At 38.7% G+C, this 115,343-nt stretch carries 74 protein-coding genes (1 of these 74 running past the window's edge); 46 read left to right on the top strand and 28 right to left on the bottom strand.

The features are described from left to right. The 4 genes from AAC073_RS14075 to AAC073_RS14060 all read right to left on the bottom strand — a co-directional run. On the bottom strand, positions 1–1,453 hold the 5' portion of the coding sequence (locus AAC073_RS14075) for a RagB/SusD family nutrient uptake outer membrane protein (RefSeq protein ID WP_339924419.1). It extends 269 nt beyond the left edge of the window; 1,453 of the gene's 1,722 nt are visible here — the first part of the coding sequence; the start codon lies at positions 1,451–1,453; the stop codon falls past the left edge of the window. Between the two features lie 92 nt (positions 1,454–1,545). Then, positions 1,546–4,941 (bottom strand): TonB-dependent receptor, encoded by a 3,396-nt coding sequence (locus AAC073_RS14070; RefSeq protein ID WP_339924418.1) that lies wholly within the window; start codon positions 4,939–4,941, stop codon positions 1,546–1,548. Positions 4,942–5,095: 154 nt separating this feature from the next. Continuing rightward, on the bottom strand, positions 5,096–6,151 hold the full coding sequence (locus AAC073_RS14065) for a FecR domain-containing protein (protein ID WP_339924417.1): 1,056 nt from the start codon (positions 6,149–6,151) through the stop codon (positions 5,096–5,098). Between the two features lie 61 nt (positions 6,152–6,212). Further along, a complete protein-coding gene (locus AAC073_RS14060) occupies positions 6,213–6,824 on the bottom strand; it encodes a sigma-70 family RNA polymerase sigma factor (protein ID WP_339924416.1) in 612 nt (203 codons plus the stop codon). Positions 6,825–7,294: 470 nt separating this feature from the next. Between AAC073_RS14060 and AAC073_RS14055 the strand changes: the two genes are divergently transcribed. The 5 genes from AAC073_RS14055 to AAC073_RS14035 all read left to right on the top strand — a co-directional run bounded on the left by AAC073_RS14055 (position 7,295) and on the right by AAC073_RS14035 (position 16,180). Next, complete coding sequence (locus AAC073_RS14055; RefSeq protein WP_339924415.1) at positions 7,295–8,389, top strand: FecR domain-containing protein; 1,095 nt, start codon at positions 7,295–7,297, stop codon at positions 8,387–8,389. A gap of 153 nt (positions 8,390–8,542) precedes the next feature. Beyond that, on the top strand, positions 8,543–11,845 hold the full coding sequence (locus AAC073_RS14050; protein WP_339924414.1) for a TonB-dependent receptor: 3,303 nt from the start codon (positions 8,543–8,545) through the stop codon (positions 11,843–11,845). Positions 11,846–11,888: 43 nt separating this feature from the next. Further along, positions 11,889–13,337 carry a RagB/SusD family nutrient uptake outer membrane protein gene (locus AAC073_RS14045; RefSeq protein ID WP_339924413.1) on the top strand — a complete coding sequence of 483 codons (1,449 nt, stop codon included), beginning with the start codon at positions 11,889–11,891 and terminating at the stop codon, positions 13,335–13,337. A 332-nt stretch (positions 13,338–13,669) separates the two neighbouring features. After that, positions 13,670–15,034, top strand: coding sequence for an FAD-dependent oxidoreductase (locus AAC073_RS14040; RefSeq protein WP_339924412.1), 1,365 nt, complete (start codon positions 13,670–13,672; stop codon positions 15,032–15,034). Between the two features lie 21 nt (positions 15,035–15,055). Further along, positions 15,056–16,180: a hypothetical protein gene (locus tag AAC073_RS14035; RefSeq protein ID WP_339924411.1), complete on the top strand. Its 1,125-nt coding sequence runs from the start codon at positions 15,056–15,058 to the stop codon at positions 16,178–16,180. A 143-nt stretch (positions 16,181–16,323) separates the two neighbouring features. Here the strand turns inward: AAC073_RS14035 and AAC073_RS14030 are convergent, their stop codons facing one another. Both AAC073_RS14030 and AAC073_RS14025 read right to left on the bottom strand, forming a co-directional pair. Beyond that, the gene (locus tag AAC073_RS14030) at positions 16,324–17,991 is read right to left on the bottom strand and encodes a heparinase II/III family protein (RefSeq protein ID WP_339924410.1); all 1,668 of its coding nucleotides are present in this window, start codon (positions 17,989–17,991) and stop codon (positions 16,324–16,326) included. Between the two features lie 347 nt (positions 17,992–18,338). After that, positions 18,339–18,947, bottom strand: a complete 609-nt coding sequence (locus tag AAC073_RS14025; protein WP_339924409.1) for a Uma2 family endonuclease — start codon at positions 18,945–18,947, stop codon at positions 18,339–18,341. Between the two features lie 242 nt (positions 18,948–19,189). Between AAC073_RS14025 and AAC073_RS14020 the strand changes: the two genes are divergently transcribed. Beyond that, on the top strand, positions 19,190–20,791 hold the full coding sequence (locus AAC073_RS14020; protein ID WP_339924408.1) for an aminotransferase class V-fold PLP-dependent enzyme: 1,602 nt from the start codon (positions 19,190–19,192) through the stop codon (positions 20,789–20,791). A 122-nt stretch (positions 20,792–20,913) separates the two neighbouring features. Further along, positions 20,914–24,147: a VCBS repeat-containing protein gene (locus AAC073_RS14015; RefSeq protein ID WP_339924407.1), complete on the top strand. Its 3,234-nt coding sequence runs from the start codon at positions 20,914–20,916 to the stop codon at positions 24,145–24,147. Between the two features lie 15 nt (positions 24,148–24,162). Here AAC073_RS14015 and AAC073_RS14010 read toward each other — a convergent pair whose 3' ends face one another. The 5 genes from AAC073_RS14010 to AAC073_RS13990 form a co-directional block, all read right to left on the bottom strand. Continuing rightward, entirely contained in the window at positions 24,163–25,158 is a 996-nt protein-coding gene (locus AAC073_RS14010) for an IS110 family transposase (RefSeq protein ID WP_339924406.1), read from the bottom strand. A gap of 576 nt (positions 25,159–25,734) precedes the next feature. Then, a complete protein-coding gene (locus AAC073_RS14005) occupies positions 25,735–26,253 on the bottom strand; it encodes a RagB/SusD family nutrient uptake outer membrane protein (protein WP_339924405.1) in 519 nt (172 codons plus the stop codon). 77 nt (positions 26,254–26,330) lie between these two features. Then, the gene (locus tag AAC073_RS14000) at positions 26,331–27,404 is read right to left on the bottom strand and encodes a hypothetical protein (RefSeq protein WP_339924404.1); all 1,074 of its coding nucleotides are present in this window, start codon (positions 27,402–27,404) and stop codon (positions 26,331–26,333) included. A gap of 19 nt (positions 27,405–27,423) precedes the next feature. After that, positions 27,424–29,151 (bottom strand): TonB-dependent receptor, encoded by a 1,728-nt coding sequence (locus tag AAC073_RS13995; RefSeq protein WP_339924502.1) that lies wholly within the window; start codon positions 29,149–29,151, stop codon positions 27,424–27,426. Positions 29,152–29,175: 24 nt separating this feature from the next. Then, entirely contained in the window at positions 29,176–30,489 is a 1,314-nt protein-coding gene (locus AAC073_RS13990; RefSeq protein WP_339924403.1) for a carboxypeptidase-like regulatory domain-containing protein, read from the bottom strand. 688 nt (positions 30,490–31,177) lie between these two features. On the opposite strand from AAC073_RS13990, the gene AAC073_RS13985 reads away from it, so the two are divergent. The 4 genes from AAC073_RS13985 (at position 31,178) to AAC073_RS13970 (ending at position 35,484) form a co-directional block, all read left to right on the top strand. Then, complete coding sequence (locus AAC073_RS13985) at positions 31,178–32,425, top strand: hypothetical protein (RefSeq protein WP_339924402.1); 1,248 nt, start codon at positions 31,178–31,180, stop codon at positions 32,423–32,425. Between the two features lie 92 nt (positions 32,426–32,517). Next, positions 32,518–33,951: a sulfatase gene (locus AAC073_RS13980; protein ID WP_339924401.1), complete on the top strand. Its 1,434-nt coding sequence runs from the start codon at positions 32,518–32,520 to the stop codon at positions 33,949–33,951. A 76-nt stretch (positions 33,952–34,027) separates the two neighbouring features. Then, on the top strand, positions 34,028–34,276 hold the full coding sequence (locus tag AAC073_RS13975; RefSeq protein WP_339924400.1) for a hypothetical protein: 249 nt from the start codon (positions 34,028–34,030) through the stop codon (positions 34,274–34,276). A gap of 488 nt (positions 34,277–34,764) precedes the next feature. Continuing rightward, positions 34,765–35,484: an NYN domain-containing protein gene (locus AAC073_RS13970; protein ID WP_339924399.1), complete on the top strand. Its 720-nt coding sequence runs from the start codon at positions 34,765–34,767 to the stop codon at positions 35,482–35,484. Between the two features lie 3 nt (positions 35,485–35,487). Here the strand turns inward: AAC073_RS13970 and AAC073_RS13965 are convergent, their stop codons facing one another. Then, on the bottom strand, positions 35,488–36,891 hold the full coding sequence (locus AAC073_RS13965) for an ATP-binding protein (RefSeq protein WP_339924398.1): 1,404 nt from the start codon (positions 36,889–36,891) through the stop codon (positions 35,488–35,490). 213 nt (positions 36,892–37,104) lie between these two features. Here AAC073_RS13965 and AAC073_RS13960 point away from each other — a divergent pair, with 213 nt between their 5' ends. The 11 genes from AAC073_RS13960 to argJ all read left to right on the top strand — a co-directional run bounded on the left by AAC073_RS13960 (position 37,105) and on the right by argJ (position 51,436). After that, complete coding sequence (locus AAC073_RS13960; RefSeq protein WP_339924397.1) at positions 37,105–38,382, top strand: DUF445 domain-containing protein; 1,278 nt, start codon at positions 37,105–37,107, stop codon at positions 38,380–38,382. 247 nt (positions 38,383–38,629) lie between these two features. Continuing rightward, positions 38,630–39,607, top strand: coding sequence for an endonuclease/exonuclease/phosphatase family protein (locus AAC073_RS13955; RefSeq protein ID WP_339924396.1), 978 nt, complete (start codon positions 38,630–38,632; stop codon positions 39,605–39,607). Positions 39,608–39,651: 44 nt separating this feature from the next. Continuing rightward, complete coding sequence (locus tag AAC073_RS13950) at positions 39,652–41,082, top strand: Ca2+-dependent phosphoinositide-specific phospholipase C (RefSeq protein ID WP_339924395.1); 1,431 nt, start codon at positions 39,652–39,654, stop codon at positions 41,080–41,082. Between the two features lie 45 nt (positions 41,083–41,127). Continuing rightward, positions 41,128–43,128: an alpha-amylase family glycosyl hydrolase gene (locus AAC073_RS13945; RefSeq protein WP_339924394.1), complete on the top strand. Its 2,001-nt coding sequence runs from the start codon at positions 41,128–41,130 to the stop codon at positions 43,126–43,128. A 113-nt stretch (positions 43,129–43,241) separates the two neighbouring features. Further along, the gene (trkA, locus tag AAC073_RS13940; RefSeq protein WP_339924393.1) at positions 43,242–44,588 is read left to right on the top strand and encodes a Trk system potassium transporter TrkA; all 1,347 of its coding nucleotides are present in this window, start codon (positions 43,242–43,244) and stop codon (positions 44,586–44,588) included. Between the two features lie 2 nt (positions 44,589–44,590). Further along, entirely contained in the window at positions 44,591–46,042 is a 1,452-nt protein-coding gene (locus AAC073_RS13935; protein WP_339924392.1) for a TrkH family potassium uptake protein, read from the top strand. 17 nt (positions 46,043–46,059) lie between these two features. Then, positions 46,060–46,824, top strand: coding sequence for a PhzF family phenazine biosynthesis protein (locus AAC073_RS13930; RefSeq protein WP_339924391.1), 765 nt, complete (start codon positions 46,060–46,062; stop codon positions 46,822–46,824). 324 nt (positions 46,825–47,148) lie between these two features. Further along, entirely contained in the window at positions 47,149–47,973 is an 825-nt protein-coding gene (argB, locus tag AAC073_RS13925; RefSeq protein WP_339924390.1) for an acetylglutamate kinase, read from the top strand. A gap of 2 nt (positions 47,974–47,975) precedes the next feature. Continuing rightward, complete coding sequence (locus AAC073_RS13920; protein ID WP_339924389.1) at positions 47,976–49,181, top strand: aspartate aminotransferase family protein; 1,206 nt, start codon at positions 47,976–47,978, stop codon at positions 49,179–49,181. Further along, entirely contained in the window at positions 49,168–50,211 is a 1,044-nt protein-coding gene (gene argC / locus AAC073_RS13915; RefSeq protein ID WP_339924388.1) for an N-acetyl-gamma-glutamyl-phosphate reductase, read from the top strand. The genes AAC073_RS13920 and argC overlap by 14 nt, the downstream gene beginning before the upstream one ends. Positions 50,212–50,224: 13 nt before the next feature. Next, positions 50,225–51,436, top strand: a complete 1,212-nt coding sequence (gene argJ, locus AAC073_RS13910; RefSeq protein WP_339924387.1) for a bifunctional glutamate N-acetyltransferase/amino-acid acetyltransferase ArgJ — start codon at positions 50,225–50,227, stop codon at positions 51,434–51,436. Between the two features lie 175 nt (positions 51,437–51,611). On the opposite strand, the gene AAC073_RS13905 is transcribed toward argJ, so the two are convergent. After that, the gene (locus AAC073_RS13905; RefSeq protein ID WP_339924386.1) at positions 51,612–52,154 is read right to left on the bottom strand and encodes a hypothetical protein; all 543 of its coding nucleotides are present in this window, start codon (positions 52,152–52,154) and stop codon (positions 51,612–51,614) included. A 276-nt stretch (positions 52,155–52,430) separates the two neighbouring features. Between AAC073_RS13905 and AAC073_RS13900 the strand changes: the two genes are divergently transcribed. Further along, on the top strand, positions 52,431–54,146 hold the full coding sequence (locus AAC073_RS13900; protein WP_339924385.1) for a c-type cytochrome: 1,716 nt from the start codon (positions 52,431–52,433) through the stop codon (positions 54,144–54,146). A gap of 663 nt (positions 54,147–54,809) precedes the next feature. Here AAC073_RS13900 and AAC073_RS13895 read toward each other — a convergent pair. The 3 genes from AAC073_RS13895 to AAC073_RS13885 form a co-directional block, all read right to left on the bottom strand. Further along, on the bottom strand, positions 54,810–56,198 hold the full coding sequence (locus AAC073_RS13895; RefSeq protein WP_339924384.1) for an arginine decarboxylase: 1,389 nt from the start codon (positions 56,196–56,198) through the stop codon (positions 54,810–54,812). A 314-nt stretch (positions 56,199–56,512) separates the two neighbouring features. Next, positions 56,513–58,588: a tetratricopeptide repeat-containing sensor histidine kinase gene (locus AAC073_RS13890; RefSeq protein ID WP_339924383.1), complete on the bottom strand. Its 2,076-nt coding sequence runs from the start codon at positions 58,586–58,588 to the stop codon at positions 56,513–56,515. Between the two features lie 440 nt (positions 58,589–59,028). Continuing rightward, the gene (locus tag AAC073_RS13885) at positions 59,029–59,613 is read right to left on the bottom strand and encodes a TetR family transcriptional regulator (RefSeq protein WP_339924382.1); all 585 of its coding nucleotides are present in this window, start codon (positions 59,611–59,613) and stop codon (positions 59,029–59,031) included. A gap of 205 nt (positions 59,614–59,818) precedes the next feature. Here AAC073_RS13885 and AAC073_RS13880 point away from each other — a divergent pair, with 205 nt between their 5' ends. The 4 genes from AAC073_RS13880 (at position 59,819) to AAC073_RS13865 (ending at position 68,492) form a co-directional block, all read left to right on the top strand. Continuing rightward, positions 59,819–63,040 carry a TonB-dependent receptor gene (locus AAC073_RS13880; RefSeq protein ID WP_339924381.1) on the top strand — a complete coding sequence of 1,074 codons (3,222 nt, stop codon included), beginning with the start codon at positions 59,819–59,821 and terminating at the stop codon, positions 63,038–63,040. A gap of 13 nt (positions 63,041–63,053) precedes the next feature. Further along, entirely contained in the window at positions 63,054–64,850 is a 1,797-nt protein-coding gene (locus AAC073_RS13875; RefSeq protein WP_339924380.1) for a RagB/SusD family nutrient uptake outer membrane protein, read from the top strand. A 96-nt stretch (positions 64,851–64,946) separates the two neighbouring features. Then, the gene (locus tag AAC073_RS13870) at positions 64,947–66,179 is read left to right on the top strand and encodes an alkaline phosphatase family protein (protein ID WP_339924379.1); all 1,233 of its coding nucleotides are present in this window, start codon (positions 64,947–64,949) and stop codon (positions 66,177–66,179) included. A 102-nt stretch (positions 66,180–66,281) separates the two neighbouring features. Then, positions 66,282–68,492 (top strand): DUF5916 domain-containing protein, encoded by a 2,211-nt coding sequence (locus tag AAC073_RS13865; protein ID WP_339924378.1) that lies wholly within the window; start codon positions 66,282–66,284, stop codon positions 68,490–68,492. Between the two features lie 116 nt (positions 68,493–68,608). Here the strand turns inward: AAC073_RS13865 and AAC073_RS13860 are convergent, their stop codons facing one another. Both AAC073_RS13860 and AAC073_RS13855 read right to left on the bottom strand, forming a co-directional pair. Further along, positions 68,609–70,918 (bottom strand): hypothetical protein, encoded by a 2,310-nt coding sequence (locus AAC073_RS13860; RefSeq protein WP_339924377.1) that lies wholly within the window; start codon positions 70,916–70,918, stop codon positions 68,609–68,611. 326 nt (positions 70,919–71,244) lie between these two features. After that, entirely contained in the window at positions 71,245–72,180 is a 936-nt protein-coding gene (locus AAC073_RS13855; RefSeq protein ID WP_339924376.1) for an AraC family transcriptional regulator, read from the bottom strand. A gap of 184 nt (positions 72,181–72,364) precedes the next feature. On the opposite strand from AAC073_RS13855, the gene AAC073_RS13850 reads away from it, so the two are divergent. Next, on the top strand, positions 72,365–73,891 hold the full coding sequence (locus AAC073_RS13850; protein ID WP_339924375.1) for an aldehyde dehydrogenase family protein: 1,527 nt from the start codon (positions 72,365–72,367) through the stop codon (positions 73,889–73,891). Positions 73,892–73,956: 65 nt separating this feature from the next. Further along, positions 73,957–74,355: a DUF779 domain-containing protein gene (locus tag AAC073_RS13845; RefSeq protein ID WP_339924374.1), complete on the top strand. Its 399-nt coding sequence runs from the start codon at positions 73,957–73,959 to the stop codon at positions 74,353–74,355. A gap of 13 nt (positions 74,356–74,368) precedes the next feature. Here the strand turns inward: AAC073_RS13845 and AAC073_RS13840 are convergent, their stop codons facing one another. Continuing rightward, positions 74,369–76,141 carry an amidohydrolase family protein gene (locus AAC073_RS13840; RefSeq protein ID WP_339924373.1) on the bottom strand — a complete coding sequence of 591 codons (1,773 nt, stop codon included), beginning with the start codon at positions 76,139–76,141 and terminating at the stop codon, positions 74,369–74,371. A 77-nt stretch (positions 76,142–76,218) separates the two neighbouring features. Continuing rightward, entirely contained in the window at positions 76,219–76,563 is a 345-nt protein-coding gene (locus tag AAC073_RS13835; RefSeq protein ID WP_339924372.1) for an antibiotic biosynthesis monooxygenase, read from the bottom strand. A 253-nt stretch (positions 76,564–76,816) separates the two neighbouring features. On the opposite strand from AAC073_RS13835, the gene AAC073_RS13830 reads away from it, so the two are divergent. From AAC073_RS13830 to AAC073_RS13805, 6 genes are all read left to right on the top strand, one after another. Then, positions 76,817–78,199: a cytochrome ubiquinol oxidase subunit I gene (locus tag AAC073_RS13830; protein ID WP_339924371.1), complete on the top strand. Its 1,383-nt coding sequence runs from the start codon at positions 76,817–76,819 to the stop codon at positions 78,197–78,199. A 6-nt stretch (positions 78,200–78,205) separates the two neighbouring features. Continuing rightward, the gene (cydB, locus tag AAC073_RS13825) at positions 78,206–79,243 is read left to right on the top strand and encodes a cytochrome d ubiquinol oxidase subunit II (protein ID WP_339924370.1); all 1,038 of its coding nucleotides are present in this window, start codon (positions 78,206–78,208) and stop codon (positions 79,241–79,243) included. A 108-nt stretch (positions 79,244–79,351) separates the two neighbouring features. Further along, positions 79,352–80,263, top strand: coding sequence for an SMP-30/gluconolactonase/LRE family protein (locus AAC073_RS13820; protein WP_339924369.1), 912 nt, complete (start codon positions 79,352–79,354; stop codon positions 80,261–80,263). Between the two features lie 15 nt (positions 80,264–80,278). Beyond that, a complete protein-coding gene (locus AAC073_RS13815; protein WP_339924368.1) occupies positions 80,279–81,544 on the top strand; it encodes a mandelate racemase/muconate lactonizing enzyme family protein in 1,266 nt (421 codons plus the stop codon). 127 nt (positions 81,545–81,671) lie between these two features. Beyond that, positions 81,672–83,132, top strand: coding sequence for an arylsulfatase (locus AAC073_RS13810; protein WP_339924367.1), 1,461 nt, complete (start codon positions 81,672–81,674; stop codon positions 83,130–83,132). A 27-nt stretch (positions 83,133–83,159) separates the two neighbouring features. Then, entirely contained in the window at positions 83,160–84,749 is a 1,590-nt protein-coding gene (locus AAC073_RS13805; RefSeq protein ID WP_339924366.1) for a sulfatase, read from the top strand. Between the two features lie 294 nt (positions 84,750–85,043). Here the strand turns inward: AAC073_RS13805 and AAC073_RS13800 are convergent, their stop codons facing one another. The 3 genes from AAC073_RS13800 to AAC073_RS13790 all read right to left on the bottom strand — a co-directional run bounded on the left by AAC073_RS13800 (position 85,044) and on the right by AAC073_RS13790 (position 90,774). Further along, positions 85,044–86,813, bottom strand: a complete 1,770-nt coding sequence (locus tag AAC073_RS13800; RefSeq protein ID WP_339924365.1) for an SLC13 family permease — start codon at positions 86,811–86,813, stop codon at positions 85,044–85,046. An 8-nt stretch (positions 86,814–86,821) separates the two neighbouring features. After that, positions 86,822–89,119 (bottom strand): acyl-CoA dehydrogenase, encoded by a 2,298-nt coding sequence (locus AAC073_RS13795; protein ID WP_339924364.1) that lies wholly within the window; start codon positions 89,117–89,119, stop codon positions 86,822–86,824. Between the two features lie 224 nt (positions 89,120–89,343). After that, the gene (locus AAC073_RS13790) at positions 89,344–90,774 is read right to left on the bottom strand and encodes an alanine/glycine:cation symporter family protein (RefSeq protein WP_339924363.1); all 1,431 of its coding nucleotides are present in this window, start codon (positions 90,772–90,774) and stop codon (positions 89,344–89,346) included. 341 nt (positions 90,775–91,115) lie between these two features. On the opposite strand from AAC073_RS13790, the gene AAC073_RS13785 reads away from it, so the two are divergent. Both AAC073_RS13785 and AAC073_RS13780 read left to right on the top strand, forming a co-directional pair. After that, entirely contained in the window at positions 91,116–91,943 is an 828-nt protein-coding gene (locus tag AAC073_RS13785; protein ID WP_339924362.1) for a S1-like domain-containing RNA-binding protein, read from the top strand. Positions 91,944–92,122: 179 nt separating this feature from the next. Beyond that, a complete protein-coding gene (locus AAC073_RS13780) occupies positions 92,123–93,046 on the top strand; it encodes an ROK family protein (RefSeq protein WP_339924361.1) in 924 nt (307 codons plus the stop codon). On the opposite strand, the gene AAC073_RS13775 is transcribed toward AAC073_RS13780, so the two are convergent. Continuing rightward, positions 93,036–93,425, bottom strand: coding sequence for a hypothetical protein (locus AAC073_RS13775; RefSeq protein WP_339924360.1), 390 nt, complete (start codon positions 93,423–93,425; stop codon positions 93,036–93,038). The two genes, AAC073_RS13780 and AAC073_RS13775, sit on opposite strands and share 11 nt — an antisense overlap. 96 nt (positions 93,426–93,521) lie before the next feature. Beyond that, positions 93,522–95,768: a hypothetical protein gene (locus AAC073_RS13770; RefSeq protein ID WP_339924359.1), complete on the bottom strand. Its 2,247-nt coding sequence runs from the start codon at positions 95,766–95,768 to the stop codon at positions 93,522–93,524. Between the two features lie 652 nt (positions 95,769–96,420). Here AAC073_RS13770 and AAC073_RS13765 point away from each other — a divergent pair. The 4 genes from AAC073_RS13765 to AAC073_RS13750 are packed head-to-tail and all read left to right on the top strand — an operon-like array spanning position 96,421 to position 102,715. Next, positions 96,421–97,014 (top strand): TetR/AcrR family transcriptional regulator, encoded by a 594-nt coding sequence (locus AAC073_RS13765; RefSeq protein ID WP_339924358.1) that lies wholly within the window; start codon positions 96,421–96,423, stop codon positions 97,012–97,014. Positions 97,015–97,058: 44 nt separating this feature from the next. Then, entirely contained in the window at positions 97,059–98,171 is a 1,113-nt protein-coding gene (locus AAC073_RS13760) for an efflux RND transporter periplasmic adaptor subunit (protein WP_339924357.1), read from the top strand. Positions 98,172–98,177: 6 nt separating this feature from the next. Beyond that, positions 98,178–101,318 carry an efflux RND transporter permease subunit gene (locus tag AAC073_RS13755; protein WP_339924356.1) on the top strand — a complete coding sequence of 1,047 codons (3,141 nt, stop codon included), beginning with the start codon at positions 98,178–98,180 and terminating at the stop codon, positions 101,316–101,318. 5 nt (positions 101,319–101,323) lie between these two features. Next, on the top strand, positions 101,324–102,715 hold the full coding sequence (locus AAC073_RS13750) for an efflux transporter outer membrane subunit (protein ID WP_339924355.1): 1,392 nt from the start codon (positions 101,324–101,326) through the stop codon (positions 102,713–102,715). 480 nt (positions 102,716–103,195) lie between these two features. On the opposite strand, the gene AAC073_RS13745 is transcribed toward AAC073_RS13750, so the two are convergent. Further along, complete coding sequence (locus AAC073_RS13745) at positions 103,196–105,568, bottom strand: TonB-dependent receptor (protein WP_339924354.1); 2,373 nt, start codon at positions 105,566–105,568, stop codon at positions 103,196–103,198. A gap of 197 nt (positions 105,569–105,765) precedes the next feature. On the opposite strand from AAC073_RS13745, the gene AAC073_RS13740 reads away from it, so the two are divergent. Both AAC073_RS13740 and AAC073_RS13735 read left to right on the top strand, forming a co-directional pair. After that, complete coding sequence (locus tag AAC073_RS13740) at positions 105,766–106,800, top strand: histidine kinase (protein WP_339924353.1); 1,035 nt, start codon at positions 105,766–105,768, stop codon at positions 106,798–106,800. Position 106,801: 1 nt separating this feature from the next. Continuing rightward, positions 106,802–107,509 carry a LytTR family DNA-binding domain-containing protein gene (locus AAC073_RS13735; protein ID WP_339924352.1) on the top strand — a complete coding sequence of 236 codons (708 nt, stop codon included), beginning with the start codon at positions 106,802–106,804 and terminating at the stop codon, positions 107,507–107,509. A 5-nt stretch (positions 107,510–107,514) separates the two neighbouring features. Here AAC073_RS13735 and AAC073_RS13730 read toward each other — a convergent pair whose 3' ends face one another. Beyond that, positions 107,515–108,348: a DUF1080 domain-containing protein gene (locus tag AAC073_RS13730; RefSeq protein ID WP_339924351.1), complete on the bottom strand. Its 834-nt coding sequence runs from the start codon at positions 108,346–108,348 to the stop codon at positions 107,515–107,517. Between the two features lie 35 nt (positions 108,349–108,383). Then, positions 108,384–110,627: a SulP family inorganic anion transporter gene (locus AAC073_RS13725; RefSeq protein ID WP_339924350.1), complete on the bottom strand. Its 2,244-nt coding sequence runs from the start codon at positions 110,625–110,627 to the stop codon at positions 108,384–108,386. A gap of 244 nt (positions 110,628–110,871) precedes the next feature. Between AAC073_RS13725 and AAC073_RS13720 the strand changes: the two genes are divergently transcribed. The 3 genes from AAC073_RS13720 to AAC073_RS13710 all read left to right on the top strand — a co-directional run bounded on the left by AAC073_RS13720 (position 110,872) and on the right by AAC073_RS13710 (position 115,207). Beyond that, positions 110,872–112,176 (top strand): dienelactone hydrolase, encoded by a 1,305-nt coding sequence (locus tag AAC073_RS13720; RefSeq protein WP_339924349.1) that lies wholly within the window; start codon positions 110,872–110,874, stop codon positions 112,174–112,176. A 73-nt stretch (positions 112,177–112,249) separates the two neighbouring features. Next, entirely contained in the window at positions 112,250–112,768 is a 519-nt protein-coding gene (locus AAC073_RS13715; protein ID WP_339924348.1) for a DUF4943 family protein, read from the top strand. Positions 112,769–113,359: 591 nt separating this feature from the next. Continuing rightward, positions 113,360–115,207 (top strand): chloride channel protein, encoded by a 1,848-nt coding sequence (locus tag AAC073_RS13710; protein ID WP_339924347.1) that lies wholly within the window; start codon positions 113,360–113,362, stop codon positions 115,205–115,207. Positions 115,208–115,343: the final 136 nt, after the last annotated feature.

Genomic DNA, 115,343 nt, shown 5'->3' with positions numbered 1-115,343 from the left:
TTGCATAATCAACAGGGGAAGGAGTATCAGGATCATAACCATAAGCTCTCCTATGAACTTTATTAACATATTCCAAAGCAAGGGTAGGGTTTGAATCCTTTATCACCTCAGCATACATCAAATAAATATCCGGTAATCGGATAAAATAGAAGTTCGCTCCTGCAACCGCCCTGGTTTCCCAAATTGTACCTCCAAGAAATTGATTTTTCTTCAGTGGCCACCCGTAGAAAGTGTTTGGATCAATCCCCGTAGTAGGGGACATTTGCCACCATTTTCCGAATTCTGCTTGAGCTACGGGATATTCCACACCTGCGACAGTAACCGAATCAAAGAATGGTTGCAAAGTGGAAACGTAAAGGCGTGGGTCAGGTCCATCGGTCTCATTACCTGCATTGGCTCTTCGCTCCATCTGTTGGGAGACGTAACTGTCTAAAAGTTTCCACTCTCCATTAACTTCTTCAATTTGCGTCAATGGAGCTGGATCGTTATAACCAAATCGCTTTATATTCATGTCATGAGTATACTGATTACTATATCCCATAGCACTCCTTTCATTATTATTATCTATATAAAATGGAGTATAGAGAATGGTCGCAGATGAGCCGGTATTTTGTTGTCTTGAACCATTATTATTTGTCTTTTCCGGTTCAGCGCGGTTACCAACTTCATAAAATGATTCAGAATTGTATTCATACTGAGTATCACCGTTGAACATATTCTTGTAATGATCGAAAGAGACAAGGGATTTTCCGCTATTGTTGATACAGTCTTCAAGGACAACCTTTGCATTATCATACATTTCTGCAAATAAATAAACCTTGGCCAAGGCAGCTTTGGCAGACCATTCTGTAGCTCGATGATTATCTAGTTGACCTTCTAAAAGCAAGGAGGCATTCTTGAAATCCTCAATCATGGCTTGATAGGTTTCCATAGTTGAAGACCTTCCAACAGACATTGATTCTAAAGAACCAGGCACTTCTGTTATCACAGGTACGCCCATTCCATCCAAATTAGGTTGTCCATAAAATACTTGAAGGTGCCACAAATAGAATCCCCTCATGAACAAGGCTTCTCCTTCATACTGGTCTAACCGCTTGAGTTCTGATTCTGGAGCAATGCTGCGATAGCTATTTATCCCTTCCAAAGCACTATTAGAATAATAAATCCCGCGATATAAGTCCCTCCATTCGTTGACCATTTTGGAATCACCTAACTCTGCCATTCCAATACTCATTCCGATCCAGCTCTCGGTCCCTTTCCATTGAAAATCTACCGTATGATCGAAACAATAAATGCCATATCCATGCCAATAGTGGCCTAAGAAACCCCAATCATGCTGAACACCATAAGTTGATGCTACTAATAGATCAACATGCTCGAGTGTAGTTGGAAAAGAACCTGCGGAAATTGACGTGTTGTCTTCTAATTCCAGGTAATCCTGACATCCGAACATTGAGCAAGAAATTACTAATACCAGCAAGCAATATCTTTTATTAAAATATTTCATTTCTTATTGATTTAATATTTTTAAAATCTATTTTTTACTTAAATACCTAATTCTAATCCAAATGATATCAACTGGGTTTGAGGATAAGTAGATATATTATACTGTCCATGATTTTTCACATCATTTGAAAATTCAGGATCAAGTCCCGAAAATTTAGTGAAAGTAAACAGGTTTTGACCGGACATATATATTCTTAGGTTATCCAGGCCGATCCTATCCAGTATTGGTTTTGAGAAAAAATAACCGATCGATATATTTTTAATTTTCAGGTAAGAGCCATCCTCTACCAAATAAGTCGAGTAATACCGATAATTTTTACTAGGATCTTCAATGAAGGCGCCTGATCCTGAAGGGTCAAAAAGTCCTAACCTTGGTTGATCAGTTAATTCATTTCCTAAGAAATAGGATGCATTAAAAATATCATAAGTTGATTGAAAGTCCTGCTGAAAATTTTGCTCAAAAGCTTTGACATCGTTCATTATATCTCTTCCAGCAATACCTATTATGGTAGCATTCAAATCAAAACTTTTCCATTCCATGTATAGGTTAAATCCATATTGGAATTTAGGCCAGGGATTTCCTATTACTGTTCTGTCCTCTGCGGTAATCCTACCATCTCCATCAAGATCACGAAATCTTAGATCTCCGGGTCCAGTATACTGGTGGTTATAGAATGCTGTTTGACCTGCAAAATCGGATGCAATCTGATTCAATCCGTCAATCTCCTCTTGGCTTTGGATGATCCCATCTGCAATAAAGCCATATAATTGTCCCACCGGTTGACCATTTTCGGTAATGAAAGGCCTGGAATTTGAACTAAGGGGCCAAGCGCCACCGCTGTATATGTAGGCAGTTGGTAAGCCAAGATCAAGTACCTTATTTTCATTATGTGAAAGATTTCCTCCAACAGAAAACTTCAAATCACCAAGGCTATTTCGATATTGGGTACTTATTTCCCATCCTTTGTTCAATATACTTCCAATATTAACTGGCATCAAACTAGGATTGCTATTAACTCCACCGATTCCTGAAGACAATGGAATGGATAAATTATAGATCATATCCTTAGTATTCCTCCAGTAGTAATCAGCATTGAATGTAACTTTACCATCCAAGATGGCAATGTCAATACCGATATCAGTCGAATGAATCTCTTCCCATTTTATATTTTCATTTACAACTCTTATGGAATTAAAACCTCCAATACTGCTTACTTCATCAAAACTATGCATGGTTACTTGCTGATAAGATGGTTGATACAAGAAGTTTCCTAGCGCACTGTCATTGCCGAGTATACCCCAGCTAATTCGTGGCTTTAATAGGTCAAAGAAACCTGTATTAAAGAAGCTCTCCTCATTTATTTTCCATCCTGCTGACACCGATGGAAACACACCCCACCTGTTTTGTGGTCCAAACTTTGGGGACCCATCTCTCCTGACATTTGCAGTTAAAATATACTTACTGTCATAGATATAATTTAACCTTCCAAATTGAGATAAAAAACTGCCATAGGATAGTCCCCCACTTGCTGTCTTGTTGTTATTGGTTGATAGCGAAAAAGACTCTGCTACCCTTACCGGAAATCCTGTTGCTTGTGAACTTAGACTGGCACCATGAGCGTTTCTGACTTCGTATCCACCCATTATTTTAAAGTCGTGTTTTTCACCAAATACACGCTCATAAGTCAATGTGGAATTCAATATATAGGACTCAGAATAATTCAAAGACTTACTGTAGTTTTCATTTGTTTGGGCTCTTCTCAGAAGGTTTGCTTCACTAAAATTGTCGTCATATCCAGAACCAAACGAACCCGAACCTGTCGTTCTAAAATTTAAGCCAGGAGTAATTTCCCAATTCAAATAAAAAATACTATTAACGGACAAATCCCGGCTTTTATAATGTCGATATCCTAGTTCAGCAATAGGATTTCCTCCTGAGAATTCAACTACAGGAGGTACAGCGGCGAAGGTGCCATCATCATTGTATACATCCATATAAGGTAAAGTTCTCCATGGTAATTCCATGGTATAAGGATCTTGTTGCATTTTAGCCAAATACAGTTGATGTCCAAGAGTGATGTTTTTGGAAACTGCATAATCCGCATTTAACCTAATTGAATATCGCTCCCAATAGTTGCCTTTTTGTATGCCTTCTTCTTTTTCATAACCACTTGACAGGTAGTATTTTATTTTTTCACTGCCCCCACTAAATGAAAGTAGGTAGGATTGTTCAATTCCGGTTTCAAATAATTCATCAAACCAATTGGTGTTTGGAAGGTCTGTATCATCCCATAAATCGTAGTCATCTCCAATTCCATTCCGTGCCCGCACGTAGTCATCAGTTTCTAACATCTTATAAGAATTGCTTATTCGTCTTACACCAGTATTTGATGTGAAATTGATGGTATTCTTCTGACCAAATGACCCTCTTTTTGTGGTTACCAATACCACCCCACCAGCAGCCTGTGCACCATAAATTGCTGCTGCGCTAGCATCCTTAATGATTTCAATGGATTCAACGTCACGAGGATTAAAGGTTGGTGAGTTTCCTGAAATAACGCCATCCACAACAAAAAGAGGGCTCAAACCATTTATAGAACCAACACCTCTTATTATAATCTCAGATCCAGAACCTGGCCTCCCGCTGCTTTTATTAACCATTACGCCTGCAACCCTTCCCTGAATGGATTCAGCAATTGATCTTACAGGCAAACCTTTGATGTCTTCGGATTTTATTGAAGCAATTGATCCTGTCAAATCACTTTTTTTGACTGAACCATACCCCACTACAATTACCTCATCCAAAGAAGCCATATCTTCGCTTAAGATGACATCAATTATATTTTGAGTTCCAACAACAACGCGCTGGGTCTCGAAACCAATAAATGAAAAAACTAAGGTTGAGCCTTCCGGAACCGAAAATGAATATCTTCCTTCAAGGTCTGTGGCAGTGCCTATTGAGGTGCCTGGAACGGAGACTGTCACCCCTGGTATAGGGGCTCCATTTTCATCAGTCACTTTGCCGCTGATGGTAATGGCCTCGGGAGCGGAAATGATGGCTTTCTCTATGCCTTCTCTCTTCAATACATCTATTCCATGGTTGACCTGTCGGAACGAAAGATCCGTCTGAAGAGATACTTCCCTTAAAAAGTCAATTACTGTCCCTTCCTTTTGAGTAAAGCTGATCTCCGATCTCCTTTCCATATCCCTGTTTTCAAAGGAAAACTTGAAAGGGGTCTGCCGCTGCACCTCCTTGAAAAACCGGTCAAGAGTCAATTGATCTGCCGTTAAATTAACCCTAACCTCTTCTATAGTTTTGTATTGCCCCTTTGCATTCAGGGCCAGGACAAAATTTAGCAGAAGGGTCTGCAATACGAAACCATAAAGAAAGCATTTGGACAACATAATGATTGTCTTTAGTAATTTATTTTTCATAATTTTACCTTGGTTTATTGAATAATCGATTTTGATAAGCCTAGCCTGACACGGTGCATTCCCCAATGATTGCCGTGGACAGGTTGTTTTTGTTGCCATAGAGGAGCTTGCTCTTCTATGGCTTTTTTATGAAGTATCTGGATGTTTCATATGATCAGAATTTTATGATTGCTTCTTTGCCATTAATTCGGTAATCAAAGCCCTTGATATAGGACATGCTTTCCAGTACCTCCTCAAGTGTTTGCTGAGGGTAAGTCCCAGAAAACTCCCAGGTCACTCCATTGGCATTTTGTAACTTGATTTTGACCCCGAACCATTCTTCCAGCGCTGCCTTTACTTGAGGTAATGTGGATTTTTGGAATCGTAAAACTCCCTCTTTCCATGCCAATACTTTGGCAACATCAAATGCTCCAATAGTATGGGTTTCTTTCAAACCATCGTAATCCAGCATTTCACCTGGTAACAATGGTGTGTTAGTTTCGGAAGAGGAAACCTCAACCTTCCCACTCACAAGTGAAACCTTGATTTTTCCAAGGACTTTAGTGTTAATGTTGAAACTAGTGCCTAAAACGGTAGTCATCAGCCCATCAGTATTCACTTTAAAAGGCCGTAAACTATCCCTTTTTACCTCAAAATAAGCTTCTCCAATCAGATGAAGGGAGCGTTCATTATTTGAGAATTTTTTCGGAAATTCTAGCTGGCTGGAGGAGTTTAACCATACCTTGGTACCATCCCCTAAGGTCAATTGCAATTTTTCACCTGCACCTGTACGCTTAAGCACCGTGGCAGCCTCTTCAATTTCCTCTTCCACTAAGGAGTTCATTTTGTTAATGGGACTAAATAACCCTCCCATACCCAAGGAAAATAATAGAATCGCTGCCACTCTGTTCATTTGCCCCAATCCGTTCCAAAAATTTCGATATCCGAATTTTTTTTTCTCTTTTTTATCGGCTACTGGTTGTTTGGCTTTTTTTTCCCGTTGCCTAAGTACTTCCTGAAGCACCTGCTGCTTAAATCCCACAGGTGAAAGGGGAGTATTAAATGAGGTTCTCAGCAACATTTCCCTTGCCAATCGCATGGTTGGGAACAGCTCTGGATTCGCCTTGATCCACTGCTCCCAATAGGAATCCAGCTCCTTGTCAGGCTGCTTTACCCACCGGACAAACTCCGGGTGGCATAAAAAGTCTTCAATATTGTTCAGTGTTTTCACAGATAATAAATAATAAGTGCCTAGTCTTTCTTTTAGATAATTTCAGACGTATAAAAATTAGCTAAATACATTTTCTAAGGTATTGCATGGCTTTATACATCAGGTTTCTGGTGGCTTGCTGACTTTCGAGCCCCATCATATCCTGAATTTGTCTGTAAGTAAATCCCTCATAGAAACTGTAATAGATAATTTCCCTTTGCCTGGGACTCAGTCCTGAAACCGCAATATTTAACTTTGCAATTTTCTCCTCACTCAATTGACGGTCTATCAGTTGCGCTTCATAAGATAGGGTGAACTGGAAACTTAATGGCAAGTCTTCAAGGGATTCCCTTTTGCCTGGCCATTTTGCCAATTCCCTGATGAGCCGTCTTTTCAGACATTTGAAGAGGTAGAATTTTATGGCATCCGTTTGGCCAAGGTTCCCCCTTCTCTCTCTAAGCTCCACAAATAGGTCCTGCAAGGCATCTTTTACCAAATATGGATCTGCAACAATGCTGAATCCATAGGCATACATCACTTCAAAATACTTTTCGTAAATAAATATGAAAGCGGATTCATTTCCCTGCCTGAACGCATCCCAAGCCGCAATTTCAGAAGAAAATGATGAACAGGTGAGGGAAGAATTTGGCTCTTCCTTGGTTAAGTAAACCGGAGAAATTCTCTTTGCAGGCATTTTTGGGTTATGCTTTTAGTTGATCATCATTGTAAGATATTGAACCTTATTCGGATGAAAAAACACATAGAATTACTTGATATCAATATCCTATATGGGTTTTGAAGTATAAAGTAAAATAAAACATATACGTAACCGTTATATTTTAAAATTTTTTCATTAATTTTTATAAATTTCTGATAATCAGCCAGTTTATTTTTTATTTTCTAAATAAATAAATTTAACTGCTTTTTAAAATGGAGCGTTTTCTTTGCTGACTATTCTTGAGGATTGCATTGTCAAATAAATCAGACAATCAAGGACCCAAAGGCATACAAGGAATTGTACAAGTAATGACGGTTAAAATTATTTATTTGCCTTTGGGGCCTTTCCAGAGCATTGTATTTGTTAATGATAAATATTAAATATTTTTTTTGGAATGAAGGATAACTTTTAAGGGTTTCTGTCTCCTTTTATTGAAACCCTTTGGTATGTGTAAGAGAGATTATAAGATAGCCGACTTTGTACTGGATCCAGAATTCCAAAAATGGGTGTTGTCACCTGACGCCCAAACGAAAAGCTATTGGGAAAAATACCTGAATGAAAATCCTAAAAAAGAAGAGGACATTGCTTTAGCCATGAAGTTGGTATTAAACATGTCCAGAAAGTCATTTAATATTACACCCGATAGAATTGACAATACTTGGAACAATATTGAGAAAGCAATTGATAATGCGGCGGTAAATGAAATACAAAGAAGCCCAGTCCCGCTAAATGCGCTTAGTACAATCCTTCATTTTAGAGCTAAGAAAGCAGAAGGAAAAAGGATCATTCCCCAATTTTACCGTTTAGTAGGGATTTTAGCCATAGTGTTTTCCCTGGCTATAGTAGCCAATATTTACTTTCCTAAGGAAGTAGCTCCGGTAGTCGAGCAGCAAGTGAATATGATTGAACATTACGCACCTCCAGGAGTGAAAGCGAATCTTACACTACAAGATGGTTCCAAGGTAATCCTTAACTCTGGGAGTACTTTAAAATACATTAATAACTTCGAAAGCCATCAGCGCATATTAGAGCTTAATGGAGAAGCCTATTTTGAGGTGGCAGAAGATAAAACCAGACCCTTCAGTGTGAAAACTGGTTCGGTAACAACCACAGCACTCGGTACCGTTTTTCTTATCAGTTCTTATAAAAACGAGCCTATAGACATTTCTTTATTGACAGGTAAAGTCGCTGTAGATATAGATTTAGTAGAAGAACAAAGTATTAACCTCACAAATGGAGAGGGGCTTCAGATAGACTTGAGAAAGGAGAGCATTAAAAATGTATCTTTTGATCCTGACAAATTGTTGGCATGGACAAGAAAGACCATCGTTTTTGACCAGGTTTCCATGTTTGAGATCAAAAGAGTACTTGAAAATTGGTATGGAGTTAAAGTCGCTTTTACAAACCGACCCTCAGCCGATTTGGAAATATCAGGAAAGTTTGATGACCAGAGTTTAAGAAATGTTCTCGAGGGATTGAGTCACTCTGCAAGGTTTAACTATCAATTGGAAAAGGATAAAGTCACATTAAAATTCAACTAATAGAGAATGCCTATGTAAAGTCTAAAAATGTAAAAAAAAGGCCATAGATGCGCTAACATTTATGACCTCTTAATGAAATCGGAAAAAAGACTGCAATCCTTTTTCCGTGAAATGTTTATTTAACCGAATAGCCTAAACAAACAATGTAAAGATATGAAAAAATGCGTACTTAAGCATGTTGTCTACATGACCAAATTATTTACAATAGCCTTCACTATTCAGTGTTTGAGCATGAGTTTCCTTATGGCCTTCAATGGCAATGCCCAGGTGAAAAGCATTGAAGAAGTCCCAATTTACCTTTCTCTTAAAAAAGTGAAGGTAAAAGATGCCTTTAAACGACTCGAAATGGTAACGGATTACAATTTCGTTTTCGCAGCCAGGGAGATCGAAAATGCCGAATTAATCAGTGTTGAAAGCAATGGGGAAAGCCTTTACCGCTTACTCTCAGCCATTGCTTCCCAAACTGACTTAAGTTTCAAACAAGTGAATGACAACATTCATGTTAAAAAATCGGACGTTAAAAGGGTAACTTCTACTACTAAAGTGGACCAAGTGGCCATTACAGGAACCGTTTTAGACGAAAATGGCAATCCAATGCCTGGAGCAACGGTTACCATAGCAAATACAACGAAAGGAACAGTAACGGATTTGGATGGGAATTTCTTTATTCAAGCCGAAGAAGGTGCCACATTGGTGGTTTCATTTATTGGATATAAATCCAAAAGTTTGAAAATTGGCAATCAGACCCAATTTAGGATTAACATGGAACTTGACGATACAGCACTCGAAGAGGTCGTTGTAATAGGTTACGGAACGGTTAAGAAAAGTGATTTGACAGGTTCAGTCTCCAGTGTAAAATCAGATGAAATCAATGCCTTCCCAACATCCAACGTGATGCAAGCCATATCTGGTAGAGCTGCAGGGGTACAGATCATTCAGAACAGTGGTGCTCCGGGAGCAGGGATAAGTGTTAGGATTCGTGGTACGAATTCCATCCAAGGAGGCAATGAACCTCTCTATGTGGTGGATGGATTCCCTTTTTCAGGAAATCCTACCAACTTGAATAACTTTGATATAGAAAGTATTGAAGTGTTAAAAGATGCTTCTGCTACCGCTATTTATGGTTCCAGAGGAGCCAATGGAGTCGTATTGATTACCACCAAACAAGGAAAAGAAGGTACTTCCAAAGTGGATTTTGAAACAAGTTATAGCATGCAATCCATTCGAAAAACCTTGGATTTAATGAATGGGAGCGAATATGCTGAGATCCAGAACATTCAGGCGGCCAATGACAATATTCCTTTGTACTTTACAGATCAGGAAGTAGCTGGATTTGGCCAGGGATTTGATTGGCAAAATTTGATTTTTACTGATGCGCCAATATTGTCTACTTCTTTGAATGTCAGCGGGGGAACCGCCAAAACCAAATATTCCATTTCTGGAAGCTTTTTTGGTCAGGATGGAATTATAAAAGGAAGTGATTACGACAGGTACTCTCTTAGAGCAAATATCAATCATACAATAAGCGATAAGATCACCTTACTTTTCAATACTAACCTAACACATTTAAAAACCGAAAGGAGGGACAGCGGTGGAGGTTCACGTGGAAATTCAATGATCGGAGCAGCCTTGTCTGCAGCACCTATCTCTCAACCTTACAATGAAGATGGCAGTTACAATGTTTTGGGCAATGAGTACCCTTTTATTGCTCCTGACATAGTGAATCCGTTGAATTTTATCAACGAACAAATGAGTATTGTTAAGGCCAATGTTGTCTTGACTAATATGGCATTCGTTTACAAACCTATTCCAGACCTGACTTTGAAAATTTCAGGAGGTATAGAAAACAGAGATGACAGAACAGATGCCTACACAACTAGAAATTTCTTTAATTCTGCTGGTAGAGCAAGTGTGAGTACAGGACAGTTTAGAAGTCTACTGAGTGAAAACACCCTTACCTATGATAAAACTATCGCGAGTAAGCATCAATTAAACGCTCTTCTAGGGTTTACCTATCAAGATTTTACGGATACTTATCTTAGTGGAAGTGGCGTAGGATTCTTAAGTGATGCGTTTGAAACGTATAGCATTCAAGCTGCAGGGACGCCTGGTATACCAAGCAGCGGATATTCAAATTCTGTATTGATTTCTTATTTGAGTAGGGTTAATTATACCTTTGACGATCGATTTTTATTTACTGCTAGTTTTAGGACTGATGGCTCTTCCAAGTATAGTCCAGGCAACAAATGGGGTTTCTTCCCCTCAGGAGCCTTTGCCTATAGGGTATTCAAAGAATCATTTGTTGAAAACAGTAGCTGGCTTTCAGATTTGAAAGTTAGAACAAGTTGGGGACTTACGGGCAGTCAGGCAATTTCTCCTTATGCTACCTTAAGCCAACTAAGTCCTGGAAATACAGTCTTTCAAAATACTCTGTACAACACTTTTGCACCAAGTACAGTACTTCCTGGCAATTTGAAATGGGAAACTACAGAACAAATTGATTTTGGGTTGGACTTTGGTTTTCTGGAGGATAGAATTTTATTCAATGCAGATTATTACCTTAAAAACACCCGAGACTTGCTTAATACGGTGAGACTTCCAAGTTCCCTTGGCTTTACGACAACTATACAAAACGTTGGAAAGGTTCAAAACAAAGGAGTGGAGTTTAGCTTGGATGCCAAAGTTTTGACTGGTGACTTTAAATGGGATGTTTTTGGCAATGTGGCCTTTAACAAGAACAAGGTTTTAAGCTTACACAACGGTGAGGATATTTTAGGGGCATACGTAGGTGTATTGGTAGTTGGCGATAATGTGACCATTTTAAGAGAAGGAAGGCCTATCGGTCAATTTTATGGCTATCAAGAAGATGGTTATGATGAAAATGGAAACATCAATTTCGTCGATCAAGATGACAATGGCATCATCAATGACAATGATAAAACCTATATAGGAGATCCTAACCCAGATTTTATCTACGGATTAAATTCAAGTATGAATTACAAGAACTTTGAGTTTAGTTTTTTCCTACAAGGATCCTTTGGCAATGATATTTTCAATGTAAGTTCTATTACCAGTACAATGGATTTTGGGCAAGGTATGAACATGCCTAAAGATGTTTTGTACGATCACTGGACACCTCAAAATACTGATGCTAAATATCCACTGATCAGCAGAAATACGGCCGTTAGAGTTTCTGATAGGTTTATCGAGGATGGATCTTACCTAAGGTTCAAAAATATTCAGTTGGCATACAATGTACCTGCCTCCCTACTGTTTAAAAAATCACTTAATAGTGCTCAGGTATATGTGAGTGCTCAAAATTTTATCACTTTGACTGGTTATTCCTGGTGGGACCCTGAAGTAAATTCAAGAGGTGCTGGTACCCAATTGGGGATTGACCACTACAGTTATCCTATTCCCAAATCACTCACTATGGGTATAAGATTGGGTTTTTAAAACGGATAATGAAAATCAAGTATTCAACTTAAAGTGAAATAAAATGAAAAGGATAAAAACCATTCAATTGTATATAATTCCAGTATTCCTCCTTATGTTCACAAGTTGTGAGGATTTATTGTTGGAACAACCTAAAACTGTTGCGGTAGAAAATTTTTACAATACTTCTGAAGAAGTCAAAACTGCAGTGAATGCAATTTATTCGCCTTTGCGTTCCACAAGGGCCGAGCAAATTGCTATACTAGATGCACATACAGACTGGGGATATGGTAGAGGAAGCCGAGCGCAATACAATGATTTTGCTGGACTAAATGCTACCAATATCAATACAGCAGGTTCACGATGGAATTCTTTCTATCAAGCCATAAGGAATGCAAACCTGGTCATTGCTAATGCACCAAATGGCAATAGTATTAGCCAAGAAGATATAAATTATTATATCGGAGAAGCCAAGTTTTTAAGGGCTTTGAGTTATTTTGACCTGGTCAGAAACTGGTCTGGTGTCCCTCTTAGAACAGAGGAAAACATGTTGGAAATAGATTTGCCTAGGAGTAGTGAATCTGAAGTTTATGAATTGATCTTGTCAGATCTTGAATATGCGGAAACGCATCTAAATGCTACTGCCGAACTAATAGGAAGACCCACGGTAAATGCAGCTAAAACCTTACTTGCTGATGTGCATATGTTTATGGGCAGTTACGATCTGGCCATGGCCAAAAGCAAGGAAGTTATTGATTCAAACGTTTATTCATTGGTTCCAATAGAAGAGGTCAATGACATTCGTACCGATATTTTCGGAGCTGATCTAGTTACGACTTCAGAAGAGGTGTTTTACTTTAAATACTCCAGAGAGATTGGTCAGGGGAATTTTATGTTATTTATACTGAATCACCCAAGCACAGATTACTTTAATTTTGGAGGGGCCTACGCGCATTATAGTGACGCTTCCAATCCATTTTATATCAATTGGGAAGAGGCTGATCTAAGAAAAGCCTTATGGGATAAAATAGATTTTGGGTTGGGGCCAAATACTTTGGTAAGCAGTAAGTACATGGAACGAGATGCTATTGGAAGGAGTGATGGTGGAAATGATTTACCTATTTACAGGTATGCAGAAGTGCTTTTAATCTATGCAGAAACTGCCGTTAGAAACACCAATTCCGTTACCCCTGAAGCATTAGAAGCTTTAAATAAAGTAAAAAGAAGGGCTTATGGATTAGCAATTGATGCACCTTCAGAAATTGACTACTCTTTCTCTTCAGGCGAAACCACAGAATTCCTTGATGCCTTATTACAGGAGAGGGCTTACGAGTTTCAATTCGAAGGAAAGCGCTGGTTGGATTTAAAAAGAACAGGTAGAGCGCAGGAAATGGTGAGCAAAAATAAGGGCATAACCATAGCTGAAGCCCATTATTTATGGCCAATTCCTCTGTCAGAATTGAATTTTAACGGAGCTATAAATCCTGATACTGATCAAAACCCAGGGTACTGATCAATTTAGTAAGTAAATTATTTAACCCGATTGGTGCAGCTGCTAGCTGGTTAGCAAGTGAAGGAGTTCCTCAAGAGATGAGTACACTTATTAAAAGTATAGCAGTTGCCTGGTTCGGGTTTTACTCGGATTATCCAAAAGGGTTTGAGGTGCCTGTCCTGAAGTTTCTCAGGGAGTGGTGTAATTACAAGAAAATCAGGCTATTTGGAGACTGAGTCTTAGCAGGGCTATGGTGAAGTTGAAAATAGCAACGAAGTGACTGCTTTTGAAGTGATTTCATCATGTATTAGAAGGCCCATTGCCTATTTCGGGTTTAAGCAAAAAAAAGATTTATGAAAAGAAGAGATATGATCGCCGCAATGGGAACACTTTCCCTGGGTGTTGCAGCCTCTCCCTTTGCTAAAGGAGAGGTATTAAAGGAACCATACAAGGTTATAAATAAAAATATAACAACGGACATTGTTGTAGTAGGAGGGGGGACGGCAGGTGCAGTGGCAGCTATTCAAGCTGGCAGAGCAGGTCAAAAGGTGACTCTTATCGAGTGCGTTAGCCAATTAGGTGGCACCACTACTACGGCAGGAGTGGCATTTCCGGGAATATTCTTTGCCTGGGGAAAACAGATAATTAGTGGTATAGGATGGGAAAATGTACAAGAAGCGGTGGAACTAAATGGCGATACCCTTCCTAATTTTTCAATTCCCCATGGTCGCTGGCATTGGAAACATCAGGTGAGACTAAATGGTCCCTTATTTTCTGTACTACTGGAGCAAAAATGTGTTGAAGCGGGCGTTGATTTGCGTTATTACGAAACGCCTACCAAAATAGAATTCAAGAATGGTTTCTGGGAAATGGAGACCGTAGGTAAAGGGATTACCACCAAAATAAAATGCAAACAAATCATCGATTGCTCAGGAAATGCGATTGCCGCAAATATTGCTGGATTTGACTTGTTGAGAGAAGCTGAAACACAACCTGGAACGCTTATATTTAGATTGGGTGGCTATAACATGGAAGCCCTGGATTTGGAAATGATAAAACGAGAATATGAGGCAGCCATTAATCGAGGAGAATTGGTAAGAGAGGAGTTTAGGGGTAATATTGTTGGCCTTTTAAGTACAAAAGGTGACAATATCCAGCACATCAGAGGAGCAGACTCCACAACCTCTGAGTCCCATACTGCCGCCAATATTCATGCAAGAAGTTCACTTCTAAAACACCTAAAGTTTCTAAGGCGGTTACGGGGCTGTGAAAACATTGTACTTGAGGACATGCGAACAGAAATCGGTATCAGGGAAACCTATAGGATAGATGGTTTGTATCAAATCACGCATGAGGATTATACTTCTGGGAAGGTTTTTGATGATTCACTCTCCTATTCCTATTATCCAATAGATTTGCATATCATTGAACATGGGGTAACGCCAAAACAACTAAGTGATGGGGTGGTTGCAACTGTGCCTTTAAGGGCATTGATTCCTAAAAATAGCAAAAACTTTATGGTTGCAGGCAGGTGTTTGTCTAGTGATAGACTGGCTAATTCTGCGTTAAGGGTACAAGGGTCTAGTATGGCCATGGGGCAGGCAGCTGCAGCTACAGCAGTGATTGCTTGTCAGCGAAATGTATCTCCTGCTGATGTTCCATTGGATGAGGTCAGAGAACTTTTAAGAAACCATGGTGCTATTGTTCCAACAGTCTAATCTTAAAAGTTAAACAAGTAAATGTTCAAAATTACAAAGCAATATTTTCTACTAATTATTGCTGTAGTATTAATTGGCATGGTTCCCGTTTCCAATACGGGAACCATACAATATATTAATGATAAAACCTTGACAATAGAAGCGGTTGAAGTAGAAAAACGCTTGATTGATTTTGAAGAGGAAATTTCAATTGATACACTCTATGGGCATTTGTCCATTCAAGGCGAACCAGTATATTTTTCACGAAATGTCGTCACAAGTGTTTGCTTCGATGGTAAATGCAGGTTGCTGGATGTTATTGTCTATTGGAATCCTACCGGAAGGTATTTAGGTTTTGAATTGCCGGAAAAAGAGTACCTCAGTAAACACGATCACGAGCCATTTACAGAGGAAGAGTACCTTAGACTAAATGCATTGTTAGCTGATCCATTCCTACCCCTAGCAGGTTATTCCTACAATGAGATTGTGATGGAAGGATCCAAAGCGGAAACTTCAGAAAACCAATATGATGCTGAGGAAATAGATGGCGTATCCAGTGCTACGTCAAAATTTATATTAGATTATGTGGTAGAGGGCGCTGCTTACACTACCTATAAATTATGGCACCTGATATATGGCCCAACCAGTGCAGTAATTAAGAACTGGACCACCGAAAATTTTGATGCTGATTATATAAATCTTTTACTTGAAAGTGAAAATCTTTCAGATGTTTTGTGGACCTTGGAGCAATTGGAAGGCAAGCTTGATCAATTCCCAGAAGTTAGTCCAATGATTTTCGATTTTATACAAAGCAGTGAATATAGTCTCTCCGAAAAAGCCATTCAAACAATTAGCCCTCAAATTCTAGCTTCCGAATCCTTCCAAGCAAATCTAATCGGGCTATTTCCTCAAATGGATAGCGGTAGGAAGAAATGGATTTTAGAATTGTTCAGGGACGCTCCAAATGTACATCCTAAGACGGCTACTTTTTTTAATGCCATTATTTTTGACCTTGAGGTTCCACTTATTGTACTTCTTTTAGAGGTTTACCAAAAACAGGCAATGTTCGACGCAACAAGTCTGGAACAAGTTACGCACCTAAGTAAATCCGACAACAAATACCTGGCCCAAAAAGCAAAGCTATTTCTGGAAAGTGCTCCGAAATAATTAAAGAATTTTAAGCGCTGTTTGTATGTGGTTTATTTCAAGGAAAAGTCAAAAAATGTTTAATTAGATTGATTTCCCTCCTTAAAGTCATCGGTTTGAGACTCGGATTTCAAATGTGAAAAAAAAAGAATACGATGATTATCTCATTCGCCTGATAAACGCACTTTAATTACGCCTTTATTTTCCTTTAAAGTCCAAGCAGGAACCCTTAACTCTATTCGCTTTAGGTTTTCAATTTGCTTATCCAACTCAAGTGGAGCCGGATCAAGTGAGACAATAGACAAGTTAAACGCAGGATGTGACAGGTTTTCCAACTTGAGGGTTTTGCCATCCTGAGTCAAAACAGCCCCACCGTCTACAAGCTCTATATCGGCCTGAGTCATAAGCTGCCAGGTGATCACTTTTGTAGCATCGGTGGTTTCTATTTGGTCCTCGATTACGATAGATTTTGGGCTATCTTTCGTGAATTTTCTTGTTGCACTTTTTAATTGGCCTGTAAATGTTGGTGAAAGGTCAAAAGTGGCTTCAGGCTTTTCTCCTCCTTTAAAATCAACAATCGTAGCCAAACCATCGACTACATGCAATTCGTTATTAACTGAAATTGTGCTGTGCCCAAAGTTATTCTTGGTAAGTAATTTCCATCGATCGCAGTCCTGACACCTGCTCCATAAATCGAAACCGGCTCTTGACAACACCCCATAGCTCTGATTGCCGGGATCAATCACCCACCTAACGCCGCCCAATTCAAAAATGAAAGATCCGGCATCCATATTTCCATGACTTATTGATCCACGACCTCCTTTGCCTCCACAATAAAAGCCTTCTTCATTGTCTCCTTGACCATTAAAAATTACAAGTGGATTTGCTCCTTCACCCTTCCATGCGCTGGGAATATGTCCCGATCCCTTTTCTTCAAACTGTGACGTCCAAACCAAGCCTGCGCCTGCCAGCCTAGAGATTTTTCCTATCTCTTCAGGAGTTTGCATAAACCTTTCATGGTTCAAATAGTTCTTGTCTCCTGTTTTGGAGGCAAACCAACTCAAGGTAAAATCAGTATATAACTCGGGTATTGCAGGACTATCTGCATAATTGTATAAAAGTTTGGATGGTGCTGCGGTTAATAGCCCGAAATTGGCGCTCTCCATAAAACCCGGAAAGGCACCAATTCCAAAATTTGTTCCAAAAGCACTTTCAAGCATCGCAGCCGTCACTACTGAAAACATGGTTCCATAACCCCAATAAGTAGCGCCTTCAGGATATGCACCATCCGGGGCATATTCTGCAAGTGCATGGTTCAAACCCTCGATTGATCTTTTTATCGTTTTTGCGGCCAATGCAGGATCCACTTCCGCAATGGCAATGGATGCTGCAATCATACCTGCATTGCAAACCTGATTCCAATTATTGGTTCCATTGACCCATCGTGGCGTCTCCCCATTTTCGGGCCAGCTGGGCATAATGCCCTTCTCTATTAAAGACTTTTTCGCCAAGGAGATGGTGGATTTGGGTAATTTTCCAGCGGTCCAATCTAAGGCCAAGGCAATGGCCAATGACATTTCACCTACATCGAGAAAATGCTTTGGATTCCAGGTAGGGAAATTACAAGCAACTACCACTTCATCATTTATCCTTTGCAAAATCGCCGGATCCTTTTCTACTAAATAGACCATTCCGAGCATATTCATTCGGTATAGGAAATTTCTGGAAATACCGAGCTGATTTTGTTGCGATCGAGGGTTATCAGGGATGTCGACCGTAATTAAATCCAATGGCAATATCGTTTCAGCATTCTGCTTGATTGCTTGATACATGTGCTGAATTAGAGGATCGGTTTGAAGCTTTTCTCTTAAATTTTTTCAATTGCCTGATTTAATACCAATCTAGGTTGAGCTTTTCGAAGATTCTTTTTCAGGTACTTTACCGATATAGGGTTATCGAGTTGGTACGATTGAGAACCTTGATTTTCAGACACCTGAGCATAAGCCAGTTCGCTCATAAATATTAAAGTGAGCAGACTGGTTAGAAATAACAATAGATTTATATTTTTCAAGACAGTTAAACTTTTATAGTGATATATAATTCAAAAAAATCTTTCACAGGACGGAATCACATTAACAGGATTGAACGGATAGCCTCACCTCAATAATGGTTTTAAATCCTATTCGATATCCCCAAAAAACTCTTCTAAATCCAGTTTAAACCCTTGGATCACTTTTGACTCTGCCACGTCACCTGAGGTAAGTAAAAGGGAAGGGACATAATTTCCATTGGTAAGACTATAGATTAACAAATCCTGGGTTTCAGCATGAATGATCCAATATTCCCGAACTCCATTGGACTCATAAAGCGCGAACTTATGCTTCAATTCGGTTTTACTGTTGCTGGGAGAAAGAATTTCCACAATCAAATCTGGCGCTCCAATGCAACCCCGGTCATCCAATTTTTCTCGATCACAAATCACGCAAATATCCGGCTGAACCACATCATGGATCAGATGATCTGCTTTGGATGCTTTTGGAAAACGCACATCGAAGGGTGCAGAATAAACCTGGCATTTTTTACCTTTTAGAAAATTGCCAATTCTGAGAAAAAACTCTCCCGACACCTTTTGATGGATTCTTTTTGGTGCTGCCGCAGCTTTTTTAAAAACCCTACCTTTGATCAGTTCGACCACCTCCTCCATCTGCCATTTCAGGTAATCGGCATAGGAATAGTTTTCATATTCCAAATCCGGTTCATTGACCTTATCCGGTTTTTTGACTTCCATATTTTAAATATACTGATTTTGGGACTATTTAAGATTAAAAGAGATTTGAAAAGCTGAAATACTCATGCTATTTTGTGGTATTATGGATGTAAGTAGAGTTGACTTTGCTTTTGAGTACCATCGGTTAAATGATCTAGACGTTAGGATTTTAGTGATTTAACGGTGTGTTCGTTGGGTTAAATCTCCTTTAATTCTAAATCCTAACTATATAGCATTACCTTTTATTTTGAAAAAGATTGATCATGATTAGCAGAAGAAAAGTAATTAGTATTTTATCAAGCCTGCCATTTGGAGGTCTGCTTTTAGGAGCGCTAACAGGTGCAAATAGTGCTAATTCAATGCCCGTTACCACTGTTTCTCCAAGTAGAAAGGTTCTTGGCAAAAGTATATATGATTCTATAGGAGTACGCCCACTGATTAATGCCCGGGGCACAGTTACAATCGTTGGTGCAACCCGGGTCTTGCCAGAAGTACAGGTAGCGATGGATGAGGCAGTGAAGAATTTTGTTCAACTTGATGAACTGATGAATGGGGTAGCCCTTCGCTTAGCAGAAATTACTGGAGCGGAATGGGGCGTAGTGACTTCAGGTGCGTCGGCTGCTATAACCATCGCGACAGCTGGCTGCGTGACAGGAGGGGACCCTGATAAGATTTGGCAAATCCCCAATCTGGAAGGAATGAAGGATGAAGTGATTGTTCCATCTTATTCTCGATCAGCATACGATGCTGCGGCAAAGGCGGTGGGGGTGAGAATGATAGAGGTAAATACCCCTGAGGAACTGAAAGCTGCTTTGGGGCCGCGAACAGCCATGATTTTGGTTTTGGCCAGTGGTGCCTCAGAGGACGGGCCTCTCTCGCTGAAAATAATCGCTGCGCTTGCCAAGCCATTTAAAGTGCCAATCTTAGTGGATGCAGCGGCTGAGGGATTAGAAGTCCCGAATCCACATATAGCCCAAGGGGCGGATATGGTTGCCTATAGTGGGGGTAAATATTTGCGAGGGCCACAATGTGCTGGCCTGCTGATTGGCCGCAAAGACTTTGTCCAAGCTTCTTGGATCACTAGTGCGCCCCACCACGGCTTTGGACGTGGGTTCAAGGTGGGTCGTGAGGAGATAATGGGAATGCTGACCGCAGTAGAAATGTGGGAAAAACGGGATCATGCCGAAGAGTGGAGGATGTGGATTTCTTGGGCCAATTACATCTCCGATCGTCTGGAACAAGTTCCTGGAGTGAAGACAGCGCTTCTTCTCCCAAAAGGAAGATCCAATCGATCACCTTCTCTTCATGTAGAATGGGATATTTCTTTAATTCCACTCACAGGCCAAGATGTTGAAGAGCTTTTGTGGGAAAATAATCCCCGAATTGCTGTCAGCGGTGCCGGGAGTTTCCTTCCTTTCCCTCCAAATATGGAGCCTAACATACGGATCAACCCTTCCCAACTTACAGCAGGCGAGGAGCGGGTAATCGCCAAACGCGTATATGAGTTGCTTTCCAATCCACCTCAGATGCAAAAGCCTAGTGGTCCTGCTGCTTTGGACTTAAGTGGCCTCTGGGACCTTGAGATACAATTCGTCGCAAGCATGGTGAACCAAACCTTCATGATTGAACAAAAAGGAAATGAAATTTTTGGTACCCACCATGCTAGTTTCGGACCTCGTGAGCTAACGGGTACACTTCATGGGAATGATATTTTACTTCGAAGTTCCTATACTAAACAGGGAGTACGCCTTAATTTCCAATTTACAGGGGTAGTTGGTAACGATATTATGGAGGGTAAATTGAGTTTGGGTGAATACGGCATGGCAGAATGGAAGGCAAAACGTCGACACTATCAAAACCCATAATAATCATGGTGTTAGGGATTTAAAATTTATAATCAGATAAAATGAAATACGGTGTAATTGTACTTATATTTTTTATTTTTTTCGGGTGCTCAGAAAAGAAGCCTAAAAAAGAGGAAAATTACATGTTTGCATCTGTAGCATCATCGGTTTCAAAGCTAGATTTCACCAATGAGTTAAAAGAAACCAACAACCTAAGTATTCTGTATTACCTCTATTTCTACAATGGTGGGGGAGTAGCAATAGGTGATATCAACAATGATGGACTCCAAGATATTTATTTCACCGGAAATCAAGTTCCCAATAAATTATTTTTAAATAAAGGGAACATGGTGTTTGAGGACATCACTGAAAAAGCCGGAGTTGCCGGATCCTCCGATTGGAATACGGGTGTAACAATGGCTGATGTAAATGGGGATGGTTATCTTGATATTTATGTGTGTGCTGTAGTAGGAATCCATGGTCTGACTGGTAAAAATGAGCTGTTTATTAACAATGGTAACCTCACCTTTACCGAAGAAGGAGCAGAATACGGTCTGGATTTTCAGAATTATGCTACCACTGCTTCCTTTTTTGATTATGACAACGATGGAGACCTGGACATGTACTTGTTGAACCATTCTGTTCATACAGATAACTCTTATGGTCCGGCGGCGATAAGGAAGGAGCGTGCTGAGGAAAGTGGTGATAAGTTGCTTAGGAATGATGGCGGGATATTTATAGATGTTAGTGAAGAAGCAGGTATTTTTGGCGGGGCCAATGGCTATGGGCTTGGGTTGGCAACGGCAGATTTTAACAATGATGGATTTACGGATCTCTATATAAGCAACGATTTTCACGAAGACGATTATTACTATATCAACAATGGAGACGGAACTTTTACCGAGCAACTGAAGGAGAAATTCAGTCAGGTAAGCAGGTTTTCTATGGGGAATGATGTTGCAGACATCAATCAAGATGGCTTTATTGACCTACTTACCTTGGATATGCTATCTGAAGATGAAAAGGTGCTTAAATCATCAATGAATGATGACCCCATTTATACGCATGATTTGAAAATAGAACGCCTCAATTACCATCCCCAATACGCACGTAATATGTTGCAAATCAACCGTGGAGGAGAATACTTTCAGGAGGTCGCCTTGTACAGTGGTGTATCCGCTACTGATTGGAGCTGGAGCCCTCTTTTTGCAGATTTTGATCTTGACGGAAAGCAGGATTTATTCATATCTACAGGGATTTCCCGAAGACCCAATGACCATGATTACATCAATTATATATCTAGCGAAGAAGTAGAACGGCAATTTAACGCTTCAAATCGTTTAGATCAGGAAGCCTTGAATAAAATGCCTTCGGGAAAAGTAAAGAACTATATTTTTCAAGGGGAAGAAAACCTCATGTTTTCTGATCAATCTGGTAATTGGATTTCTGATTACCCAAATTTATCAACGGGAGCCGCCTGGGCAGATCTGGACAATGATGGAGATTTGGATCTTGTAACCAATAATCTCAATGAACCAGCAACATTGTACCAGAACAATTATCCAGGAAATGCAGCTTATTTAAAAATTAAGGTTGATTTCTTTGCTCCAAATACTTTCGATATTGGCACGAAGGTGATCTCCTGGCATCAGGGAAGGATGCAATTAAAACAGTTGTTTACTTCCAGAGGTTTTCAATCCGCTTCAGAACCTTTGATCCATTTTGGTTATGGCAATATTCAACAAGTAGATTCTTTGCTAGTGATATGGCCAGACAATACAATTGAAAAAAAATACGACATAACAGTGAATCAAACACTGGAACTGAGCCCATCAGAAAATCGCAAAAAAGTAAATTATTTAGAGGTCTTTTCTAAACCCGAAACATGGTTTCAAAAAGTAGAGACCCCAACAGGGTTGGATTATAGACATCAAGAAAATAGGTATATCGATTTAAACCATCAAAGACTTATTCCCTATAAAATTTCTGACCGTGGACCTGCAGTTGTCGTCAAAGACATTGATGGCGATGGGAGCGATGATGTTTTCTTTGGAGGAGCAAAATCTCAGCCTGCAAGGATTTTCCTTCAAATGGGTAATGGATTTATAGAGAGTCAATTTGAAGCATTTGCCAATGATTATCTTCGTGAAGATGTATCTGCTATTATTGAAGACCTCAATAATGATGGTAAAAAGGACCTATTTATTGTCTCCTCAGGAGGGGAGTTTTCCGGAGAAAATGAGGCTTTGATGGATAGGCTTTTTATCAATGAAGGCAATGGTTTTAAAAAGCAGGACCTTCCTGCTTATTTTGAAAATGGGGCTGTAGTAAAAGCATTTGATTATGATAAGGACGGTGATACAGATCTTTTTGTTGGCAGTGGAGCTGTTGCAAATGATTTTGGAAAGCTTCCAAAATCTTATCTCCTGAACAATAATAACGGCACTTTTGAGATTGTTATTAACAAAACACTGGAGAATGTAGGGATGGTAACTGATGCTGTCTGGACAGATTTTGATGGTGATAAGTGGATGGACCTTATCGTAGTGGGGGAGTGGATGACTCCTAAGTTCTTTATAAATCAAAAAGGTATTTTAAAAGACATTACCGAAGGAATTGTTGATCAAAAGTTAACTGGGCTTTGGCAATCCATTATTCCGTTTGATATCAATGGGGATGGTGAATTGGATTATTTGTTGGGCAACTGGGGGCTGAACAGTAAGTTTACTTCGAAAGAAGATTATCCGTTAAAGATGTATTATGCAGATTTTGATTATAATGGAAGTACAGAAACAATAGTGGCCTATGAAAAAGAGGGCGAATACTTTACAGTTGCAGGGCTGGATGAACTGAGCAGCCAAATGCGTTTTCTTAAAAGAAAATTCACCTCTTATAAGGATTTTGCTGGCAAACCTTTGGAAGAGCTATTTGATGAAGAGCAGTTGCATAATGCCAGCCTCTATACTGCGCACCAATTGGCTTCGGGATACTTACTTAATTCTGGCGGTATGTTTACTTTTGAAGCTTTTGAGGGCACTTTACAAGTAGCCCCTATGACGACCTTTTTAAAATATGACTTTGATAGAGACGGTAAGGATGAAGTTTTGGCAGGAGGGAATTATTTTGGTGTGTCCCCTTATCACGGACGCCTTGGAAGTCTATCAGGTAATATTATCAATTCTGATGGAACAATATTAGAGGGGAATCAGCTTGGCTTAAATTTTAGCCAAAAAGCAGTAAGAGGTTTAGATATAATTAATATCAAGGGCACTCAATACGTCCTAGTTACCTATAACAATGAAAAACCAGATTTCTATAAGCTACAACACCCAAATGGAGGCCTGCCCTGTATTCTAAGATTAAAGCAAGTGGAATAGTACAATTTTTAATTTTTAAGCAGCATATTTCATTGTTTCGACATATGGGCTACCTCTTTCTATTACCGCAAAGACCCTTGATACGAGTTTATTTCTTATAATATTCATTGTACTCATTTTATTCTTGCCTTTATTAACCCGTTGTTCGTAATAAAGTCTCATCTCTGGATTGTATTGTACAGCCCTCCCCGCACACATGGTTAGAAGTGCTTTTATACGTTTGTTTGCCAGTTTACTGGTTCTCGTCTTACCCATATAAGTTCCCGACTGATTTGGAAAAGGGGCAATACCTGCATAACTGGCAAACTTTCTCCATTCTGGAAAAGCGGTAAATGCTTTAGTTAACACAATCATCATGATGGCAGTCTGGGGACCTATACCCTTTACAGATTTGACCAACCGGTATTGTCTTAACATTTCTTGGTCGTCCTTTATCAGCCGTTCCATTTCGGCTTCCATTCCTTTAATTTGTTTGTCTAGACAGGCTATGATCTGTTTATGTGATTCTGTATATATCTCATAAGACTCCTTCCCATAGACCTTTTGGTATTCGCCTAGTCTTGTTTTATAGGCGGTTCTTTCTTTTACCAAACGTTCCCTGTAAGAGGCAAGCTTTCTTATCGATTCCAAGTTCTGGGAGGGCATATTGAACAAATTGACCTTCTCCCTTTTCTCATAAATATAATCGGCAATATCTTTGGCGTCAGCTTTGTCTGATTTACCTCTTCGGATCCCCATAGACTTTTTCACCTCTAAGCCAGGCAGTACCGTAAAGGGGAAATTGTGGTCGTTGAGAAAAGAGATCAGAAGCTCGCTATAAAGCCCAGTGTGTTCCAAACCAAACATCATCTCATCAGGGCACACCTGCCCCAAAATGTCCATAAGCCATTCGACCATGGCTTCAAATCCTTCCAGATCATTAACAAACACAGCGTGCCTTCCAGCGTTTCTCAAATGGATGTCAATGGTGGATTTACTCACGTCAATACCGATAAATGCTCTAAATTTCATAACTTTACTATTAAATGTTAATAAATATGGTTGCTGAAACTAAAACCTTTAGAAGGTCTGTTAACCTAAAATTCTAATTGGTTCTCAAGGCAACCGGAACATGGAACGGGGACTGATACAGGGCATAGGCCTTAGTGTCCTAGAAGCGACGTAAGTTCACCCCGTTCCTATTCCTAATTTAATGTTATCCACCGTTATTAACAATTTATGAGTCTCTACCAGGACTCTCAATGTTTATAACAGTAATCTTAGAATATTAACATTTATCAAATCTAAAGGAAGCGAAGCAACTCATTTATAAAAATAGCCTAGAAGTAATAGGTCAACTGCTTTGCCTCTGCCTTCGACAGGCTCAGGCACCGGTAGTTCGGTTGCCCAACAGTCTCAGGCAACGGTAGTAGAATATTGAAGTTTATACTTTAAAAACAATTAACAATTAACAATTAACAATTAACAATTAACAATTGTTGCTTCTTCAAAAAAAATCCGGCACCATAGACCAATGTCTAGCTGCCGGATTGTAATTATCAATTATAGATCCCTTTACTAGAAATCCATTATTTAATCATTTCGGTATTAGTAACCAGGGTTTTGCTCAAGCACATTACTGGCTGAAAGAGCGGCAGTAGGTACTGGGAATCGATTAAGATGACTTGAATTAGAAGGAGAATGATCCCACCATTTTTCTGTGGTGAAAAACCCTAGTCTAATTAAGTCAGTTCTTCTTCTACCTTCTCCCAGAAATTCAACACCCCATTCATCGGCTATTCGGTACAAATCCAAATTTTCGGAAGTAGCAGGATTGGAATCATTGCCTCCCTCAAAAGCCCTCATCCTAACAGTATTTATCAGCTCGGCTGCGGCAGACGGGTCACCTAATCTTAAATGACATTCAGCAAGCATCAAATAAACTTCTGCCAACCTGAAAACTGGATGATCTGCAGCCCATCTTAAAGTCAGGTCCTGGCTTGAGGGAACAGGGATTTTTACCATGCGAACACCAGTGTTTTCTTCACCTGCACCAATATTTGATGGTACCTCCTCAACAGACGAATAAGTTGTTCCTATTTCTGAAAATCTCCCCACCTTGTCCACAAACTCTAGGGGTTCACCGTTGTATTCCTCATTGCCTATAACTTGATCACCAGTAATAGGAGAAACTTGAGGACCTACTAAAACATACCTTCGTAACTGCCAGAGCCGAAATATTTAAATGGTTTTTTCCTAAGATCAGTGTCCTCGAATTTTTCGTAAGGTGAACCTAATTTAAATTCCTCTGAATACAAAGTTCCATCAGGTTTTCTTGAAGGTTGTAAATGGGTACCGTTATTTGAACCCAAATCCACGTCAAAATATACACGGGAATTATAATGATACATGTGACCATAATGTGTATACTCTAGCCTGTTAAATTCTGAAGGGATCGACCAAATTATCTCTGGTGATTGATCGTTTTCAAAATCATGAGGGCCCTTCCAATCGTTATCCAAACTATAGGTGCCATATTCATTATTAAGGAGTGCTTGGGAGATCTCTGCTGCTTCTTCGTACATAGGGATCCCTATGTAGGCTTCAGCATTGAAGTACAGTCTTGCCAACATTACTGCTGCTGCTCCTTTGGTGATAGCCCCTTCCTGAGGTGCACCCACTTCTTTCACAGACAAGTCGATAAGGGCTTGCTTTAACAAAGTTTCGATGTGATCAAAAGTTTCTTTGTCGGTACTTCTAGGAACATCCTCCTGATCCAAACTGGTAAACACTGGAAGACCACCATAGAAATCCAGACCTCTTAAATAGAAGAAGGCTATCAAGGCATCTAACTGACCTAAGTGGGCTGCTTTATCTTCTTCCGTAAGTGCAAGTTCTTGATAATCTAATTTACCCAAGTCTTGCTTAACATCTAATGCCAAAGCTACACCTTGTAATGTTCCTCTCCAGGTTCCAAATAATTGGGATTCATCTGGAGTCCATTCATGATGTTGATATCGAGCATAACGCCCTCCATCGTACCAATGCCTTCCTTTGGTAGTACGAGCAAAATGATCTCCAGAAAATTCCTGAGCTACCCATCGATCTCCTGTTAAATACCACCTGGCATGAGTAAATGGACGGTAAAGGGCAGCCAATACATCTCCTTCAGTTTTAAAGAAGGTTTCTGGTACTACTTTGTCATACCAAACCTCATCCAGGGAACAGCTTGTTATAATGACAGTAAAAAGGATTAATATATATTTTGTCAATTTCATGATCTTTATTTTTTTTGGTTTAAAAATTAGCTTGTACACCAAACATAAAAGTTCTCGTTTGTGGATAGGTTGCCCTCTCTTCAAACCCTGGGTCCAAACCATTAATATTAACCTCAGGATTTAAACCTGAATAATTTGTAAGGACAAATAAATTTTGCCCTGTGGCATATAGACGAAGCCCTTTGACGTATTTATTTCCTTTCATATCAAAAGTATAGCCTAATGACAATACATCAAGCTTCAAGAAATCACCATCTTCAATCCAGTAATCACTCAGTTCTTTTTCTCCTGTGATATGTTTTTGTGCATCATAATTTTCTACCAAAACGTTTCTAGATTCTAAAGGTATTCCGTAATAAAAATTAGGCATGTTGAATATATCATGGCCTGTCCAAGCTCTGAAATAAGCATTAACATCAAATTTTCCAATCTGGAATTGGTTATTCCAAGCTAAGATTACTTTTGGGATTGCATTCCCGATGAATTTTTTATCTTGGTTTGTTTTTGTTCTTTCGGTAACATCAAATATTTCTCCATCGTCTCCTCTAAGCATCCAGTCTCCAGATTCAGTAAACCCTGCATGTTCCCATACAAAGAACCGGCCTATAGGCTCACCTGGGAAAAGTCTTACCGCATTGCCAGGGCTACCTGGTGCTGGAAAACCTTTTCTATCCCAGAAAGTCTGATTTCCCCAAAGACTAACAAGTTCACTTTTATAAGAAGAGCCAATTAAAGTAGTTGTATAATTGAAATTAGTTTTGTCTATGGCATTCCAAGTAACTTCAGCTTCCCATCCTGTATTTCTTAAAATACCCACATTCATCGTAGTTTTATCGTGAATAGCAGGCGGTTGTGGAACAGATATGTCATAAATCAAGTCGTTTACATCTCTTTTAAAGAGGTCAAATCTACCCGAAATAATTCCTTCAAGAATGGCAAAATCTACCCCGATATTGTATTCTTTTTTTGTTTCCCATTTTAGGTCTGTATTTTGGTTATGGGACACCCCGTAAGTTCTTCTCCATTCACCATTCATTAACCACCAAGTATCTGGGCCATACATTCTGGTAGCTACACCTGGCTGAAATCCTTCATTTCCAGTTTCGCCAAAGCCAGCCCTAAGTTTTAGATTAGTAAACAGATTTTGGGTTTGCATGAAGGGTTCATTGTGTAGGTTCCAACCTACTGAAAGGGCTGTAAAGTTTCCCCATCTATTGCCTTTGGCAAATTTTGAAGAGCCTTCTCTTCTCAAACTTGCAGTGATCAAATACCTATTGTTCCAACTGTAGTTAACCCTACCAAAAAAGGCCATCAACCTTACCCTGGGATTTTTAAAAGAGCCTAGGCCGGCTCTACCTTCAGACAAAAACCTACCAGTACCCAAGTCATGCTCTTCTATTCCGTCTACAGCAAAATCAGAATTGCTCGCAGAAAATCCCTGTCCATTAAACTCCTGAAAACTATAGCCTCCTACTGCATTAATGGTGTGAAGGTCAAAGCTTTCATCGTATGTGGCAAAAGCTTCCAGGGTATTGTCATTAAATTCTCCATATTGATGACTGGCATTTCCAGCTACCCCCTCATCTAATGAGGTTTTATGTTGGGCTGATCTCCAGTAGGTTCCATAATAATTATGATTGTTCATGGAATACCTCGCAGTCAAGGCAATATTATCTGTAATATTAAATAGCAAGGAGGTAGTGTTTAATAAATAAGTATAATCCGATTTATCCGTCCTTAACTTGATATCCGCTACAGGATTATACCAGTCCTAGCCTCCTGTCCATACATTTAGCCCATGGGGCATACTAGCATCATAAGGGGTTTCGGTAGGATTTAACTGCAAGGCCATCCTGAAAATATCGTTGTTAGAGAAATTTGACTTTCTTTTATTATAGGACAGGTTATTGGTAATTTTTAAAAAACCATCAAACATTATAAAATCGGTATTTATTCTTGCTTGGGTATCATTTCTGTCTGTACCAATAGCCAATCCTGTAGCGTTTCGGTTACTTATTGTGGCTCGGATCCTTGCATTTTCTACTCCACCGCTAAAGCTAAGAACATTTCTATAACTTACTGGAACATCATTGGTGACCTCGTCAAACCAATCGGTATTGTGACCAAGATCATTGCCTAGGCCTTCTTCAAGGAAACGATCCCTTCCTAGTGGCTTATTATAACGACGTACGCCTTCCGCAAAAAATTCCCCAGTATAACTGACAGTTAATTCTCCTGACTTAGCAGATTTGGTAGTAATAAGAATAACTCCACCAGAAGCCCTGGTTCCATAAATGGCAGCACCAGAGGCATCACGTAAAACTTCTATGGAAGCAATATCTTCTTTTACCACAGAGTTGATATTTCCTCCAGGTACCCCATCAATTACAATAAGTGGTCCCTGAGAGGCATTGACAGAGTTTACACCACGCAATTGAATGGAGATTTCGGAATTTGGATCAGCACCATTTGTGGACTGAATACTTAATCCGGGAACCTTTCCTTGGATGGCCATTAAAGGGGAAACTGTGCCCGCTACAAAATCCTTTTCATTCAATGAACTTACCGCACTGGTAAGGTTTTCTCTATTGACTGACCCATACCCTACGACCACTACTTCTTCCAACGAAGATACATCCTCAAGCAAGGTTACATCGATTTTATTTTGATTATTGACCACAATTCGCTGGGATTCAAACCCTATAAAAGAGAAAATGAGGGTTGAACCTTCCGGAACTGTAATTGAATACTTTCCGCTAAGGTCTGTAGCGGTTCCAAGTCCTGTTTCTGGAATTGAAATGGTAACACCAGGTATTGGCTCTCCACTTTCATCGGTAACTGTTCCAGCTACAGTCACATCTGCCAGGTTGGTATAAAAAGCCATTATATTGCTGGTGACTTTAGGTGTAGAAAGGATCTTTCTATTCGTTGATTTTAAGACCGTATTGTTAGCCTCTTCCAAGCTTTTTTCTCTCCCCGTTTTGTTTTCTGCTTGTACATAACCCAAGCCAATGACTTGGACGATAATAGCAATTGAAAACAATCGAATTAAGGGTTTCACATAATTTAATAAAGGTTGCTTCATTACTTTGGATTTAGGTTTGTTAAAATGGTACTAATTGGGTAATAATTTGAAATTTGGTATTCGTAATATGAATCCTAATGATAGCAAAATCTACAACTAAAAAACAGTATTCAGTAGTTTAATTTTAGTTTTATTGTGCGTATAATTTATTTTAATTAAAATTGAGTTATTATTATCGTTAATTTGCTGTATTTAATTATAAAAAATATACATATATGTCTTTTTTAAATAATAGCATTGTCGCTTTTGAAGACTGTTTTGGTTAAAATTTATATGCGGAATCTAATTTAAAAATAGAATTTAAGATAGAAATATGTGTCAAGATAATTAATGATATTTTAAGAATTTAAAGGTTTTTTTATACTTAGTAATGATTATTTCCCTGATTCTCAGGGTTAGTACTATAATTGGCATTCAGAATCATATTTATTTAGGCTAAATTTTTTAAAAAAATGTTCAAAATTTATCCTTTCGAAAACATAGGTATATGCTGTGTGTTTTACCAGTAAATATGAGGCTTGAGAATGGAATGATCGCTCATTAGAATTTTGTTAAAAAATTAAAATTCCGGTGCATTTACCCTTATTTCGTAGTGCCGCTTGAAAAGTCCATTTTCTCATGCTATTTTGGGTTATCAACTGTTTTTTTGCAATAGTTGACGATAAACCAAATTAACAAATACAACCAAATGAAATCCTTAACTTTTATTTTATTGGCATGCACTATTGCCCTTTCATGTTCTAAACCTACCTCCTTAGAAAAGAAAAGCGCTCCTAATCCCGTTCATTTTCCTGAGGTTTCAGACCCCATTCAATTGGTGGACAATGGCAAAGAACATTTATATGCCAGTTACTATGGCATAAATTCATTTAGCGCCAACCAAAAATATGCGACTATTTTAGAAACAGATATTAAGGATCGGCTTCCGACAGAGGAAGACGAAGCTACTTTGGGACTTGTAGATCTTGAAACCATGGAATTCAAGCCACTGACTACGACTCGTGCTTGGAATTTTCAACAAGGATGTATGGCGCATTGGCTGGCAACTTCTCCGGATTCACTCATCATTTACAACGACCTAAGGGATGGGAAATTTATTTCCATAATTATGAATGTTCATACTCAGGAAGAAATCAAAACCATTCCCCATCCCGTAAGTGCGGTCTCACCTGATGGTAAAAAGGCAGTTAGTATTAATTTTTCTCGGCTAAGAATCACCAGAAGTGATTACGGTTATGGTGGAGAAGGACAGGATAAAAAAGAAAGTGTTCAGTTTCCTGAAGACGATGGTATATTTTTGATAGACCTGGAAACGGGAAAAGCGGATCTTATAGTTTCTTTGGCTGATGTAAAGGAGCTGGTTCCGGAAATCCCTGCTGATGGGATTGAGTATTTTAACCATACTTTATTTAGTCGTGGAGGTACTAAATTGTTTTGGTTGGCAAGGGCTATTCCAAACAGGAATACCACTTCATTGATATTGAATATAGATGGTAGCGGTCTGGAAAGGTGTTTCCCTGACGACTGGGGAGGATCTCACTTTGATTGGTTGAATGATGAGGAATTAATGGTGACTGGTGCTTACGAAGGCAAACAATATTCACACATATTATACACCACAGGCAAGCAGGATTATAAAAGGCTTGGCAATGGACTTTTAGACTTTGACGGGCATGGTGCTTTCTCTCCTGATGAGAAATGGATGGTAACAGACACTTACGCTAGGGAAAATGCTTTCAAAGAACAAAAAATTTACTTGATGGACATGAAATCCAATGCGGTTCTTTCCTTAGGTCAGTTTGTTACTCCTGAAACATTCAAAGGACATTGGCGCTGTGATATTCACTGTAGGTGGAGTCCCAATGGCGATATGATAGGTTTTAATTCCGTTCACTCCGGATCAAGACAAGCTTACCTTTTGAAACTGAAGTTTTAAAAGGGCATATTATCAATTAATAATTAATCATTAACAATTAACAATTAATCATTAACAATTAACAATTAATCATTAACAATTAATAATTACCCATGTCCCAAAAGTACCTTTTATTGTTTTTCTTAAGTCTGTGCCTAACTGGTGTAAGCGGAAAAGCACAGCAAGATCGACCCAATATTTTAATGATTGCGGTAGATGATTTGAATAATTTTGTCGGCGGAATGGGGCATCCAGATGCCATCACTCCCAATTTGGACAAGCTTATCAAAAGTGGTTTACTCTTCACAAATGCACAAAGCCAATCTCCTATGTGTAGCCCTTCCAGAACGGCTATAATGACAGGATTGAGGCCTTCTACTACTGGGATTTACGGGTTTATTGCTGACAACAACATCAAAGCAACCAACCAAGCTACTCGAAATGCGAAAATGATGCACCAGTATTTTAAGGATCAAGGCTATCATACCATGGGAGTAGGTAAAATTTACCACAACTATGCACCAGATAATTTATTCGATGAAAATGGAGGACGTGCCAAGGGATTTGGGCCATACGCCAAACAAAGCTTTCATTGGGACAAAGAGAAAACATCTACTGACTGGGGTGCTTTTCCTGAGATGGACAGCCAAATGCCAGATTATACCACTGCAAAATGGGCTTCCGAAAGGCTCAATAGAGAGTATGAACAACCCTTTTTTCTCTCAGTAGGTTTTCTACGGCCTCATGTGCCTTGGTATGTTCCCCAAAAGTGGTTTGACTTGTACGATACTGCTACCCTTCATCTTCCTCCATATTTGGAAAACGATCGAGATGATTTACCGGAAATAGCACTTGCCATAGATGATTTGCCAATGATGCCGACTACCCAATGGGCCTTGGCTAACAACCAATGGAAAAACATACTTCAAGGTTATTTGGCTAGTGTTTCATTTGTAGACCATTATATAGGAGAGGTATTGAATACTTTAGAAAAAAGTAAGCATGCAGACAACACTATTGTGGTGCTATGGTCTGACCATGGCTACAGGTTGGGGGAGAAAAACACCTTTGCCAAAGTAGCACTGTGGAACAGTGCGACTGCCGCACCACTTATTTTTGCAGGGCCTGGTATCCCAAAGAATAAAAAGGTAGATGTACCTGTGGAATTGTTTTCAATTTATCCCACACTAACAGATTTGGCCAATCTACCTTCCGCCAAGCATATAGAAGCCGAAAGCATTTATCCCTTAATACAAAACCCTAAACTGAAATGGGAGAAACCGGCTATTGTTACCTGGGCAAGAAATAACCACGCCATTGTCACCAAGGATTATCGATACATCCATTATGAAGATGGATCGGAGGAATTGTATGCGTTAAAAAAAGACCCAAATGAATGGTACAATGTGGCGGATAAAAAGAAATACATTGAAGTAAAGGAAAGCATGTCTCAATTTCTACCTAAAATTAATGTCAAGTGGGCCGAAGCGTCCAAATATGACAACAACGACTATTTTATCAAGCAGAAAATAGAACAAAGCGAGTAAAGATTGGTAGGATAATAGAAGGATTGGCTCGCTCTTATCTGTTTTGGGTTTAATAATCAAAGGTAAACACCTACTTATGACAGTGAAATCTAGTAAATCGAAAAAAACGGAGATTATTGATGGCCTAACTATAAAATACCACGCCAACGGTGAAACGATATGGTCAAAAGGGAAAATCATCAATGGGCTAGGGGAAGGTTATTGGGAATGGTACCGTTTGGACGGGACGATCAAACGTTCTGGTTATTTTAATAACGGTGAGCCTGTAGGAGTGTGGACCACTTATGATGCCAGCGGTGAAGTTTACAAGGTCACCCACAAGTGAGGGAAAATGATTTTAAATTTGACATGGCTTGTAGATTTGCTACGGCTTCGGTTAGGCTATTTCACTGGGCTTGGATACCCGCAATATTTTTTATAAGAGGGGGACTAAGCGCCTTAAAAGGTAGCCATTAATGCAGGTTATTATTTTTAATAGCCAACTCTTCAGACTTTATTACCTCTTAAAATTTCGTAAGGAACACGCCAAAGTCAAGCAATTTGAAAAGGGTAATGATAGAAAATTGTAAAAAGAAAAGGTGTGATATGTTATTATTAAAAAACTTGAATGGTAAAATATTTCGTATGGTAAGGAAGGAGATTGATAGTTTAAAATAGCTTTTGGAAATTTTATTTTAAGTAGCTTGAAATGATTCCAATGAGCGCTGTATTACCGCTAAAAGATTAACATGAAAGCAAACATGATAAATGCCTGAAAGCTGTAAATTTCTTTGCATGGTTTTATTTCCTATTTTTACTGAATAATTTAAGCCCATGGATAAAGACATTAAGATTGCGGTATTAATTGATGCCGATAACGTACCATCTACTCAGGTTAAGGAAATGATGGAAGAAATAGCCAAATATGGTAATCCTACTATAAAAAGAATATACGGTGACTGGACAAAACCTCAGCTGGGAAAATGGAAAAATGTACTTTTAGAAAATGCCATAAATCCTATTCAGCAATACGGTTATACCACCGGTAAAAATGCTACTGATTCGGCAATGATTATTGATGCCATGGACATTTTGTACTCTGACAAAGTAAATGGTTTTTGTTTGGTGTCGAGTGACAGTGATTTCACCAAATTGGCCACAAGATTACGCGAATCTAGAATGTTGGTTCTTGGCATGGGGGAGAAAAAAACACCCAATCCATTTATTGTGGCTTGTGATAAATTTATCTACCTAGAAATTTTACATAACGAAAGTGAAGAAAAGGAAAATGGTAAAACAAAAGTCAAAACTCCTGTTCAGGTTGATAAAATTAATCCCAAATTAATTAGGTTGATATCCAGCACCATTTCTGATTTGGCTGATGATGATGGTTGGGCATTTATGGGAGACGTTGGGAATTTACTTCAAAAGAAACAACCAAATTTTGATTCTAGGAATTTTGGATTCCAGAAACTTACTCCGCTCGTCAGTTCTATCTCTAATTTTGAGGTGGAGCGGAGGATTAAATTAATTTATGTTCGAAACAAAGAATAACATTTAGAATTTGAGGGAATGTTTGGGTAGTGTAAAAGTGAATTTGGTGCCTTTTCCAACTTCTGAAGCTACCCAAATTTTACCACCCAATATTTCAGTAACTTTTTTAACTATTGCTAAGCCCATGCCCGTTCCATGACCCGTTTCTTTGTTCTGAAGCCGCTGAAAAAGTATGAATATCTTATCAAAATAATTAGAATCAATGCCTATTCCATTGTCATTAATTTGAAATAAGTAATCGTTATCTCTTTCTTCCATAGTGAAATGAATTTTAGGGGGACGACTTGGGTCTGAATATTTCAGGGAATTACCAATTAGGTTCTGAATAAGTAGCGAAAAAAAACTTGGGTACCCAAGAAATTTAACCAAGGGACCTGTGGTAATTTGAGCATTTTTTTTTGATATTTCTGATTGAAAGGTGAGCTTAATATCCATTAGTGTTTTCTCAGGATCAAGAAGAATAGGAGCCTCTGTTATTTTGTTTATCCTGGAATATTCCGATAAATCAAGAATTAAGTGCCTCATACGATTGGCGCCATCTACAGCATAGGTAATAAAAGTGTTGGCTTTATCATCTAACTGACTTCCGTATTTCTTTTTTAACAATCCCATAAATCCTGAAATCATTCTTAGAGGTTCCTGAAGATCATGTGAAACCACAAAAGTGAAATGCTCCAACTCCTTGTTTTTTGATTCAACCTCGTGTAGGGATTTTTTAAGTTTTACCGTTCCCCTTTTTAGTTTTTCCTGAAGTGAATATTGCTCTCTTAAACTGTTCTCTAACCTTGAAAATAATTTGGGTATAAGGAAGGAAAATACACCACTCAGAAATATTAAATTTGCTGACACGGTAATCCAGTGCATTAAATCCAGGCTAGGGAGGTTAGGAAGTTGAACTATTGCTTCAAAATGGATCAGTAAACTAAACAGTATACATGTGACCAAGTTTAAATAGAAACTAATAAATGCTTGTTTATTAGGTAAAAATAGAATCATTAAAACTGATACTGCCAGAAGGTACATTAAACCAGGGCCAAAATTTCCCACAAAAAAAATGAGTGAAGCACCAGTTAAATAGAAAATTAACAATACAGCCCATTTCCGTATGATAAGCGGTATGCCCGGCATAAAGGCCGCCATTGCAGAGACCAAAAAGGCAGATGAATCAAAAATAAAGATTGCAGCATGATTGTTTAAATAGGCCATGATTAGGCCAGGAATAAGTGCTATCAAACAAAAAGGTAGCAAATAAACTAAACCTGAAATAAATAGCCTATCTCTCCAATGGTTGAGAGGGTTAGCTTTTTCTTCGGTAGCTAAACAAGTTTTTTTGATAAACCTTACATACTTATTCCACATGAATATTAATTGCTGTTGGGTAAAAAAATCACCTAAGGTGCTTACCATCCATTTTATCCAAGTTTTATTAATGGTAATTGGATGAATGCTGAAAATGGAATTAAAACTAATGAATATATTTTTTCTTTAGCAGATTATCTAAAAATTTATCATAAAAATCTAATACTGGATCAAATTTTGCACATAAATTTAAAATTTAATCCATTAATGATTGGATAACAATCAGTTGTTATCTTTTCTAAATCAGATAAATATAAGATTTTGAAGAGTAAAATCGGAAGAAATTCCTTATTGATTGCTATTTCCGGATTTATCTTCCTGGAAATGATTATTTATTTCGAGATTTCAAATACCGCTATTTGGCGCATTTTGGCCACGGCATTCGAGGCGGCAACAATAGGCGGATTGGCAGATTGGTTTGCGGTAAGCGCCTTGTTTTATGAAATTCCTATTCCATACGTCAGGAAGCATACAAATATAATCGTAAAAAACAGGGAAAAATTAACTGAAGCTATTGTTGATTTAGTTACCACCAAGTGGTTGTCTCCAGAAGTCTTGGAGGAAAGACTTACGCATATTAAAATTTCAGAGGGACTGCTACAATCTTTGGAGTCTGGAGAAAATGTAGATAAATTAATAGGGTTTATAGCTGGTGTATTTAGGCGTATTTCTGGGGAAATAGACCATCCCCATCTCGTGGTATTAGTTCAAAAAATGCTAAAAGACAAGCTGGAAAGTTCAGATGTTGCCAGGCCATTTGGAGTATGGCTGCATGGCATAATTTCTGAAGGAAAACACCATGAGTTCGTAGCTATCGCCATGGATCAATTTTCAACTTCCATCAAGGAACCCGAAACAAGGGCAATTGTCTTAGGTAAATTAAAAAATGCCCTCGAATTATATGCAAATAGGGATTGGGTAAAGAAATCTGCGGTGTGGTTAGGTAAAAAGACTGGCGGAATAGATCCAGACTTATTGATCGATAGAATATTAGACCTCGTATTGACTTTGTTGGAAGAAATAAAGGAAAATCCGGAACATCCTATTCGTAAAAATCTCGAAAATTATGTCTTGGAATTTGCGAGCAATCTTGAATCCGGTGATGAAAGAACCCTGGCTTATATAGAAAACCTCAAAAGAAACTGGATTTTAAATGATCAAACCAAAGGCTTGATTCAAAAGGTGTTGCTTCAATTAAAAGACAAGTTGCAGTTGCAGTTTTCTACAACTGAAACACCAGTTATGCAATTGATTAAAAGACAGTTGTACCGTTTTCTAAACGAACTACGGGAGGATGATAAGAGTAGACAGCAGATTGATGTATGGATGAGAACTACGATAACCCATCTTGTGACAAAATACCACCATGAATTAGGGGATATGGTGAGAAGTAGCTTGGGGAAATTGGATGACAAAGGAATCATGCTGCAAATCAAAGAAAAGGTGGGGTATGATTTACAATACATTCGGCTCAATGGAGCAGTAGTAGGTGGTATAGTCGGGCTTTTAATAGCAACAATTAGGTGGGCTATTCATTAAGTATTGAATTGAACATAGGAAATTGTAGTCTAACTAATTTAGGTTATTGGTTTTTAGGAAGATAGAATTTTTTATTAAGAACAGTTATTAATCGAATTGCTAACTAGAATTTGCTTAAAATGACCTATGGCTCTTTAGGGCTTTTTTATTATTTTATGCAATTGTAGGAATGAATGTTATTTATTGTTTTGATAGCGCTTAAAAAACCTTATTTTTATTTAAAATAGATCTCCATTATCAATTTGATATGAATCAAGAATCTTCAAAAATTCTAGGCTTACCTCCAAAGCATATTTCAGAAGAGATGGGTACTCTAAATACAGTATTGGATCAGGGGCTCCCTTTTAAAAAATTGGATCATAATATTTTGATAGCTACCTGGAATATTCGTGCGTTTGGGGGGCTTACCGAAAAATGGGAGGCAGATGGTTCGGATTCGCCCAAGAGGGACCTCCATTCTATTTTAGCCATTGCTCAGATTATTTCCCGGTTTGATATTATTGCTGTTCAGGAGCTCAAGGGAGATTTAAAAGCTTTCAGACACATGCTTAAATTATTGGGCAACCATTGGAGCTTTATTTTAACCGATGTTTCAGGAGGAGATGAAGGAAATGACGAACGAATCGGCTTTTTATTCGACACACGTAAAGTAAAATTATCTGGATTGGCATGCGAACTTGTAGTGCCAAACAAAAAGATGGATGAGATAAAAGAAGGTGCTTTTGAAAGGCAATTTGCAAGAACACCTTATGCAGTAGGTTTTAGGGTAGAAAATAAAACTTTTATTTTAGTAAGCGCACATGTTTTATATGGCAAAAAGGCAGCAGATAGAGAAGGAGAGCTGACTGCCATTGCCCAATGGCTTCAGCAATGGGCGGCAAATATGAAATCTTTTGATCAAAGTCTAATTCTGTTAGGGGATTTTAACATTGACAGGATGGGAGATCCCAGGTATGAGGCATTTGTATCAACTGGACTTTCTGTGCCTGAAAATTTGTGGAATGTTCGGAGAACATTGATTGACAATCAGACAAAGTTTTATTCTCAGATTGCCTGGTTTGAAAACCAGTATAAAATTCCTCAACTTTCTATTCGTTACCTTAATGGTGGTGTTTTTGACTTTGGACCCCATATCATGAAGAATGCTGGCTTGAGTCCTTTTCAAATGTCTTGGCGAATTTCTGACCATCTTCCATTGTGGGCAGAGTTTTCTACCCGAGACTAATTTCTAATAAAGATTTGATATATTTAATTAAAAAAAATAGGCATATGTTTTTGAGGTGTTTTATTATTTGGCTTTCGGTATTATTTGTCGGCTGCGATAATACAAAACAACAGGAGGATAAGGTTAAGCCACTTAAAATCAATCAAATTCAACTTATTGGCACCCATAACAGTTATAAGCGTGCAATACCTGCAGTGCTTTTGAATCAAATTAAAAAAGAAAGTCCAGAAATGGCCCAAAGCCTGGACTACAGTCATCCTGAACTCTGGGATCAATTGGGCGCAGGCTTGCGATTGTTGGAGTTGGATGTTTATCATGATCCTGAAGGTGGAAGATTTAGTAATCCTTTAGGGAAAGAGGCAATAGCTGCCCAGGATTGGGATTTAGGCTTTGATAAACCAGGTTTTAAAGTGTTTCATGTACAAGACATTGACTTTTTAAGTCATCATGCCTTATTAAGCACGTATTTAAGTGATTTGAAAAACTGGTCAAATATGCATCCCAACCACCTCCCAATATTTATTAGTCTAAACGCCAAAGATACCAATTATCCCGGTCGTGGCTTTGCTGAAGCGCTGCCATTTGATCGCACTGTTTTTACTATGCTGGATGAGGAAATTGAAGAATTTTTAGGAATTGAAAAACTAATAACCCCCAAAGAATTAAAGGGCGCGTCTAAGGACTTGCGAACCGCCGTTACTCAATATGGCTGGCCTGAGTTATCCCAGGCAAAAGGTAAATTCATATTTATTTTGGATGAAGGAGAACCTAAGGTGAGTGAATATCTTTCCACATCAAATGAAGATAAGGATAGGCTTATGTTTGTAACTGTACCCGAAGAGCATCCCCTATCAGCGATACATATTATTAATGACCCCATTAATAATCATGATCAGATTAAAAGTTTGGTGGAAAAAGGGTATATAGTTAGAACACGAGCAGATGCTGAAACGAAGGAGGCCAGATCCAATAGTATAAAGCGAAGAGACATGGCATTTTCAAGTGGAGCCCAATTGATTAGCACAGATTATTTTGTTGCCGATCAAAGGTTTGAAGGGGATTATAAGGTGCAATTTGAGGGAGGCACCTATGCTCGCATACATCCTTTTATAGCAGAAAGTAGTGCTTCAAATGAAGCTTTGTCTGAAGATACAGACCGTGTAGTGATACTCAACCCACAGGTTTTTTCAACAGCAGCAAATAAAATGGAAGCAGTGGTTTTAGATGTTCGGACCAAACAAGAAGTTGATCAAGGAATGATATCAGGCGCTGTAAACATTGATTTTCTTGAGGAAGGATTCGCTGAAAAAATTTCAGGTTTGGACAGAAGCCAGACAATACTCGTGTATTGTAAAGTGGGAGGTAGAAGCGGTAAGGCCGCTGAATTATTAGTGTCGAAGGGATTTAAGCATGTGTACAATTTAGAAGGAGGTTATGATCTATGGAAAGAAAATGGCTTACCCGTAACAGAATAAAAACAGTTTTTAAATATTAATACAATCACTTTTGCAGACAGCTATATGAAATTGAAAATTGTTCAGGAGGACCCATGGTTAGAGGATTACAAAGAAGAAATTTACCAGAGATGGGTTAGGTTTCAATTGGCATTTGAAGCCCTTACAAAGGAAGGTGAAGGGCTTAGCAGTTTTGCCTCAGGGCATGATTATTTTGGGATTAATTTTGATAAGAAAAAACAAGTTTGGGTTTATAGAGAATGGGCTCCTGAGGCCAACGCTCTTTTTCTAATTGGAGACTTTAACCACTGGGATCGAGGCAGTCACCCATTACAAGTAGATGAATGGGGTGTATGGGAAATTGTTTTACCTTATGCAGCATATAAGGACAGACTTGTACACAAAAGTCTGGTAAAAGTACATGTAGTAGGAAAAAATAGTAAACAAGATAGAATACCTGCCTACATAAGAAGAGTGGTTCAGGATGAAGAAAGTAAAGACTTTGCAGGTCAAATATGGTCTCCAGAAAAACCTTTCAATTGGGAAGATCAAAGTTTTACGGCAGACTATTCAAAAGATGGATTATTAATATACGAATGCCATGTAGGTATGGGGCTTGAGGTGGAAGCTGTAGGTACTTATCGTGCTTTTGCAGATGAAATTTTGCCTAAAATTAAGAATTTAGGTTATAATGCCATACAATTAATGGCAGTAATGGAGCATCCTTATTATGGCTCTTTCGGGTACCATGTTTCCAGTTTTTTCTGTCCCTCAAGTCGGTTTGGTACACCAGAGGATTTGAAATATTTGGTGAGTAAGGCACATGGCCTTGGGCTTGCAGTGATTATGGATGTGGTTCACTCTCATGCGGTCCAAAATGTTGCTGAAGGTCTAAATGGTTTTGATGGATCTGAACACCAGTATTTTCATGAAGGGCCTAGAGGATATCATGAGGTATGGGACTCAAAGTTATTTGATTATGGGAAATGGGAGGTGAAGCGATTTTTACTTTCGAATTTAAAATACTGGTTGGAGGAATTCCATTTTGATGGATTTAGGTTTGATGGGGTTACCTCTATGCTTTATTTCCACCATGGATTGACTACTTTTGACCATTTCGAAAAATATTTTGAAAAAGATGTGGACTGGGATGCCATTACCTATTTGCAATTGGCCAATGCACTTATCAAAGAAGTAAAGCCATCTGCCATTTCTATTGCAGAAGATGTTAGTGGAATGCCAGGGTTGTGTAGATTGCCAGCTGAAGGAGGGGTAGGGTTTGATTATAGACTGGCCATGGGGGTTCCAGATTTTTATATTAAAATGCTCAAGGAGAAAAAGGATGAGGAATGGGATATTCTAGAATTCTGGAAAGAATTAAGCGACCGAAGGTACAAAGAGAAAACGATAGCCTATGCAGAATCACACGATCAGGCATTGGTAGGAGATAAATCCATTGCATTTTGGCTAATGGACAAGGAAATGTACTTTCACATGCAGGTGGGGGATGAAAACATCATTATCGACCGAGGTTTGGCGATTCATAAGCTACTTAGACTTTTTACCATAGGTTTGGGAGGCGAGGGCTATCTTAATTTTATGGGAAATGAATTTGGCCATCCAGAGTGGGTAGATTTTCCTAGGGAAGGTAATAATTGGAGTTTTCAATATGCCCGAAGACAGTGGAGTCTTGCCGAAGATAAAAAGCTAAAGTACCAGTACCTGATCAGTTGGGATAAGTCTATGCTTGCTGTAATAAAGAAACACCATATATTGAATGCCCCTTTTGCAGATCAAGTTCATGCTGATCCAGAAAACAAGGTCATCATTTTTACAAGAGGTGCCTTGATGTTTGCTTTTTCCTTCAATCCTCAGACGGCCATTGCTGATTATAAATTTAAAGCACCTTCAATGGGGCAATATCGCCTAGTGCTTAATTCAGATGACAAGCAATTTGGAGGATTTGGCAGAATAGACAATAGTATGGCCTATTTTACAGATCAAAAGCAGCAACTGAGTATCTATATGACCAATAGAACGGCTTTGGTATTTGAGAAATACGATTGATGCTTTCCAATTTTTATTTGGTAGAAGTTGAAAATAATTGGAAATTAGTTAATAAGTATTGGTCTTGGCCCTTTTTTGATTAATATTACCCTTTAATAATTTAAAACGAGTCTATGGCAGTTAATATCGTGATCGCTGGTGCAGGTGATATGGGTTATCACTTGGCTGAACAGCTTTATTACGAAAGTAAGAATATTATCTTAATTGATTTAGACAAGGATGTTCTGGACAATATTGGATCCAGGCTGGATGTATTGACCATAGAGGGAGATTCAGCATCAATTGAGATATTAAAAAAGGCCAACATTCACAATGCTGAGCTCATGTTGGCGGTAACTACTTCCGAGAAAACCAATATCTGCACAGCCGTACTAGCCAAACAACTAGGGGCGAAAAAAGTGATTGCCAGGGTAAGAAACCATGATTATTTATACGAAGAGAACAAGATTTATTTTGAAAATCTCGGTATAGATTCTATCATTTCTCCTTCCATGCTATGCAGCAAGGAAATTTCCAGGCTAATGAAACGCTCTAGCTTCTCTGATGTTATAGAATTTGAAGGTGGCAGATTGAGTGTAGTAGGCATAACGCTGGACCGTTATTCTCCACTTATCAACAGAAAGCTTTCCGATACACGTACAGATCCTATTTTTAAGGAAATTAGGATCATTGCAATTGTCCGGGACCAGAGAACAATCATTCCAAGGGGCGATACATTTATACGAAACAATGACCATGTATTTTTTATTTCCAATAATAAATCAGTCAATACAGTAAAAGACCTTGTCCATCACAAAGAGAAGGAAATTCACAATGTGATGATAATTGGTGGGGATGATTTAGCGTATTCCACTGCCAGAGAATTAGAAAATGATTATGGGGTTACCTTGATCCATAATGAAAAGGAGCGGTGTAAATGGCTTGCAGAAAGGTTGGATTCCGCCCTAATAATTCACGGTGATTACAAAAACATTAACCTTCTCATAGAAGAGGGACTTGAAACAACTGATGGATTTTTAGCACTAACTGATAGCTCTGAAACCAATATCATTACTAGCCTTAGTGCTAAAAATCACGGCGTGTATAAAACCATTGCTCATGTAGATACCAGGGAATACATACATATTTCTCATAGCATCGGAGTAGATTCCTTGATAAACAAGAAGCTAGTGGCAGCAAATCATGTCAGCAGGTACTTGAAAAAGGGACAGGTGGAGGCCGTTTCTGGTATTCAGGGTGTAGAGGCAGAATTTGTCCAATATGGTGTTTCAAAAAACAATAAATTAACCAAAAAGAATTTAAAAGCACTGCATTTTCCAGATACTGCCATTGTAGCAGGGGTCATTAGGGGAGAAGAGGTTTTTATTCCCGATGGTGAATTTCAATTGCAACTGCATGACAAAGCTATTGTCCTTGCCCTCCCTGAAGCGAAACCTGTATTGGAAAAACTATTTAATTAATCATGATCCATTATAAGGCAATTTTAAAAGTCATGGGAGGATTGATGATGCTCCTTGGCATTTTAATGTTTCCAAGCATCGCATTTTCCTATTACTATCAAAGCGGAGATCAGATCACCTTGATTGGTTCGGCGTTGGTTTGCTTGACTATTGGAGGTACCTTTTTCTTCTCATTTGCAAATCAGGATCAAAATATACGCAAAAGGGAAGGCTACATGATTGTTGCATTAAGTTGGATAATTATGTCTGTTTTTGGCATGATGCCTTACCTTTTGAGTGGTACCATTCCACATTACTCCGACGCAATTTTTGAGACTGTTTCAGGATTTACAACTACTGGGGCTTCTATTCTGACAGATATAGAAGTACTCCCCGAAGGGATATTACTATGGAGAAGTATGACCCAATGGATAGGAGGTTTGGGTATTATCGTATTGACAGTTGCAATATTTCCTTTACTAGGGATTGGTGGGATTGAATTATTCGTTGCTGAATCACCTGGGCCTACTTCTGACAAGGTACATCCCAGAATCAGAGAAACAGCCAAGAGACTTTGGTTTATTTATTTTGGCCTTACACTGCTTTTAGTTGGTATCTATTATTTGGAGGGCATGTCCTTCTTTGATGCAATGAACCATGCCCTTACCACCATGTCTACTGGTGGGTTTTCTACTAAAAACAATAGTATGGCTTATTTTGATAGCCCAACGATTCAGTACACTGCGGTATTCTTCATGTTTCTAGCGGGAACAAACTTCACTTTAATATATTTCGCATTTAAAGGGCATTTCAAAAGAGTTTGGGCAAGTGATGAATTCAGGGCTTATTTTATTAGTGTTGGTCTTTTGGTAATTGGGATTTTTTCCGCCGTTTACTTTTTGATGGATGATAGCTTCGAAAAATCTTTTCGGGATGTGCTTTTTCAAGTCGTTTCATTGGTTACTACTACTGGCTATGTAAGTGCTGATTATACCGTTTATAGCAATGGTTTAACCATTATTTTCTTTATGATTTTATTTATGGGGGCCTGCGCAGGATCTACCAGTGGAGGGATTAAATTTATCCGGCACCTTACTTTTGTGAAAAACTCAACCTTGGAATTTAAACGTATTGTGCACCCAAGGGCAGTGATTCCTTTGAAAATTAATGGTGAACGCGTTACAGGAAAGGTTATCACCCATATTATGAACTTCTTGTTGATTTACCTTATGATTTTCGTTTTAGGTTCAATTGTAATGTCCATTGCAGGGTATGACCTAATTACCTCTTTCGGAGCAGTAGCTACTTCTATGGGTAATGTTGGACCTGGCATTGGCAGGGTAGGACCTGTTGATAATTTTGCCTTCTTTTCGCCTTTTGCTAAACTATTTCTAAGTTTTTTAATGTTGTTAGGTAGATTAGAACTCTTTACCATATTGATTTTATTTACGCCTTACTTTTGGAGAGCCAATTAATAGCCATCATTCAGCCCATGAAACCAGTTATTATTTCAGTATTTACAGCCAGAGAATTGGGGTTCACCGGGAATCCCGCAGCAGTGGTGCTGACAAGAAAGAGGTTGGAAGATCAGGAGATGCAGCAGCAAGCAGCAGCACTAGATTTGCCGGCAACCTCTTTTGTTTTCATAGACAATAATGAAAATTGCAACGTCAGCTGGTTTGCCCCTGATGAAAAAATTGAACTGTGTGGACATGGCGCTGCAGCAGCAGGGATTTTCCTCTCCAAATATCTGGATAAACCTGAAATAACCCTCCATTACCAAGGAGGAGAAATTAATGTTGCGGTTTCAGAGGATACTTTTTCTATGCGTCTTGAAGCTATTCCCTTATTAAAACTTATTACTTATTGTCCATTGCCATTGAAAGAAGGACTAGGAATTCCTGTTTTGGCCATTTACGAAACGGCTAACAAACACTTAATATTAACAGATTCTGAGTCTTCAGTAAAGAACATGAAGCCTGATTTTAAACGTTTGAGGGACTCGGAAATATTTGGATACGCCATTACAGCACCCGGGGAAGAAGTTGATTTTGTTAGTAGAACACTGGTGCCACATGTTGGTCAATTGGAAGATTTTGCTACAGGCTCTTCCCATGCCATTCTAGTTCCTTTCTGGTCTGAAAAACTCAAGAAAAGAAGAATGATATCAAACCAGTTAAGCAATAGAGGCGGAAGATTTATTTCTAGCATTTCAGGCAATAAGGTCCTGCTCTCTGGGGAATTTATGACCCAATAATAGGCGGTGTTTTTCTCCAATTATTTTTATTTAAGTGTAGCTTTTTGATTTTAATCAATACTTCGAAATTAAAATTTAATTATATTTTTAAATTGACCAAACTTCGATAATCTTATAAGATTCATTGAGCACTGAATTTGACGTTTCCATGACAGATTGTCAAAAAGGGAAAGGTTGCTTTCATTATTTCAATATTACATAGTAATATTTGAACGAATTCAGATTTAAAGGTTTTTACGATATAAATTTCTTTGCTTGGTATAATTATTGCTTTTTTATTTTGCAATGTTTTACTAAATCTAATATTGACAAAATATATATACAATGGAATATCGTAAAATTCTCATCAAATATGGTGGGAATGCAATGATCAGTGAGGCGCTTAAAGTGGGTATTGCTCAGAAGTTGAAAATGTTGCAAGAACATGGTATACAGGTAGTAATGGTGCATGGTGGAGGGCCTTTTATCAACAAGTCTTTGGCAGATGCAGGTATAGAATCGGAATTTTTTGATGGACATAGACACACCAGTATAGAGGCCATGTCCTGCATTGAAAAGACCTTAAAGGGAGAAGTAAACAGCTCTTTGGTTAATTTATTAAATAAACAAGGGCTTAAAGCAGTTGGGCTTTCAGGTAAAGATGGTAAATTAGCTATTGCTCAGAAAAGATGGCATACTGGCCTAAATGAAAACGGAGAACAGGTAAGGGTTGACTTGGGCCAGGTAGGAGATGTAGTCTCTGTTGATCCACTTTTAATAGATTCATTGCTAGAAAATAAGTTTTCTCCAGTAATTACTTGTATCGCTTCAGATAAAGAGGGAAACGACTACAACATCAATGGGGATGTTTTTGCGGGCAAGATAGCTGCCGCAATCAAAGCTGACGCTTATATCGTTCTTACCGATGTAGACGGACTTTATAAGGAATATCCCAACCCAGCATCTATAATAAGGGAGATAGATACAGCTACTATTCCTAAGTATTATGGAGATGTTATTTCAGGAGGAATGATTCCTAAAATTGAATCCTGCGTTGCAGCAGTTCAGTCAGGTGTTAAAAAAGCCGTAATCCTTAATGGAACTCGTCCAGAACAAATCACTGATTATATCATCCACAAAATTTCAATAGGTACAACAATTAAACTTTAAGCATGCATATTTCGAACGAGTATTTGTACGAAGAAGACAAAAAAAATTATTTACCTACCTTCAAGCGCTTTCCCCTAGCATTTATAAAAGGCAAAGGAAGCCGGCTATGGGATGCTGATGGAAAGGAATACATTGATATGCTAGCAGGAATTGCGGTTAACAACTTAGGGCATTGCCATCCTAAGGTGGTGAGTGCGATTCAAGAGCAAGCTGCCGAGTTAATCCATATTTCTAATTTTTTTGTCAGTCCTCCTCAAGTAGCACTTAGCAAATTGTTGGTTGATCTTTCAAAATTGGATCATGTTTTTTTAACGAATAGTGGTGCTGAATCGGTAGAAGGAGCAATTAAAATAGCCAGAAAATATGCCAGTAAAAACAACCGCGGTGGAGGAATTATTTCCATGGAAAATTCTTTTCACGGACGTACCCTTGCAACGATAGCTACCGGTCAGAAAAAGTACCAAAAGGGTTTTGCCCCAATACCTTCAGGTTTCTCCCAAGTTGCTTTCAATGATATCAATGCGCTTAAAGCAGCAATTAACGATGATGTAGCCGCAGTAATCCTTGAACCTGTTCAAGGAGAGGGTGGAGTGATTCCAGCGGACAAGAAATATTTGCAGGAGGTAAGGGCATTATGTGATGAAAATAATGTGCTGCTTATTTTCGACGAAATTCAATGTGGTATTGGGCGAACAGGACAACTTTTTGCCAAAGAGCACTACGATATACAACCAGACATAATGACCTTGGCAAAAGGACTAGGTGGAGGTATGCCTATAGGTGCTTTTTTATGCAATGAAAAAGTAGGAAATGCCATTGACTTTGGAGATCATGGGACCACTTTTGGTGGTAATCCTTTAGCTTCTGCTGCTGCGTTGGCTACGCTTACAACAATCTTGGAGGAAGGTTTGGAAGAAAGAGCGCTTACTATGGGAAATTACATCATGAATACTGTTAGCTCATGGTCTAAAGACCACCCGATGATCAAAGAAGTTCGAGGTTTGGGAATGATGATTGGCATACAGTTAGATAGACCTGCACCGCCAATTGTAAAGGCATTATTAGATGACGGAGTAATCGCAAATGGAACTGCAGAATCAGTAATCCGTCTCGTGCCACCCCTCAATATTCCGGAGGAAGATGTAGCATTAGCCTTAAACAAGTTGAAGTCAATAATAGAATCAATTGAGCAGAATGAGAAATCATAAATATAAAGTCAGTATCGTAGGGGCATCAGGTTATACAGGTTCTGAACTAGCAAGAATTCTGATTAACCATCCAGAAGTAGATATAGTTAGTATAACTTCAGAAAGCCATAAAGGCAAGCGGTTTTCAGAATTGCATGGTCAATTTTCAGGAATAATTGATTTTGAATTGATTGGAGCTGACGATGTGAACGTAGAGAATGTAGATGTGGTATTTTTGGCCCTTCCTCATGGTGTGTCCATGGAATTTGTAAAGCGTTGGGCAGATGCTGGCGTCAAGATTATAGATCTATCAGGGGATTTTAGGTTATCTAGTCCGGAAGTTTATGAGGACTGGTATAAGAAAGAGCATACTTTTCCTGATGGCTTTGAAAAAGCGGTATATGGTATGCCTGAGCTGTTCTTCGATGAGATAAGTACTGCTACCCTAGTGGCGAATCCCGGTTGTTATCCTACAGCTTCTATACTAAGTCTGGCCCCATTATTTGCCGCAGGAATAGCTACTGCAGGAGGGGCCATTATAGATGCAAAATCTGGTACCACTGGTGCAGGTGTAAAAGCTAGCAATACCACTCATTTTTCTAATGTAAATGATAATTTTAAAGCTTACGGTCTTGGTAACCACAGACATACCGTGGAAATTCAGGAACAGCTTTCGTTTTTAATGAAAAATTCGGTTATTTTACAGTTTACTCCCCATCTTTTACCTGTGGATAGAGGCATCTTGGCAACCTCTTACTTGACCTTAGATAAAGAAATGGATCAGGATAGGCTAACTTCGCTTTACAAGGATTTTTATAAAAATAAACCCTTTGTGAGAGTGAGGAATCAAGCCCCTTCTATTAAAGAGGTTAGAGGTAGTAACTATGCGGACGTTTATCCATTTTGGGATGAAAGGACCAAAAGAGTTATTGTGATTACTGCCATTGATAATTTGGTGAAAGGTGCAGCAGGTCAAGCTGTTCATAATATGAATATTATGTTGGGATTGAACGAATCCATTGGCCTTCGACAGGTTCCAATGCAACCATAAATTAATAAATGTAATGATTAAGAATATTACTAGTGTAAAAGGAATTAAATGTTGGGGTGCTCATTCAGGTGTTAAATCCATGAAAAGGGACCTGGCCATCATTTTCTCGGAAGTTCCAGCAGCAGCAGCTGCCACGCTTACACAGAATAAAGTTCAGGCCGAACCCATCAAGGTGACCAAAAGAAACCTTTCCAATAATAGAGCCCAAGTCATAGTATGCAATGCAGGGAATGCTAATGCATGTACTGGTGAGCAGGGTAGAAGAGGTGCTGAAGCAATGGCAGATACGGTTGCGGCAGCCCTAAAAATCTCTCCTGAAGATGTAATTGTTGCATCAACGGGTTTGATAGGTGAAGTTTTTCCTACAGAAGATGTGGTAGCGGGTATTAAAGAAACAGTACCTAAGTTATCCAATGATGCCAAGGCCGGTTCATTCCTGGCCAATGCCATTTTGACTACAGACACCTTCGCAAAGGAAGGATTTGTGGATTTTGAGTGGGAAGGAAAAACCATATCCATAGGTGGCGTTGCAAAGGGATCAGGTATGATTCATCCCAATATGGCAACCATGCTTTCCTTTTTAGCCACAGACATTGACATTGACGAAAAATTACTACAAAAGACTTTAAAATATTGTGTAGAAAGGTCTTTCAATATGATTACGGTTGATGGTGATACTTCCACCAATGACATGGTCGCAATTCTGGCCAATGGGATGGCGGGGAATAAAAAAATCACCCAAGAAGACGATCCACTTTATGTAATATTCAAGGAAAAACTTGCTGAATTACTAATACACCTGGCCAAACTTATTGTATCTGATGGCGAAGGTGCATCTAAATTCATTGAATATAGAGTGTCGAAAGCCATTTCTGAGAATGTAGCCATGAAGTTGATTAGAGCAATTTCGGATTCTACTTTGGTGAAAACGGCTATGTTTGGACGAGATCCCAATTGGGGTAGAATAATTGCTGCCTGCGGCAACGCTGGGATTAGTTTTAATTATAAAAAAGCCAACCTATATTTAGGTGATGCGGACAATCAAGTACAGGTGCTCTTAAAAGGGTCTCCTACAAAATTTGATAAAAATTACATGAAAAAACTGCTTAGGGAATCTCATATTAAAGTGCACCTTGAGCTAAATACTGGCAAACAAGAAGCCACTGGATGGGGCTCTGACCTCACAACAGATTATGTGATGTTTAATTCGGTTTACACTACCTAAGCGAACACTTACTTTCAAAAAAAAGCCTCTAGTACAGCATATTAGAGGCTTTTTTTATGAAATAGAGGTAAATTCTGTGGCTAATATTGCGTCCTTATTTACTCAGTTATATTTTTCAGGGCCATAAGTTTACAATTTTGCTTCCGGGTCTTATTGAATGGTATTATTTTTTTGCCTAGTGTTTATCCCCAACAATTGCATAGGCCACTCTGGCGCCAAGAAATGCGATTTGGTAGGGCGAGCCTCCTGCTTGTTGGTATCGAAGGCTAAATTCCAATTGATTGTATACATAACCTATTTCTGCTGCAAAAGCGAATTGGGTATTTTTGGTAGACTGAGTGCCTGTTATATTTTTATTATTATTAATCAATAAGGCACCACCCAGTTGAGGTTCAAAAAAAAATGACTGTCTATAAACCCTGTAACCAATGAAAACAGGTATTTGATGGAGACTAATGTTTTCACCATCAGGTAGAATGTAATTGGAATTTAATGGGAAGTAAAGGTAACTGCCTGAAAAAGTAAGCTGAGCATCCAAAGGCATGGCAATCAATCCTTTTAAAGAAATGCCAAAACCTGCGGGAAATTGGGTTTTATAATATTCATTTAATACCCCACCAGCATCGAAACCTACGTTAAATTGATTTGTCCCATTTTGAGCCAATGAAGGACTAATTAATCCAATCAATAAAATAATGAACAGTAACTGCTTTTTCATAATGCATTTAAGTCTTAATCTGGCAAATTATTAAGAACCTAAGATAAATATTTTAGGTAACAAAATGAGATTATCCATATCCCAGATAAATATAATTTGCACAATTAATTATTAGCGGTATTCGATCAATTATAAATTTACGACATTTCTATACATTCGAAGAAAAATATACTGGCTATAGTATTATCTAATCACAATTTTTTTAAATTAAGAGGAAGATTTAATTATAGGTGTAAGAACATGAACAACAAATGTCTTTTAAGTTTACTTTGTTTAATGATATTTACCATTTCCTGTAAAAAAGGAGATAAAAACAATACTATCTCTGATAACGATTGGCATGTTCCTGATAGTATTAAAACGCTACAAAACCCTGTAAATGATGATGAAATGTTTTCCAAAGGGAAAGCACTTTTTCAGGTTTATTGTTCTACTTGTCATGGTGTAAGAGGGAGGGGCGATGGAGCGGCAGGCCAGGCCATGGGTAGTCAACCAGCAGATTTGCTTTCTGAAGAAGTTCAGAAACAGACGGATGGAGAATTGTTTTATAAAATAACTCAAGGGAAGGTAGTAATGCCTTCTTTTCAAGAGTTACTATCCGAGGACGAACGTTGGTATTTAGTCACATTTATTAAAAATCTAAGTGAAATTTCAAATGTTGACTTAGAACAAAAAGCACCGGAATCTTTGGTTCCTGATCTTAAAATTGAACTTTTTACCAAAGTGGTTCCCAGGGTAGTCAGAATCTGGGAAGGTCCTGAAAATTACCTTTGGTACGCGACTATAGAAGGGGAAGTCTATAGATTGCCTCTAGATAACCCCCACCAAATTGAGAGAATGCTAGAAGTTTCGGACCATGGAATCACTAGATTGCAAGGAGCTACCATGCATGGAGGTAAGTTGTTTCTTTGTGGTAACGTTAGGGTGAATAATAATAAGGGCACTAAAGGTAGAATGGTTAGACTGAGTTGGGAGAATTCGGGGAAAGCAAAATCGGAAGTAGTCTTTACAACGGAAGAATACGGTACTACAAATACCCCTTTTGATCATGGCTGGTCAGCCTTGCAGGTGAGTAATGATGAACAAAGTATATACGTTGTAAGTGGGAGTCGTACAGATCACGGGGAAATTCAAGATAACCTGGGAGCATACCCCAACTCCAGGGACGTGGCCTTGACGTCCAAGGTTTTCCGGATACCAATTGATGCTGTTGATTTATTCTTACCAGACAATCTTGAGCTTCTAAAAGAAAGGGGTTACCTGTTTGCAGAAGGGCTTAGAAATGCCTACGATGTTGCATTAGATAAGGACGGAAGGCTATTAGCTGTAGTCAATTCCGGAGATTATGATCAGAACGAAGACATGTTTTGGGTAAGAGAGGGCTATCACTATGGCTATCCCTGGGTGATGGGAGGTTTGGCATCCCCACAACAATTTTCAGATTGGACCCCTGATCCAGACAAAGATGCTTTTTTAAATGCCGCCGCTGCAGCCTGGCCTGATGACTTTTACAATGACCCTACCTTTCCAAAAAAACCTCAAGGTGTCAACTTTGGAAAAAGCATCCTAAATTATGGCCCTGATTCAGATAAATTTAGGGATGAAATCACTGGCGAAGTAAAAGATGCATCTGAATTGGGAGTTGGAATGCGAACATTTACACCACATTCTTCACCGCTTGGACTTGTAATAGACGATGAACAATCTTTGCCCGGTAGATTCAAAGGCAAGGCGCTTGTTGCAAGGTATACCAATGGACAAAAATCCGCTTTGTTGCAGGCTTTAACCGAGAATGGTGAAGATTTGCTCCTTCTTGATTTAAAGTACCTACCGAAGGAAGAGAATTTTCAATTGAATACCTACCGAGTGGCTAAAGGCTTTAATCAACCTGTGGACGCTATATTGGTAGGGGGTTTTCTTTACTTGGTTGAATATGGGGGAAAACAGCAAGGTGGGAATATTTGGAAAATTTCCTTTAATTCCGATGAGTAGTGATGGTATAAATCGCTTTCACCTCTGATAAATTGGATTGATAAACCATTACAAATTCAAGCCTTATACACTCCTATAGACCTATTTTGAGAATTTTCTCATTTGAGGTATTTTAAGGATTTTTGTTTCAAATTTTTAATTTTTGAGGGTATGAATTTTGATGGAAATATGCTTTAGTTTAAAAACTCACTTCTTACTTTTTTAAAACCTTTATAGTAGTAAGAATTTTAAGTGTTAGGTCTCCAACTTAATAATTAATTTTTTTTGATTATCCCGATAGTTAAAATAAAATATAAATAATTCAGATATACTTTTGTAAAATAATTATTATCCTTATATTTGTGTTATCAAATCGAAAGAAATGATATTGTATTACCCAAGTTTGGGAATTGGTGATGTTTTTATCGCAGGTTCAAATCCTGCTAATACAACTGGTTATTTTGGGTTTATTGTTAATTGACTTAAGCTATGAGAAATTTTTCATAGCTTATTTTTATGTTATAAATGACTAAAAAATTAGTTATTTTAAATTTTGGTTAAGCTAATTAAATAGGGCTGCCCCGTGGTGTTTTTCGCTGGATTAATTTTACGGATAAGCAAAAAAAAACCAAGAACACTTAATACAGTATCCTTGGTTTAATAGTTGTGTTAAAATTGAGCCTTTTAGTAGCCCAGGATATCCATCATGTCTTTGCTTTCTTGTTCTGGAGCAAACAGTCGATGTTGAATTGTGCCATCCTTTTTTCTATCTATGATCACATGTTTTGGCGCGGGTATTAGGCAATGTTGAATTCCGCCATATCCTCCCAATGATTCCTGGTAGGCACCTGTATGGAAAAAGCCAATGTATTGTTGATTGTCTTTTTCTCTTTTAGGGAGATAGATGTTGAATTGATGCGATTCCGAATTGTAGTAATCCATGCTGTCACATGTCAAGCCACCCAGTGAAATATTATGATATTCCTTGTCCCAATTGTTGATTGCCAGCATGATGTATTTCTGATTTAATCCCCAGCTATCTGGAAGTTGGGTAATAAAAGAGCCATCAATCATGTACCATAACTCTTTATCGTTTTGTAATTTCTCATCTAGAATTGAATACAATACTGCACCGCTTTCTCCTACGGTATAACTTCCAAATTCTGTAAATATATTCGGCTCAATGGTACTGTTCTTGGCACACATCCACTTAATATTTTTTATGATTTGGTCTGCCATGTATTGGTAGTCATAATCAAAAAATACGTTAGTCTTAATAGGCCATCCGCCTCCGATATCCATCGTGTCCAAGTCAGGCGCCAATTTCTTAAGCTCTACATATTTTTGAATAAAACGCGTCAATTCTGACCAATAATAGGCAGTATCACGAATGCCTGAATTGATGAAAAAATGTAGCATCTTAAGGCTAACATTGGGGTTGCTTTTAATTTTCTCCTCGTAAAGTTTAATGATGTCATTGTACCTTACGCCCAACCTGGAAGTGTAAAATCCAAATTTAGGTTCTTCATCTGCAGCAATTCTGATACCCACTTTAAAAGGCACCTTAACGTGTTCCAGGTAATAATCGATTTCAGTAATATTATCTAGAATAGGCGTGCAATTCACAAAACCTTCATTGAGTAATTCGCAAATGTATTGCTTGTAAAGGTCTCTTTTAAAGCCGTTACATACGATGAATATATTTTTATCAATTTTCCCCTTTGCGTAAAGGCTCTTGATAAGTGGAATATCAAAAGTGCTGCTGGTTTCTATATGGGCACCATTTTTAAGGGCTTCATCAACAACAAAACTAAAATGGGAAGATTTTGTGCAATAGCAGTAAGTATAATTTCCCTTATAATCGTGGGTTTCCATAGCGTTGCCAAAGTAGGTTTTCGCATTCTGGATGTTTTCAGAAATTTTTGGAAGGTAAGTTAATTTTAATGGGGTACCGTATTCTTCGATAATGTCCAATAAATTTATTCCGTTGAATTGCAATTTATTGTCCTCTACTTTGAATTCTTTAGTAGGAAAATCAAATGTTTGCTTTATTAGATCTATGTATTTGTTCATTTTTGGCTGCTAATAGATACAAAGTTTACTTGGTCAAAAATTGCATTAAAAACCGAAATATCAAATCAATTTTTTAAGGGAATATAATTTTTATTAATTTCTTTGAATTTTTTTTAATACTTTAAACCTGGATTCATGATTAAATTTTTGACCCATTTTTCCCAATATACTCTTGGAAATCGATTAAACCTCAAGAATTGAGCCTCTTTTGAAGCTTAGTCAATATACTAATGTATTATCTTCCAATCGGCCAATGAGGCTTGACAATTAAAATGATTGCTTCTACCTCTAAATCAAAAAGTTGCTAAAGAGATTTAATTCTTAACTGGGAATTCAATAAAAAATGTAGTTCCGACATTTTCTTTAGATTCAAACCAAATTTTACCATTATGTGCTGAGATGATTTGTTTTGAGATGGCCAAGCCCATTCCAAAAGGCTTTTCACCATTCGTGCCTTCTCTTTTGCCCAAAGTGTCCCAATCAAATACCAGGCTCTTTAAAGAATTTGGAATCCCAATTCCTTCATCCCTTATTATTATGGTGATAAATTCATACGTGCTCTTCATGATCACTTCAATGCTTTTACCCACTGGTGTGAATTTAATAGCGTTTGCTATTAAATTCGTGATCACGCGCCACATTTTTTCTTTGCTAATTAATGCAGTAACAGGAAGCGTATTTAAATGTATCTTCTGTTGTTTCTCTTCTGCTTTATGATTTAGTATTTCCACGCAATATTTCAGCAATCTATCAATCTGGACCTCTTCTTTTAATAAGTGTTTGTCATTTTTATTGGGAAGAAGTATTTCAGTGATAAGATTCATTGAATTGCTGCAAGAAGTCTTAATGTTTTCCAAAAGGTATTTATTTTCGCCATTGATTTGTGGATCATCTAGTATCAAATTTGCCATCATGATCATGCTACTAATCGGATTACGTAGGTCATGAGCAACCATGTACATGATTTTAGTATTTTCGGATTGACTAAATTCCAAAGCATTTAATGTGTCTTGTAGGTCTTGGTTTTTTTGAAGGATAAGATTATTAGTCTTCTTTAATTTCTTTAAATTATTCCAATTAAATATTAGAAAAATCGCCAAAAGAATAGTGAAAACTAGCGCCGTGGCCAGGTAGATGTTTTTTATTTTATTGTCTCTATTGACTAAGGATAATTCGTATTTCTGTGCTGCATTTCTAAAAGAACCTTCCACATCAACAAACTTCAGCTCTTGGTCAATTTTCTGGATAGAATCGTTTAAATGATAATATGAATTCATGGACGCCAAAGCGCTCTCCATGTCTCCTATATTTTCGAAATAGGCACCTTTTATCAAATACCAGCGAAGTAAAATGTCCAAATATTGCCTGTTATTCAATTCTGAATTTGGTAACTCTTTATCAAGTTCATTTAAATAAACCAAAGCTTTATCAAGCGATCCTTCATCAATATAAATTTGAGTTAATTTAAGTTTGGCTGTTTGGGCATCATTGCGATCATAATTAGGCTGGCTATTTATTTCAATACTGCTTTTCAATAACTTTTTCGCTACACCAACTTTATTAAGCTTTGCCATTACACCACCTAAATTACCTCTTACCACCCCCATAGCAGAGCTTATAAATAAATTTTTTTCGGGATATCTAGGCTTGATCTCTTCCAAAAAAGCCAGCGCATCTACGTAGTAATAAACGGCACTGTCAAATTTGCTAATTTTCTCATAACAAAGTGCCAAGGTGTTCCTGTAATTCTGAGGCTCATTTATGTTTTGAGTCAAACTTTCGTTTCCCAAGCAGTCTAAGTTTTCTGCTATTGCCTTTTTGAAAAAAGGAATGGCTTCCTTGTACTGTTTTTGGTCAAATCGAAACATCCCAAGTCGGTAAGTAAGATTACTTACGTTGCAGTCGTCCAGATTTTCAATAGCATATTCTCGTCCATTAAAATAGCTTAAAAAGGCATTATTGTATTTGTGTTTAGCCTTTAAAAAATCGCCTTCCAAGAACTTTGTCTGTACATGTCTAAAATCATTTACATGGTCCTCTTGCTCGAGAATAAGGAACATGCTATCTAAGTATTGCTCGGATTTGACAAGGTCTAACTCATGATTTAAGTAGTAGTTTGCATAGAAATTATATTTTTCCCAAATGTCTAAAAAATTTTTATCAGCCATTGAATTGTAAACACTGTCAAAATGATCAAAAGCTTTATCCACCTGGCCACTGTTAAAAAATATGGTCGCACCGTCCAATGCTTCATTGATCAATGGAGAAGGCTCTTCATTATTTGTTTTTTTTGCATCACATGCCGCCATGAAAAGCACACTGAAAAATAAACCAAAAAGATGACCCCAGAATTGAGTAAAATTAAAAACAAAAGCGCTTCGTTTTTTCATAATCGCTCAAATTAATCCATTATTCTTTAAAAAGACTAATTTTTAAAAAGGTAAAATCCATAACAAATTAAGCGAGGGTTCTACCTAGGTTTATAGAAGAAAACCTTAAAGTTTCAAGCTACATTTTTGAAAGTTTGAATGGCATTTATTTTGTTTTTAAGTGTAAAGCTAGTTTTGAAGACAGCTGTCTTTATTTTTATTGTAATTAAAGAATTGTACTCAAATTAAAAATTATAAATAATGTAGCGGATTTTTAAAATATTAAACAAATAATATTTTGTCTATTGCTTTTACTGTCAATTAACTTCTCCGCTTGCGAAAGATTAAGTTTATGGTAGGAGACAATGCTATGAAAGTATTATTTCTAATAGAGTAAGGATGCTGAGTTATTAAAAATTGAGTCAAGAATGAAATAAATTTTACCTTAGTCCATAGAATTTTTAGGTTGAAATAAGATCAAGAACCTGTCCTTTGAAAATTTCTAATTTAGAATTGTATTCTTTAGGGTTTTCTATCATAGACAAGTAATAATATGCGCCTTCAATTACAACAAAAATTTTCTCTGCCAATAATTCAGTATTTTTCGATGAAAGTACTTCATCTTTATCAAGTATGTTTTTTAATGTTTTCCTCAATTTTAAGTGAAGCTTTTTGTATTCATTTTTGATCGTACTGTCTCTAAAAGTAAAAGCGTAACAGCTAAAGAAGACTCCATCGTCGAAAAGTAGGTTCCATTCTCTTGAAAAAAGTCGGTCAACCAATAAATTGGGATCCAATTTGCTGTCTTTTTCAGATTTTAGAATTATGGGTTTGTAAATTAATTGGTATTGGTGGAGTATATAATCGATTAATCCAAGTACCAATAACCGCTTGTTTGAGAAGTAATGTATGATTAGGCTAGGGGGCATCTCAAGGTGTTTTCCGATTTTCGCTATAGACACATTTTCCAATCCATCTCTTTTGCACAGTTCATAAAATCCTGAAATAATCTCCTTTTTTCGTTCGGTTCTAATGGATGACTTCATAAGTTAGTTTAAAATAAAAATACTAAAATAGTTAATCCTATTTATTTTTTAATCTATTTATTGTTAAATTTATTATAATTTATGTTGAATGAACATTCAATAATCAAAGGATAAAACCCTATTAATATTGGGATAATATGCGCGAACTACCTTGCGCACTTCTAATCTATAATTGAATCAGTACCAATTAAATATCCAATACTTTATGGAAAAAATTTTACAATTATTAAAAAAAATCAGTATTAGTATAGGGATTAGTTCCTTATTCATGCTGATTGTCTTCACTGCTCAAGCACAGGTCGTTGTGAGCGGAGTAGTCAAGGACGGAATTGAAGACATACCCCTACCTGGGGTTTCGGTCTATCAAAAAGGTGGTGAAAGTGTAAGCATCACAGACTTGGATGGTGTTTATACCATAGAAGTAGCCAATGCTAATGCCGAATTGGTTTTTTCATTTATTGGTTTTGAAACCCAAAACCTCAAAGTAGGAAATCGATCCACTATAAATGTGACCTTGTCTGCTGAAGAAACCCTTCTAGAACAAGTAGTCGTGGTAGGATATGGCACCCAGAAAAAAGTTAACCTGACGGGAGCGGTGGATCAAATATCTGGTGAAGATATTATAGACAGGCCTGTTGGAAATGTGATGCAAAGTCTTCAAGGCGTTAGCCCCGGACTAAACATCACTTATTCGGGTGGAAGACCTGGTAATATTCCAAACATTAACATTAGAGGTTTTACTTCCATCAATGGTGGGGGACCACTTATTGTACTTGATGGAGTGGCTGTAGCTTATGATGATTTGTTGCGCTTAAATCCAGCGGACATCGAATCTTTTTCGGTATTAAGGGATGCGGCCTCTGCAGCCATTTATGGTGCTAGAGCGGCATTCGGAGTAGTGCTAATTACTACCAAACAAGGAGGAAGCAAGCAAGTTATCTCTTACAATAGTAATTTCTCCTGGGGCAAACCATCCGTTATGCCTCAACCAGTGACCGACCCATATATCTATTCAAGGGTAATGGATAAGGCAACCAGCAATACGCCATGGAATTATGTCAACTTCAATGATTACCATTACTCATGGGCAAAAGAGCGGTCTGAAGATCCTTCCGTAGAAGATGTAAGAATAGATCCAAATAATCCGGGTCAATGGGCCTATATGGGTAACAATGACTGGTATGATTATTTTTTCAATAATTCTAGCTTCTCAACTAACCAAAGTTTATCCATTAGTGGTAGCTCCAATAATGAGGGGATGCCCATGACCTATTATGTATCGGGTGATTACACCAGAGAAAATGGGATGAATAAATTACAGCCTGACAATTGGGACAGGTATTCCTTAAGAGCAAGGATTACAGCTACCCCAAAGAGTTGGTTAAAGTTGGACAATAACCTTAATATTTATCAGACTAAGCGTGAGGAGTCAACCAATAACCTTACGGATATTTATTATCTTACTCCTACAGAAGTAGCCAAAAACCCAGATGGATCCTGGGCCAATACAGGCGCAGGAAGACTAGCCGCTCAATTGGTTGATGGTGGTAGAAATGTAGAAGACATGTTTGGTTTCCACAATATTCTACGAGCAACAGGTACTTTCCTGGATGGAGATCTTACCGTAACTGGCAATGCCAGTTTCAAAAAAGAACAATGGATATATGGTTGGAACCGAAAAAATTACGATATAGGATTCGGTCCTGAAGACATTAGGACAGAAGGTGGTGATGGTTCGGTTGTACAAAGGACTGGTAACCTACAGAACACTATTTTTGACCTTTACAGTAACTATACCAAGACTTTTGGGAAGCATACCATCAGTCTTCTTGCTGGATACAATCAGGAAAGCTATTCTTATTCCTCTGTAGAGTCAGAAAGAAGGGTCTTGATCTCTTCTTCATTGCCTTATTTGGGATTGACTACAGGTGACTCGTTTATCCGTCCTGGCTATAGCGCCTATGCCACACAAAGTGCTTTTGGTAGAGCCAATTACACTTACGATAATAAGTATATTATGGAATTTAATGGTCGTTACGATGGTTCTTCCAGGTTTCCAAGTTCGAGCAGATGGGGATTTTTCCCATCATTGTCAGCGGCTTGGATTGCGAGTGATGAGGAATTCCTTCAAAATTTAGCAGGAGAGCCAACCCTTAAGTTTAGAGCCTCTTACGGAAGTTTAGGTAACCAAAACGTAGATAATTTTGGTTATCTTCAGTCCTTACCCACAGGACTTTCTGGTTATTTGATTGATAATGAAAGACAGGTAGTGGTTTCTCGCTCACCATTATTGGCAGTAGACCCAAACTTTTATACTTGGGAAAGGGTAGTGACTACCAATTTCGGTGTTGATATTGGCTTATGGGAAGATAAATTCTCAGCTAATTTTGATTATTTTATTAGAGATACCAAAGACATGTTGACCAATCCCGTAGAACTTCCTGGCGTATTGGGAACTTCTCCCCCTCAACAGAATGCAGCGGATTTACAAACCAAAGGCTGGGAGTTGGCACTAAACTATCGGGATCAGTTTGGAAGTTATGACAATCCTATTGAATTTGCCTCAAAGTTTTTCGTGTCAGATTCAAGAGCATATATCACAAGGTTTGAAAATAAACAAGGTCTATTTTCAAATTACAGAGAAGGTCAGGAAGTTGGAGAAATCTGGGGACTAGTTAATGATGGCCTATTTCATTCAGAAGATGAAATTAGTCAGCTTGATCAGACTGCCATTATCCCTTGGGGTGCATTGGATATTATCCCTGGCTGGCCCAGATATGTAGACCTTAATAATGATGGCAAAATAGAGGAGGGACTTACAGAGAGTGATTCTAAAGACTTACAGGTTATTGGGAACAATCGCCCTAGGTATCAATTAGGCGCTAACTTGAGTGTTGCATGGAATGGTTTTGATGCCTCAATATTTCTCCAAGGTGTTGGTAAACAGGATTATTATCCAAGGAATTATCTTTTCTGGGGGCCTTATCAACAGCCCTATGCGAATATTTATCCTTGGAACCTTGACTTCTACAGAGGAGAAGCGGATAGTGATGCTTTGCGGGCGCAGCACAGTCAATCTTATATCGATGCGGGATTAGCAGATGTAAACACTGACTCTAGCTACCCGGTTCTTCAGTCCTGGCTTGCAGATGCAAATTACGGTTCTGGCCTAGATATATCACAAACAGGCTACTTGCTAAATGCCGCTTATGTCAGGGTAAAAAACATTACTATAGGGTACAATTTGCCCGAGCAATGGGTTTCTAGAATTAAGGCCAGTAGAATCAGGGTTTTTGTTTCCGGAGAAAACCTATATGAATTTTCGGCCATCAAGTCATTTATTGACCCTGAGGCAATCAACGATGTGAACGGTTTTGCTTACCCTTTCCAAAGAAAGTTTTCTTTCGGTGTAAATGTTGACCTTTAAACGCAAATTTGAAATGAAAAAATACATAATTTATTTATTCATACTGAATATATGCTGGATTAGCGCTTGTGATGATGAATTCATGGACAAGTATCCACAGACTTCTATATCACCTGAGGAGTTCTTTAAAACGGAACAGGATTTAAAACTTTATGTCAATGGATTGTTAAGTCTTCCAGGCATGTTTCAGTACCAAGTAGATCAAAACAGTGATAACTTGGCTACTACTGGAGCGGTTGAAATTAAAAACATTCTGACAGGATCACCAAGTTCCCAGAATATAACCAGTGGATGGAACTGGAGCAGATTGCGGGATATTAATTATTTCCTTGAAAACAGTCGTCAAGCGGATGCCCCTGAAGAAGTTATTGCGCATTATGAAGGAATAGCCAGGTATTATAGGGCTATTTTCTATGCAGGTATGGTAAAACGTTATTCCGATGTCCCTTGGTATGATCAACTGCTTTCTCCCACCGACGAAGACTTGTACAAAGGAAGAGATACCAGGGAATCTGTGGTAGAGGGTATCATGGAAGACCTTGAATTTGCAAGTGAGCATGTGACCACAGATGTTCCTAGCGGTACACCAGGAAACTGGGCTATAAAGGTTTTTTATGCAAGATTTGCCCTGTACGAGGGTACATATAGAAAGTACCATGAAGAATTGGGGCTACAAAATTCAGTAGGCACCTTTTTAACTAAGGCGAGTGATATTGCCAAAACCATCATGGATTCAGGGAAATTCGCTATTTATAATTCAGGAAACCCTGAAAATGATTATAAAGCGTTATTCAATAGTCAGGATTTAGGGGGAAATGGGGAAGTGATTCTATTTAATGCTTATGATGTCAATAAGGATAGAAGTAGCAATGTAAATACTGGTGTATTTGGCACCTATGAGCAATCTCCTGCAAGGGATTTGGTTCAAAGCTACCTAATGGCCGACGGATCAAGTTTTACCGATAAGGCTGGATATGAAAAATTCTCTTTTGTGAAAGAGTTTCAGGATAGAGATCCTAGATTGTACCAAACTTTGGTTTATCCGGGATGGGTTAGAGAGCCTGAAACAAGTGCCTATATCCCTATGCTTAACAGAAATTTCAGCGGATACTATCAACACAAAGGGTACAGCAATACCACAGACAATCTAGATTTAGGAGGATTAGACTTTCCAGTTTATAGGTACGCAGAAGTAGTATTGACTTACGCAGAAGCGAAGGCCGAATTAGGGACTTTGACCCAATCTGACCTGGATGCTTCTGTGAACTTGCTCAGAAATAGGGTTGAGATGCCAGCCCTTATGCTAAATGAGGCCAATGCCCAACCGGATCCATTCATGATGGCAAAATACCCTATGGTATCAGGTGCTATGGCGGGTGTACTTTTGGAAATCAGAAGAGAGAGAAGGGTTGAGTTAGCGGTAGAGGGTTACAGGTTTGACGACTTAATGCGCTATGGAGCAGGTAAATTGCTGGAAAAGATACCTGAAGGAATGTATTTCTCCGGCTTAGGTAAATTTGACTTGACAGGTGATGATATACCAGATGTATTGTTAGTAGATAAAGGAACAGATATTCCTGAAGACGATAACAAGGAAGTAAATGAGTTAGGAGAATTACTCATCTACTATAAAACAGGGACAATTGATGACAATGTTACCGTTTACTTGGCAAATGGAGAAGAGGGTGGAACAATGGTTACTGAAACTTCAGCTAGAGATTTCATTGAGCCTAAATACTATTACAGACCTATTCCTATTCAGCAAATAGTGCTGAACCCAAATCTTGAACAAATTTTTGGTTGGGAATAATTCTTTAAATTAGAAATACCAGGTAAGCTGTTGGAAATATTTTTTTCAGCAGCTTACTTTTGTTTAACCAATAGATGAATTTTACACCCTTAATAAATGAAGAAAATTAATATGAGGTTAGCCATTATTTTTATGTTTAGCATCATGCTGACATTGACCGCCAATGCCCAGGAGAAAAAGACGCTTTTTATAATTTTGGATGGGATTCAAAGGGAGCTGCTGGAAAATAATCCTACCCCTAACCTTGATGATATAGCCGCGCAAGGTGGATATGAACATGCTTATGTGGGAGGAATGAAGGATGGCTATTCCGAAACGCCAACCATTTCGGCAGTGGGATACAATAGCCTTCTAACAGGTGTTTGGGTAAACAAACACAATGTCAAGGGCAATAGCATTCGAGAACCCAATTACAATTACCCTACAATTTTCAAAAAATTCAAAGAAAATTACCCACACAAAACCATAGCCGTATACTCAACCTGGTTAGACAATAGAACCAAGTTGGTAGGTGAAAACCTCGCAGCAACAGGACATCTGCAATTGGATTATCACTTTGACGGGCTAGAAATAGACACCCTTTCTTATCCTCATGATAAAAAAAGTGACTACATAAAGAAAATTGATCAGGCTGTAACTGCTTATGCCGCCAATGAAGTTATAACAAAAGGCCCTGATATGACTTGGGTTTATCTGCAATATACTGATGACATGGGGCATAGATTTGGAGAAAGCCCCCAAATGGATGCTGGTATTCAGGAAGCGGACAGGCAGGTAGGACTTATCTGGGAAGCCATTCAGAAAAGAGAAAAAATAGAGAATGAAGAGTGGATGATCATCATTACTACAGACCATGGCCGGAAAGTAGGTGGCCGTGGACATGGAGGTCAATCCGATGAAGAGCGTGCGACTTGGATGGTTTCCAATAAAAAATTCAACGCTATTTCTAAAAACACTCCTGGAGTTGTAGATATATTTCCCACCATTGTTAATTTTATGGATATTGCCATCCCTAAAAATCAAGCCATGGAAATAGATGGCGTCTCTTTATTAGGAGAGGCTTTTGCAAGCCATTTAACTGGGACTTTAAATGGGAAAACGCTTACCCTTTCTTGGAAAGACTATGATGCCAAGGCAACTTCCATGGTTTGGGTAACGCCTACAAATCAATACAAGTACGGTGAAACAGATATTTACAGACAAATAGGAAAGGTGGCAATTGAAAATGGAGCTGCTTCCTTTGATTTAAAACATGCCTATGATCGCTTAAAAGTGGTCATGGAGCTACCGAACGGTTACCTTAACGTATGGGTGACAAACAAAGAATAAGCTTAGCAATGAAATAACTTATTTTTTAGTATACCATCTATGTAAAAATGATAGATAATTTGGTGTTCGAAGACTTAACTTAGTCTTCGAACACCTTAATTCATGCAAAAATTTATTCTAACCTTTTTACTTTCTCTTAATTCCGTAATTATTGTTTTTAGTCAAGAACCTGAACACCCCGGGATTTATGCTGAAAAGGCAGATAAACCTGTGCTTATAGACGGTATCCTTAATGAAGCCGTTTGGAAAGACATTGGATGGGAAAGTAATTTCATTCAGACATTTCCTACGGATACAGCAATGGCAATCGCCGAAACGAAAGTGAAGGTGGCCTTTGATGATAAATTCATTTACATAGCTGCTATTCTATTAAACCCCGAAGTTAGAGAAAAGTATGTCAGTACTTCTCTAAGAAGGGATTATAGAGGTAATCAGAATGACGGTATAAGTATAGTAATTGATACCTTTAATGACAAAACCAACGGCTATATTTTCGGTGTAAACCCATATGGGGTGCAAAGGGAAGCCATGGTCGGCAATGGAGGCTTATTGACTACAGATTTTAACCTGGCTTGGGACAATAAGTGGTATTCGGAAGCAACCATTCATGAGGATCATTGGATAGTGGAGATTGGGATTCCATTGTCCACCTTAAGGTACAAAGATGGTGCAGAAAACTGGAACATCAACTTTTATCGGATAGACAGTAAATATTCCGAAAAAACAACCTGGACTCCTATTCCTAAAAATTTCAATGTAACCCACACTGCTTTTTCCCGTAACCTTCACTTTTCTGAGCCATTGCCCAAAGCAGGAGGGAACTATTCGATAATACCCTATGCAGCAATGGCCACTTCAAAAAACAATATTAATGGCATTGAAGAGCCTCTAAAACCATCTTTTGGTGGAGATGCTAAAATAGGAATAGGCCCCGCCATGAATCTTGACCTTACCGTTAATCCTGATTTTTCGCAAGTTGAGGTAGATGAGCAAGTGACGAATTTAGACAGGTTTGAAATCTTTTTTCCAGAAAGAAGACAGTTCTTTTTGGAGAACGTAGACCTTTTTGCTGATTTCGGAACAGACAGAATCAGACCTTTTTTCTCTAGAAGAATAGGGGTGGATAGGGATGAAAACACTGGGCAAAATGTACAAAATCAGATCCTATATGGGGCAAGGTTAAGTGGCAAGTTAAACGAAGACTGGAGGATAGGCGCCATGAATATGCAAACTGCCAATGATCCGCTTAGAGGAATCTCTGGTAAAAACTTTACAGTAGCCGCTTTACAGCGAAAGGTATTTAATCGTTCCAATGTAGGGGTCATGGTCATCAACAGGGAGACCATGGATATGGAACAAGGTGGTCTCAACGTTGTCAATGGAAAACACAATCGGTTAGCAGGTATAGATTACAATTTATTTTCGAAGGACAATCGCTGGACGGGTAAGTTTTTTTACCATAAAACCTTTGAAGAGGGGGAACAAAGCAATACCGGAACTGGGCATGCGCAACTCACCTTTACGGATGTAAACTTAATGGCTGGCTTATCTTACTCCAATGTGGGTGAAAATTACAACCCACTGGTTGGTTATACGCCAAGGGTAGGCTACCAGAGAATAGCGCCTATCATGAGTTATACCTTTTTTCCTGACTCTAAACATATCAATAGGCATGGTCCTGGTTTTGAATCGGAAACTTTATGGACACCGACATTGGGCATAACCGATGAATTACATACGTTGAATTACTTGTTTCGCCTGCATTCTTATGCCGAGGTTACCCTTAGCGCAAACAACCAATATACCTATTTATTCTTCCCTTTTGATCCTACCAGATCTGGTGGAGAGCCATTGGCCCAAGGTACCTCCTACAGGTACAATTATTTTGGAATAGAAATGAAAACAGATCCAAGAAAATCCTTTTCTTTGATAGGGACAGGGCAGACAGGACAATATTACAATGGTCAAATGTCGAATTTCCTTGGAACTGCCCAATGGAGGGTAGGGTATACGGCCAATATTTCCATGAATATTAGCTACAGTCGCTTAAGACTTCCAGCGCCACAAAAGGATGCAGACTTATTTCTAATTGGACCTAGATTTGACCTTACATTTACAAGGAGTTTATTCTGGACTACCTTTATTCAATACAACAACCAAATTGACAATATCAATATCAATACCCGTGTTCAATGGCGTTATGCTCCAGTGTCTGATTTGTTTATAGTATATACAGACAATTACTTCCCAGACTCATTTGCTTCTAAACAAAGAGCCTTTGTAATGAAATTGAATTATTGGTTAAACCTATAACCATTGTTTGAGCAAGGTATTTTAACCCCTTCCTGACGTTTTTTAGGGGGTATTGCAAAAAAATAGGTGACTGAATGCTATTCAGCCACCTATTAAACCTTAAGGTTTTGAATAAATTATTTTAAATAATCAGGTCTTTTGGTACCACTATAAGGCTTTGCACCCAAATTTGATTGACTGGTTTTTTCAACGGTCAATAATTTCACATCAGTAACTGTTGGTGCTTCGATAAAGCCATAGTATCTACCTTTCCAATAATCTCTTAAATAGCCGGTAGGCTCTATGATTCTATTGCCATCTCTACCACCATCCAGAACAATTGCTCTTCTGGATTCTCTGAGTGCAGCCATTTCTCTAGGTGAAATGGCTTTAACTCCTCCTTCGTAAGAAATGTATCCTTTTTCAACAAATAAATCATCTCTATGAGAATTAAAGTAATTGAAATCCCTACAATCCAGTGGCCATTCTCTAAGATGTTGTGTGGCGGCTCCCAGATCTGCATCATTTCCGGTTAGGGCTGCATAAGTAAAGTTAAACCAAGGAATTTTTTCCATGCGCTTGATCTCATAGGTTCGCTCTAAACTTCTCAGGTAAGTCGAACGTAAGTCTGGGTCTTTTTCATAGGGAAGCAAAATCATGTAAGCTTCCAAGGCAAGGTTATCATCCCATGGAGCAATTTGAGAAGGGGGAAAGGTTTTCTTTTGTTTAATTGTGTTTTCTGGGTAACCCCATTTTACCAATTGCTCATAGCCCTTTTTGTATTTTTCATTCCCGGTTAATGCATAGGTGGCATAAGTGAAGGCCAAAACTTCCAAACCATTAATTCCACGGTCTTCGTAGCCGTAAGGCCTTAGTAAATATTCTGGATTCCATCGACCCCATCTAGTAGGTTCACCATCAGCATCGATTAATTCCCAACCATTGTCCATAATATAAGAAGTCATTCTTGACATATGTTCCTTTGCCAGTTCCTTCTCCTTTCCTTTGGCTACCAGATCGTGAAAAATGGCTACAGAATAATAATGGGCAATGACCTCATCACTTGACGCGTCACCTTTCCAGTACCATAAGCTGTCCGCAGTAGCATACCATTTGGCTGGTAAACCACCAGAGCCTCTATTATCCAGCGTGCCAGTGTCACCTTCCCTAGAGAATACAGCCCTAGAGATAAGCCCATCTATAGGTGTAACCCTTTCGAGAAATAGCATAGCCTGAAATGCATCCAATGCTTCTTTCCTGTCAGCTTCTTCTCCCGTAACGGCATATTTGTAACTCATAGCAGCAAGGTAGGTAGCTGTGTGGGCGCCATCATTGTCACTTATGTCCCTTTCCCACTCTCCATTCCTCTTTGACAATAGATGTACAAAGCCCATCCTTTTATGTCCATAAGCGTCCATCCATTGCTCGTAATGCGCAGCTTTTTTCTGTAGGGTATAAGGTTCGTAATGAATTATCCCTAGTCCTCCATCCGTTGCCGCTACTATTTTATTCTTAGTACTTGCAATTCCATTTACCTTATTGTTTGGTAACCATAGGTCAGAGCCAAAATATTGAAATTCTTCATCGGTCATTCTAATAAGGCCACGAGGGGTTCCAATCCACATGTCACTGTCAAATCCTTTAACCATTTGATCAGTATTCTCTACAGGCAAGCCATCAGCCCCTTTTATTTGGGTGAGTGAGGTTCCTCTAAGTAATCCTAATCCTCTATCAGTACTGATGTACAGCTTGCTTCCAATACTAAGCAGGTCTTTGGTGTTTTTTGAGGGCAAATTGCCCCAATCAATAAGGTGTTCGTTGACCACTTTACCTGCCAATTGCACCAACTCTCCTGGTCGGAGAATATGAAGGGTCTGGCTATAACTTTCAATGGCTGTAATCGGGCCCAAGGTGACAGGGTCGGCGAGGAGCTGACTTCCATCTTCCATGAACATGGTAATGTCACTTGAAAGAAATCCTCCTTCAGGCATGATATTGGTTAATTTACCATCTTTATACTTGAAAATGGATTCGTTGGTAGCTACATGGACCTGATCCAGGTGCAAACAAAAGTCTACAAACTTTTCAGTGCTGATTTTAGCCCATTTTTTGTCGTCAAATAGATAAAGCCCTGAATTGCTGCTTACCCATAAGCCACCATTCAATACTTCAATTTTATTGATTTCGATAGGTGCTGCTTTTACAGGGATCAGCTTGTCTTCTTGCAGTAGCGCTAATTTGCCATCATTGACGGTATAAACAGATTCATTAAATATTGCTACCTGACTTATTGGTGTATCGGTCGGTATCAGCTCTCTCCGTTCTTGCAAGTAGGGAGCATCCTCTACAGGCTTCCAGAAATGATCATCCTTGTCTTGGGCAAAGAGGTAATTACAATTTATTAGTGCTGCAACTAAGATAAGCCCAGCTTTAAAAGTCTTCTTCATTGGTTGATAAAATTTGTGATTGTTAGTTAAATACCCCTTTGCTAGAAGAATGTACCATAAGTAGCCTTTTTTTTGTAAAAAAAAGCCATTGCAAAGCGATTTATTAACGCTTTGCAATGGCTTACTAAAAGAACTATCACTTAAAAATTTTATATTTTGAAGAAAGATTTTTACGTGTGGATCTTCTTTTACTAACAAGAGAATTAATGCTGAATTAATTTCAGAAACAAGGATTGAAAAAGAAGATTTATGATAATAAAGTATTATTCTCCTCGGAGAATTGGGAATGGAATTAAAGGGGGAGAAGGTGGTGGTGATTAACCTGCTTACTTAACATTTAAGCCCTTTTTCATCTGGTAAATCTTAGGCGTTTCCCCAAATTTATTTTTGAAAGCCCTTATGAAATAGGTTACATTATTGAAACCGGCCATTGCACAAACTTCTTGTACCTGGTAGGCTGCTTGTTGTAATAAATGAGCGGAGTGATTCAATCGTTGCTCTAAAATGTATTCCATAGGGCTGATGCCAAGCTCTTCCTTAAAAGTTCTGGAAAAATGGGTTTTACTCATACAAGCCTTTGCACTTAAAACCTCTAATGTTAAATGCTCTCGCAAGTTTTGTTTGATGTAATTGACCACATAGGCAATTCTATTTGAGCTTGCAAGAGATTTATAGGTGTTTTCTAAAATGTCCCTGGCCTGGGTTTGAGACAAACGGATCAGCAATTCTTTCAAAGCAAGTGAGGCAATCAAATCCTTGTCTTTAGACCTTTCTTTTACACCTATTCTGATAAAGCGATTGATGATTTCAGAAAGGTCTTGGTTATTTATCAGGTGAAAATAATTCAAATCTAGTCCCCATTGCTTTTGCCACACTTTGTCTGGCAATTTTTCATTTAGAAGATTGAAAGTATTTTCAATCATCTCTTGGGAAATTGAAAGCGCAATACATTGGGTAGGATTGTCCCACTTTGCTTCAGGGAAGTCTATTTTCATCAACTCGTTTGGAGGAACGATAACAGATTCTCCTGGCAAATATTCAAAGCCAGGCTTATTAAAAAGGTGCATGACTTTTTTTCCTTTCATCATGGTTGTCAAAACCAAGTCTCCAAAACTTAGATTGACATTTGATGCCTGTTGGTGTGTTTCAAAAATATTGAGCTCACAATTGTTCAATGAATAAGTGGTTCGATTTTCAACCAATGTTTTCAAATCGCTCTCATTTCTCCAGGGAACTCCAGTTATATAGGATCGTTTTGGCATGTTATTACCTAACGGTAGGTTTAATGGGCTGCATATATAAATTATGCTTTTTATTTATTCAACCAAAAGAGCCAACTTCTTCAAATTGGTCAAAATGACAATTGAGGTGGATAAGATGGTTCTTCAGGTTGATTTATAAAATTAATTTACTACTAAATTTGATAAAACTCAAAATAATAAAAAAATGTCAACACAAACTTTATCCCAAAGTACGCCGGTAGAGCGACCAAAATTTAAAGAAAAATACGATCACTTCATTGGAGGAAAATGGGTAGCCCCTTCATCAGGAGAGTATTTTGACAATATATCGCCGATTGATGGAAAACCATTTACCAAAGCAGCGAGAGGTAATAAGCAAGATGTGGAATTGGCTTTGGATGCAGCACATGAGGCATTTAAATCTTGGTCTAAGACCTCTGCAGCTGAAAGAAGTAAATTACTTAACAAAATAGCAGATGTCATCGAGGAGAACCTGGAAATGCTGGCGCGAATAGAAACGGTAGACAATGGAAAAGCCTTGAGGGAAACAAGGGCTGCAGATTTGCCTTTGGTAATCGATCACTTCCGGTATTTCGCTGGTGTGATCCGCGCTGATGAAAGTACCATTTCTGAACATGATGAAAATACAGTGAGCATAGCCTTGCACGAACCTCTTGGGGTTGTTGCACAAATTATACCTTGGAATTTCCCACTGCTAATGGCCACATGGAAAATGGCGCCAGCCTTGGCTGCGGGCTGTTGTACAATAGTAAAACCAGCCGAACAAACACCTACAAGTATCATGGTACTAATGGAGTTGATTGGAGATATTTTGCCTGCTGGAGTACTTAATGTCATTACAGGATTTGGTCCTGAAGCTGGAAAACCACTGGCTAGCTCAAAAAGGGTAGCCAAAGTTTCTTTCACAGGTGAAACCACCACTGGAAGACTTATCATGCAGTATGCTTCCGAGAATTTGGTTCCTGTCACAATGGAACTAGGTGGTAAATCTCCAAATATATTCATGAAATCTGTTGCTGATGCGGATGATGATTTTTTTGATAAAGCAGTGGAAGGAGCCGTTCTCTTTGCTTTGAATCAAGGAGAGGTTTGTACTTGTCCTTCTCGGATTTTAGTTCATGAAGAAATCTATGATGTATTTATGGAGCGGGTGATTGCAAGGACCAAGGCCATCAAAATGGGGAATCCCTTGGCTGAAGACACCATGATGGGTGCCCAGGCCTCCAATGACCAATTGGAAAAAATCATGTCTTACATGGATATAGGAAAAAAAGAGGGTGCGCAGATTTTATGTGGAGGAGATAGAGCAGGTTTAAACAGCGGACTTGAAGCGGGCTATTATGTTCAACCTACCATTTTCAAAGGACACAATAAGATGAGGGTTTTCCAAGAGGAGATTTTTGGACCAGTTGTTTCTGTAACCACCTTTAAAACGACCGAAGAAGCAATCGCTATTGCCAATGACACCATGTATGGACTTGGTGCAGGCTTGTGGTCAAGAGATGCCCATGAGTTGTATCAGGTTCCTAGAGCGATTCAAGCAGGCAGGGTTTGGGTCAATTGTTACCATACTTACCCTGCACATGCTCCTTTTGGAGGCTACAAAAAATCCGGCTTTGGAAGAGAGAACCATTTGATGATGCTAGACCATTACAGGCAAACCAAAAACATGTTAATCTCGTATGATAAAAAGAAATTGGGTTTCTTTTAATTGACAAAGTGCCGGATGTCTTGTGACGCCGGCATTTTTTTTTCTTATCTAAAAGCGAAATTGCCATGCAAGTTTATGTCCCCAGAGTGATGGTTACGGAAGAAGCCAAAGCAGTAATTGATAAATTGAAAAAATCCCATGACAACGATTTGATGTTTCACCAGAGTGGGGGTTGTTGTGATGGCTCTTCACCGATGTGCTTCGAGAAGGGGGATTTTATTGTAGGTGGTAGCGATATTTGGATGGGAGAAGTTTATGGATGTGATTTTTTTATGAATGAAGACCAATTTGACTATTGGAAACATACCCAATTGACCTTAGATGTAGTCCCAGGCAGAGGAAGTAGTTTCTCAATTGAAATACCTATGGGCCTTAGGTTTATGATTCGGTCCAGGTTATTTACAACTGAAGAATTGGATAGGCTTAACCCAGTTATAACTGGTGAAGAATACCTGGCTCGTTAGAAATAAGCAAGTTTTAATCAATCGGTTGCTTTACATTTACACCCTCCTTTTGATAGACAATTTTACCATTTAATATTGTCATTGAAACCTTTGTATTTAAAATTTCCTCTTCATTTATTTTCATAATATCCTGATTCAATACCACAAGGTCAGCTAGTTTTCCTACTGAGATTGATCCTTTTGTTTTTTCTTCAAAGGCCCCATATGCAGGGGATAGGGTATATGACTTGAGGGCTTGCATTCTGGTCATTTTTTGATTTCCCTCATAACCATTCTCAGGCGTTCCTTCCAATGTTTTTCGAGTTACACTAGCATAAAAATTAGCCATTGGGGAAAGGGGTTCTACTGGTACATCTGTGCCATTAATTACCGGAATACCAGAAGATAAAAGTGCCTGCCACATATAGGCCCCATCTGTTATCCTTTTTTCGCCTAAACGATCAATTGCCCAAGGTCTGTCAGAGGATAAATGGATGGCCTGCATGGAGGGGATTACTCCTAATGAGGCAAATCTTGGAATGTCATCAGAATGAAGATGCTGTGCATGTTCTATTCTAAATCTATGGTCAGAATTTAAAGCATCCATTTCCGAAAGGGCTTTCTCATATTGATCCAAGACTTCCTGATTGGCCCGATCGCCAATCGCATGGGTAGCCAATTGAAACCCATATTTGATACCATTTTTAGCTGTTTCGAAAACCTCCTGCATAGGTATAGTCTCATGTCCATAGTGGTCAGGTCGGTCAGAATATTCCTCCAACAACCAAGCACCACGTGATCCTAAAGCCCCATCTGCAGATAATTTTATGGATCGAACGTTCAGCCAGGAATTCAACTTAGGGCCTTTTTCATACCACTCTTTTAACAAATCTTTGTCATTTCCATCAAGCATGGCATACATTCGAATTTTAAGCTGCCCTGCAGTTTGAATTTCTTGGTATAGGGCCAAAATTTCGCTGCTTACTCCAGCGTCATGAAAACTGGTAATGCCATTTCTCAAACAAGCATCCTGAGCCAAATTAAAAGCAAGAAGGTTATTTTCTTCACTGCTTTCTGGAATGTGATTGTAGATTAGTGCCATGGCATTCTCATTAAAAATTCCCGTGGGATTACCATTGGAATCACGAATAACTTCTCCTCCAGATATTGCTCTACTGCCTCCTAGCTCTTGATTTAATGGTCCGATTCCTGCTATTTCCATGGCTTTGGCATTGGCAAATAAGGCATGTCCACTTGCGTGAAATAGCACCACAGGATGATGGGGAGAAATGGCACTTAGAGTCTGATGACTTGGGAATCCATCGATTACCTCTTGGGGTTGTTTTGTCCATTTGCTTTGATGCCAGCCACGGCCAATGATCCAATTACCAGGGGGGGTATTCCCTACTGCCACCTTTACTTTCTCTACAATTTCATCATAGCTTTTTGTGTCCGTTAAATCAAGATTGAGTTCACCATAGCCCAAGCCCATAAAATGTCCATGACCTTCTATCCATCCGGGCGTAACTATTCTGCCGCTTAGGGTAATTATTTGTGTTTCCGATCCGATATAATCTTTCAAGTCTTTTTCCAATCCTGCAAACACGATAAGGGAATCTCTAATGGCAATTGCATCAACATGTGGGTGATTAGGATCTAGGGTATAAATTTTTCCCCCTTTAATAACCAGTGTTGCCTTTTCTACAGTAGTTTTAGTCGTACAAGCCAAAGTAATTAGCAGAATTGCAACGAAGGGGTAAAGGCGACAATATCTTCTTTGTAGCTGTTGGGATCCTGTGGTATTCATGGTTTTGGTATTTTTTTCTTTTTAAGGCTACTATTATTAATCGACGCAGATCAAAAACAAAATATAGAATAGAATATCTATATCATTCCATAGTCGTGTTCTACCCTGCAAATGCGGATTTTGTATTGGCTGTACCAGGTGGATTTACCAAGTTTTTGTGCAAGCAAGTGCTCGCTTTGGTTCTTCCATTTTTTTATGGCCTCCATACTTTCCCAATAACTTATAGTAATCCCAACACCACCGCTAGCGGACTCATGCCCCAGGTATCCAGGTTGGATTTGAACCATTTCCTCCATTTTGGCCGACATTTCAGCATAATTTTTCTGGTCCTTACTTTTAATGCTCGTAAAGATTACGGCATAGTAGGGTGGCTTAGGAGTATGGCTAATTTCGCCCATAGTTATATTGATGTTTTTGTTCATTTTATTAAGTTAAATAAAGCATTATAAATTTGATAAAAACACCTGTTTTTTTAATTTTATGTTCTGATATTGAGGTATGTTAATCACTTGGTTTTAATCAATTATTTTTAATTATAAGGGTTTTAAGTTACGATGTCTATAAAGCCAATTTGCCGAGTAAACCAAGTGAAAATAGGAGGTTTTTCAATAATTTTTAATAGGGTTCGAACCTAAAATATACAGATTTTGTGTTAACTATTTTAAATAAAGATCAATGGACGTAGAAATTCTTTCCAGAATACAGTTTGCTTTCACTATAGCTTTCCATTACATCTATCCTCCATTGAGCATTGGACTTGGTCTGATCATGGTAATTATGGAAAGCCTTTATTTAAGAACAGGAAACAAAGAATATGAGATCTTGGCCAGGTTCTGGACCAGAATTTTCGCCCTCACATTTGGTATAGGTGTAGCGACAGGTATTGTAATGGAATTTGAGTTTGGCACCAACTGGGCTACTTATTCTCGATATGTTGGGGATGTTTTTGGAAGTGCATTGGCTGCCGAAGGGATATTTGCCTTTGCACTTGAGAGTGGGTTTCTAGGTGTATTGTTATTTGGATGGGACCGAGTCAAACCATGGGTACATTGGGTAGCAACCTTAGGCGTATTTTTAGGTTCTATGTTTTCAGCAGTTTGGATTGTAATTGCCAATAGTTGGCAACAAACGCCGGCAGGATTTCATATAGTAGGAGAGGGTATGGAAGCAAGGGCTGAGATTACTGATTTTTGGGAAATGGCCTTCAATCCATCCAGCATGGATCGCTTGATTCACACCTGGCAAGGGGCATTTCTGGCAGGTGCTTTTCTGGTATTGAGTGTGCATGCCTACTATCTAAGAAAAGGCAGGTATACAGACATTTCTAAAAAAGCTTTCAAAATTGCCTTGATTGTGGCCACTATTTTCTCATTGGCTCAATTGGTGTCGGGACATAGTTCGGCCAATGGTGTGGCGGTAAATCAGCCAGCGAAATTGGCTGCCTTTGAAGGCCATTTTGAGAAAGAGGGTCCTGCACCTATGTATTTATTTGGTTGGGTGGATAAGTCGAGCCAAACAGTCACAGGCTTAAGCATACCTGGCGGGCTTTCCTATTTATTGCATTATGAATTTGGGGCGCCAGTCACAGGTTTAAATGCTTTTCCGGAAGAAGACCGACCTTCTCAGATAAATGCTGTCTTCCAATTTTACCATATAATGATTAGCATTGGTATGTTTCTTATTGTTTTAACAATTGCTGGTTGTGTTCAGTGGTACAGGGGTAAACTCTTTGATAGCAGGCGGTTATTATGGGTCTTTTCATTTGCGGTGATACTTCCTCAAATAGCCAACCAGGTGGGTTGGTATGCGGCGGAAATGGGGCGCCAGCCATGGGTGGTATATGGTTTGCTCCGTACAAGTGATGCCTTGAGTAAATCTGTCACAGCTAATCAGGTTTTATTCTCTCTGATCTTGTTTTTTTTCGTTTATACGATTCTTCTACTGTTGTTTCTTTACCTATTAAATAAGAAAATTAAGCATGGTCCTTACGATGAGGATGAAGGAAATGATCGACCATTTCAAAAAGAAGTTGCCGCCTCTTTTTCACCTGATAAATAAAAATATATGGAGACCTTATTTGGATTAGATTATCCCACGCTTTGGTTTTTGGTAGTAGGAGGTTTGTTCTCTGGCTATGCGATATTGGATGGATTTGATTTTGGGGCAGGCGCTTGGCATTTGTTCTTTAAAAAAGAAAAAAGCAGAAGACTAGCCCTTAATGCAATAGGGCCCGTTTGGGATGGGAACGAAGTGTGGTTGGTCATTGGTGGTGGAGCGCTTTTTGCTGGTTTTCCAGTTATGTATGCTACATTATTGTCGGGGATGTATGTTCCCTTTATGTTGTTTTTGTTGGTGATCATCCTGCGCGCCGTTTCTATAGAATTTAGAAGCAAGGAGCCCATGCTGTGGTGGCGAAAAATGTGGGATATATCCTATTCAGTATCCAGTATGTTGCTACCATTTTTTCTTGGCCTAGTCTTGGGAAATGTCCTGCTAGGTATGCCCATTGGGGAGGGGTATGAATATGAGGGCGAGGGTTTTTTAAGCTTTTTAAATCCTTATGCGGTGATGGTGGGTATATCTACCCTTGCATTAATGATGTCCCATGGTGCCATTTACCTCTTATTAAAAACGGAAGGAAGGATGTATGCCAAATTAACTTTTCTTTTAAAGAAGGGAATGATTTTCTTTATGGTGAGTTTCGGCATAACCTCCTTGTATACGCTGATATATATTCCTCACTTGTCAGATACCTTTAGAGATTCTCCAGTACTATTTGTCGTTCCATTGACTGTTTTGCTCTGTATTGCTAATGTGCCTAGACTGGCCAGTAAGAAACAATTTGGCAAAGCATTTCTGTTTTCTTCAATAACAATTAGCTTGTTGCTTATAATAGTGGCGATAGAGTTGTACCCTAACTTACTGTATTCAACCTTGGACCCCGCACATACCATTACGGTTTATAATGCTGCCTCCTCTGAAAAATCACTTGGGATAATGCTGACCTTTGCAGCCATCGGTACTCCCCTAGTGATAGGTTATACGGCATTTGTATACTTCACCTTCAGAGGGAAAGTGCGTATTGATGACACAAGTTACTAATAGGATAATTCTAATTGTTTGATATTCTGTAATTTGCAAGGAAATATAATGGATTCGTTATATATTTCAGAAGTAAAACCCTGTAGTTGCATTTAAACCCAAAATTGTATGAAAAGGCTTGTTTTAATACTTGTAAGCTCCTTTTGCATTTCCTCCATTTACGGACAGCATTTGGAAATCAAAGATCCCGCTTTATTAACCCTTATAGATGAAGAGAGTCCTGTCATCAAGGTGTCGGATGGTTACCAATTTACAGAAGGTCCGGTATGGAACAATGAGGAGCAATATCTTTTATTTAGTGACATACCCGCCAACACCATTTATAAAGTACATCCTACCGGTGAGATTAGCCCATTTCGCCAACCCAGTAAAAATGCAAATGGCTTAACTTTTGACAGCGAAGGGGATTTAATTATTGCGGAGCACAGTGGAAGACAAATTAGCCGCCTAAGTCCCAATGGCGATTACGCTTCAATTGTGAATAATTTTAATGGTACCGCTTTTAATAGTCCCAATGACGTCATAGTTGATAGCCAGGGAGCTATTTATTTTACAGATCCACCTTATGGCAGGCCTAAAGATGCTACAGATACTTTAGGTTTTAATGGTGTGTACCGGTTTTTTGAAGGCGAAACACAATTGATAGCTGATGACCTTTTTAGGCCCAATGGATTGGCTTTGTCTCCAGATGAGGAAACTTTATACATAGCCAATTCAGGTCAGCCTAAAATGTTTATGAAATATGCAGTAAGTAAATCCGGTAAAGTTGGAATGGGAGAGGTGTTTTACAATGCTTCTGATTTAGACGGTGAGGGAAACCCTGATGGTATAAAAGTGGATCAACAAGGAAACATTTTCGCCACTGGACCCGGAGGAGTTTTGGTGTTCTCCCCAGAAGCAAAACTTCTTGGTAGAATTATATTTCCTGAAACTCCAGCAAATCTTACTTTCGGCGGGTACGGTATGAAGACCCTCTATGTAACTGCAAGAACAGGCCTTTATTCAATTCAACTCAAATAAATACTGCCTTAAATTATGTACAAAGCAAGGAGAAAGTTTATTCAAAAAACTGCTATAGGCTCTGCCTTAGGACTATTTGGAATAAATGCCTTAAGCAAGGCCGAAAGGGAATTTAAGTTTCTTCAAGATGAGGCAATAGACAGGGCTTTGAATGCGCCGGTTTTGAACCTTACCAGCTTTACTGCACCTGTATGGATAAAGTCTATAGAATTATTAAGAAAAGAAAATAACTTTTTATGCAGGGTAAGGTCCAATGATGGGGCAGAAGGTATATCGGTAAGTAACAATATGCAGATGATACACCTTTATCCAATATTCGTAAATCGTATCCAACCTTTTTTTATAGGCAAGGATGCAAGGAATTGGGAGCAGTTGATAGAGGAAGTATATGTATTTCAGAGCAATTACAAGTTACAGAACCTGGCTTTATGGGTGCCATTGGCTACCCTCGAATTTGCTGTTTTGGACTTGTTAGGAAAAATGGCCAATAAAAGCATGGGAGAAATGTTGGGTGAAATTCATCATCCAAAAATTGCCGTTTATCAAGCCAACAATTTTCGTGGCAAATCTGCTGAAGAATCTATAGGACTTATTGAGGATCAAGTTAGGGCAACTGCTGCCAAAGCATTAAAGTTTAAAGTAGGGGGTAGAATGAGTAACAATCTGGATTTTCCAGCAGGGAGGTCCGAGGCGTTGATTCCAATGGTGAGAGAGAGATTTGGTTCCGACATGGTTATTTATGCAGATTCGAACGGATCCTATACGGCAGAGGAAGCCATTCGAATTGGCAAGATAATGGAAGAATACAATTATGATTTTTACGAAGAACCAGTTCCTTTTGATTGGTATGAAGACACGCTCAAGGTAACAAATGCCATAAAAATTCCAGTAGCAGGAGGAGAACAGGAACCCAGCATGCGAAATTTCCGGTGGCTTATAAAAAATGACGCACTTGACATTGTACAACCTGATATTTTTTACTTTGGTGGGATGATCCGTTCTATGAAAGTGGCTAGAATGGCAGCCACACAAGGTAAAAGCTGCATACCCCATATTTCAGGTTCCGGATTAGGCTACCTTTACATGATGCATTTTGTATCGGCGCTTCCCAATGCAGGGCCCTATCATGAGTTCAAAGGTTTCAACAATGAAATCCCTTTGGAAAGTGCCTCTTCAAACATCTCCAGTACAAATGGAACGGTAGAAGTCCCAACTGGACCTGGTTTGGGAATAACGTTAGAACCTTCCTATATAGCCGCACACAAAAAGGTAATTGCCTAGTCGGTCATTTTAATTATTCAAAAGAATATGTAATTTGCCTTATAAACCGGCTTATGCAATAACTTCCTATCGCATAAGCCGGTTTATTTCAATAGCTCAATTTACCTTTTGAATAGCATCAAGATTTATGAACAAGTTTACTTTATTTTTCAGTTTTGGCTTTACAGTAATGCTACTGGCAGGCTGTGGAAAACAGCAGCAGAATACTTCTACAAGTAAATCCTCCCCAACTAAGCCAAACATCATTTACATCCTTGCAGATGACCTAGGGTATGGAGATTTAGGCTTCAATGGACAGGAGCACATCGCCACTCCAAATATTGATAGACTGGCTAAAGAAGGTTTGTTTTTCAACCAGCATTATTCTGGATCCACTGTATGTGCACCGTCAAGAAGCACCCTTGTTTCTGGACTTCACACAGGAAATGCGCCTGTTAGGGGCAATTATGAAATTCAACCTGAAGGTCAATATCCTTTGCCTGATTCGGTCTTTACCATTTTCGAATCTTTAAAAGCCGCTGGCTATACCACAGGTGCATTTGGGAAGTGGGGACTCGGGTATCCAGGTTCTGAAGGAGACCCTAACAAACAGGGTGTGGATGTATTTTTTGGCTACAATTGCCAACGAATGGGACATAATTATTACCCTTTCCACCTATGGGACAATCAAGATTCATTGGTATTAGAAGGGAATGCAGGTACCAATTTAGGGGATTATGGTCCAACACTTATTCATGAGAAGACTTTGGATTTTATATCGGACAATAGTGATAACCCTTTCTTTCTTTATGTCCCTACCATAATTCCGCATGCAGAATTGATAGTGCCTGAGGATATTATGATGAATTACAAGGATAGGTTTGAAGAAACACCTTATAAGGGAGTTGATGAAGGGAAAGATTATAAAATTGGTGGCTACATGTCTCAGGAAGAGCCACGCGCTGCTTTTGTTGCCATGGTAGAGTTACTCGACAAACAAGTGGGAGAAATTGTAGCCAAGCTTGAAGAATTAGGAATACGGGACAACACCATGATTATCTTCACTTCTGACAATGGCCCTCACAAGGAAGGTGGAGCTGATCCTGATTTCTTTAACAGCAATGGACCATGGAGAGGTTACAAGCGAGACTTGTACGAAGGAGGGATTAGGGTGCCAATGATTGCCAATTGGCCTGGAAAAATTGCTCCTGGCCAAACGGACCATATTTCCGCATTTTGGGACATTTACCCTACGGTTGCTGCGCTTACTGGCAGTGAACTACCTGAAAATACGGATGGCATTTCTTTCGCGCCAGTGCTTACAGGAAACAAAGAAGACCAAAAAAGTCATGAGTACTTGTACTGGGAGTTCATTGAACAAGGAGGAAAGCAGGCCATAAGGAAAGACAATTGGAAAGCCATTAGGCTTAATCTAAGAAAAGATGACAATCCTCCTATAGAATTGTACAACCTTGAAGAAGATCCTTCTGAGGAGAATAATATCGCAGATAAACATCCAGATTTGGTCGTGTCTTTCAAAGCATTGATGGAAGCCAATCATTCCCCAAATCCGGTATTTAAGCTGTATGCTTCCGAATTGAATAAGTAACCAATTAAGTCAACAAGATTATAAATAATGATCAATTTTTCGAAAATAAGCTTAGTATTCCTATGCTTGATAAGTTTAGGACTGGCCTCATGTGCTTCTGAAGAAGTAGAGAAGGCGCCCAATGTACTGTTTATCCTGGTAGATGACATGGGATATGCAGATTTGGGTTTTGCAGGATCCACTTTTCATGAAACGCCCAATATAGATAAGTTGGCAAAGGGAAGCTTTCAATTTACCAATGGCTATTCAGGCAGTAGGGTGTGTAGCCCGGCGCGGGCCACTATAATGACCGGTCAGTTTACATCCAGTCATGGGATTACAGACTGGATTGGTGCTAAAGCAGGTGAGACATGGAGAGAACATCAAAGGCATGATCCAATGCTTCCAGCAGATTATATTCATCATCTTCCAAAGGAAAGCACCACTTTAGCAGAAGCATTTAAAGCCAATGGGTACAAGACCTTTTTTGCAGGGAAATGGCATCTTGGGGATGAGGGCAATTATCCCGAAGACCATGGATTCGATGAAAATGTTGGGGGCTGGGACAAAGGTTCTCCTTCGGGTGGTTTTTTCTCCCCTTATAATAACCCCAAGTTAAAAGATGGACCAGATGGTGAAAACCTTACCCTAAGACTGGCAAATGAGGTAGCTGATTTTATGGGCAGAAGTAAAGAGGAACCTTTTTTCGCTTTTCTGTCCTTTTATGCCGTCCACGCACCTGTACAAACGAGTAAAGAAAAATGGACCAAATATAGAGACAAAGCTGAAGCCATGGGAATAGCTGAGCATGGTTTTGAAATGGGTGAAAAAATCCCCTTCAGAACAGTGCAGGACAATCCCAATTATGCGGGATTGGTGGAATATGTAGACGACGCGGTTGGAATTGTTTTGAATAAGCTCGAAACATTAGGCTTGGCTGAGAATACCATCATTGTTTTTACTTCTGACAATGGGGGAGTAGTAGCTGGTGATGCATATGCTACGTCTAACCTTTACGTAAAAGGGGGCAAAGGCCAACATTGGGAAGGTGGGGTGCGCGTACCCTATTTAATAAAGGTTCCAGGCACTCAAGCCCAGGGGCTAATAGATTATCCGGTAGTGGGAGCTGATTTTCTACCTACTTTAGTAGATTTTATTTCTGGTGAGGTGTCCATTTCTCAAGAAATTGAAGGCACAAGTTTGAAACCAATAATTGACGGTCAAAAATTGCAGGAGCGTCCTATCTTCTGGCACTATCCGCATTATGGCAATCAAGGAGGTGTCCCTTCAGCGATGGTAAGAGTTGGTGATTGGAAATTGATTAGGTATTATGAAGATGGACATGAAGAATTGTACAAAATTCCTGAGGATCCATATGAGGAGAATGAATTGTCAGAAGCTAATCCAGAAAAAAAGAAAACCCTTTCAGCTTTGTTAGGAGATTACCTAGAGCGAAAAGCCGTTTTAATGCCTAAGCCAGATCCTGAATTCGACAAGGACTTATATCAACAACGCATTGAAAAAATGGAAAATGAAATGCTTCCTAAACTAGAAAAGCAAAGACTAGATTTTCTAAACAAAGACTGGCAACCCAATGCCGATTGGTGGGGAAGTGAGCCTATTAATATAAAACATTGATAGATGAATCGTTATGAGCTGATTTAGCTCAGCTTATATAATAGGATTTGAAAAGCCTGTCCCGCATATACGGGAAGTATCACAATCACAAAACAATTCAGGCTGTTTGGAGATTTAGTATAGCGCAGCTATTAAAAACAGCAACGAATTGGCTGATTTTGTACGGCGCAGCTCTTAACTAGGTAATAGGTTATCTATGGCATATTTCGGGTTTAAGGGTTGCTATTGGCGGTAATATTGTGAAAAAAAGCAATGTTACCGCCAATTTGTATTCTTACTATTGCCTAAATTAAATTAAAGAGGCCATACCCATAAAATAACTGGAATCCCTACCGCCATAACGATCAAGGAAAGCGGCAGTCCTGGTTTCCAATAGTCTCCAAATTGATAACCTCCCGGACCAAGCACAAGGGTGTTGGATTGGTGACCTATAGGGCTAAGAAATGAAGAAGATGCACCAATGGCAATGCTCATGAGAAATGGATCTGCAGAGAATTCCAAAGCTGACGCTATCTGCAGACCTATTGGAGCCATCAACACAACTGTAGCGGCATTGTTGATCAATGCCGACAACAACATGGTGGTCACCATAATAAGACCAATCAAAGCCCAGGCAGGCAAATTGTCTGAACTTGATAAAATCAATTTTGTCACTGTATTGGCTGCGCCGCTCGTTTCGAAGGCTTCACCAACAGGTATCATGGCCCCGAGTAAGACAATTACAGGCCAATCAATACTCGTATAGAGGTTGTTTAAAGGCAAGATCCTACTGACTACCATCCCCATTGCCGCAAGTGTAAAGGAAATAGCTACAGGAAGCCATCCCATGACAACAGCAATAATGGACAGAGCAAACAAGCCAACGGCCAAAAGGGTGCGTCTTGGTTTGCCTATTTTTATACTCCTTTTTGCCAATGGATAGCACCTCATTTCGAAAAGCGTATCCGACAAGCTATTTCTTCTCAATTGCAAGAGTAAAACGTCCCCTGAACGAAAAACCTCATGGTCAATTCTTTTTATTAAGGTCCTGTCTCCTCGAGACAAAGCCAATAAATTGACATCATAGCGAGACCTCATGTGAATACTAGCTGCCGTTTGCCCTATTAAGGGAGAATTATCCTGTACAATCCCTTCTGTGTTAATTATTTCATTTTCACCCTCTGTGGCCGCTATAAAGTCTTCATTTCCTACAAGTTTAACCTGGTACTTATTGACAAATTCTTCCAGCACATCGGTATTGGATTCCAAAACAATGATGTCATTCTTGGTAAGTACGAAATAGGGGCTTGGTGCATGGATTCTAATCTTGTTTCTAACAATCCCTAAAACTTTTACGTCTAGTTCTTTGTCATCAGTTATGTGCTTAATGGGTTTGTTTTCTAAATCTGACTTACCTGAAATGATAACTTCAGTGATGTAGTTTTCAATTTTAAACAAAGCTTCATTGGCCAGGTTTGAATTTCTTTTAGGTATCAAACGCCATCCCAATAAGGAAATAAAGAGTACCCCTGCTACTGCCACAACCACCCCTACGATAGTGAAATCAAACATGCCAAATGCTGCTTCTCCACTTTGTGAACGGAAGGAGGATACTATAATATTGGGCGGAGTGCCTATTAAAGTAGTCAAGCCACCCAATAAAGAAGCAAAAGCTATAGGCATCAAGATCAAGGAGGGCGAATAATTGTGTTTTCTAGCCATTTGTATGGCCACGGGCATGAAAATAGCCAAGGCACCTATATTGTTCATAAACCCAGATGCAATTGCAACCGCTCCGGAAAGGGTAGCTATTTGTAAATTGATATTGTTTCCTACCTTGTCCATTAATCCCACCAGTACATTAACGATTCCTGAGTTTTCCAGGCCTTTGCTAACAACAAGTATGGCAGCTACCGTGATTACAGCTGGATGGCTAAAGCCCATAAAGGCCTCATCATAGGGTACCAGACCAAGTATAGCAAGTAAAATTAGAGCCGAAAGGGCGACAAGGTCGTAACGGATTTTTCCCCATATGAAAAACAGAAGGGACAAGCCGAGTGTGGCAAATACGATGATTTGTTCCATATATTAGCCTAGGTAGCAATAGGTGCTGAAAGACAGGAATCCGGGATGTTAAAAGCGTTGACCAAAGGCACTGCATCTTTACGAATATCCCAGCAGAGTTGGTTGACCATTTTTCTAATGGCCTTTGATTTATTTCCTTCCATATATCCCTGTTCCAGGTACCAGCCGTTATGCGTTTCAATCTGGTACAAGGCAAAAAGAGCACAAACTCTTTTGAGTACTTCCTTAAGCTCTGGATCAGTAGTTTGTTCGATTTTCTCAATAAACTTTTCCAGTATTATGCGCTCAATGAATGCCATTCCCAAGGTAAAAAGATGATGTTGGGCAACATTTACTGCATCAAATGGGTCCATCCCTTCATCCATAAGTCGCTTTAATCTTCTTCCAGCAGAATTCAGTATGCTGTTTTCCCTGTATTGAAAAGCATTAAGGTGAAATTCGGGATCCATCAGGTGGTTTTCATCAGTATTTCGAATAATCAAAGGGTTCTTTTCTGTGATAGATGTTTTTGTTTTGTTCACAACATAATCTATCACTGTGAACAAGTTCATGTTTTCAAATTGCTCCTTATAAGCGCTAAGTCTACTTTTGGCTACAAGTTGTAACAATACCGTATTGTCGCCTTCGAAAGTTGTGTAAACATCAGAATCATTTTTTAGTGCATCTATCCTATTTTCAGACAAGAAACCTTTGCCCCCGCATGCTTCTCTACATTCCTGTAGTGTACTTGTGTTGTGCCAGGTTACATAAGATTTCAAGCCTGCAGCCAAAGCCTCAATTTCCTGCATTTCATCCTCTTTTCTATTTAGAAAGCGGTCTGTTACATATTCCATTGCAAAATGGCAGGCGTAGGTTTTAGACAAAAGAGGCAAGAGCCTTCGTTGGTGCATACGGTAATTTAGAATCGGAACTTCTGTCGTGCCATCGGGTCCGAATTGGCGACGTTTGTCTGCATACCTTATGGCAATGGTAAGCCCCGATTTTGAAGCCGCTAATGCGGACCTAGGAATGCCTATTCTTCCTCCCACCAGGGTGCCCAACATGGTAAAAAATCTTTTGTTATCGCTAGCAATAGGGCTCTGAAATTCGCCCTCTTCGTCAACAGAAGAAAACCTATCCAGCATGTTTTCCTTTGGAATAATGACCTTGTCAAATCCAATCAAGCCATTGTCTACTCCATTAAGGCCCATTTTCCTTCCGCAATCGGCTATAGATATACCCGGTAAGGTTTTTCCTTCATCATCCCTTAAAGGAACAATAAAAGTACTTACACCATAATCTTTATCATTGATCATTAGCTTTGCAAAAACAGTGGCCATTTTACCATGTAGTGCCGCATTACCAATGTATTCTTTCCTGGCGTTTATATGAGGAGTATGTATGGTAAAGGTTTTCTCTTTGTGATTGTAAGTGGCTGTAGTCTCTATACCCCTAACATTAGAGCCGTGATTAGTCTCTGTCATGGCAAAACATCCTGGTAGTTCGAGGCTTCCTATGGCAGAGAGGTATTTTTCATGGTGTTTTTTTGTTCCTAGCATAAAGACACTCATTCCCCATAAGCCAAATTGAACACCAAACTTAATTACTGTACTTAGGTCCCGATAACTAAGGGTTTCCATTACTGTAAAGTAACCTTCCATGTCGTTTCCCCCTCCATATTCCTTTGGGAAACCAATGGAACCATAGCCTTTATCAGCAAGCATTTTACACCAAACAAGTACTTGTTCTCTGTATTCATTTAAATTGCCAGGATCTACATAGTCAAATTCTTTTCTAGAGATAAACGCTTTAATTTCATCAATCAAAGGTTTTCTGGGTCCATCCAGGAGGGCAGTCAACTTTTCTGTATCAAACCCTTTTCTAGTTTCGTAGGAAGTGGAAATATTGGCGTGAGATGACTTGAAGGTCAAGGTTGCAGATTTGCCAATAATACCCAATTGGTTTTCCAGGTTCCCCAATTCTTTTTCTATTTTGGAAAGGGGAAAAGTATGGGCGACCTCGGGAGCCTTTTTCTTTAAAATTTCAATACCAATACTTGAAAGATGAGGGTATGTAGTAGCATTGTCTACTGAGGATTTTATTGTTTTCCACCACAGTTCCAATTCCTCCCTGGAAGGGGGCGAATTTGGGTCGAGTTTTGCAGTTAAATATTTCCTATCCTCTTCACTCAACCAATCTACGGCTCTAAAAAAAGATTCAAATGCCTGGTGTTCACTGTTGGTGATTGTTGTGTCTGACCATACCATATAGAGAATAGGTAGGAGAACGAGACTTCCATTGGTTGGTTGAGAAAGAACCTTTTCCATGTTTTATTTTAGGTTTAAGATTTAGTATTAAAAAGATAAGAAAATATATCTATCTCTTTCAATAATCTTACCAAAAGTTAAAAAGGAATAAAAGACCTTGAAATTAAAGTGAATTGCTGTTAATTGTTGATACGATCAAAGATTCAGGACATAAGATTCGTTTATTTTCTAAACTTTATCTATTAAATGAATGGTGCAAAATGGTTAAAGGATAGAACAGTTCCTCAATCAATTTTATCCCAAACTTTGATGTTTTTTATGTCCAAACTATTAGAGTCAAAAGTAGGGTCTAAACCCTTTTTCCTTTGGTCCACATAGTCTTTCAATGCTGCCATGGCAGGTTTTCTAAGCAATATGATCGCTATCATATTTAGCCATGCCATCATTCCTACGCCTATGTCGCCTAGTGTCCAGGCAAGCTCTGCCGTTCTGATGGTACCGTAAAAAGTGGCTACTAAAATCAAAACCCTAAGTGCAAACACCGGCCATTTTTTGTTTTTATAACCCTGAAGATAACTTAAGTTGGTTTCAGCGATATAGTAGTAGGCCATGATCGTAGTAAAAGCAAAAAAGGCCAAGGAAATGGCTATGAAACCTGCACCAAAATTGGGAAAATGGGAACTAATGGCAAATTGGGTGAATTCAGGGCCAAAGGTAACACCCGGTAGGTTCTCTACTAAGAACCCCCCTTCAGGATTGACTACATTGTACTGTCCTGTGAAAAGAATCATGAAAGCGGTGGCCGTACAGATAAAAAGCGTATCGACATACACGGAAAATGCCTGTACCAAGCCCTGCTTTACGGGATGACTGACCTCTGCAGCTGCTGCAGCGTGAGGAGCCGTTCCCTGACCTGCTTCGTTGCTATAAATCCCCCTTTTTATTCCCCAAGATATAGCCATGCCGAAGATTCCTCCAAAAGTAGCTTCTGCATTGAAAGCAGAAGTAACAATCAATTTGATCACTCCGGGAATTTCCGTTATGTTCAAGGCCATAATAATTATGGCCATGATGATATAAGCCGCCGCCATAAATGGGACAACTATTTGCGCCACTTTTCCGATTCTTTTTACGCCACCGAAAATAATAAGGGCAAGAAAAATGCAAATGACCATGCCTGTAATCCAGACGGGTACATCAAAAGCATTCTCCACGCTAATGGCAATGCTGTTGCTTTGAACTCCTGGTAAGAAAAAGGCAGTGCTAAGTATGGTAGCAATAGCAAATAAAATGGCATACCATTTAATACCTAGGCCTTTTTCTATGTAAAAAGCTGGACCTCCTCGGTATTGGCCATCTTTTATTTCTTTGAACATTTGTCCCAAAGTAGCTTCAATGAAGGCTGATGCACTTCCTAGAAAAGCTATTATCCACATCCAAAAGATCGCTCCCGGCCCTCCCATGGCTATGGCTGCTGCAACTCCTGCAATATTTCCTGTTCCGACCCGCCCCGAAATGGCAATGGCAAAGGCCTGAAAGGAGGTGACTCCCTTATCTGAGGATTCTCCACCAAACAATAATTTAATCATCTCCTTGAAATAGCGGATTTGAAGAAATTTGGTAACTATGGAAAAATAAATTCCGACACCCAAGCAAAGGACAATTAATGCATTACTCCATATTATGTCATTTACGGCGTATATTATAGACTCCATGTTGATAGGTTGGCTTGAAAAGATTTATTTTATTAACACAAAGAAAACCTAAAATAGGGTTAATAATAATTTTGAGGGTAAATAATTATCAGATTAAAGAAGGTTTTGATCCATTATATGGAATTGCAGTACTTAATGTAAATAGAATAGCCTCCAGATCATCCAATCAATGTCCATTTCGGTTCAAACAATCTTTCCGAGATTTTTTGAATAGTGTGATTTCATATGTTTACTAACAAATGAAAAAATCACTACTTTAAAAAGCAAGAATAAATCCCTGTTAAAAATCATTACCTTTACAGCGATTTGTAGCTAAATACAAACCAGACGGAAATACAATTATGAAAGAATTAGGATTAATTAGCACATTACCGATCAATCGGTTTACGGACAATGGTGCTTATCTTGCTTTAAGTGATGGAGATGAGTTGTTGATACCAAATAGGTACCTAAATGGAGAGGAAAAGGAGGGGGACTTTAAGGAAGTATTTGTTTATACAGATAGTGAGGACAGGCCAGTAGCAGTGACGGACCATCCATCAGCCATTCTGGATCAATTTGCTGTGATGGAAGTAAAAGACGTTACGAGCATAGGTGCTTTTTTAGATTGGGGACTGGAAAAAGACTTATTTCTTCCCAATTCTGAAATGCGCCAGACAGTCGCTCCTGGAGACAAGGTATTGGTGTTTGTCTGCGTAGACCATCGAACGTCTCGTTTGATAGGGGTAAGCAAATACGAGGATTTTATCTTATCAGACACCAAAGGGTTTGAAACAGGGCAGGAAGTAAATGCTTTGATTTTTGACCTTACAGATTTGGGGTATAAGGTTTTGATCAATGGTTTTTATGAAGGGCTAATCTATGCCAATGAGGTTTTCAAACCATTGGAAATAGGAGATTCAGTCCGGGCTTTTGTAAAAAAAGTTAGAGAGGATAATAAGATAGATTTGATCATTACGCCGATAGGTCGTCAAAAATTTGATGAGGGAGCAACGCAGATTTTGGACTTGTTGCTTGAGAAAAACTTTTTGCCGCTAACGGATAAGTCTTCTCCTGAAATCATCAAAGAAACATTGGGGATGAGTAAGAAGCATTTCAAACAATGTATAGGACAATTGTACCGGAAAAAGGTCATTTTGATAAAAGAGGATGGCATTTATAAGGTTTAGATAACTTCTTAAAGGTTATTTTATCAATTATATTATTGAATAAAGGAATTAGTTGGAAAATCTGCTATTTTTGCCTTGTTCACTATTAGATGATCGAACTGGTTTTTAGTAATATTTATCGTCGATCAAAGGGCTTAATAAAGCGGTATTAGCATCTTGTAATTTGATTAGAGTATAGAATGGATAAAAAAGCGGAAATGTTTTTAGGCATAGATGTGGGAGGAACTCACGTAAAAATAGGACTGATAGATACCCTTGGACAAATTATCCAATTTGGCAAAGAGGATACAACATTACTTCGAAAAAATCCTCAAGGCTTTAACAGCGCTTTTGTGGAAGTAGTAGGGAAATACCTTAAAAAATATCCTGAAGTAAAACATGTTGGAATAGGGCTACCTGGGCTGGTAAGCAAAGATAGAACCACTACATTAGAGATTCCTGCAATTTCAGAACTAAATGGGTTTAAACTTAAAGATGCCCTGTTAGAAAAATACCCTGAAATTATTTTCCACCTTGAGAATGATGCCAGTGCAGCGGCATTAGGAGAATTCCATTTTGGAAAACAAAAAACAGCTGATAATTATCTTTTTATCACCTTGGGCACTGGCATAGGGAGTGCATTGATTTTAGATAGAAAAGTATTTAAAGGCGTGAGGGGCAATGCAATGGAAGTCGGCCACATGCTCTCTAGAGGGAACAGCCGACTTGAGCCTTTAATAGGTAGAAATGGAATACTTACCATGGCCGGAAACATGATGAAGCAATTTCCTCAGGAAATTGGGGAAATGGAAGGCAAGGAATTGGGCATTCATTTGTTGGTTGCTTCAGCAAAAAATGGCAATGGAATCGCTTTAAGAACTTTTGCAGAACTTGGAGCAATTTTAGGAGAAGCATTGGTGTCTACGATACGTATTCTAGACGTTACAGAAGTTTATTTTGGTGGTGGAATTTCTGCCGCACTTCCATTTATTCAACCCCAGTTGGAAAAAACAATTCATCAATATTTAAGTCCGTATTATCTTAGTGACTTGAAGTTAGAAAAAGCTACATTAGAAAACGATGCAGGTACCCTAGGTGCAGCAGCCTTGTGTTTTATGGATTAAGCGTTGTCACTGTAACTTCACTTACCTTATTGATAGCATTCAGTCGAAAAAGAACCTTTAGGGGTTCTTTTTCTATTTTTCCGCCACATCGATCTGAAGGCTCTAAGAAATAAATAAAAAAGCTTTGACTCTTGTCCACAAGTTCCACCCGATCTGGACGTCCAAAGGTAATGATGATCTCCTGGTTGTTTTTGGCCAAATAGGTGTTTTTTAATTCCTTGATTTCTTCAAGGTCCTGTAAGCGCAAACCCAAGCAACCATTTCTGTCCTTTTTCCAGTTTTCAATATTTATGGAACCTGTATCTAATTTTCCTGAGCAGGATGACAAACCTGATAAAAGTAAAATAAAATAACAGAAGGTTATTGATTTATAAGCCATGGGGAAAGGGTATAGGTTGCAAATAACTTTGCAAAATTAGTACGAATGTTTGATAGGCTTGGTAGGAATTGAAGAAAAAGACAAGTTTTTTTAAAATTACAGGGTAATTGGTTCAGAGGCTGTTAAATGATACGTTTGACCTTGGTATTTCATTATGACATTCCGATCTGTTTCTACACGAAGAATCCTTTCGTTCTTTAGCTGAAACATGAAAAGACATTTTTGGTCAAAGGTAACATCAGCATTACCATCCCTATCCAAATCCATGGCTTTTCCTTCGCCTCCTGCAGCATGAGCGCCAAGGTATTGATTGCCACTAACGCAGGCCAAAGGAGTACTAAAGCCATTTATTTCCCATTCAAAACCTTTCTTTATTTCTTTAGCGCTTATTCCTGAAGCAGATTTGGGATACACCATAAGGTCTATGGAGGCGTCATTCGATTCAAATCTTACAGGTTTTAACCAACCATAGGTGCTTTGAATGGAATTCCCGGAAGTGTCTGTTTGAATGTCCTTATTAAGGCCTATAAAATATTGCCGGTCTCCATCTTTGGTAAATCCTGTATGAGCTGTATTACCTGATATTTCAGCTATAAGCTGGTTGCCATCATTTTCTAGTAAAGGCACTGTTAACCCATAAGGAAGGGCTTGAGCATTCTTAAGTCTGGTCACCAATAGCTCAGGTGTAAGGATAAACTCCTGACTAAAATATGGACCTCCTCTGCCTGTTACAAAATTATAATGAATAGTAAACTTAACCAATAGCGGATGAACAAAATGAATATCAACCTCTGCCTGATAAGTATCAGGGACATCGGCTATTCTTACCCAATGGCCTCTTTCCATCCATTCTGGGCCAAAGCTTATGCCAGATTGAGGACGATAGCGGTCTACTAAGGTGCCATCCCCTGTTTTCATTTCAAATAAGGGTGTTTTGCTAAGGTCATGCTCCCCATCTGAAGGACCTAGACGACCGTCCCAGCCTGACTTTACCATTCTTACCGTACCTAATGGGGTCCAGCTCAAACCATATTTTGGTACCGAAGCACCTCTTAGATTCACCATTACTTGAAAACCTCCTGCGTTGGCAAAAAAAGCGCCAAACCTGTCGTCCGTAGTAAAGGCATAACCACCAATTTCAGTAGGTGCAGGGAATTGTGGAATGGCTGTTTGTCGGCTAAGCCAGGCTTCAGATAAGTGCTGGATAAAAGCACCTGTATAATTTCCCCACTGACTGGCTGGCTGATAGCCGACCCTGTCAGCTGGGTCAAAATTATTTTTGGTGATGTAAAAAGAACCACTATAAGGACCTGATTCTCTTTGCCATCGAAGAATACTTTTAAAGGCAAGGTTGGCAGCTCTTCTGTATTGACCGGCGAGGTATTCATTGCCATTTTTCCAAGCATCTTCCGCCATCACTTCAAACGCCAATTGGTACAATACATCATTGAATATATGATTGTCTGTTCTTCCGTTTGGTGGTGCCTGGCCATCAGGAGACTGGGTATAAAGGCTGGTGTATGTTCCTCTTCTTACTGCTTCAAGGATTTCTTTTGACGAAGGCCCATCATAACCCTCTGCAGCCAATGCAATTAGATTCCCTCGGCCAACAGCTTCCACCGCCAGCGATTGAGGATCACTGCTCCAATCTTGATACATATTCCATTTATCATTGAGAATCCTTATCTTTTGACTGTACTGAGTCCAGGCTGTTTCTATGAATTCAGTTGCAAATGCCTTGGTGCTAAGTTGGTGTTGGGCGCGACTCCATTCTCCTTTCATGGCATAGGTACGCCAATTATTGGTTCTGCCATCGAAATTTTGCATGATCTCAACCAAAGGGGTTTGCATTCGTTTTTGCCAAAGTTCAAATTGATTTTTTGAGACATAGGGCTGATAAAGAGGCAAAGCATTGCTAAGTGGACTTATAAAAAACTCTCCATGCTCGTCAGGGATGAACTTGCTGCCTTTTGAAAAGGCCAAAGTACTGTTTTCCATTGCTTTTATCCCAGCCACCTTAAGTAAATCTCCTTTGTCAGCTTTCAAAAGAACACCTACAGCAAAAGCGAAATAAGGAGTGGAATATTGATGTTCTCTGTGAAGGTATGGATCTATTATGGCTCCAGCATTGTCTTGATGTTTCGCCATTACCTCACAGGTAGATTCAATAAGTTGAAGAAACGCATCTTTTTTTACTTCCTCAGCTTCCCAAGGCACTGCAGTAAGGTGAAAGGGCTGAACAATTCGAGCTTGCTGGTCTGGGCTTTGGGCGAAGATACTTGAAACTGATAAAATATATAGAAGGACAGTTATTGGAATCCCTATTAGCCTTTTGTAATTCATTAGTAGTTAGTTATAGGATGTAATTTAATTATAAATTTGAAGCAATAATAGTCTTGTGCCTTCAATTTATTAATTGCAATAGGTTCAAACCAGATTATGAAATATAATTCGTATTTCCAGTCCTGAGTTTTCTGAGGGATCGGTGAAATCGCCAGAAAATAAAGTTATTCGGAGATTTTAGCATACGATCGCAATGGTTGAAAACATCAGTTAAGTGGCTTATATTCCCAGCGGCGGATCAATACCTTATAGATTGTCTACTGCCTAGTTTGGGTTAAAATATTTAATTTCTTTATACCCCTTGTCAGCGGAAAGAACCTTGCTTTACACCGGATTATTTACGTGCTTCAGAAAACCAAGAGCCATCCTGAACTAATTTTTTGCTTTACTGATTTTCATTTAAAACCATAGCCTTTAAATGATTAAAAAGTAGGATTTGATTAGAAAGAAAATAGTTGGCATCTGTATTTTTTGCCTTACTTAAATTTGCTGAGCGCAGGAAAATAACTTTTATTATAGTTTATTTTTTCAAAATTATTCTAATGAATTTTGTTTTTGATTCCTGAATGAAAGAATTATATATTGTATTTGTAGTAAAACAAGGTGATTTTTCTTGCAGAATAAAACCCTTCTTTATAGTTTTGTCATTAGAATGAACGTTCGATCTAAAGCAATGGAAGAGTCTCAAGAATTTTCAGATAAAGAAATAGCCATCTATGAAGGTGCGTTAGAACTTGTAGCCAAATATGGTTTTCATGGTACTTCCATGAGTTTATTGACCAAAGAGGCCAATGTATCAACAGGAACAATTTACCATTACTTCTGTAGTAAGGATGACTTGATGAAAAAAATGTATTGTTTCTATCGTACTAGGCTTGAAAAATATATATCTAGTCAAGTAGATGATATAAAAGATTACAGAGAGCGTTTTTATTTAAGATGGCTAAAACTATATCTTTATTATACGCAACATCCCAAAGTGCTTGTGTTTTTTGAGCAATACATCAATTCGCCTTTCAATCAAGAACGCAGCCCTCATCATTTCACAGGAGCTTATTTTCAATTCCTTAAAGAGGGAATTGATGAAAAGTACTTAAAACCAGCCAAACCCGAAATATACGTAGCCATGTACATGGGTAGTGTAATTATGGCTTCAAAAATCAATGTTTTTGGTTCAATTCAATTGAATGAAACGGACCGGGAGCTTTTGATCAATAAGTTATGGTACGGAATGGCTGAAGTGTAATAGCAATTAAAACTTTTAATTAGCATAAATAAATTTTCTTTTAAATGAACAAATTTTCTTTTGTAATTCTCATAGTACTGGTAGTACTGGGCCAATCCTGTTCAGAAGGAGAGACAAAAAATGTGGCAATGAGGCAGGCGCCTAGCATTCCCATAATAGCGGTTCCTTCCCAAACTTTAACCGGCTACGAAACTTATCCAACTAGTTTGGAAGGTATAGTAAGTAGTTCTGTAAGGGCCAAAGTATCAGGTTATATCACTCAGGTGTTAGTAGATGAAGGCCAAGCTGTAAGGAAAGGTCAAAGCTTATTTAAACTTGAAACCCAATCTCTGGATGCAGATGCCGCTGCAGCAAAGGCAAATGTAGAAGCTGCTAAGGTTGATGTAGATAAATTAAAACCACTTGTAGAAAAAGGAATTATTGGAAGTGTTCAGCTAAAAACCGCTGAGGCCAGGTACAATCAAGCCATGGCTACCTACAATAGTATCTCTGCAAATATTGGATATGCCACTATAAAAAGCCCCGTTTCCGGATATGTCGGAGCCATACCTTACCGTCAAGGAGCCTTGGTAAGTCCAAGTGATCCATTGACTACAGTTTCACAAGTGGACGAAGTATTTGCATTCTTTTCCATGAATGAAAAACAGTATTTGAATATGCTTCAAGTCACAGATGGAGAATCTTTGGACGATAAAATTGAGCATATGGCTGAAGTGGAACTTGAGCTTGTAAATGGTCAAATTTATTCTCATAAAGGCAAAATTAAAACCGTAACTGGTCAGGTAAATCCAAGCACTGGAACAGTGAGCTTTAGGGCTACATTTCCAAACCCAAATCGCCTGCTAGCGCATGGTAACAGTGGAAAAGTGCGTATTCCTAAAAAATACGAAGACAAGCCCGTGATTCCGGAAGCTTCAATTTACGAGCAACAAGGAAAAACCTACCTGTATAAGGTTGGTGCTGATTCTATTGCCGTGGAGGTATTGATCGAAATAGAAGCGAAAGTAGGACAATTATTGGTTGTAGAAGAAGGGCTGAAGAAGGGGGACAAAATAGTTTATCAGGGCCTTGATAAGGTACGGGATCAAATGAAAATTTCACCGCAACTAGTACCTTTTGATAGTATCGCCGGAAAATTAAAAGTAGCTTTTAAATAAAATAAAATGCTAAAACAATTTATAGACAAACCAGTACTATCTACTGTAGTTTCCATCTTAATACTTATTCTTGGTGTTCTGGGGTTATTGTCCTTACCTGTAAGTCAATATCCGGACATTGCACCGCCTACAGTTAGAATTACAGCATTTTATCCTGGAGCTAATGCAGAGACGGTACTTGAGAGTGTAATTATACCCATAGAGGAACAAGTAAATGGGGTGGAGAACATGGATTATATCACTTCTACTGCCAGTAATAGTGGATCAGCCACCATTCAGGTGTTTTTTAGACAGGGCGTAGATCCTGATATTGCTGCTGTTAACGTTCAAAATAGGGTGGCAAGAGCGAACCCGCTTTTACCAAGAGAAGTAGTCCAGTCAGGTGTGATTACCCAGAAACAGCAAACGAGTTCGTTGATGTTTTTTACAATGGTCTCAGAAAACCCTGATTATGACGCCACCTTTATCCAAAATTACCTTAATATAAATGTTATTCCTACCATAAAGAGGATCGAAGGAGTAGGGGACGTTACGGTATTTGGCTCAAAAAATTATGCCATGAGAATATGGCTCAAACCAGATAAACTCACGGCTTACGGCTTAATGCCTTCAGATGTGACAGCCGCCATCAACGAACAAAGTTTGGAAGCAGCAGCAGGGTCTATTGGTCAGAATAACGCACAGGCCTTCGAATATGTCATCAAATATGGGGGGCGTTATAAAAATGAAACCCAATATGAGGATATTGTTATCAAAGCACTAGGCGATGGACAATTCTTGCGTTTAAAGGACGTGGCTGATGTAGAAATGGATGCGGAAGGATATTCTGTAATGTCCTTTACCAACGGTAATTCTGGGGTGAGTATGGCTGTCTATCAGACGCCTGGTTCTAATGCGCAGGAGATCATTGACAATGTGAAAGCATCATTGAATGAACTTGAAAGTCGTTTTCCAAAGGGCTTGTCCATTTTCATTAATTTTGATACCAATGATTTCCTTAATGCTTCTATCGCTAAAGTGACGACAACTTTAATCGAGGCCTTTATACTGGTTTTTATTGTGGTATTTATTTTCCTTCAAGATTTTAGATCTACCTTAATTCCAGCGATTTCAGTTCCCGTATCCATTGTTGGTACTTTCTTTTTCTTAAATATATTAGGGTATTCGGTTAACTTATTGACCTTGTTCGCCTTGGTTCTTGCCATAGGAATTGTTGTGGATGATGCCATTGTGGTAGTCGAGGCTGTCCATGCCAAAATGGAGGGTGGAGTGAAAAAAGCACGGAATGCTACCCATCAAGCCATGGATGAGATTACCGGTGCTATTATTTCGATAACCCTGGTAATGGGCGCTGTTTTCATACCTGTTACTTTCATAACCGGACCAACGGGCGTTTTTTATGAGCAATTTGGGGTCACTTTAATGATAGCAATAGCCATCTCGGCTGTCAATGCATTGACATTAAGCCCTGCACTCTGTGCGCTATTACTGAAACCCCATGAAAACCATCCTGATAAGAAGCTTAGTTTGGGTAAACGATTCTTCAATGGTTTCAATAGGGCATTTGATGTCACCACTGCCAAATATGTTGGCGCATTGAAATTCTTGTTTCGCTTCAAGTGGATTACAGGGGTGATCATTATTGGTTCTATCGGAGCAATTATCTGGGCGGCTGAAAATACACCAACGGGTTTTGTACCTGAAGAGGACAGAGGTTTGATATTTACTGATATTGTATTGCCTGAAGGTGCCTCCCTTGACAGAACAGTTGCTGTTACAGAGCAATTAATGAATGCTATAGAGGACCTTCCAGGAGTAGAGGGGGGATCTATGGTCAACGGATTCAGTTTAATATCTGGAGAAGGTAGTAATTTTGCGTTGGGTTTTATTCGGTTGAAACCGTGGGAAGAAAGGGGGGAAGAATCATTATCCGCTTCTGCTTTGATAGGCAAAATGTTTGGTATAGCAGCAGGTATTCCTGGCGCAAAAATTCTATTCTTTGCTCCTCCTAGTATTCCTGGATTTGGTGTGTCTTCAGGTTTTGAACTTAAATTTTTGGACCAATCCGGAGGGAGTTTTAATGAACTGGATGTTGAGGTAAAAGAATACATGGGCAAATTAATGGCTAGACCAGAAATTTTATATGCCCAAACAGCCTTTAGTACCGGTTACCCTCAATATGAAATGGTACTCGATATTCCCAAAGCCAAGGAAGCGGGAGTCAGTGTTAGTAGTATTTTGGGTACGCTTCAAGGATATATTGGTAGTATCTATGCTGCTGATTTCTCGAAATTTGGCAAGCAATACAGGGTATATATTCAGGCCATGCCTCAAGATAGAGCGGAGGTAGATGACCTTAATTCCTTGTTTGTTAGAAATAATCAAGGCGAGATGGCACCTATTTCAGCGTTTTTGTCGCTTAAGAGGGTTTATGGCCCTCAGGCGGTAACCCGGTTTAACCTTTTCAATTCTGTCGCAATAAATGGTGCTGCAGCTCCTGGTTACAGTACAGGTGATGCAATCAATGCCATTCAGGAGGTTAATGAGTCAGGTTTGCCTAGAAACTTTGATGTGGATTATTCTGGCTTGACCAGAGAGGAAATCAATGCAAGTAGTCAAACTACCTTTATTATATTGTTGAGTATACTCTTTGTCTATTTTATTTTGGCTGCGCAATATGAGAGTTATCTTATTCCTTTAGCAGTGCTGATGTCTTTACCTGTAGGCGTGATGGGAGCTTATTTGACCACCTACTTCCTGGGAATGGAAGCTAATATTTACTTTCAGATAGCAATGGTAATGCTTATAGGATTGTTGGCCAAAAATGCAATCTTAATTATAGAGTTTGCCATGCAAAGGAGGTTAGCTGGGGCTTCGATTGTTGATGCTGCATTTGATGGCGCTAGGGTGAGGCTTAGACCTATTCTTATGACTTCGTTTGCCTTTATTATTGGTTTATTACCCCTGGCTTTTGCCAATGGAATTGGCGCTGCAGGTAACAGGTCTATTGGTACAGGTGCTGTTGGCGGCTTATTGATTGGTACTGTTCTGGGCGTTTTTGTCATTCCTATTTTGTTTATATTCTTTCAATGGCTTCAGGAAAAAATTAGTCCAAAAAAAGAAGTTGAAACTTTAGATAACGCTTAATTATTATGCTCAATAAAAGTTTATTTACCCCTTTTTTACTTTTGATTTTGTCTTCCTGTTTTGTGGCTAAGGATTATAAACAGGCCGAAACAATTGTGGAGGAAGATTATTTCAGAACAGATTTGTTGCCTGAAGACAGTGTTTCAATGGCAGACTATTCCTGGAGAGAAGTATTTACTGACCCTCAATTAGTCGGTTATATTGAGGAAGGGTTGGAGTCCAATATAGATATAAGATTGGCTTTGCAAACCATTCTTGGAGCGCAGTCTTATTATAAACAAGGGAAGTGGGGGCAATTGCCCACCTTGAGCGGAACTGGCAAAGTAACCCATCAGGAATTGTCAAAAAATTCTCAATTTGGTTCTTTCTTTGATGGTGGAATTACCCAGTATGAAGTTTCTGCAGGTTTTTCCTGGGAAGCAGATGTCTGGGGTAAAATCAGGAGTCAACGTAGGGCTTTTGAAGCATCTTACCTGCAATCAATAGCGGCACATCAAGCTGTTAAAACCAGGTTGATTAATGACATTGCCAACCTTTATTTCAGGTTATTGGCCTTGGATCAGCAATTGAAACTAACCAATGAAACGATCAGTAATAGGGAGCAGGCATTGGAAACTACTTCCTCCTTAAAAATCGCAGGGATCGTAACAGAGGTAGGCGTGAAACAAACTGAAGCCCAGCTGTACACAGTAAAGGCTTTAAAGGTGGATTTACAAAGAGACCTTCACTTGGCTGAAAATACGCTTGCCATTCTTTTGGCAAGATCTCCGGAGGACATTCCCCGAGGTGAACTGAACAATCAGCATCTCCCTGAAAAACGAGCTATTGGCTTTCCTGTTCAACTGCTGCGCAATAGGCCAGATGTTTTTGCTGCGGAATATGGGCTGATCAATGCCTTTGAAATGAGCAATGTGGCGAAGACAAATCTATATCCCTCATTAACAATCTCAGGTACTGCAGGTATTCAAGGCTTGGAATTGGACCAGCTGTTTAGTCTTAATTCGGTTTTTGCGAATGTTATTGCCGGGTTAACACAGCCGGTCTTAAATGGCAGAAGGTTAAAGACACAGCTTGAAGTGGCATTAACCCAACAAGAGCAAGCCTATCTTTCTTTTAGAAGAACGGTATTAAACGCCGAAAAGGAAGTTTCAGATGCGATCTATACTTTTGATTCGGCCAAAGAAAAGGAAGACTTGCTTAAAAAGGAACTAGATGCCTATCAGGTGGCGATTGAATATTCCGAAGAGTTGTTAGACAATGGCATTGGCAATTATCTAGAGGTCATCACTGCGAGGGAAAATGCTTTGAATTCTGAAATCAAATTAATTAATAGCCGCTATGCCCAGATGGAAGCCCTAACTAATTTGTACAGGGCACTTGGAGGCGGATGGCAGTAAGCACATTACTAGGTGTTTTCTTGCAATGACTCTAATGCATTTAAAATTTAGTGCATTAGAAACCTTCCTGACTTAAGCAGTTATTTCCTAAGCTCTTTATGCAGTATCAAGTCCCTACAGTATTTAGCAACTGTCCAAAGCTAAGAACTGTAGGGATTTTTATATTTAGGGTATAGCAGTAGTTAGGGAAGTTTGGAGGTATAAATCCCCACAATCCTTTTTGCGCTGCCTAATTTACTGATTTTTATAATAAGGAAAGCTTAAAGAATTAGCAATACACTTATTCTCCTGCTTTAAAGCGCAAAAGCATTTTAACTATTCTTGTTTTTTTAAAAGCCATGGAAAAGGAATCATTTTTTCTACAAAGCCTAAAATTAAATGCCACAGGCTTAGACCTATGGCATTTAATTAAAAACTATCGGACTATCCAATTCACTTAGTGAAAGAATAAGGAGTAGTCTTCATGTAACATGATTGGTATTAGAAGCGGCGTTTTTGTCCGCTAAATTCCATCGCTTCACCTTTGCCAAATCCATAGCTTAAGCCGAAGGTGACAAATCTTCCTCGCATCCTATGGCTGTATTGTGAAAAGTTGCTTTGGACCGTTTCACTTTCAAATATTCTGCTAGCAAAAGCATCTCTAACACTAAGGTTGAGGATCACTTTTCCTTTTAGTACTTTTTTCCTTACGCCAATGTCAGCCATTGCATAGCCACTCATCAATTGTTGAAATGTTTGCCTTTTTGATTGGTAGTTTCCAACGAGTTCCAGAGCAAAGTCGGAAGGAAAATCAATTTTTGTGGTTAACCTTGAAGACCATTGGTCAGCATTGAAATCAAAATCTGTGGATTCAAAAGTTCCTTCTCTGTGGAAATAATTGTAATTAAAATCACCGTTAAATGATAACCAATCCAATGGTGTGTATTTTCCGTTTACTTCCCAGCCAGTGGTTTTATTGGTGCCAATATTCATAGGCATAGATATGGCAATATCCCCTTCAAATCGGGTTACATTTTCCACAGTACTTGTAATGTACCTGTGATAAACAGATGAGCTTAAAGAGAATGCTTTGTGATCAAAAATTCCTGTTATTTCGTAGCTATCTGTTAATTCAGGTAACAAATCTGGGTTTCCAGTTCTGATACTGTAATTGTTCCTGATATTATAATATGGATTCAAGTCGAACAGCCTTGGTCTGGCAATTCTCCTGGAGTATCCGGCTTGCAGAGAAAAGTTATCCCTCATCTTGTAGGAAGTGTGGACCGTAGGGAATAAATTGGTGAAATTCCTGTTGTTTTCTTGGTTATTTTGCTCCAATAAAGTGTAAAGGTCCGTGTTTTCCACCCTTAGGCCTAATTTTATTCCTGCTTTTTCCCCTTCATAAGATCCGGTACTGTAAACCCCCAAAACTTTTTGGTTGTAGAGGAATGAATTAGATAAATCTGTAACTACCACCCATTGGTTGTCCTCAAAGTTGCTGATTGAATAATCATTTCCAACATCTGTAATTAAATATTGTCCACCAGTTTCAAAAGTTATCTCTTCTGTAAAAGGTTGGGTATAATCTGCTTTGAAGGTATATTCTACTTGTCCAAAGTCAGTTTGCGTTTGCTGTTGGTCACTTAGGGCATCCTCACCAAATTCTGGTGTATTATTGAAGGCGGATTTTTGATCTTTAGAAAAAGAGCTCCCCAGTGCGCTTACCAATAGATAATGGTCTTTTTTATCAGAGAAATCTTTTTTGTACTGCATTTCAAATTGCCATTTAGGATTGGTTGCAGAAGTTACCTCATCTCTTTGCCATGCAGAGGAAACCACATTGTCTGCTCCTATAGCACTGTAATTTATTAGTGAGGTTTCTGATTCCCACTCATAGGCGAAATTTCCAGTAAGAGAAAGAACATTGTTGTCATCTATATGATAATCAGTACCTAGAATAACATTAAGGAAAGATTCTCCTTTATCTCTTTCCCCAAAATTGTTTATTTCAGTATTAGCTGTTTCATTTCTGTTATAACCTTTATATTTCTCAGGAAACTTGCGTTTGCCTACACCAATTTGACTGAATAGATTGAACTTTTCAGTTCTTTTATTTAGACTGAAGCCTAAGCTATGATTATCTGGGACTCCTGTATTTAGAGATACAGAACCATTAATCCCTCGTTTTTCTTCTTTTTTTAGTACGATGTTAATTATTCCGGAGGTTCCTTCAGCGTCGTATTTTGCAGATGGGTTGGTAATTACTTCTACGCTTTCTATCATGTCCGCTGTCAAAGTACCCAATGCATTTCCTCCGTCACTCGCCAAAACGGATGGTTTGCCATTAATCATTATCTGAACACCACCTGCTCCTCTTAATTGAATCTGACCTTCTATATCTACTGTTACAGATGGTACATTATTTAACACTTCCAGTGCACTTGCTCCTGTGCTACTTAAATCTTGACCTACATTGAAAATCCGCTTGTCAAGTCTGAACTCTGTTGTTGATCTTTCGCCCCGGATCACCACTTCATCCATCAATTTACTGTCCTCTTCTAAAAATACAGTTCCAAAGTCAACTTTTCCATTCTGAATTTCATATTCGGTAATGGTCTTAGAAATGAAGCCTATGAAGCTTATTTCAAGGTTAAAAGTTTTGTCTTGGGTAATTAACAAAAGTCCACCATCTGCTTTGGTCGTAGTACCAACCAGAAGATTACCAGATTCCTTGTCTATTAATTTAATCGTAGCAAACTCAACAGGTGTTTTGCTGTTTGACACCACCACTTTTCCGGATACTTCTATATCCTGTGCTTGTGAAGAAAAAATTGTCACTAACAAAATAGCGACAAGTGTTAGAAGTGATTTCATATGGTTTATTATTTTTAGTTGATAATGTGAATTAGAGAATTAAATCTGAACAATTAAAAAGTATTCGGTAAACGGTTCAAATTGTCTGTTAAACGACAAATAGGTAATAGGGACGATAATGTTGTTGTTCGCAGGGAAATATGGGCTGTTCATCTTATATTTTGTCCAAGAGACTTCCTAATTTCTATATTTGTACCATGAAAAGGCAACCAATAGAAAATAGCTTGGCTAAAAAGGAGGTTTATTTTCAACTTGTGCTCCATGCATTGGTTTTTTGTTTCTATGTGATAGACAGCAACCACCCTAGTAAAGTCAACACTTTTCACTGGTATGATGTAGTGTATTTTTCAAATTACACATTTGCCAATCTTTTTATTAGTTATGTGTTATTGCCGAAGTTTTTTTATACTAAAAAGTACATTGCTTTCTTTGGGTTGACTGTGCTAACCATTTCTTTAGTAATTTTGTTAGAAGAACTGGTAATAGAAAAATGGTATTTCCCAGATTCCAGAGGAGCAGGTTTTCCTGGAGTTATCTTTAGCCTTGGGCAGGTATTGCCTGTAATCGTTATCCTTTCAGGATTTAAGTTTGCTTGGGATGCACTTCGCAACCAACGGAAAGTAGAAGAACTAAAAGCTATAATTAAGGAAAGTGAGCTGACTTTTTTGAAGTCACAGATTAATCCTCATTTTCTATTCAATAACCTCAATAACTTGTACTCTTACGCTGTAGTGCAATCTTTAAAAACGCCAGAAATAATTCTAGAATTAAGTTCTGTGCTGCGCTACATGCTTTATGAATGTAAAGAAGCATCTGTTCCACTTACAAAAGAAGTTGAACATTTAAGAAATTTTACTCGCCTGTATGAAATGCAGATTGAGGAGAGGGGAGAGGTTACTTTTGAAGCACCCTTTGGGACTACAGCCTTTAGAATTGCCCCTCTAATTTTAAATGTGTTTATAGAAAATGCTTTCAAACATAGTCAAAGTGGCCAATCGGAACAAATTAAAATAGCCATTCAACTCACCATAAATGAAGACGGTAAATTGACGTTTATTTGTCAAAATAATTTTAAGCATATAAATCAAAAATCGGACTCTGGGAAAGGGATTGGGCTTTATAATGTTAAAAAAAGATTAAATCTACTATACCCTGAAAGCCATGTACTGAACATTCAGCAGACTGATTCATTGTATAAAGTTAGCTTAGAAATGGTTTTGAATAAAGATTGAAATGAATTGTATAATAATTGAAGATCAACCACCAGCCCAAAGAATACTAAAAAAGTACATTGAAGATTTGGGCACCCTCAAGCTCAAAGGAACTTATAGTGATCCCATATTGGCCATGGAATTTCTAAATTCCAATGCCATAGATTTGATTTTTTTAGATATTCATCTGCCCAGATTGACAGGTTTAGACCTGCTCAAAAGTTTAAGTATTAAACCACATATTATACTTACCACCGCTTACTCTGAATATGCCTTAGAAAGTTACGATCTTGATGTAGTGGATTATTTATTGAAACCATTCTCATTTTTACGTTTTGTGAAAGCTGTAAGCAAAGTTCCTGGTCCAACAGATGGAAAGCCTGCAGAGAAGGTAGCTATTAATGCCAAAAGTAACCAAAAGAAGGAACACTTCATTAAATTAGGATATGACCATGTTAGAATCTCATTTGAAGATATTTTGTATATCCGCGCAGATGGAGATTATTGCGACATTATCCTTTCGGATAAAAAGTATATCTCGTCTGAACCTTTGAGAAAATGGCTGGAATTATTGGATGGTCAACAATTCATCCGTATTCACAAATCATTTATGGTAAATATTGCCAGAATAGAAAAGGTTTCTGGCAATATTATCACTTTGATCAATGGAGAGCAGTTGCCAATTGGAAGGGCTTTTAAAGAGGAGTTTTCAGAAAGATTTCTCAAGTGAAAGCATTAATCTAATTCCTTTATTTCTATGTTTTTAAATTCTACCCCTTGCCCCTCGGCCTGCAAGCCAATATAGCCCTCTTTCAGCATTTGACCATCTACCTTATATGCTGGATCAAAACGCTGGGCTACACCACCACCGACTTGAGGATGGGTATATTCCAATACTTTTTCACCATTGACTTTATGGATGACCAAAGAATCCCCATAAACGATCAATTCTGCGTGCACCCATTCGTCCCATGGGATGGTAGGCGAAGTTGAGCTGATACAATGTCTAGGATCCATCTCTCCGTTAAAGATTACTTCAGTACCTGGGGAGCACATATTACCGGTAGGTCTGGGTTTTCCATCTCCGGCGTCAGCAAGCATTTGATATTCCACTGAAATAGGCCAATCTTGCTCCTTTAATATGGTTTCTGGCGCTTGGGAATGAAACATTACCCCACTGTTTCTATAAGTGTAGCTTGGAGCATCTTCCATCCATTGGTCGGTGAAACGGTAATCGAACTTTAGGTGAAAGGAAGCGTAAGGTTTTTTGTAAAACAAATGACCATATCGTTCATCAAAACTTTCATAGTCTTCATAATTAACCTGAATGTTTCCATCCACTACCCGGAAAGTATTTGCATAATTTTCCCCCGACTCATGATGTTGAAACTTGGCTGTCCACCCTTCTAAATCTTTGCCATTAAAAATGGTTTTCCACTCTTCTTCTGGTGTACTTTGTCTGGTCTTGGATTCACTTTTTCCACATGAAGTGAAGATGATAAGTACTAAAAGTACCGCTAATAAATGGGGTAGCTGTATTTGGTTTTTATTGATCAAAGACCACTTCATTTTTATATTTTTTATGGGTTAATTAATTACAAAGTCTAATTTAAGGAATTATTATTGGAAAGGCTTTCATGCATGTAGAGAGAAGAAAATTCAATTCTCCCGGTTTGGCGATTGAATAAAGCAGAACACAAGCCAATGTTCCCTTTTTTTATTTCACTATTCAAATATGGATTGCTCGCTAGTATTAAAGCTTTAGAATAATCAAGATTCCACCTTGTCAATCGATCCGACCATTCCTTCAAATTAGCTGGAGAAATGTCTTTGGGATGAAAGAGTTTGGCTTCTAAGGAAGGGGTTAATAGTGTACTTGCTGAGGCATTTGGTGATTCGACGAAGTTTTTCAAAGCTGCTACTACTAATTTATTGGGTGTATTTCCCATAATGAGAATCAATTTGGCATGCTGTTTCCTACACGAAATTTCAATGGTTTCAATTAGGTGTTTGTCGAGGATATTTGCAGCAACTTTCAGTGGAATGAGATCACCAATGCCTGTGTTCATCAACATATTAAGTGGTTCCCGCATGTCTATACAGTTTACCACCACCGCCAAAGGCGCGTCTTTGATGAAATCTTTTAATTTTTTATTTTGAAAACGGCGCGAGACAAGGTCACCATCAATGTATCGTTTATTGCCTTCCTCTAAGAAATTAAGTATTTTTTGAGGAGTCTTAAGGTCATTTCTGTCTTGAGAATTTTTCCGATCAATTTTAATTTTTTTCCTTAGGGAATAATTCTCTCCTAATCCTATGATGCTGAATTCAATGTTGTTTTCTTTAGCAAAAGTATGTTTATAGTCTTCAAAAATTTCCAAAATATCAGGTTCAATATAGGATGAAAAAGAAGCGTCAATAATTACTTTGGTCCCTTTAGGTAAGTTCCAAAGTGTACTTTTTATAGCTGGTTTGTTTAAAAAAGATACTTCATTAGACAACTCCAAGCGAACCGTTTTATTTTTATTTGCAGGGTTGGTTGCTTCTATGTAATAAGGATTGTAGAAGTTACTTCTTAGTAAAAAGAAAACACTTACAGCAGATCCTATCATAACACCTAGCAGAACATCCGTCATCAAAATTGCTATGACTGTGACCGCAAAAGGCAAAAACTGAACCCAGCCTTTTTGAAACATCTGGCGGATGATATGAAAAGAAGTAAGCTTGTATCCAACCAAAAGCAATATTGCAGCCAGAGAGGCCAAAGGGATAAGGTTGATGATGTTGCTTAAAAACAAAACACTTACCATTAATAGTGAGCCATGGATAAGCGTAGACAATTTGGATTCAGCACCCGCCTCAATATTTACAGAGCTGCGCACGATAACTGAGGTAATGGGTATGCCTCCCAATAGTCCAGAAAGGGTGTTGCCTATACCTTGAGCCACCAGCTCTTGATTAGGTGGACTTCGTCTTTTATGCGGATCAAGGTTATCCGTAGCTTCTAAGTTTAAAAGGGTGGCTATGGAGCCAATAATGGCAATGGTAAAGGCATAAGTCCAAACTTTTCTATCTTTAATGGCTGCAAAATCTGGAATAGTAAACAATGATCCAAAGTGACTAATCTCTGGAATACTTACTAAATGAACACCATCCAGAAATAGAGTAGGAATAAAGAATTTGAAAAGTTGGTTCAATAACACACCAAGAATTACGACGAATAGGGAAGGTGGAAATAGTTTTAAATGTTTTAATGGAGTTCGGTCCCAGAAAACCATGATTCCCAATGAAACAAGGGATAGCAAAATTGCCCCTGGCTCCATGGAAGTAAAAACCAAAAGAATTCTTTCTTGCAGACCGGTGAAGACATCTTGAGAGTAATTTAAGAGTCGGCTTTTATCAAGTTCTACACCCAATGCATAAGGAAGCTGAGAAAATACTAAAATTAGCCCTATAGCTGCTAACAAGCCTTTGATGATATTGGTGGGGATATAGTCTGCAATTCTACCGGCTTTTAAAAGGCCAAGAATTATTTGAATTAATCCTCCTATTAAAAGGGCCAAGAGAAATACTTGGAAAGAACCCAAAAGCTGGATCGCAACCAATACCACTGCCGACAAGCTAGCTGCAGGGCCTGAAACACTGGTATGCGACCTACTCATTAAGCCTACAACAATTCCCCCAATCATTCCAGAGATTAAGCCGGAGATCAAAGGCGCTCCACTGGCAAGCGCTATTCCAAGACACAATGGGAGCGCAACCAGAAAAACAACAATTCCAGAAGGGATGTCCTTGGACGGGTTAATCCCTAACTTCTGCCCCAATACGCCGATTTGTTTTTTGTCCATAAAAGTCTGAATAACAATTTTCTCATCAATTTATTACGAACAATTTAGTTTGTTTTACCCATCGTATCAATGATGAATAAGTGCAATTGAGTTATGAATAATTAATATCCAAACCAATCATTGAGACAAAAATAGAATAAGAATTGGAAATTTTATTCTTAGTCTGAAATATATATATCTTCTAAAATATTTATATTTATCTATTCAAGTTTTATTTGCATTTAATGAATAACCCAATTTAGCTATGAAATCGGCAAAGCTGTATTTTCCTATAATAGTAATACTTCTATTTTGCATCAGTATCAATCCTGCAGTTGGTCAAAAAGAATCGAATAACTTTTTATATGGAGATTTACTTCCGGATGCACCTGAATTGGCAGCAAGGGGAGACTACCTGATAGGGGTTCAAACATTGGAGCTGATTCATAAGAATCAACCGGACATAGCAAATTTCACAAAGGACTCAAAACCTAGTTATGACAGGCCTTTAAAAGTTGAGATTTGGTATCCAGCGGCTATAAATACCAAGCCAGAAACTCATTATAATGATTTTATCGGGGTGGCAAATGATGAAAAACGACCCCTCAGTTCATTTTCATTCAAAGGGAGGGCAGAACGAGATGCTTTACCAAAAAATGACGAAGGAGCATTTCCTTTGGTGATCGTTTCTCATGGCTATTTAGGATCCAGGTACCTAATGACTTACCTTACTGAAAATCTTGCCTCAAAAGGCTATATAGTTGTTGCCATTCACCATACAGAATCTACCTTTGAGAATCCTGGCAAATTTTCAAGTACGCTTTACCACCGTCCATTGGATGATTTATTTATTTTAAATGAAATGGCTAAGATGGGAAGTGATAAGGCTGAAGGTTTTTTTGCGGGCATGATTGACACTGAACATACTGCGTTGGTAGGTTATTCTATGGGTGGATATGGGGCATTAAATGCTGCTGGAGCTGGTTTTTCACCTGCTTTTGGTGGTTTCTTTGGTCAAATGACTGGAGGAAGTGATAAAATAATGGAGCGCAGTTTATCCAATCCAACTTATGCTTCCACAGTTGACCCACGGATAAAAGCGGTGGTAGCTTTTGCCCCTTGGGGAATGGCCAGAGGAGTTTGGGACAGTGAAGGTTTGGCCAACATTAAGCTTCCAGTATTTTTTGTGGCGGGTGATCAGGATGATATTTCCGGCTATGAGGACGGAATCAAAGCCATCTATGATGGTGCGGTCAATGCCAATCGGTATTTGCTAACTTATAAGGATGCAAGGCACAATGTGGCACCGAACCCACCACCAGCAGAATCATTTCAAAAGGGCATGCACCTGGACGAATACCTACGGTACGCAGAGCCTGCTTGGGATCAGAGAAGGATTAACAATATCAATCAGCATTTTGTCACTGCATTTCTAGGAATCCATCTTAAAGGAAAAGACTATTCTTCGTATCTTGATCTAACAGAGGATTCTTTGGAGGAAACTTGGAAAGGTTTTAAGCCTAGAACTTCGATAGGCTTAGAATTAAGGCATATAGAAGTCAATAAGTGAGAGCGTTATTAACTAATTTTATTTATTATATTTAATTAAAATTTTAATTCGTCCGGTATTCAATTAATGGACCATGAAAGATATTAGAATTGTTTTGGTTATTTTTGTGCTTTTGGCTTTTGTCAGCTGTGATAAAAGGGAAGAAGAATTGTCCGAAAATGTGACTGTCAGTCAATATGTGGATTTACTTGTAAAGGGGGAATATTCCTCCACGGAATTACCTTCTTTTACTGCCGCTGATATCCCTGAGTTACTTGAATACCGTGACAGTAGACAAAAAATATCGAATTTCCCGATCAACTGGATATCTTCTTCCTTGACTGAAGAGAGCACCTTAGGGATGTATGTTTTATGGACAGTAGAATCAATCCGTGCAGTAGCTATCGATAGTGAATTTCTTATAGGGAGGTTCCCCTCTCAAAATCCTGTAGTGCAGAGGCGGGTGAGTCCATTTGAATATGTGCCAGAGGATGAATCCCTTGAGATAGTTGCTGAAGCCTATATGGAATGGTGGCAGAAGAACAAAGATCGGGCATTTGATGAATTTAAGGTAGTTGATCCAATGTTGAGTACTGACCTAAGGTGGCATTAAACTGTCAACTAAAAGAGGTTCATCCCCTTATTTGGGAGTGGGTTTTGTTCGCGCTTACCGCCGTTATTGAGCGCTAATGGATGTTTTTTATTTCATTGAGAAGGCTGAGAATAACAATTCCTCCCCAATACCCCAAGAAGACAAGATTCCCAAGTATTTTTCCATTGGAAAAATACTTGGGAATCTTTGTATAATAAAGATGCTAGGTATGTAGATGTTGACATCAAATAATATAAAATTTGTGCTACCTTTAAATCCTGAAAGTCTGATCAAATGCTCGATTATCGAGTTAAACCCAAAATCCTATTCATCAAGCGCAAAGGGTCTCATATATGAGTTTGTATTTGAGCACAATTAAAAAATTGAGCAGCCAACGAGTATTACTTAATCACGGTTGTCAGTTCAGATAATAGAGGTATTTTGAGTTTTGGCAAAAGGAAAGAGGATCACAAATTTAAACCTGTAGGACGGGTAAAATTAATGTCCAATTATTTCAACTTTAATCCAAATTACGCAATAGGGTTCATAGTGACTGGGCCACTAAAAAAGTGAGCTATTGCCTACTGAGGGTTTAACCATCTGGAAATTTAAATGAACAGGAAAATAAAAGTTCTTTATATAAGCTATTTACAATTCAAAAAGAATTTTATTCAATATCCTTACCGGAAATTTAATTTTATAGAGTTATTTTTAATTTGGGTAAGTCAGAAAGTTACCCGTTCCCAGTTCCTTGTTTTGTCCGGTATTTTGGTGGGGCTTAGTGCTGGTTCAGCTGGGGTTATACTTAAAGTATTTGTTCATTATATCCAGTCTGCAATTAGTGCTGACGCTCCGTTAGAGGAAAGATTATTGATCTATGGGATTTTTCCTATGATTGGGATAACCCTGACGGCCTTTATCGTCAAATACTTTTTTAAAGGAGATGAGGAGAAGGAAATATCATTTATTCTTAAAGACATTTCTAAAAAGCAAAGCAAGGTTAAATTAAGTAAAATGTACTCTCAGATACTACAGAGTGGAATCACTGTAGGTTTTGGAGGTTCGGTAGGACTTGAGACCCCTATAGCTGTTACTGGATCTGCCATTGGTTCTAACTATGCCCAGAGGTACAGGTTGGGATTTAAAGAGCGTACGCTTTTATTAGCAGCAGGTGCTACGGCAGGTATATCAGCTGCGTTTAACGCACCAATAGCTGGGATCATGTTTGCTTTTGAGATCATTCTCACTGGGCTTGTCTTTACGGATTTTATACCCTTAGTTATTGCCAGTATCTGTGGGAGTCTTCTTTCTGCAATTATTTTAAATGAGGACATTCTCTTTAATTTTCAGGCCCGCGAAACCTTCAATCATTTCAATGTATTTTATTTTTTGAGCCTTGGGGTATTGACGGGTTTGTACGCCAGGTATTTTTTAGTGGTAGGGCAGAGGGTTCAAAAATTCTTTGATAGGTATAAAAAGCATGTACTTCTCAAGGCGGTGATAGGGGGAGCTGTGCTGTCTATTCTTTGCGTTTTATTCCCACCACTATTTGGTGAAGGTTATATGAACATTAGAACCATCTACCAAGGGGAGGTAGATTTGCTCGTTGAGGACAGTCTCTTCCGCTATATTGGGAATTCAGATATTATCATTATAGTATTTTTATCACTAACAATCTTGCTTAAGGCATTTGCAACGAGCATTACCCTGAGCTCTGGAGGGAATGGAGGGAATTTTGCCCCTTCTCTGATGTCTGGAGGGCTTTTAGGCTTTGTTTTTGGTTTTTCTTTAGAAATAATGGGCTTTACAGATGTACCTACAACCAACCTGATGCTGGTGGGTATGGCTGGCGTGATGTCTGGAGCAATGTATGCTCCGTTGACAGCGATTTTCTTAATTGCTGAATCAAGCAGTGGCTATGATTTGTTTATCCCTCTGATGATTGTCTCAGTGACTTCATACATAATAAACCGTTCGTTTTCTCCGATCAATCCTTCTTTTAAAGAGTTGGCAGAAAAAGGAGATATTTTCACAACCAGGCAGGATCAGAATATCTTGTCTCACATATCACTTAACGATTGTATTAACCCTTCTTCTATACTAATACGCACCACTGATACGATGGAGGAAGTGCTTCATATCTTCAGGAATAGCGACCAAAATAGTATGGCGGTTGTAGATACTAACAATCAATTTTGGGGAGTGTTGAACAGGGAGCAATTGCGACCATTCCTGCTCAATAAAGAGTCTGCTGACGGTACAAGTGTAAACCAATTGGCCATAGCCCCCCCATTTATCATTTCGCCCAATGATTCTGTAATGGAGGTAACCAAGATGTTTGATGAAGCAGATGTATGGCAATTGCCCTTACTTGATGAGGAGCGAATGTTCAAAGGATTTATTAGTAGGTCAAAAATATTAACCAATTACCGTGCACTGCTTAAAGACTATTCGGAGTAACGTTGAGCATCTAGATGATGCTGGAATTTGTAATGTGTGACCCTTTGAAAAAAACCTGATTAAAGCCAAAGTAATCTTATGGGATCAGTCCTAAAAGTTGGGGGATTGGGCTGAAATGATTTTCTTTGTTAAAAAA

Origin of the sequence: uncultured Cyclobacterium sp. (assembly GCF_963977555.1) — a bacterium.
Classification (GTDB): domain Bacteria; phylum Bacteroidota; class Bacteroidia; order Cytophagales; family Cyclobacteriaceae; genus Cyclobacterium.
The sequence above is the reverse complement of the archived record's forward strand: the minus strand, read 5'-3'. Positions and strand labels throughout refer to the sequence as shown.

Bases quoted from the DNA above. Each gene is read 5' to 3' on its own strand.
- AAC073_RS14070 (WP_339924418.1), bottom strand. From the start codon at position 4,941: ATGAAAAATAAATTACTAAAGACAATCATTATGTTGTCCAAATGCTTT.
- AAC073_RS14060 (WP_339924416.1), bottom strand. From the start codon at position 6,824: ATGCCTGCAAAGAGAATTTCTCCGGTTTACTTAACCAAGGAAGAGCCA.
- AAC073_RS14055 (WP_339924415.1), top strand. From the start codon at position 7,295: ATGTGTAAGAGAGATTATAAGATAGCCGACTTTGTACTGGATCCAGAA.
- AAC073_RS14050 (WP_339924414.1), top strand. From the start codon at position 8,543: ATGAAAAAATGCGTACTTAAGCATGTTGTCTACATGACCAAATTATTT.
- AAC073_RS14045 (WP_339924413.1), top strand. From the start codon at position 11,889: ATGAAAAGGATAAAAACCATTCAATTGTATATAATTCCAGTATTCCTC.
- AAC073_RS14040 (WP_339924412.1), top strand. From the start codon at position 13,670: ATGAAAAGAAGAGATATGATCGCCGCAATGGGAACACTTTCCCTGGGT.
- AAC073_RS14035 (WP_339924411.1), top strand. From the start codon at position 15,056: ATGTTCAAAATTACAAAGCAATATTTTCTACTAATTATTGCTGTAGTA.
- AAC073_RS14030 (WP_339924410.1), bottom strand. From the start codon at position 17,991: ATGTATCAAGCAATCAAGCAGAATGCTGAAACGATATTGCCATTGGAT.
- AAC073_RS14025 (WP_339924409.1), bottom strand. From the start codon at position 18,947: ATGGAAGTCAAAAAACCGGATAAGGTCAATGAACCGGATTTGGAATAT.
- AAC073_RS14020 (WP_339924408.1), top strand. From the start codon at position 19,190: ATGATTAGCAGAAGAAAAGTAATTAGTATTTTATCAAGCCTGCCATTT.
- AAC073_RS14015 (WP_339924407.1), top strand. From the start codon at position 20,914: ATGTTTGCATCTGTAGCATCATCGGTTTCAAAGCTAGATTTCACCAAT.
- AAC073_RS14010 (WP_339924406.1), bottom strand. From the start codon at position 25,158: ATGAAATTTAGAGCATTTATCGGTATTGACGTGAGTAAATCCACCATT.
- AAC073_RS14000 (WP_339924404.1), bottom strand. From the start codon at position 27,404: ATGAAATTGACAAAATATATATTAATCCTTTTTACTGTCATTATAACA.
- AAC073_RS13990 (WP_339924403.1), bottom strand. From the start codon at position 30,489: ATGAAGCAACCTTTATTAAATTATGTGAAACCCTTAATTCGATTGTTT.
- AAC073_RS13985 (WP_339924402.1), top strand. From the start codon at position 31,178: ATGAAATCCTTAACTTTTATTTTATTGGCATGCACTATTGCCCTTTCA.
- AAC073_RS13980 (WP_339924401.1), top strand. From the start codon at position 32,518: ATGTCCCAAAAGTACCTTTTATTGTTTTTCTTAAGTCTGTGCCTAACT.
- AAC073_RS13975 (WP_339924400.1), top strand. From the start codon at position 34,028: ATGACAGTGAAATCTAGTAAATCGAAAAAAACGGAGATTATTGATGGC.
- AAC073_RS13970 (WP_339924399.1), top strand. From the start codon at position 34,765: ATGGATAAAGACATTAAGATTGCGGTATTAATTGATGCCGATAACGTA.
- AAC073_RS13965 (WP_339924398.1), bottom strand. From the start codon at position 36,891: ATGGTAAGCACCTTAGGTGATTTTTTTACCCAACAGCAATTAATATTC.
- AAC073_RS13955 (WP_339924396.1), top strand. From the start codon at position 38,630: ATGAATCAAGAATCTTCAAAAATTCTAGGCTTACCTCCAAAGCATATT.
- AAC073_RS13950 (WP_339924395.1), top strand. From the start codon at position 39,652: ATGTTTTTGAGGTGTTTTATTATTTGGCTTTCGGTATTATTTGTCGGC.
- AAC073_RS13945 (WP_339924394.1), top strand. From the start codon at position 41,128: ATGAAATTGAAAATTGTTCAGGAGGACCCATGGTTAGAGGATTACAAA.
- trkA (WP_339924393.1), top strand. From the start codon at position 43,242: ATGGCAGTTAATATCGTGATCGCTGGTGCAGGTGATATGGGTTATCAC.
- AAC073_RS13935 (WP_339924392.1), top strand. From the start codon at position 44,591: ATGATCCATTATAAGGCAATTTTAAAAGTCATGGGAGGATTGATGATG.
- AAC073_RS13930 (WP_339924391.1), top strand. From the start codon at position 46,060: ATGAAACCAGTTATTATTTCAGTATTTACAGCCAGAGAATTGGGGTTC.
- argB (WP_339924390.1), top strand. From the start codon at position 47,149: ATGGAATATCGTAAAATTCTCATCAAATATGGTGGGAATGCAATGATC.
- AAC073_RS13920 (WP_339924389.1), top strand. From the start codon at position 47,976: ATGCATATTTCGAACGAGTATTTGTACGAAGAAGACAAAAAAAATTAT.
- argC (WP_339924388.1), top strand. From the start codon at position 49,168: ATGAGAAATCATAAATATAAAGTCAGTATCGTAGGGGCATCAGGTTAT.
- argJ (WP_339924387.1), top strand. From the start codon at position 50,225: ATGATTAAGAATATTACTAGTGTAAAAGGAATTAAATGTTGGGGTGCT.
- AAC073_RS13905 (WP_339924386.1), bottom strand. From the start codon at position 52,154: ATGAAAAAGCAGTTACTGTTCATTATTTTATTGATTGGATTAATTAGT.
- AAC073_RS13900 (WP_339924385.1), top strand. From the start codon at position 52,431: ATGATATTTACCATTTCCTGTAAAAAAGGAGATAAAAACAATACTATC.
- AAC073_RS13895 (WP_339924384.1), bottom strand. From the start codon at position 56,198: ATGAACAAATACATAGATCTAATAAAGCAAACATTTGATTTTCCTACT.
- AAC073_RS13890 (WP_339924383.1), bottom strand. From the start codon at position 58,588: ATGAAAAAACGAAGCGCTTTTGTTTTTAATTTTACTCAATTCTGGGGT.
- AAC073_RS13885 (WP_339924382.1), bottom strand. From the start codon at position 59,613: ATGAAGTCATCCATTAGAACCGAACGAAAAAAGGAGATTATTTCAGGA.
- AAC073_RS13880 (WP_339924381.1), top strand. From the start codon at position 59,819: ATGGAAAAAATTTTACAATTATTAAAAAAAATCAGTATTAGTATAGGG.
- AAC073_RS13875 (WP_339924380.1), top strand. From the start codon at position 63,054: ATGAAAAAATACATAATTTATTTATTCATACTGAATATATGCTGGATT.
- AAC073_RS13870 (WP_339924379.1), top strand. From the start codon at position 64,947: ATGAAGAAAATTAATATGAGGTTAGCCATTATTTTTATGTTTAGCATC.
- AAC073_RS13865 (WP_339924378.1), top strand. From the start codon at position 66,282: ATGCAAAAATTTATTCTAACCTTTTTACTTTCTCTTAATTCCGTAATT.
- AAC073_RS13860 (WP_339924377.1), bottom strand. From the start codon at position 70,918: ATGAAGAAGACTTTTAAAGCTGGGCTTATCTTAGTTGCAGCACTAATA.
- AAC073_RS13855 (WP_339924376.1), bottom strand. From the start codon at position 72,180: ATGCCAAAACGATCCTATATAACTGGAGTTCCCTGGAGAAATGAGAGC.
- AAC073_RS13850 (WP_339924375.1), top strand. From the start codon at position 72,365: ATGTCAACACAAACTTTATCCCAAAGTACGCCGGTAGAGCGACCAAAA.
- AAC073_RS13845 (WP_339924374.1), top strand. From the start codon at position 73,957: ATGCAAGTTTATGTCCCCAGAGTGATGGTTACGGAAGAAGCCAAAGCA.
- AAC073_RS13840 (WP_339924373.1), bottom strand. From the start codon at position 76,141: ATGAATACCACAGGATCCCAACAGCTACAAAGAAGATATTGTCGCCTT.
- AAC073_RS13835 (WP_339924372.1), bottom strand. From the start codon at position 76,563: ATGAACAAAAACATCAATATAACTATGGGCGAAATTAGCCATACTCCT.
- AAC073_RS13830 (WP_339924371.1), top strand. From the start codon at position 76,817: ATGGACGTAGAAATTCTTTCCAGAATACAGTTTGCTTTCACTATAGCT.
- cydB (WP_339924370.1), top strand. From the start codon at position 78,206: ATGGAGACCTTATTTGGATTAGATTATCCCACGCTTTGGTTTTTGGTA.
- AAC073_RS13820 (WP_339924369.1), top strand. From the start codon at position 79,352: ATGAAAAGGCTTGTTTTAATACTTGTAAGCTCCTTTTGCATTTCCTCC.
- AAC073_RS13815 (WP_339924368.1), top strand. From the start codon at position 80,279: ATGTACAAAGCAAGGAGAAAGTTTATTCAAAAAACTGCTATAGGCTCT.
- AAC073_RS13810 (WP_339924367.1), top strand. From the start codon at position 81,672: ATGAACAAGTTTACTTTATTTTTCAGTTTTGGCTTTACAGTAATGCTA.
- AAC073_RS13805 (WP_339924366.1), top strand. From the start codon at position 83,160: ATGATCAATTTTTCGAAAATAAGCTTAGTATTCCTATGCTTGATAAGT.
- AAC073_RS13800 (WP_339924365.1), bottom strand. From the start codon at position 86,813: ATGGAACAAATCATCGTATTTGCCACACTCGGCTTGTCCCTTCTGTTT.
- AAC073_RS13795 (WP_339924364.1), bottom strand. From the start codon at position 89,119: ATGGAAAAGGTTCTTTCTCAACCAACCAATGGAAGTCTCGTTCTCCTA.
- AAC073_RS13790 (WP_339924363.1), bottom strand. From the start codon at position 90,774: ATGGAGTCTATAATATACGCCGTAAATGACATAATATGGAGTAATGCA.
- AAC073_RS13785 (WP_339924362.1), top strand. From the start codon at position 91,116: ATGAAAGAATTAGGATTAATTAGCACATTACCGATCAATCGGTTTACG.
- AAC073_RS13780 (WP_339924361.1), top strand. From the start codon at position 92,123: ATGGATAAAAAAGCGGAAATGTTTTTAGGCATAGATGTGGGAGGAACT.
- AAC073_RS13775 (WP_339924360.1), bottom strand. From the start codon at position 93,425: ATGGCTTATAAATCAATAACCTTCTGTTATTTTATTTTACTTTTATCA.
- AAC073_RS13770 (WP_339924359.1), bottom strand. From the start codon at position 95,768: ATGAATTACAAAAGGCTAATAGGGATTCCAATAACTGTCCTTCTATAT.
- AAC073_RS13765 (WP_339924358.1), top strand. From the start codon at position 96,421: ATGAACGTTCGATCTAAAGCAATGGAAGAGTCTCAAGAATTTTCAGAT.
- AAC073_RS13760 (WP_339924357.1), top strand. From the start codon at position 97,059: ATGAACAAATTTTCTTTTGTAATTCTCATAGTACTGGTAGTACTGGGC.
- AAC073_RS13755 (WP_339924356.1), top strand. From the start codon at position 98,178: ATGCTAAAACAATTTATAGACAAACCAGTACTATCTACTGTAGTTTCC.
- AAC073_RS13750 (WP_339924355.1), top strand. From the start codon at position 101,324: ATGCTCAATAAAAGTTTATTTACCCCTTTTTTACTTTTGATTTTGTCT.
- AAC073_RS13745 (WP_339924354.1), bottom strand. From the start codon at position 105,568: ATGAAATCACTTCTAACACTTGTCGCTATTTTGTTAGTGACAATTTTT.
- AAC073_RS13740 (WP_339924353.1), top strand. From the start codon at position 105,766: ATGAAAAGGCAACCAATAGAAAATAGCTTGGCTAAAAAGGAGGTTTAT.
- AAC073_RS13735 (WP_339924352.1), top strand. From the start codon at position 106,802: ATGAATTGTATAATAATTGAAGATCAACCACCAGCCCAAAGAATACTA.
- AAC073_RS13730 (WP_339924351.1), bottom strand. From the start codon at position 108,348: ATGAAGTGGTCTTTGATCAATAAAAACCAAATACAGCTACCCCATTTA.
- AAC073_RS13725 (WP_339924350.1), bottom strand. From the start codon at position 110,627: ATGGACAAAAAACAAATCGGCGTATTGGGGCAGAAGTTAGGGATTAAC.
- AAC073_RS13720 (WP_339924349.1), top strand. From the start codon at position 110,872: ATGAAATCGGCAAAGCTGTATTTTCCTATAATAGTAATACTTCTATTT.
- AAC073_RS13715 (WP_339924348.1), top strand. From the start codon at position 112,250: ATGAAAGATATTAGAATTGTTTTGGTTATTTTTGTGCTTTTGGCTTTT.
- AAC073_RS13710 (WP_339924347.1), top strand. From the start codon at position 113,360: ATGAACAGGAAAATAAAAGTTCTTTATATAAGCTATTTACAATTCAAA.